Annotated in this window: 109 protein-coding genes, 3 tRNA genes and 1 riboswitch (1 of these 113 running past the window's edge); of the genes, 28 read left to right on the forward strand and 84 right to left on the reverse strand. The window is 72.3% G+C overall.

Annotated features, from left to right (window positions below; translation table 11 throughout):
- The 4 genes from NFU81_RS04945 to rimP form a co-directional block, all read right to left on the reverse strand.
- The coding region (locus NFU81_RS04945) for a translation initiation factor IF-2 N-terminal domain-containing protein (RefSeq protein WP_251485351.1) at positions 1-332 on the reverse strand (332 nt) is incomplete at its 3' end.
- 163 nt (positions 333-495) lie between these two features.
- A complete protein-coding gene (locus tag NFU81_RS04950; RefSeq protein WP_251485354.1) occupies positions 496-777 on the reverse strand; it encodes a YlxR family protein in 282 nt (93 codons plus the stop codon).
- 103 nt (positions 778-880) lie between these two features.
- A complete protein-coding gene (gene nusA, locus NFU81_RS04955) occupies positions 881-1,912 on the reverse strand; it encodes a transcription termination factor NusA (RefSeq protein ID WP_251485355.1) in 1,032 nt (343 codons plus the stop codon).
- A 2-nt stretch (positions 1,913-1,914) separates the two neighbouring features.
- Complete coding sequence (gene rimP / locus NFU81_RS04960; RefSeq protein ID WP_251485356.1) at positions 1,915-2,496, reverse strand: ribosome maturation factor RimP; 582 nt, start codon at positions 2,494-2,496, stop codon at positions 1,915-1,917.
- 113 nt (positions 2,497-2,609) lie between these two features.
- Here rimP and NFU81_RS04965 point away from each other — a divergent pair, with 113 nt between their 5' ends.
- The 3 genes from NFU81_RS04965 to NFU81_RS04975 are packed head-to-tail and all read left to right on the forward strand — an operon-like array spanning position 2,610 to position 4,528.
- Entirely contained in the window at positions 2,610-3,119 is a 510-nt protein-coding gene (locus NFU81_RS04965; RefSeq protein WP_251485357.1) for a hypothetical protein, read from the forward strand.
- Entirely contained in the window at positions 3,116-3,535 is a 420-nt protein-coding gene (locus NFU81_RS04970) for a ferritin-like domain-containing protein (RefSeq protein ID WP_251485358.1), read from the forward strand. Before NFU81_RS04965 ends, NFU81_RS04970 begins: the two co-directional genes overlap by 4 nt.
- A 42-nt stretch (positions 3,536-3,577) precedes the next feature.
- Positions 3,578-4,528, forward strand: coding sequence for an aminoglycoside phosphotransferase family protein (locus NFU81_RS04975; RefSeq protein ID WP_251485359.1), 951 nt, complete (start codon positions 3,578-3,580; stop codon positions 4,526-4,528).
- 13 nt (positions 4,529-4,541) lie between these two features.
- Here the strand turns inward: NFU81_RS04975 and NFU81_RS04980 are convergent, their stop codons facing one another.
- The 7 genes from NFU81_RS04980 to NFU81_RS05010 form a co-directional block, all read right to left on the reverse strand.
- Positions 4,542-5,075 carry a GNAT family N-acetyltransferase gene (locus NFU81_RS04980; RefSeq protein WP_251485362.1) on the reverse strand — a complete coding sequence of 178 codons (534 nt, stop codon included), beginning with the start codon at positions 5,073-5,075 and terminating at the stop codon, positions 4,542-4,544.
- An 82-nt stretch (positions 5,076-5,157) separates the two neighbouring features.
- A complete protein-coding gene (locus tag NFU81_RS04985; RefSeq protein WP_251485364.1) occupies positions 5,158-6,003 on the reverse strand; it encodes a GNAT family N-acetyltransferase in 846 nt (281 codons plus the stop codon).
- Positions 6,004-6,137: 134 nt separating this feature from the next.
- Positions 6,138-7,292 carry a flavodoxin-dependent (E)-4-hydroxy-3-methylbut-2-enyl-diphosphate synthase gene (ispG, locus tag NFU81_RS04990; RefSeq protein ID WP_251485366.1) on the reverse strand — a complete coding sequence of 385 codons (1,155 nt, stop codon included), beginning with the start codon at positions 7,290-7,292 and terminating at the stop codon, positions 6,138-6,140.
- A gap of 99 nt (positions 7,293-7,391) precedes the next feature.
- Positions 7,392-8,708, reverse strand: a complete 1,317-nt coding sequence (locus NFU81_RS04995; protein WP_251485368.1) for a M50 family metallopeptidase — start codon at positions 8,706-8,708, stop codon at positions 7,392-7,394.
- Positions 8,705-9,958: a 1-deoxy-D-xylulose-5-phosphate reductoisomerase gene (gene dxr, locus NFU81_RS05000; protein ID WP_251485370.1), complete on the reverse strand. Its 1,254-nt coding sequence runs from the start codon at positions 9,956-9,958 to the stop codon at positions 8,705-8,707. Before dxr ends, NFU81_RS04995 begins: the two co-directional genes overlap by 4 nt.
- A 79-nt stretch (positions 9,959-10,037) precedes the next feature.
- Complete coding sequence (locus NFU81_RS05005; protein WP_251485372.1) at positions 10,038-11,960, reverse strand: acyl-CoA dehydrogenase family protein; 1,923 nt, start codon at positions 11,958-11,960, stop codon at positions 10,038-10,040.
- A 124-nt stretch (positions 11,961-12,084) separates the two neighbouring features.
- Complete coding sequence (locus tag NFU81_RS05010; protein ID WP_251485374.1) at positions 12,085-13,539, reverse strand: aldehyde dehydrogenase family protein; 1,455 nt, start codon at positions 13,537-13,539, stop codon at positions 12,085-12,087.
- A 205-nt stretch (positions 13,540-13,744) separates the two neighbouring features.
- Between NFU81_RS05010 and NFU81_RS05015 the strand changes: the two genes are divergently transcribed.
- On the forward strand, positions 13,745-14,164 hold the full coding sequence (locus tag NFU81_RS05015) for a CU044_2847 family protein (protein WP_251485375.1): 420 nt from the start codon (positions 13,745-13,747) through the stop codon (positions 14,162-14,164).
- 21 nt (positions 14,165-14,185) lie between these two features.
- Here NFU81_RS05015 and NFU81_RS05020 read toward each other — a convergent pair whose 3' ends face one another.
- Positions 14,186-15,739, reverse strand: coding sequence for a PucR family transcriptional regulator (locus tag NFU81_RS05020; RefSeq protein ID WP_251485378.1), 1,554 nt, complete (start codon positions 15,737-15,739; stop codon positions 14,186-14,188).
- An 88-nt stretch (positions 15,740-15,827) separates the two neighbouring features.
- Positions 15,828-17,972, reverse strand: a complete 2,145-nt coding sequence (locus tag NFU81_RS05025; RefSeq protein ID WP_251485674.1) for a type IV secretory system conjugative DNA transfer family protein — start codon at positions 17,970-17,972, stop codon at positions 15,828-15,830.
- A gap of 254 nt (positions 17,973-18,226) precedes the next feature.
- Here NFU81_RS05025 and gabT point away from each other — a divergent pair, with 254 nt between their 5' ends.
- Positions 18,227-19,558 carry a 4-aminobutyrate--2-oxoglutarate transaminase gene (gene gabT, locus NFU81_RS05030; RefSeq protein ID WP_251485381.1) on the forward strand — a complete coding sequence of 444 codons (1,332 nt, stop codon included), beginning with the start codon at positions 18,227-18,229 and terminating at the stop codon, positions 19,556-19,558.
- A gap of 391 nt (positions 19,559-19,949) precedes the next feature.
- Positions 19,950-20,630, forward strand: coding sequence for a phosphatase PAP2 family protein (locus tag NFU81_RS05035; protein WP_251485383.1), 681 nt, complete (start codon positions 19,950-19,952; stop codon positions 20,628-20,630).
- Here the strand turns inward: NFU81_RS05035 and NFU81_RS05040 are convergent.
- From NFU81_RS05040 to NFU81_RS05070, 7 genes are all read right to left on the reverse strand, one after another.
- Positions 20,574-22,106, reverse strand: coding sequence for a CoA-acylating methylmalonate-semialdehyde dehydrogenase (locus NFU81_RS05040; RefSeq protein ID WP_251485385.1), 1,533 nt, complete (start codon positions 22,104-22,106; stop codon positions 20,574-20,576). The genes NFU81_RS05035 and NFU81_RS05040 overlap by 57 nt on opposite strands.
- Before the next feature lie 92 nt (positions 22,107-22,198).
- On the reverse strand, positions 22,199-22,648 hold the full coding sequence (locus tag NFU81_RS05045; protein ID WP_251485387.1) for a hypothetical protein: 450 nt from the start codon (positions 22,646-22,648) through the stop codon (positions 22,199-22,201).
- Positions 22,649-22,786: 138 nt separating this feature from the next.
- Positions 22,787-24,184 (reverse strand): NAD(P)/FAD-dependent oxidoreductase, encoded by a 1,398-nt coding sequence (locus tag NFU81_RS05050; protein WP_251485389.1) that lies wholly within the window; start codon positions 24,182-24,184, stop codon positions 22,787-22,789.
- A 39-nt stretch (positions 24,185-24,223) separates the two neighbouring features.
- Positions 24,224-25,015, reverse strand: a complete 792-nt coding sequence (locus NFU81_RS05055) for an ABC transporter permease (RefSeq protein ID WP_251485675.1) — start codon at positions 25,013-25,015, stop codon at positions 24,224-24,226.
- 14 nt (positions 25,016-25,029) lie between these two features.
- Positions 25,030-25,980, reverse strand: a complete 951-nt coding sequence (locus tag NFU81_RS05060) for an ABC transporter permease (protein ID WP_251485391.1) — start codon at positions 25,978-25,980, stop codon at positions 25,030-25,032.
- Complete coding sequence (locus NFU81_RS05065) at positions 25,977-27,221, reverse strand: ABC transporter ATP-binding protein (protein WP_251485393.1); 1,245 nt, start codon at positions 27,219-27,221, stop codon at positions 25,977-25,979. Before NFU81_RS05065 ends, NFU81_RS05060 begins: the two co-directional genes overlap by 4 nt.
- 16 nt (positions 27,222-27,237) lie before the next feature.
- Positions 27,238-28,470: a polyamine ABC transporter substrate-binding protein gene (locus NFU81_RS05070; protein ID WP_251485396.1), complete on the reverse strand. Its 1,233-nt coding sequence runs from the start codon at positions 28,468-28,470 to the stop codon at positions 27,238-27,240.
- 276 nt (positions 28,471-28,746) lie between these two features.
- Between NFU81_RS05070 and NFU81_RS05075 the strand changes: the two genes are divergently transcribed.
- Both NFU81_RS05075 and NFU81_RS05080 read left to right on the forward strand, forming a co-directional pair.
- Complete coding sequence (locus tag NFU81_RS05075) at positions 28,747-29,784, forward strand: adenosine deaminase (protein ID WP_251485399.1); 1,038 nt, start codon at positions 28,747-28,749, stop codon at positions 29,782-29,784.
- Complete coding sequence (locus NFU81_RS05080) at positions 29,775-30,461, forward strand: glycerophosphodiester phosphodiesterase (protein WP_251485401.1); 687 nt, start codon at positions 29,775-29,777, stop codon at positions 30,459-30,461. The genes NFU81_RS05075 and NFU81_RS05080 overlap by 10 nt, the downstream gene beginning before the upstream one ends.
- A 38-nt stretch (positions 30,462-30,499) precedes the next feature.
- Here the strand turns inward: NFU81_RS05080 and NFU81_RS05085 are convergent, their stop codons facing one another.
- On the reverse strand, positions 30,500-31,933 hold the full coding sequence (locus tag NFU81_RS05085; RefSeq protein WP_251485403.1) for a gamma-aminobutyraldehyde dehydrogenase: 1,434 nt from the start codon (positions 31,931-31,933) through the stop codon (positions 30,500-30,502).
- Between the two features lie 220 nt (positions 31,934-32,153).
- On the opposite strand from NFU81_RS05085, the gene NFU81_RS05090 reads away from it, so the two are divergent.
- From NFU81_RS05090 to NFU81_RS05110, 5 genes are all read left to right on the forward strand, one after another.
- Complete coding sequence (locus NFU81_RS05090; RefSeq protein ID WP_251485677.1) at positions 32,154-32,615, forward strand: Lrp/AsnC family transcriptional regulator; 462 nt, start codon at positions 32,154-32,156, stop codon at positions 32,613-32,615.
- A 2-nt stretch (positions 32,616-32,617) separates the two neighbouring features.
- A complete protein-coding gene (locus NFU81_RS05095; RefSeq protein WP_251485405.1) occupies positions 32,618-33,979 on the forward strand; it encodes an aspartate aminotransferase family protein in 1,362 nt (453 codons plus the stop codon).
- 214 nt (positions 33,980-34,193) lie between these two features.
- Positions 34,194-34,922, forward strand: coding sequence for an ABC transporter ATP-binding protein (locus tag NFU81_RS05100; RefSeq protein WP_251485406.1), 729 nt, complete (start codon positions 34,194-34,196; stop codon positions 34,920-34,922).
- 76 nt (positions 34,923-34,998) lie between these two features.
- Positions 34,999-36,126, forward strand: a complete 1,128-nt coding sequence (locus NFU81_RS05105; protein ID WP_251485409.1) for a hypothetical protein — start codon at positions 34,999-35,001, stop codon at positions 36,124-36,126.
- Between the two features lie 26 nt (positions 36,127-36,152).
- A complete protein-coding gene (locus NFU81_RS05110; RefSeq protein ID WP_251485410.1) occupies positions 36,153-37,265 on the forward strand; it encodes an LOG family protein in 1,113 nt (370 codons plus the stop codon).
- A gap of 22 nt (positions 37,266-37,287) precedes the next feature.
- On the opposite strand, the gene NFU81_RS05115 is transcribed toward NFU81_RS05110, so the two are convergent.
- The 10 genes from NFU81_RS05115 to rpsB form a co-directional block, all read right to left on the reverse strand.
- A complete protein-coding gene (locus tag NFU81_RS05115; protein ID WP_251485411.1) occupies positions 37,288-37,767 on the reverse strand; it encodes a VOC family protein in 480 nt (159 codons plus the stop codon).
- 135 nt (positions 37,768-37,902) lie between these two features.
- Positions 37,903-38,919: an ABC transporter ATP-binding protein gene (locus NFU81_RS05120; RefSeq protein ID WP_251485678.1), complete on the reverse strand. Its 1,017-nt coding sequence runs from the start codon at positions 38,917-38,919 to the stop codon at positions 37,903-37,905.
- A 62-nt stretch (positions 38,920-38,981) separates the two neighbouring features.
- Positions 38,982-40,589 carry an ABC transporter permease gene (locus tag NFU81_RS05125; protein ID WP_251485682.1) on the reverse strand — a complete coding sequence of 536 codons (1,608 nt, stop codon included), beginning with the start codon at positions 40,587-40,589 and terminating at the stop codon, positions 38,982-38,984.
- 109 nt (positions 40,590-40,698) lie between these two features.
- On the reverse strand, positions 40,699-41,805 hold the full coding sequence (locus NFU81_RS05130; protein ID WP_251485414.1) for a thiamine ABC transporter substrate-binding protein: 1,107 nt from the start codon (positions 41,803-41,805) through the stop codon (positions 40,699-40,701).
- Positions 41,799-41,926, reverse strand: a riboswitch (TPP riboswitch). (Overlaps the previous gene by 7 nt.)
- Positions 41,927-41,989: 63 nt before the next feature.
- Positions 41,990-43,096 (reverse strand): dual-specificity RNA methyltransferase RlmN, encoded by a 1,107-nt coding sequence (gene rlmN / locus NFU81_RS05135; RefSeq protein WP_251485416.1) that lies wholly within the window; start codon positions 43,094-43,096, stop codon positions 41,990-41,992.
- Between the two features lie 58 nt (positions 43,097-43,154).
- Positions 43,155-44,153, reverse strand: coding sequence for a phosphatidate cytidylyltransferase (locus NFU81_RS05140; protein ID WP_251485419.1), 999 nt, complete (start codon positions 44,151-44,153; stop codon positions 43,155-43,157).
- A gap of 80 nt (positions 44,154-44,233) precedes the next feature.
- Positions 44,234-44,791 (reverse strand): ribosome recycling factor, encoded by a 558-nt coding sequence (gene frr / locus NFU81_RS05145; protein ID WP_251485684.1) that lies wholly within the window; start codon positions 44,789-44,791, stop codon positions 44,234-44,236.
- A gap of 114 nt (positions 44,792-44,905) precedes the next feature.
- Positions 44,906-45,691 (reverse strand): UMP kinase, encoded by a 786-nt coding sequence (pyrH, locus tag NFU81_RS05150; protein WP_251485421.1) that lies wholly within the window; start codon positions 45,689-45,691, stop codon positions 44,906-44,908.
- Between the two features lie 185 nt (positions 45,692-45,876).
- A complete protein-coding gene (gene tsf / locus NFU81_RS05155) occupies positions 45,877-46,713 on the reverse strand; it encodes a translation elongation factor Ts (protein WP_251485424.1) in 837 nt (278 codons plus the stop codon).
- 112 nt (positions 46,714-46,825) lie between these two features.
- Complete coding sequence (gene rpsB, locus NFU81_RS05160) at positions 46,826-47,749, reverse strand: 30S ribosomal protein S2 (protein WP_251485427.1); 924 nt, start codon at positions 47,747-47,749, stop codon at positions 46,826-46,828.
- A 265-nt stretch (positions 47,750-48,014) separates the two neighbouring features.
- Between rpsB and NFU81_RS05165 the strand changes: the two genes are divergently transcribed.
- On the forward strand, positions 48,015-48,557 hold the full coding sequence (locus NFU81_RS05165) for a murein hydrolase activator EnvC family protein (protein WP_251485430.1): 543 nt from the start codon (positions 48,015-48,017) through the stop codon (positions 48,555-48,557).
- Between the two features lie 12 nt (positions 48,558-48,569).
- On the opposite strand, the gene NFU81_RS05170 is transcribed toward NFU81_RS05165, so the two are convergent.
- From NFU81_RS05170 to NFU81_RS05190, 5 genes are all read right to left on the reverse strand, one after another.
- The gene (locus NFU81_RS05170; protein WP_251485432.1) at positions 48,570-49,151 is read right to left on the reverse strand and encodes a TetR/AcrR family transcriptional regulator; all 582 of its coding nucleotides are present in this window, start codon (positions 49,149-49,151) and stop codon (positions 48,570-48,572) included.
- 30 nt (positions 49,152-49,181) lie between these two features.
- On the reverse strand, positions 49,182-50,018 hold the full coding sequence (gene whiG, locus NFU81_RS05175) for an RNA polymerase sigma factor WhiG (protein WP_251485435.1): 837 nt from the start codon (positions 50,016-50,018) through the stop codon (positions 49,182-49,184).
- Positions 50,019-50,301: 283 nt separating this feature from the next.
- Complete coding sequence (dprA, locus tag NFU81_RS05180; protein ID WP_422665149.1) at positions 50,302-51,606, reverse strand: DNA-processing protein DprA; 1,305 nt, start codon at positions 51,604-51,606, stop codon at positions 50,302-50,304.
- A 101-nt stretch (positions 51,607-51,707) separates the two neighbouring features.
- A complete protein-coding gene (locus NFU81_RS05185) occupies positions 51,708-53,357 on the reverse strand; it encodes a YifB family Mg chelatase-like AAA ATPase (protein WP_251485438.1) in 1,650 nt (549 codons plus the stop codon).
- Positions 53,357-53,719 carry a YraN family protein gene (locus tag NFU81_RS05190; RefSeq protein WP_251485442.1) on the reverse strand — a complete coding sequence of 121 codons (363 nt, stop codon included), beginning with the start codon at positions 53,717-53,719 and terminating at the stop codon, positions 53,357-53,359. The genes NFU81_RS05185 and NFU81_RS05190 overlap by 1 nt, the downstream gene beginning before the upstream one ends.
- Between NFU81_RS05190 and NFU81_RS05195 the strand changes: the two genes are divergently transcribed.
- Positions 53,718-53,912 carry a hypothetical protein gene (locus NFU81_RS05195; protein WP_251485444.1) on the forward strand — a complete coding sequence of 65 codons (195 nt, stop codon included), beginning with the start codon at positions 53,718-53,720 and terminating at the stop codon, positions 53,910-53,912. The genes NFU81_RS05190 and NFU81_RS05195 overlap by 2 nt on opposite strands.
- Here the strand turns inward: NFU81_RS05195 and NFU81_RS05200 are convergent.
- The 12 genes from NFU81_RS05200 to proS form a co-directional block, all read right to left on the reverse strand.
- Entirely contained in the window at positions 53,902-54,228 is a 327-nt protein-coding gene (locus tag NFU81_RS05200) for a DUF2469 domain-containing protein (RefSeq protein WP_251485447.1), read from the reverse strand. The two genes, NFU81_RS05195 and NFU81_RS05200, sit on opposite strands and share 11 nt — an antisense overlap.
- Before the next feature lie 94 nt (positions 54,229-54,322).
- A complete protein-coding gene (gene lepB, locus NFU81_RS05205) occupies positions 54,323-55,084 on the reverse strand; it encodes a signal peptidase I (RefSeq protein WP_422665146.1) in 762 nt (253 codons plus the stop codon).
- Between the two features lie 34 nt (positions 55,085-55,118).
- Positions 55,119-56,123 carry a signal peptidase I gene (gene lepB, locus NFU81_RS05210; RefSeq protein ID WP_251485450.1) on the reverse strand — a complete coding sequence of 335 codons (1,005 nt, stop codon included), beginning with the start codon at positions 56,121-56,123 and terminating at the stop codon, positions 55,119-55,121.
- On the reverse strand, positions 56,104-57,261 hold the full coding sequence (lepB, locus tag NFU81_RS05215; RefSeq protein ID WP_251485452.1) for a signal peptidase I: 1,158 nt from the start codon (positions 57,259-57,261) through the stop codon (positions 56,104-56,106). Before lepB (NFU81_RS05215) ends, lepB (NFU81_RS05210) begins: the two co-directional genes overlap by 20 nt.
- Positions 57,254-57,973 carry a signal peptidase I gene (lepB, locus tag NFU81_RS05220; RefSeq protein ID WP_251485455.1) on the reverse strand — a complete coding sequence of 240 codons (720 nt, stop codon included), beginning with the start codon at positions 57,971-57,973 and terminating at the stop codon, positions 57,254-57,256. Before lepB (NFU81_RS05220) ends, lepB (NFU81_RS05215) begins: the two co-directional genes overlap by 8 nt.
- A 45-nt stretch (positions 57,974-58,018) precedes the next feature.
- Positions 58,019-58,369 (reverse strand): 50S ribosomal protein L19, encoded by a 351-nt coding sequence (gene rplS, locus NFU81_RS05225; RefSeq protein WP_251485688.1) that lies wholly within the window; start codon positions 58,367-58,369, stop codon positions 58,019-58,021.
- Between the two features lie 133 nt (positions 58,370-58,502).
- Complete coding sequence (gene trmD / locus NFU81_RS05230; protein WP_251485456.1) at positions 58,503-59,324, reverse strand: tRNA (guanosine(37)-N1)-methyltransferase TrmD; 822 nt, start codon at positions 59,322-59,324, stop codon at positions 58,503-58,505.
- 1 nt (position 59,325) lies between these two features.
- Positions 59,326-59,889 (reverse strand): ribosome maturation factor RimM, encoded by a 564-nt coding sequence (gene rimM, locus NFU81_RS05235; protein ID WP_251485457.1) that lies wholly within the window; start codon positions 59,887-59,889, stop codon positions 59,326-59,328.
- A 123-nt stretch (positions 59,890-60,012) separates the two neighbouring features.
- On the reverse strand, positions 60,013-60,252 hold the full coding sequence (locus NFU81_RS05240) for an RNA-binding protein (RefSeq protein WP_033173065.1): 240 nt from the start codon (positions 60,250-60,252) through the stop codon (positions 60,013-60,015).
- 2 nt (positions 60,253-60,254) lie between these two features.
- Positions 60,255-60,698, reverse strand: coding sequence for a 30S ribosomal protein S16 (gene rpsP / locus NFU81_RS05245; RefSeq protein WP_251485458.1), 444 nt, complete (start codon positions 60,696-60,698; stop codon positions 60,255-60,257).
- 148 nt (positions 60,699-60,846) lie between these two features.
- On the reverse strand, positions 60,847-61,437 hold the full coding sequence (locus NFU81_RS05250; RefSeq protein WP_251485459.1) for a hypothetical protein: 591 nt from the start codon (positions 61,435-61,437) through the stop codon (positions 60,847-60,849).
- Between the two features lie 231 nt (positions 61,438-61,668).
- Positions 61,669-63,081 carry a proline--tRNA ligase gene (proS, locus tag NFU81_RS05255; RefSeq protein WP_251485460.1) on the reverse strand — a complete coding sequence of 471 codons (1,413 nt, stop codon included), beginning with the start codon at positions 63,079-63,081 and terminating at the stop codon, positions 61,669-61,671.
- Positions 63,082-63,275: 194 nt separating this feature from the next.
- Between proS and NFU81_RS05260 the strand changes: the two genes are divergently transcribed.
- The gene (locus NFU81_RS05260) at positions 63,276-64,118 is read left to right on the forward strand and encodes an SAM-dependent methyltransferase (protein ID WP_251485461.1); all 843 of its coding nucleotides are present in this window, start codon (positions 63,276-63,278) and stop codon (positions 64,116-64,118) included.
- A gap of 86 nt (positions 64,119-64,204) precedes the next feature.
- Positions 64,205-64,708 carry a ribonuclease FAU-1 family protein gene (locus tag NFU81_RS05265; protein WP_251485463.1) on the forward strand — a complete coding sequence of 168 codons (504 nt, stop codon included), beginning with the start codon at positions 64,205-64,207 and terminating at the stop codon, positions 64,706-64,708.
- 57 nt (positions 64,709-64,765) lie between these two features.
- Here NFU81_RS05265 and NFU81_RS05270 read toward each other — a convergent pair whose 3' ends face one another.
- The 6 genes from NFU81_RS05270 to nsdA all read right to left on the reverse strand — a co-directional run bounded on the left by NFU81_RS05270 (position 64,766) and on the right by nsdA (position 72,798).
- The gene (locus tag NFU81_RS05270) at positions 64,766-65,281 is read right to left on the reverse strand and encodes a GNAT family N-acetyltransferase (protein WP_251485466.1); all 516 of its coding nucleotides are present in this window, start codon (positions 65,279-65,281) and stop codon (positions 64,766-64,768) included.
- A gap of 36 nt (positions 65,282-65,317) precedes the next feature.
- The gene (gene ffh / locus NFU81_RS05275; RefSeq protein ID WP_251485469.1) at positions 65,318-66,877 is read right to left on the reverse strand and encodes a signal recognition particle protein; all 1,560 of its coding nucleotides are present in this window, start codon (positions 66,875-66,877) and stop codon (positions 65,318-65,320) included.
- Positions 66,878-66,982: 105 nt separating this feature from the next.
- On the reverse strand, positions 66,983-69,412 hold the full coding sequence (locus NFU81_RS05280; RefSeq protein WP_251485473.1) for a [protein-PII] uridylyltransferase: 2,430 nt from the start codon (positions 69,410-69,412) through the stop codon (positions 66,983-66,985).
- Positions 69,413-69,437: 25 nt separating this feature from the next.
- Positions 69,438-69,776, reverse strand: coding sequence for a P-II family nitrogen regulator (locus NFU81_RS05285; RefSeq protein WP_033173073.1), 339 nt, complete (start codon positions 69,774-69,776; stop codon positions 69,438-69,440).
- A complete protein-coding gene (locus NFU81_RS05290; protein WP_251485476.1) occupies positions 69,773-71,104 on the reverse strand; it encodes an ammonium transporter in 1,332 nt (443 codons plus the stop codon). The genes NFU81_RS05285 and NFU81_RS05290 overlap by 4 nt, the downstream gene beginning before the upstream one ends.
- A 233-nt stretch (positions 71,105-71,337) precedes the next feature.
- Positions 71,338-72,798, reverse strand: coding sequence for a transcriptional repressor NsdA (nsdA, locus tag NFU81_RS05295; protein ID WP_251485479.1), 1,461 nt, complete (start codon positions 72,796-72,798; stop codon positions 71,338-71,340).
- 351 nt (positions 72,799-73,149) lie between these two features.
- Between nsdA and NFU81_RS05300 the strand changes: the two genes are divergently transcribed.
- Complete coding sequence (locus NFU81_RS05300; RefSeq protein ID WP_422665147.1) at positions 73,150-73,875, forward strand: bifunctional DNA primase/polymerase; 726 nt, start codon at positions 73,150-73,152, stop codon at positions 73,873-73,875.
- A gap of 80 nt (positions 73,876-73,955) precedes the next feature.
- Here NFU81_RS05300 and ftsY read toward each other — a convergent pair whose 3' ends face one another.
- The 5 genes from ftsY to NFU81_RS05325 all read right to left on the reverse strand — a co-directional run bounded on the left by ftsY (position 73,956) and on the right by NFU81_RS05325 (position 81,693).
- Positions 73,956-75,167, reverse strand: coding sequence for a signal recognition particle-docking protein FtsY (ftsY, locus tag NFU81_RS05305; RefSeq protein WP_251485482.1), 1,212 nt, complete (start codon positions 75,165-75,167; stop codon positions 73,956-73,958).
- Positions 75,168-75,278: 111 nt separating this feature from the next.
- Positions 75,279-76,697 carry a sugar porter family MFS transporter gene (locus NFU81_RS05310; protein WP_251485483.1) on the reverse strand — a complete coding sequence of 473 codons (1,419 nt, stop codon included), beginning with the start codon at positions 76,695-76,697 and terminating at the stop codon, positions 75,279-75,281.
- A 94-nt stretch (positions 76,698-76,791) separates the two neighbouring features.
- Positions 76,792-80,622 carry an AAA family ATPase gene (locus NFU81_RS05315; RefSeq protein WP_251485484.1) on the reverse strand — a complete coding sequence of 1,277 codons (3,831 nt, stop codon included), beginning with the start codon at positions 80,620-80,622 and terminating at the stop codon, positions 76,792-76,794.
- Between the two features lie 222 nt (positions 80,623-80,844).
- Positions 80,845-81,045 (reverse strand): hypothetical protein, encoded by a 201-nt coding sequence (locus tag NFU81_RS05320; RefSeq protein WP_033173079.1) that lies wholly within the window; start codon positions 81,043-81,045, stop codon positions 80,845-80,847.
- A gap of 366 nt (positions 81,046-81,411) precedes the next feature.
- Positions 81,412-81,693: an acylphosphatase gene (locus NFU81_RS05325; protein WP_251485485.1), complete on the reverse strand. Its 282-nt coding sequence runs from the start codon at positions 81,691-81,693 to the stop codon at positions 81,412-81,414.
- Positions 81,694-81,829: 136 nt separating this feature from the next.
- Here NFU81_RS05325 and NFU81_RS05330 point away from each other — a divergent pair, with 136 nt between their 5' ends.
- Positions 81,830-82,699 (forward strand): CAP domain-containing protein, encoded by an 870-nt coding sequence (locus tag NFU81_RS05330; RefSeq protein ID WP_251485486.1) that lies wholly within the window; start codon positions 81,830-81,832, stop codon positions 82,697-82,699.
- 64 nt (positions 82,700-82,763) lie between these two features.
- Entirely contained in the window at positions 82,764-83,168 is a 405-nt protein-coding gene (locus NFU81_RS05335; RefSeq protein ID WP_251485487.1) for a winged helix-turn-helix transcriptional regulator, read from the forward strand.
- Here NFU81_RS05335 and mutM read toward each other — a convergent pair.
- From mutM to NFU81_RS05380, 9 genes are all read right to left on the reverse strand, one after another.
- On the reverse strand, positions 83,141-84,007 hold the full coding sequence (mutM, locus tag NFU81_RS05340) for a bifunctional DNA-formamidopyrimidine glycosylase/DNA-(apurinic or apyrimidinic site) lyase (RefSeq protein WP_251485488.1): 867 nt from the start codon (positions 84,005-84,007) through the stop codon (positions 83,141-83,143). The genes NFU81_RS05335 and mutM overlap by 28 nt on opposite strands.
- A 96-nt stretch (positions 84,008-84,103) precedes the next feature.
- On the reverse strand, positions 84,104-84,853 hold the full coding sequence (gene rnc, locus NFU81_RS05345) for a ribonuclease III (protein ID WP_251485491.1): 750 nt from the start codon (positions 84,851-84,853) through the stop codon (positions 84,104-84,106).
- Positions 84,854-84,872: 19 nt separating this feature from the next.
- Positions 84,873-85,046 carry a 50S ribosomal protein L32 gene (gene rpmF / locus NFU81_RS05350; protein ID WP_073500419.1) on the reverse strand — a complete coding sequence of 58 codons (174 nt, stop codon included), beginning with the start codon at positions 85,044-85,046 and terminating at the stop codon, positions 84,873-84,875.
- Between the two features lie 2 nt (positions 85,047-85,048).
- Positions 85,049-85,726: a YceD family protein gene (locus tag NFU81_RS05355; RefSeq protein ID WP_422665150.1), complete on the reverse strand. Its 678-nt coding sequence runs from the start codon at positions 85,724-85,726 to the stop codon at positions 85,049-85,051.
- A gap of 95 nt (positions 85,727-85,821) precedes the next feature.
- Entirely contained in the window at positions 85,822-86,994 is a 1,173-nt protein-coding gene (locus NFU81_RS05360) for an ATP synthase F0 subunit B (RefSeq protein WP_251485493.1), read from the reverse strand.
- 10 nt (positions 86,995-87,004) lie between these two features.
- The gene (coaD, locus tag NFU81_RS05365; protein WP_251485495.1) at positions 87,005-87,484 is read right to left on the reverse strand and encodes a pantetheine-phosphate adenylyltransferase; all 480 of its coding nucleotides are present in this window, start codon (positions 87,482-87,484) and stop codon (positions 87,005-87,007) included.
- Between the two features lie 38 nt (positions 87,485-87,522).
- Complete coding sequence (rsmD, locus tag NFU81_RS05370) at positions 87,523-88,104, reverse strand: 16S rRNA (guanine(966)-N(2))-methyltransferase RsmD (protein ID WP_251485497.1); 582 nt, start codon at positions 88,102-88,104, stop codon at positions 87,523-87,525.
- Positions 88,105-88,210: 106 nt separating this feature from the next.
- Complete coding sequence (gene recG, locus NFU81_RS05375) at positions 88,211-90,412, reverse strand: ATP-dependent DNA helicase RecG (RefSeq protein WP_251485500.1); 2,202 nt, start codon at positions 90,410-90,412, stop codon at positions 88,211-88,213.
- A 39-nt stretch (positions 90,413-90,451) separates the two neighbouring features.
- The gene (locus NFU81_RS05380; RefSeq protein WP_251485502.1) at positions 90,452-92,113 is read right to left on the reverse strand and encodes a DAK2 domain-containing protein; all 1,662 of its coding nucleotides are present in this window, start codon (positions 92,111-92,113) and stop codon (positions 90,452-90,454) included.
- A gap of 430 nt (positions 92,114-92,543) precedes the next feature.
- Here NFU81_RS05380 and rpmB point away from each other — a divergent pair, with 430 nt between their 5' ends.
- Entirely contained in the window at positions 92,544-92,729 is a 186-nt protein-coding gene (rpmB, locus tag NFU81_RS05385) for a 50S ribosomal protein L28 (RefSeq protein WP_033173090.1), read from the forward strand.
- A 130-nt stretch (positions 92,730-92,859) separates the two neighbouring features.
- Here the strand turns inward: rpmB and thiD are convergent, their stop codons facing one another.
- Positions 92,860-93,669 (reverse strand): bifunctional hydroxymethylpyrimidine kinase/phosphomethylpyrimidine kinase, encoded by an 810-nt coding sequence (gene thiD / locus NFU81_RS05390; RefSeq protein ID WP_251485504.1) that lies wholly within the window; start codon positions 93,667-93,669, stop codon positions 92,860-92,862.
- Complete coding sequence (locus NFU81_RS05395) at positions 93,666-94,631, reverse strand: thiamine-phosphate kinase (protein WP_251485507.1); 966 nt, start codon at positions 94,629-94,631, stop codon at positions 93,666-93,668. The genes thiD and NFU81_RS05395 overlap by 4 nt, the downstream gene beginning before the upstream one ends.
- A gap of 158 nt (positions 94,632-94,789) precedes the next feature.
- Here NFU81_RS05395 and NFU81_RS05400 point away from each other — a divergent pair, with 158 nt between their 5' ends.
- Together NFU81_RS05400 and NFU81_RS05405 are read left to right on the forward strand one after the other, a co-directional pair.
- A complete protein-coding gene (locus NFU81_RS05400; RefSeq protein WP_033173093.1) occupies positions 94,790-95,023 on the forward strand; it encodes an Lrp/AsnC family transcriptional regulator in 234 nt (77 codons plus the stop codon).
- 19 nt (positions 95,024-95,042) lie between these two features.
- Entirely contained in the window at positions 95,043-95,525 is a 483-nt protein-coding gene (locus NFU81_RS05405; protein ID WP_251485509.1) for a DUF3515 domain-containing protein, read from the forward strand.
- Positions 95,526-95,561: 36 nt separating this feature from the next.
- On the opposite strand, the gene NFU81_RS05410 is transcribed toward NFU81_RS05405, so the two are convergent.
- From NFU81_RS05410 to NFU81_RS05420, 3 genes are read right to left on the reverse strand one after another with little or no spacing between them, the layout of a single operon-like run.
- Positions 95,562-96,749: a D-alanine--D-alanine ligase family protein gene (locus NFU81_RS05410; protein ID WP_251485511.1), complete on the reverse strand. Its 1,188-nt coding sequence runs from the start codon at positions 96,747-96,749 to the stop codon at positions 95,562-95,564.
- 12 nt (positions 96,750-96,761) lie between these two features.
- Complete coding sequence (locus NFU81_RS05415) at positions 96,762-97,763, reverse strand: NAD(P)H-dependent glycerol-3-phosphate dehydrogenase (RefSeq protein ID WP_274037816.1); 1,002 nt, start codon at positions 97,761-97,763, stop codon at positions 96,762-96,764.
- The gene (locus tag NFU81_RS05420; RefSeq protein WP_251485512.1) at positions 97,760-98,482 is read right to left on the reverse strand and encodes a lysophospholipid acyltransferase family protein; all 723 of its coding nucleotides are present in this window, start codon (positions 98,480-98,482) and stop codon (positions 97,760-97,762) included. The genes NFU81_RS05415 and NFU81_RS05420 overlap by 4 nt, the downstream gene beginning before the upstream one ends.
- Positions 98,483-98,610: 128 nt before the next feature.
- Here NFU81_RS05420 and cofC point away from each other — a divergent pair, with 128 nt between their 5' ends.
- Complete coding sequence (cofC, locus tag NFU81_RS05425; RefSeq protein WP_251485694.1) at positions 98,611-99,237, forward strand: 2-phospho-L-lactate guanylyltransferase; 627 nt, start codon at positions 98,611-98,613, stop codon at positions 99,235-99,237.
- A 25-nt stretch (positions 99,238-99,262) separates the two neighbouring features.
- The gene (locus NFU81_RS05430) at positions 99,263-99,481 is read left to right on the forward strand and encodes a hypothetical protein (protein ID WP_205043517.1); all 219 of its coding nucleotides are present in this window, start codon (positions 99,263-99,265) and stop codon (positions 99,479-99,481) included.
- Between the two features lie 103 nt (positions 99,482-99,584).
- On the opposite strand, the gene NFU81_RS05435 is transcribed toward NFU81_RS05430, so the two are convergent.
- The 4 genes from NFU81_RS05435 to leuC all read right to left on the reverse strand — a co-directional run bounded on the left by NFU81_RS05435 (position 99,585) and on the right by leuC (position 102,773).
- Positions 99,585-100,193: an HU family DNA-binding protein gene (locus tag NFU81_RS05435; RefSeq protein WP_251485514.1), complete on the reverse strand. Its 609-nt coding sequence runs from the start codon at positions 100,191-100,193 to the stop codon at positions 99,585-99,587.
- Positions 100,194-100,325: 132 nt separating this feature from the next.
- Entirely contained in the window at positions 100,326-100,550 is a 225-nt protein-coding gene (locus tag NFU81_RS05440; RefSeq protein ID WP_251485516.1) for an SCO5555 family protein, read from the reverse strand.
- Positions 100,551-100,749: 199 nt separating this feature from the next.
- The gene (leuD, locus tag NFU81_RS05445; RefSeq protein WP_251485518.1) at positions 100,750-101,343 is read right to left on the reverse strand and encodes a 3-isopropylmalate dehydratase small subunit; all 594 of its coding nucleotides are present in this window, start codon (positions 101,341-101,343) and stop codon (positions 100,750-100,752) included.
- A 5-nt stretch (positions 101,344-101,348) separates the two neighbouring features.
- A complete protein-coding gene (gene leuC, locus NFU81_RS05450; RefSeq protein WP_251485521.1) occupies positions 101,349-102,773 on the reverse strand; it encodes a 3-isopropylmalate dehydratase large subunit in 1,425 nt (474 codons plus the stop codon).
- A 146-nt stretch (positions 102,774-102,919) separates the two neighbouring features.
- Between leuC and ndgR the strand changes: the two genes are divergently transcribed.
- Positions 102,920-103,636 (forward strand): IclR family transcriptional regulator NdgR, encoded by a 717-nt coding sequence (ndgR, locus tag NFU81_RS05455; RefSeq protein ID WP_031518929.1) that lies wholly within the window; start codon positions 102,920-102,922, stop codon positions 103,634-103,636.
- 170 nt (positions 103,637-103,806) lie between these two features.
- Here ndgR and NFU81_RS05460 read toward each other — a convergent pair.
- From NFU81_RS05460 to NFU81_RS05490, 7 genes are all read right to left on the reverse strand, one after another.
- Positions 103,807-103,879 (reverse strand) — tRNA-Glu (locus NFU81_RS05460).
- A 67-nt stretch (positions 103,880-103,946) separates the two neighbouring features.
- A tRNA-Glu gene (locus tag NFU81_RS05465) sits at positions 103,947-104,019 on the reverse strand.
- Between the two features lie 15 nt (positions 104,020-104,034).
- A tRNA-Gln gene (locus tag NFU81_RS05470) sits at positions 104,035-104,106 on the reverse strand.
- A gap of 82 nt (positions 104,107-104,188) precedes the next feature.
- Positions 104,189-104,908 (reverse strand): HAD family hydrolase, encoded by a 720-nt coding sequence (locus NFU81_RS05475; RefSeq protein ID WP_251485523.1) that lies wholly within the window; start codon positions 104,906-104,908, stop codon positions 104,189-104,191.
- A gap of 73 nt (positions 104,909-104,981) precedes the next feature.
- Entirely contained in the window at positions 104,982-106,466 is a 1,485-nt protein-coding gene (gene gltX / locus NFU81_RS05480; RefSeq protein WP_251485527.1) for a glutamate--tRNA ligase, read from the reverse strand.
- Positions 106,459-107,268 carry a fumarylacetoacetate hydrolase family protein gene (locus NFU81_RS05485; RefSeq protein WP_251485529.1) on the reverse strand — a complete coding sequence of 270 codons (810 nt, stop codon included), beginning with the start codon at positions 107,266-107,268 and terminating at the stop codon, positions 106,459-106,461. The genes gltX and NFU81_RS05485 overlap by 8 nt, the downstream gene beginning before the upstream one ends.
- A 75-nt stretch (positions 107,269-107,343) precedes the next feature.
- On the reverse strand, positions 107,344-107,544 hold the full coding sequence (locus NFU81_RS05490; RefSeq protein ID WP_251485532.1) for a hypothetical protein: 201 nt from the start codon (positions 107,542-107,544) through the stop codon (positions 107,344-107,346).
- Positions 107,545-108,133: 589 nt separating this feature from the next.
- Between NFU81_RS05490 and NFU81_RS05495 the strand changes: the two genes are divergently transcribed.
- Positions 108,134-112,183, forward strand: coding sequence for a sensor histidine kinase (locus NFU81_RS05495; RefSeq protein ID WP_251485535.1), 4,050 nt, complete (start codon positions 108,134-108,136; stop codon positions 112,181-112,183).
- 9 nt (positions 112,184-112,192) lie between these two features.
- Positions 112,193-112,499, forward strand: the 5' portion of a protein-coding gene (locus NFU81_RS05500) for a roadblock/LC7 domain-containing protein (protein WP_205043647.1). It continues 107 nt past the right edge of the window; only the first 307 of its 414 coding nucleotides appear in the window; its start codon is at positions 112,193-112,195; its stop codon lies beyond the right edge, outside the window.

A 112,499-nucleotide genomic window follows, 5' to 3' on the forward strand; every position in this document is an offset into this window, starting at 1 on the left:
GAGCCGGTGCTCGGCGCGGCGGGGGCCGCGGGGGTGACGGGGCCGCCGGCCGCCGGCTTGGGCGCCGGGGCAGCGGGACGGGCCGGCGCACCCGGGGTGGGGGCCGGCTTGGCGGGGACGCTCTTACGGGGTGCCCCGGGCTTCGCAGCGGACTTGCCTGCGCTGCCGTTGCCCGGTCCCTGGAATGCGTCGGTCAACTTGCGGACTACCGGCGCCTCGATCGTCGAGGATGCCGAACGGACGAACTCGCCGAGTTCTTGGAGCTTGGCCATGACGACCTTGCTCTCGACTCCCATCTCTTTGGCGAGTTCGTAGACCCGGACCTTAGCCACTTCGCTCCTTTTAGGTCCGGGGTGATCGTCCGCCGGACCGTCGCTACTTCATGGGCGTACTCATCGCGTACTCATCGAGTGCTCATCGCAATCTCGACCTACTTCCATCTCGCGAGGTACCTGATCGCACGGGATGACCCGTGCCGTACGTCTTCTTGCCTTCTTACGGTGTCGCCTGCTGCTCGACAAACCGGCGCAGCTCCGCGGTATCGGGCGCCACCGGGCCTCGGAAGGCCCGGCCGAACGCCCGGCGGCGGACCGCCAGGTCGAGGCAGGCAAGGGCGGGATGCAGATATGCACCCCGACCGGGCAGCGTACCGCGATGATCGGGAACGCAGGCGTCCCCGATCATCACCACACGCAGCAGTTCGTTCTTGGCCGCTCGCTGACGGCAGCCCACGCACGTACGCTCAGGGCATGCTGGCGACAGCGTCCGACCAGACACTCTTCAGTCTACCTCCCCGCGCGGACCTCACTCCTTCGAGTGTGCCGACGCACGGTTGTTCGTTTCATGTCAGCCGGGGATTCGGCCACACGTGGGTGGGGTTTCAGCCTTCCGGACGCGCCTGCACCGGTGACCCGGGGCCGGCGGGGGGCTGCTCGGCGCCTTCGGTGTCGGGGCGGATGTCGATCCGCCACCCGGTGAGGCGGGCGGCGAGCCGGGCGTTCTGCCCTTCCTTGCCGATGGCCAGTGACAGCTGGTAGTCGGGCACGGTGACCCGTGCCGAGCGGGCGCCGGCGTCCACCACCTCGACGCCGGACACCCGGGCGGGCGACAGCGCGTTCGCCACCATCTCGGCCGGGTCGTCCGACCAGTCCACGATGTCGATCTTCTCGCCGTGCAGCTCCGCCATGACCGCCCGCACCCGGGCGCCCATCGGCCCGATGCAGGCGCCCTTGGCGTTCAGCCCCGAGCGCGCCGACCTGACCGCGATCTTGGTGCGGTGGCCGGCTTCGCGGGCGATCGCCTCGATGACGACCGAGCCGTCGGCGATCTCCGGCACTTCGAGCGCGAAGAGCTTCCTGACCAGGTTGGGGTGGGTGCGCGACAGCGTCACCGACGGGCCGCGCACGCCCTTGGCGACGCGTACGACGTAGGTGCGCAGCCGGATGCCGTGCTTGTACTCCTCGCCGGGGACCTGCTCCTGCACCGGCAGGATGGCCTCCAGCTTGCCGATGTCGACCAGCACGTTCTTGGGGTCCTTGCCCTGCTGGACGACGCCGGTCACGATGTCGCCCTCACGGCCGGCGTACTCCCCGAAGGTGACGTCGTCCTCGGCGTCGCGCAGCCGTTGCAGGATCACCTGCTTGGCGGTCGACGCGGCGATCCGCCCGAAGCCGGACGGGGTGTCGTCGAACTCGCGCGGCTCGGCGCCCTCGGCGACCTCGTCGGGGTCCTCGGTCGCCCACACCGTGACGTGCCCGCTGGTGCGGTCCAGCTCCACCCTCGCCCGCCGGTGGCTGCCCGGCTCGCGGTGGTACGCGATCAGCAGTGCCGACTCGATGGCCTCGACCAGCAGGTCGAAGGAGATCTGCCGCTCCTGCACCAGGCCCCGCAGGGCCTTCATGTCGATGTCCACGGCTACGCCTCCTGCGTGCTCTCGTCGATGTCGCTGCCGCCGTCGATGTCGCTGCCGTCGCCGTCGTCGCCGTCGTCCAGGCCGTCGCCGAGGTCGTCCGGTTCACCGGCCTTGCGGTTGAACTCGACCTCGACCCGGGCCTTCGCGATCTCCGCGAAGTCCGCGCGGGCGGGCTTGGGCTTGCGGCCCTTGACGCCCGGCACCTCCAGGTCGAGACCCGTCTCGTCCACCGCCATGATCCGTGCGATCAGCTCGCCGCGCTCCTTGAGCGACAGCTTGACCAGCCGTCCGGCGTTCCGCCGGAAGTGGCGGGGCTCGGTCAGCGGCCGGTCGGTGCCCGGCGAGGTGACCTCCAGGACGTACTCCGCCTCGCCCATCACGTCCGAGTCGTCCAGCGCCTGGGATACCGCCCGGCTCAGGGCCGCCACGGCGTCCAGCTCCACCCCGTCCTCGGCGTCCACCACGACCAGCAGCTGGCGCCGCCGGCCCGACGCGGTCAGCGTGACCTCCTCCAGGTCGAGACCGGCCTCGCCGGCAAGCGGCTCAAGCAGCGCGCGCAGCCTCTCGCTTGGGGTGGTGCTCATCCGGGTGACTCCTCGGCCGCGTGTGCTGTTGTGATGGAAGGTCGTGTGTAAGGGCAAGGCTACCCGAGCCGGGGCAGCGCACCGCGCCACACGGGCACCCGTACACTCCCCCCATGATCCCGGAGGCGGCCGCTCGGCTGAGCAGGCGGAGTGTGGTGGCGGCGGCCGTCGTGGCGGTCGGCGCCGGGTGCGGCAAGGACGCTGACGGACCGTCGGGCGGGCAGGTGGGCAAGGCGCCCGCGGTACTGCCCGGGGTCGCGGAACAGGCAGCGGCGGTGCACGACAGCACCGAGCTGATCGGGCGTTACGACGCCGCCGCGGCCGCACACCCCTCGCTCGCCGCCCGGCTGCGGCCGCTGCGCGCCGAGGTCGTACGCCACGTCGAGGCCTTCGGCGGCAAGGCGCCGGCCCGGTCACCGGCGCCCGCGGCGGCAGCAGGCGGCACCCCCGCCCAGGCGCTGGCGGCCCTGGCCGCCGCCGAGCGGGCGCTGGCCGACCGCAGGGCCGCCGCGGTGCTGGCGGTGCCCGGCGAGCTGGCCCGGCTGATGGCCTCGGTAGCGGCGGCCGGTGCGGGCCACGCGGCACTGCTCGGCACCCCGGCCGGCGGGAAGGACGGACGATGAACGCGGTCATCAACGCGGTTCAGGCGGCGCTGGCCGCCGAGCACGCCGCGGTGTACGGCTACGGCGTGGTCGGCGGCCACTTGACCGGCTCCCGCCGGACCGAGGCCCTGCAGGCCTACGACGCCCACCGCGCGCGCCGCGACAGCCTGATGCGTACGGTCGCCGACCTCGGCGCCGCCCCGGTGACCGCGGCGGCCGGCTACGAGCTGCCCTTCCCGGTCGCCGACGCGGCCGCGGCGGTACGGCTGGCCGCCCATGTCGAGGAGGGAGTGGCGGGCGCGTACGGCGACATGGTCCGCGGCACGGTCGGCGACCTGCGCCGGGACGCGGCGAGCGCGTTGCGCGACGCGGCGGTGCGGGCCGTGCGATGGCGCGGCGGCAGCGTAGCCTTCCCGGGTCTGGCGGAACGCGGCTGAGCGCTGCCGCCAGGCCCAACCGCATGGAGGGCAGGGCACAGGATGGGTTCAGCAGCGCACCACGGGCGGCCCGCCGCCGCGGACCTCGAACCGCCCGAGCGGCTGGTCCGCACGGTCACCGCGTGGGAGGGCGACGCGGGCCGGGAGTGGCTGGCGCGGCTGCCCGGCCTGGTGGCGGACCGCCTCGACCGCTGGGGGCTGACCGTGGAGCGGGTCGTCGCGGCCGGCGGCCAGATCAGCATGATCCTGCTGGTCCGCGACGAGGACGGCGAGCCGGCGGTGCTCAAGGTCGGCATGGTCAACCGGGAGACCGAGCAGGAGCACGCGGCGCTCGCGCACTGGGCCGGGCGCGGCGCCGTACGCCTGCTGCGGGCCGAGCCCGCCGAGGGCACGATGCTCCTCGAACGCCTGCGGGCGGACGTCTCGCTGCGCTCGCTGGCCGAGCCCAAGGCGCTGCTGGAGGCCGAGGGTGTGCTGCAGCGGCTGTGGGTGCCGCCTGCCGAGGGGCACCCGTTCCGCTCGGTCGCCGCGGCCACCGGTGAGCTGGCCGCGCTGCTGCGGGAGCGGCGCGCGGCGCCCTACGCGGCGGACGCCGCCCCGATGATCGACGAGGCGCTCGCGGCCCAGGCCGAGCTGGCCGGCTCGGCGGACGCGGTGGAGACCGTGCTGCTGCACGGCGACTACCACCAGGGAAACGTTCTGGCGGGCGAGCGGGTGCCGTGGCTGGCGATCGACCCCAAGCCGCTCGTCGGGGAGCGGGCGTTCGACCTGGCCTGGCTGGCCAGGGACCGGCTCTCCACGCTGGCGGCGCAGCCCGGTTCGCGGGCCACCGCCAGGCGGCGGGTCGCGAAGCTCGCCGACGCGCTGGAGGTGGACGCGGGGCGGCTGCGCGGCTGGTCGGTCTTCCGCGCGGTGGAGGCGGGCGTCTGGTACCTGTCCGTCGGCGGCCGGGAGGACGGCGAGCTGCTGCTGGAGTTCGCCGGCTGGCTGTAGCGGCCGCCTCAGGTCAGCGCAGCAGCGGCAACGGGGCGCCCATCACCGCGTACGGCCTGGCGGCGCTGGGGAAGTGGACCGGGCGGGCCAGGTCGCGGTAGCCCAGGGCGTGGTAGAGCCGCCGGGCGGGGGTGTCGCCGTCGATCGCGGACAGGATGCTGCGCGGCTCGGCGGCGGTGTCGGTGATCGAGGTGATCAGCGCGCGGCCGATGCCGCGGCCCTGGAAGTCGGGCAGCACGTGCAACTCGGTGATGACGAAGGAGTCGTCGAGCCACTCGTCGTTGCCCTCCCGGCGCAGATAGGGCTGTACGACGCTGGACCACCAGTGCGTACGGTCGTTGGGCAGCCCGTAGACGAACCCGACCAGCCGGCCCCGCCCCGTTCGCGCCTCCAGCGCCCGCGCCCCGTCACAGGCCAGGTGCCGCAGGACGATCTGCCGCCGGATCGCCACCTCGTCGGGGCCGAGGCCGAAGGCGACCGCCTGCACGGCGAGCGCCTCGTCGACATGCGCGGCAAGATCGCCCGGCCCGATGACCACGTTCTCCATGGGCCGCGACACTACTGCCTATTGAGCCTCGCTCGCCTCCGGGCGCTTTCCGTCCGGAGGCGGGCGAGGCTGAAAGAAGCAGCTAGAAAAGAACGCTCATGAAGGCGCCGACCTCCGTGAAGCCGACCCGGTGGTAGGCGGCGCGGGCCGGGGTGTTGAAGTCGTTGACGTAGAGGCTGACCACCGGCGCGATGTCGCGCAGCGCGTAGTGCAGGACCGCGGCCATGCCGGATTCGGACAGCCGGCGGCCGCGGTGGGAGGGGGCCACCCAGACGCCCTGGATCTGGCAGGAGTGGCGGGTGACGGCGCCGATCTCCGCCTTGAAGACCACCTCGCCGTCCTCGATACGGGCGAACGCCCGCCCGGTGGAGACCAGTTCCGCGACCCGGGCCTGGTAGAGCAGGCCGCCGTCGCCGGCCAGCGGAGACACGCCGACCTCCTCGGTGAACATCGCCACGCACGCCGGCATGATCACCTCCATCTCGTCCTTGCGCACCCGGCGTACCAGGGGGTCCGGCGCGATGTCGGCGGGAAGGGCGCGGGTGGCCATCAGCGGCTGGCGGCGGCGGACCTCGCGGGCCGGCCCCCAGTGCGGTTCGAGCCGTGACCACAGCTCGGCTGTGGCCTCCGCGGGGCCGACGATGGACGAGCAGCGGCGCCCAGACCTGCGGGCCCGCTCGGCGAACGAGGCGACCGCCTCCGAAGTGGCGCAGATCGGTACGAGGTTGGCGCCGGCGTAGCAGAGCGAGGTGAGCTTGCCCGCCGCGTACCATCCCCACATCTCGCCGCCGAGCCGCCACGGGTCGAGCCCGGCGACGTTGACCCGCGAGGTGACGAAAGCGTTGGCGACCGGGTCGCTGTTCAGGACGGCCAGCGCCGCGTCCAGGTCACCGGGTTCCAGGACGCGGGCAGTCGAGTGGGTCAGCACGTGGACGCCTCACCGTCTTCGCCTTCTGGTCCGCTCGTGCAGGCGGGGGATGGTCTGCGCACTTTACCTCGCACGGGCGAGCCGAGCCCCGCGCCGGTGCCTCCCGGTCGCGGGGCGGACCGGTTTCGAGCCGGTCAGGAGACGCTCACCTGGGGCTCGCCGGAGGTCACTCCGGCGTCTTCCATCTGCTCCGCGAGCTTCATGGCCTCTTCGATCAGCGTCTCGACGATCTTCGACTCGGGGACGGTCTTGATGACCTCGCCCTTGACGAAGATCTGGCCCTTGCCGTTGCCGGAGGCGACGCCTAGGTCGGCCTCGCGGGCCTCGCCGGGGCCGTTGACGACGCAGCCCATCACGGCGACCCGCAGCGGCACCTCCATGCCCTCCAGGCCGGCGCTGACCTGGTCGGCGAGCTTGTAGACGTCGACCTGGGCGCGGCCGCAGGACGGGCAGGAGACGATCTCCAGGCGGCGCTGCCGCAGGTTCAGCGACTCCAGGATCTGGATGCCGACCTTGACCTCCTCGGCCGGCGGCGCGGACAGCGAGACCCTGATGGTGTCGCCGATGCCCTCGGACAGCAGCGCGCCGAAGGCGACCGCGGACTTGATGGTGCCCTGGAAGGCGGGACCCGCCTCGGTCACGCCGAGGTGCAGCGGGTAGTCGCACTTCTGGGCGAGCAGCCGGTAGGCGGCGACCATGACGACCGGGTCGTTGTGCTTGACGGAGATCTTGATGTCGCGGAAGCCGTGCTCCTCGAACAGCGACGCCTCCCACAGCGCGGATTCGGCCAGCGCCTCGGGGGTGGCCTTGCCGTACTTCTCCAGCAGGCGGCGGTCCAGCGAGCCGGCGTTGACACCGATCCTGATCGGCACGCGGGCGTCGGAGGCGGCCTTGGCGATCTCCCGGACCTTGTCGTCGAACTGCTTGATGTTGCCGGGGTTGACCCGAACCGCCGCGCAGCCGGCGTCGATCGCGGCGAAGACGTATTTCGGCTGGAAATGGATGTCGGCGATGACCGGGATCTGCGACTTCCTGGCAATCGTGGAGAGCGCGTCGGCGTCGTCCTGGGTCGGGCAGGCGACCCGGACGATCTGGCATCCGGAGGCGGTCAGCTCGGCGATCTGCTGGAGGGTGGCACCGATGTCGGAGGTTCGCGTGGTGGTCATGGACTGGACGGACACCGGCGCGTCGCCACCCACGGCGACGCTTCCCACCTGGATCTGACGGCTTTTGCGGCGTTCGGCGAGTTTGATCGGAACGTCCGGCATACCGAGCGAAATCGCGGTCATCTGCGTGGCTTCCCCAAGGTGTGACACTAGTCCCGGCGTGGGCGGGCTCCGCTTCGAGGTTACGGCACCCGCCCCGCGGCTCTCACTCGGCTCAGGGCATTACGAGCTCAGTTTGACCGGGTTCACCACATCCGCGATCAGCACCAGCAAGGTGAAGGACACGAAGATTCCGGCCACGATGTAGGCGACGGGCATGAGCTTGGCCACGTCGAAGGGACCGGGGTCGGGCCGGCGGAAGACCCGGGCGGTGTGCCGCCGCAGCGACTCCCACAGCGCGCCGGCCACGTGGCCGCCGTCCAGCGGCAGCAGCGGCAGCATGTTGAACAGGAACAGCGACAGGTTGAAGCCCGCGACGAGCATCACCATGGTGGCGATCCGGTCGATGGCCGGTTCCTTGAGCGAGAAGACCTCGCCGCCGACCCGGGCGGCGCCGACCACGCCCATCGGGGAGTCCGCCTTGCGCGGGGCGCCGTCGAAGGTGGCCCGCCACAGGTCGGGGATGCGCTGCGGCAGCCGCAGCAGCGAGTCCATGCCCTGCTTGGCCATGTCGCCCATGTGGCTCACCGAACTGGTGAAGCCCTGTGGCTGGATGTGGCTGGCCGGGCTGAAGCCCAGGAAGCCGGCGGTCACGGTGCCGTCCTGGACGTTGCCGTCGCTGTCGGTCTTCGCCACGACGTTCTTGGTGATCACCGGGTGCAGGGTGACCTGCTTGCCGGCCCGCTCCACGACGATGGTGGCGGGACCCACGCCGGTCCTGATGTCCTTGGACAGGTCGGCCCAGCCGTCGACCGGCCGGCCGTTGAACGACACGAACTTGTCACCGGGCTGGAAACCGGCGGTCTTGGCGGGGGCGACCGGGTCGCTGGGCAGGCAGGGGTTGTCCGGGCTGCGCTTGGCGGTGTCGGCCTGCGAGATCACGCAGTCGCTGACCGAGCTGACGACGGTGGTCTGCTCGGCGATGCCGATGCCCATGAAGACCGACAGGGCCAGCGCGAAGGCCAGGATCAGGTTCATGAACGGCCCGGCGAACATCACGATGACGCGTTTCCACGGCTTGCGCGTGTAGAACAGCCGCGTCTCGTCGCCCGGCTGCAGCTCCTCGTAGGCGGCGGAGCGGGCGTCCTCGATCATGCTGCGCCACGGCGAGGTGGAGCGGGCGGTGATCCGGCCGTCCTCGCCGGGCGGGAACATGCCGATCATGCGGATGTAGCCGCCGAGCGGGATGGCCTTGAAGCCGTACTCGGTCTCGCCCTTCTTGCGGGACCAGACGGTGGGGCCGAACCCCACCATGTACTGCGGCACGCGGATCTTGAACAGCTTGGCCGTGGAGAGGTGGCCCAGCTCGTGCCAGGCGATGGAGACCATCAGGCCCACGGCGAACACCACTATGCCGAGGACCGTCATGAGAGCGGTCATACGCCTGTTGCCTCCGATGCCCGGGCCAGTTCCACGGCCCGGGCGCGTGCCCAGGCCTCCGCTTCGAGGACGTTCTCGACCGTCAGGGAAGTTCCCGGCTCGGGTGTGCCGTGTTCCTCGACGACCTTCGCGACGGTGTCCACGATCCCGGTGAACGCCAGCCGGCCGGCGAGGAAGGCGTCGACGCACTCCTCGTTGGCGGCGTTGAACACCGCGGGTGCGGTGCCCCCGAGGCTACCCACATGGCGGGCCAGCGCGACCGACGGGAAGGCGTCCTCGTCCAGCGGGAAGAACTCCCACGTGGACGCCTTCGACCAGTCGAAGGCCGGCGCGGCGTCCGGCACCCGGTCCGGCCAGCCCAGACCGAGCGCGATCGGCATCCGCATGTCGGGCGGGCTGGCCTGCGCAATTGTGGAGCCGTCGACGAACTCCACCATGGAGTGGATGTACGACTGGGGGTGCACGACGACCTCGATACGGTCGAAGGGCACGTCGTACAGCAGGTGCGCCTCGATCACCTCAAGGCCCTTGTTGACCAGCGTCGCGGAGTTGACGGTGATGACGGGACCCATGTCCCAGGTGGGGTGGGCGAGCGCGTCGGCCGGGGTGACGGCGGCCAGCTCCGCCCTGCTGCGGCCGCGGAAGGGGCCGCCGGAGGCGGTGACGAGCAGCTTGCGCACCTCCTGGCGGCGGCCGCCCAGCATCGCCTGGAAGAGCGCGGAGTGCTCGGAGTCGACGGGCACGATCTGGCCGGGCTTCGCGAGGGCCTTGACCAGCGGGCCGCCGACGATCAGCGACTCCTTGTTGGCCAGGATCAGCACCCGGTCGGCACGCAGCGCGGCCAGCGTGGGCCGCAGGCCGATGGAGCCGGTGATGCCGTTGAGTACGGAGTGGCATTCCAGGGACGCGGCCTCGGTGGCGGCGCCGGGTCCCGCGATGATCTCGGGCAACTCGGCTCCGGGGCCGTACAGCTCGGCCAGCACCTCGCGCAGCGGGCCGACCGCCGCCTCGTCGGCAACGGCCACCGTCCGGACGCGCAGCTGGTGCGCCTGCTCTGCCAGCAGCCTGACCCGGCTGCCGGCGGCGGAGATCGCGGTGACGCGGAAGCGGTCCGGGTTGCGGACGACCACGTCGATGGCCTGGGTACCGATCGATCCGGTGGAGCCGAGGATCACGATGTCGCGGGGGCCGTTCGCCGGTTCGCCGGCGATGTGCGGGCGGTAGTGCGGGTCTGCGAGAGCATCCGTCATGGGGCCATTGTGTCGTGCGGAAGCTGTGCGCCGTCCACTGCCCCGCACAGGCGGGGACGGCGCACAGCCGCGGCCGGGCTCAGTGCACGGGCCGGTGCACGTTGGCGGTCTGCGACGGTCCGGGCTCGGCCGGAGCGATCCACGGGCCTTCCCTGCTGGGGTCGACGATGCCCGCTTCGAGCCACTCGTTGTCGCCCTTCAGCACCGCCCTGGTCAGGGCCCGGTCGGAGCTGTCGGTGTTGGTCCACAGCCGGGCGAACAGCTCGTCGGTACGCACCCGCGCCTGCTTGCAGAAGGTGTCGGCGAGCTGCCGCGCCTGCAGGCCGTGGTCGCCGTCCGCCGCGAGGTGCTGGGCGCGCACGCAGGCGGCGCTCATCGCGAACAGCTCGGCACCGATGTCCACGATGCGGGCGAGGAAGTTCTGCTTGGTCTCCATCCGGCCCTGCCAGCGCGACATGGCGTAGAAGGTGCAGCGGGCGAGCTTGCGGGCGCTGCGTTCGACGTAGCGCAGGTGGGTGGCCAGGCCGTCGAACTCGGCGTAGGAGTTCGGCAGCTGCCCGGGTCCCGCGACGAGTTTGGGCAGCCACTTGGCGTAGAAGCCGCCGGCCTTGGCGCCGGCCCTGGCCTTGTCACCGAGGGTGGCATCGGGGTCGATGAGGTCGCCGGCGACCGACAGGTGGGCGTCGACGGCCTCCCGGGCGATCAGCAGGTGCATGATCTCGGTGGAGCCCTCGAAGATCCGGTTGATCCGCAGGTCGCGCAGCATCTGCTCGGCGGGTACGGCCCGCTCGCCGCGGGCGGCGAGCGAATCGGCGGTCTCGAAGCCGCGGCCGCCGCGGATCTGCACCAGCTCGTCGGCGATCAGGCAGGCCGCCTCGGAGCCGTAGAGCTTGGCGAGCGCGGCCTCGATCCTGATGTCGTTGCGCTCCTCGTCGGCCATCTGCGAGGACAGGTCGAGCACCGCCTCGAGGGCGAAGGTGGTGGCGGCGATGTAGGCGATCTTGGAGCCGACGGCCTCGTGCTCGGCGATCGGCCTGCCCCACTGCTCGCGGGCCGCGGACCACTGCCTGGCGACCTTCAGGCACCACTTGGCGGCGCCGACGCAGCCCGCGGGCAGCGAGAGCCGCCCGGTGTTGAGGGTGGTCAGCGCGATCTTGAGTCCCGCGCCCTCGGGGCCGATGCGGTTCGCGGCCGGGACCCGCACCTGGTGGAAGCGGGTGACGCCGTTCTCGATGCCGCGCAGGCCCATGAAGGCGTTGCGGTGCTCGACGGTGATGCCCTCCGCGGCCGCCTCGACGACGAAGGCGGTGATGCCGCCCTTGTGGCCCTCGGAGGCGGGCACCCGGGCCATCACGACCAGCAGGTCGGCGACGACGCCGTTGGTGGTCCACAGCTTCACGCCGTCCAGCACGTAGTCGTCGCCGTCGGGGACCGCGGCGGTGGCGAGCCTGGCGGGGTCGGAGCCGACGTCGGGCTCGGTGAGCAGGAAGGCGCTGATGTCGGTGCTGGCGCAGCGCGGCAGGAACGCCTCCTTCTGCTCCTTGGTGCCGAACATCTTCACCGGCTGGGGTACGCCGATCGACTGGTGCGCGGACAGCAGGGCGCCGACCGCGGGGCTCGCGGAGCCGACCAGGGCGAGGGCCTTGTTGTAGTACACCTGGGTGAGGCCGAGCCCGCCGTAGGCGGGGTCGATCTTCATCCCGAGGGCGCCCAGCTCCTTCAGGCCCACGATCGTCTCGTCGGGAATGCGCGCCTCGCGGTCGATCCTGGCGCCGTCGACCGAGGTCTCGCAGAACTCCCGCAGCCGGCCGAGGAACTCCTCGCCCTTGGCGACGGCGTCGGGCGACGGCGTGGGGTACGGGTTGATCAGGTCGAGGCGGAAGCGGCCGAGGAAGAGCTCCTTGGCGAAGCTCGGCCTGTGCCAGTCCCGCTCGCGGGCGGCCTCGGCCACCTGACGTGCTTCGCGTTCTGAGACCTGGCGTGTTGCGGCGGGTGCGGACACGGTTGCGTCACCTCCGGGTAGCCGGTTACCGACCGGTGCTACCTGTCCGTACTACCCGATTTCCGCCGACCCCACCAGACGAGGCGTCAGCGCTCGGGACATTGCCGCGGCCTGCGGTGGCAGGTCACAGGTCCAGGCCGGTGAGCACCAGAACCCTTTCGTAGGTGTAGTCGTCCATCGCGTACTTCACGCCCTCGCGCCCGGAGCCGGAGTCCTTGACGCCGCCGTAGGGCATCTGGTCGGCGCGGTAGGAGGGGGCGTCGCCGATGACGACTCCGCCGACCTCCAGGTCGCGGTGGGCGCGGAAGGCCAGCTGCAGGTCGTGGGTGAAGACGCCGGCCTGCAGGCCGAAGCGGGAGTCGTTGACGGCCGCGAAGGCTTCCTCCGCGCCGTTGACCCGATGCAGTGACAGGACGGGGCCGAAGGCCTCCTCGGTGGCGAGCACCGCGTCGGCGGGAAGTTCGGCGAGGACGGTCGGGGCGTAGCTCGCCCCGTCGCGGGTCCCGCCGGCCAGCAGCTTGGCGCCCTTGGCGACGGCGTCGTCCACCCAGTTCCCGACGCGTACTGCCGCGGCTTCGTTCACCAGCGGCCCGACGTCGGTGGCCTCGTCGGCCGGGTCGCCGGTGGCCTGCTCGCGGACCTTGGCCACGATGCGCTCGGCGAGGGCGTCGTATATCGCCGCGTCGGCGATGACCCGCTGCACGGAGATGCAGGACTGGCCGCCCTGGTAGTTGGCGAAGGTCGCGATCCTGGCCGCCGCCCAGTCCAGGTCCGCGTCCGAGGACCAGTCGGCGAGCACCACGGCCGCCGCGTTGCCGCCCAGCTCCAGGGTGACGTGCTTGCGCGGCACCGAGTCGGCGATGGCGTGGCCCACGGTGTCGGAGCCGGTGAAGGAGATCACCGGCAGCCGCGGGTCCTGCACCAGTGCGGGCATCCGGTCGTTGGGCACCGGAAGGACGCTCCAGGCGCCGGCTGGCAGGCCCTGGGTCTCGGCCAGGATCTCGCCGAGCAGCAGCGCGGACAGCGGGGTCGCGGGCGCGGGCTTGAGGATGATCGGCACCCCGACGGCGAGGGCCGGGGCGACCTTGTGCGCCACCAGGTTCAGCGGGAAGTTGAAGGGCGCGATGCCGAGCACGGGGCCGCGTCCGAAGCGCCGGGTCAGCGCGAGCCGGCCCACGCCGCCCGGGTCGGTGTCCAGCCGCTGCGCCTCGCCGGAGTTGAAGCGGCGGGCCTCCTCCGCGGCCCAGCGGAAGACCGACACCGCACGGCCGACCTCGGCCCGCGACCATTTCAGCGGCTTGCCGTTCTCCGCGGTGATGAGCCGGGCGATCTCCTCGGCCCGCTCGCCCAGCCGCTTGGAGACGTGGTCGAGCGCCGCGGCCCGCACGTGTGCGGGCGTCGCAGAGAACTCCGCCTGCGCCGCGGCCGCCGCCGCGACCGCCTCCTCGACCTGGGCGTCGTCCGGCACGCTGACCCGGCCGACCGGGGCGCCGTCCCAGGGGCTCGTCACGTCGAAGGCGTCCGTGCCGGTGGCCTGGCGGCCTGCCAGCCAGAACGGGTACGGGGCTGCGGTCGTCACGGTTCTTCCGCCCTTCTGTCGCGGCTGTCGCTGCCTGCAACGGTAGGCGCGGGCGGCGGCCGGCCACGTTGTCCACCGCGGAGTAGGCGTACGCCCGCGCGCTACGGAATGGCCAGCGCCGCCGGCGGGCCGCGTGCGCCGGAACCCGCCCCGGCGGGCCTCCGGCGGCTCTATCCTGGCGCCCCGGCACGGGAGGGGACGGGCAATGGCGCAGACGGTCACGATCGAACTGGACGACGGCTCGACAGTGGAGGCGGAGATCGTCGGCGAGGTGCCCTTCCAGCACCCCGACGAGAACAGCGAATACGACGACGTGGGCGTGCGCTCCCGGGCCGCCGCGATGGGCTCCGCGGTCACCCTGACCCTGGAAGGGGTGCGCGACACCGTGCGCAGCGTCGGCCGCTGGGCCGCGCAGACCATCACCGAGGGCGGCGCCGCCGGCTCCCCCGACGCCTTCGAGGTGGAGTTCGGCCTCAAACTCGCCGTGAAGTCGGGGCAGCTGCTCGGCGTCATCGCCGAGGCCGGTACGGAGGCGGGCCTGACCGTACGGCTGTCCTGGGACCTCGCGGCCCGTAGGGCGGCCACCGCTGCTTCCGGCGGTACGGGGGCGGCGCCGACGCCGTGACCCGCGGCCCTGCGGCGGGCGTCAGGACGAGCCGGTCTCGGCCTCGGTCTTGAGCGCCAGCCACAGCTCCATGCGCACGTCGGGGTCGTCGAGGGAGCGGCCGAGGATCTCCTCGACCCGCCGCATCCGGTACCGCAGGGTGTGCCGGTGCACCCCCAGGTCGGCGGCCGCCGCGTCCCACTGGCCGTGGTGCGAGAGCCAGGCGTGCAGCGAGGCGACCAGGTCGCCGCGCGAGGTGGCGTCGTGTTCCCGCAGCGGCCGCAGCAGGCCCTCGGCGAAGGCCCGTACGGCGTCGTCGGCGAGCAGCGGCAGCACCGAGCCCGCGCCGACCTCGCCGTGCTCGACCAGGTTGCGGCCCCTGCGGACCGCGACGGCGAGCGCCCGCTCGGCCTGCCGGTGCGCCTCGGGCACCTCCTCGGGCGGCACGGCCGCCGACAGCCCCGCGGCGAGCGCGTCCTCGGCCTCGGCGAGGTCGGCCGCGGCGGCCAGCGAGGTGGCGTCCTGCGCGGCCAGCACGACCAGCCGATCGCCCTCGTGGACGGCCAGCAGCGGGTCGCCGGAGCGTGCGGCGGCCGAGTCGACCCGCTCGGCCAGCTGGGCCAGCGCCTCGGGGCCGCGCTGGGCGTCGGAGGGCTCCGCGATCAGCACCCGCACCGGGTGGTCGAGCAGGCCGCGGTAGAGGGTGCCCGCGACGCTGCGGGCATGGCCCGCCTCACCGGCGAGCAGCATCCGCAGCAGCGCCGCGGCCAGCCGGGTGTGCGCGTCCTGGAGGGTGCGGGACTGTTCGAGGGACAGCGTCAGCAGGGCCACCGCGGCGTGCACGACGTAGCGCGCCGAGGTGTCGAGGCGTTCCTCGGTGCCGACCGCGAGGTAGCCGCGGGGGCGGCGCCCGGTGCCGAGCGACTGGATCTCGACCCGGTCCTCGCTGCCCGCGGGACCCGCGACGGCGGCGCCGGCCGGCCCCTGGATGTCCCGCAGCCGGTCGATCTCGCCGGCCAGCCGGGAGGCGCGGCGGCCCGCCCAGTCGGGAGCGGCCGCCACCACCGCGCCCGAGGCGTCGTAGAGCGCGGCCCAGCCGTCGAGGTGGGCGGCCAGCCGGGCCAGCAGCGCGGCGGTGCCGTCGGGGGCGAGGGCCGCCCTGGTCAGCTCGCGCTGGGCGTCGAAGCCCGCGGTCACCGCCTTGTAGCGGTCGGCGGCGAGCGCCGCGGAGACGGTCTTGCTGATCGCGATGAAGGGCGTCCTGCGCGGCACTTCGAGCAGCGGCAGCCCGGCCCGCTCCGCCGCCGCCACCAGGGCCGCGGGCACCGTGTCGTGGCCGACCCCGACGCCGAAGCCGAGCCCGACGACCTTGGCCGCGGTCAGCCGCCGCACGTAGCCGCGCATCGCCTCCGGGTCGCCGACCTCCAGCTTCAGCCCGGTGGTCAGCAGCAGTTCGCCGCCCTCCAGATACGGACCCGGGTCGTCCAGCTCGCTGGTGTGCACCCAGCGGACCTCCGAGTCCAGCCGGTCCTTGCCGGCGAGGGCGGTCAGCTTGAGCGCCGAGTGCTGCACGAGGGACGCGAGGGTGAGCGGCATACGGACCAGATACCGGCAATCGCTGGAGACTTGGCCGACCGGGAGTGGTCGCCCCTTCAATTGTGCCGCACCGTACAGCCCGGCCCTCTCACCCCCGCAGATCCAGCAGGACCGGCGGCGCGTGCTCCCCCGCGGTCGCCGTCAACGACAGCACGGCGTGCCCGGTCGGCACCGCGTGCGCCAGGTCCGAGGCGGACCAGCGCTCCCGCTCCACCTCCCTGACCGTCACCGACTCGGTGGTGACCGCCTCACCGGTGAAGAGCTTCCGCACCCCGCGGCTCAGCCGCCGGGGCAGGCCGCCGGACTGGTCGGGGGTCCTGGTGACGTCCCTGGTCTCCACCCAGGTGGTTCCCCACGCCTCGGCGAAACGCCTCCCGTCCCAGGTGGTGACCCCGGACATCGCCATCCGGCAGCCCATCGCGCCGAGCAGCGCGGTCCGCAGGTCCTCCGGCACGTCGTCCAGGGTCCGCAGGGCCATCACCACCCCGGCGTTCGCCGAGCGCAGCCGGGCGAAGCCGCGTACCGACTCAGGAGTGACCGCGTGCGAGGCGTCGTCCAGCACCAGGCAGGCGAACAGCGAGCGGTCCCGGCGCGCGACGGCCGCCGCGGTGAACTGCGCGAGCACCAGCCGGACCAGGACCCTGGCGGCCTCGGCGTGGCCGTGCCTGGGCAGGTCGACGCGGACCCGCACCGGGTGTTCGAGCGCGCGCATGGAGAAGGGCCGGGTGCGGCCCGTGACGTCGAAGAAGCCGGCGAAGGCCGGCCGGTCGAACAGCGCGACCCGGTCGGCGAGCAGCGGGCCGATGTCGCCGCGCTGGCCGGTCTGCCGTTCGCGGGCGTTCAGCTCCCTGACCATTCCCGGAGCTCCCGCCGCATCCAGCGCCTCCCGCAGCGCGGCGAAGGCGTGCGGGGTGCCGTCGAGCAGTTCGCGCAGCTCCGAGACCGCCGGGAAGCGGCCGCGGGCGGCGGCGAAGGGACCGAGGATCTGGCCGAGGGCGGTCGCCGCCCTGCGGACGTCGGCGCTGCCGCCGCCGTGCTCGTCGACCAGCGCTTCCGCGAGCGTCGCCGCGGCCGCGTCGGGGTCGTCGGTGCCGTAGAGGTCCAGGTCGTAGCGGGACGCCGGGTCGGTGAGCGAGATGACCACGTCGTAGGCGTCTGCGGGGCCGAGGTCAGCCCCTGCCACGCCGACCACCACGACGGCCGCCTGCCCTGCCAGCGCCTGCAGGCACAGCGACTCGGCGACCGGCCGCACCACCTGCCGGGTCTTGCCCGAGCCGGACGGCCCGACCACCACGAGCCCGGTGCCCAGCAGCGTCGGGTCCAGTGCGATGCCCGACCCGCGGTGCTGGTACGGGTTGCGGTCGTCCTCGACGCCGCGGCCGATCCGCACCTGCCGGGCCAGCAGGTCGTGCGGCGCAGCGCGGTGCGGCAGGTCCCGGGTGCCCGACGGGTGCCCGCAGGCCGCTCCGCCCTCGCGCAGCACCCCGTCGGTGAAGGCGTCGAGCCGGCCGGGGTCGGCCACCGCGTCGTGCCACGCGCGGCGGATGCGGATGTAGTCGACGTCGTTCATCCGGCCGGTGCGCACCTCCGCGGCGAGGCGGTCGGCGAGGGCGTGCCGCTGCGCCGCCCGCAGCTCGGGCCATTCGACCGGGTCGGGCAGGCCGGCCGCGGCGGCCGGGGCGCCGGCCTCGTCGGGTTCGTCGACGAGCCTGCGCAGCGCCGGCGTCACGAAGCGCCGCCAGACCTGGCCCCAGTTGCCGACCCTGGCGCAGACCCAGGCGAGCGCGAGAGTGCACAGCCAGGCCCAGATACGGGTGACGACGTTGAACGCGTTGGTGTCTCCGCCGGCTCCGCTGCGCCAGTGGTCGGGCGTGACCCATATCGCCGGCCAGATCCAGAAGTCGAAGTAGCCGTCACGGAAGATCGACCAGACCAGCATCCCGACCAGCATGCTGAGCAGTGCTCCGCCGAGCAGCCGCCTGGAGGGCAGCCGCCTGGGGTCCGGCTTCGGGCGCGGAGTGTGCCCGAAGCCGTAGATGCCGGGGGCGTCCGCCGTGCGGGCGGTGCGCAGCCAGATCTCCAGGGCCGAGGCGGGCGGCGCCTTGACGGGCATCGGCGGCGGCGCCGCGGGCCGTGGCACCGGGCTGCCGGGCCTGGGCGGTACGGACGGCCGCGTGGGCGGGCCTGCGCCCGGCCGCCCGTGGCCGTAGCTCTGCGTGCCCTCGTAATCCATGGCATCCATGGCGCGTCTGCCCCTCGTCGCCGCCGATGCGCACAATGTAGTCGAGCCGCTACACCCAAAGAAAGGATCTTGGCCGCCCACGGGACACCGGCCCCGGGCCGCCGAAGGACAGTGCACTGGCCGATCCGGCGAAGACTCGCCGGGCAGTGCGACCCTTCGGCGTATGCGGGGGCGGCCGGCGGCGGCCTAGCCTCGGGGAGCGTCCGGATGGAGCAGGGTCGAGGAATTCGAGGAGAATGCCCGTCATGAGCGAATTGCCGCAGGAGCGCAGGCTGGTCACCGCCGTGCCGGGGCCGAAGTCGCAGGAGTTGTCGGCCAGGAAGTCCGCGGCGGTCGCGGACGGAGTGGGCGTCACCCTGCCGGTGTACGTGCGGCGGGCCGGCGGCGGGATCGTCGAGGACGTCGACGGGAACCGGCTGATCGACTTCGGCTCGGGCATCGCGGTCACCTCGGTGGGCAACAGCGCGCCCGCGGTGGTGCGCAAGGCCACCGAGCAGCTGGCCGACTTCACCCACACCTGCTTCATGATCACCCCCTACGAGGGCTACGTGGAGGTCGCCGAGCAGCTCAACGCGCTGACCCCCGGCGACCACGCCAAGAAGACCGCGCTGTTCAACTCCGGCGCCGAGGCGGTGGAGAACGCGGTGAAGATCGCCCGCTCCTACACCAAGCGCCCCGCGGTGGTGGTCTTCGACCACGGCTACCACGGCAGGACCAACCTGACGATGGCGCTGACGGCGAAGAACATGCCGTACAAGGAGGGCTTCGGCCCCTTCGCGCCCGAGGTCTACCGGGTGCCGCTGGCGTACGGGTACCGGTGGCTGACCGGTCCCGAGCACGCGGCGGAGGAGGCCGCGGCGCAGGCGATCGACATGATCACCAAGCAGATCGGCGCGCAGCACGTCGCCGCGATCGTGATCGAGCCGATCGCGGGCGAGGGCGGCTTCATCGAGCCGGCCAAGGGCTTCCTGCCGCGCATGGCGCAGTTCGCCAGGGACAACGGGATCGTCTTCGTCGCCGACGAGATCCAGACCGGGTTCTGCAGGACCGGGCAGTGGTTCGCGTGCGAGGACGAGGGCGTGGTGCCCGACCTGATCACCACCGCCAAGGGCATCGCGGGCGGGCTGCCGCTGGCCGCGGTCACCGGACGGGCCGAGATCATGGACGCGGCCCACGCGGGCGGCCTGGGCGGCACCTACGGCGGCAACCCGGTGGCGTGCGCGGCGGCACTGGGCGCGATCGAGACGATGAAGGCGCTGAACCTGCCCGCGCGGGCGCGGCGGATCGACGAGGTCATGACGCCCAGGCTGCGCGCGCTGCAGGAGAAGTACCCGGTGATCGGCGAGGTCCGCGGTCGCGGCGCGATGATCGCGGTGGAACTGGTGCGGCCGGGCACCAAGGAGCCGGACGCGGCCCTGACGGCCGCGGTGGCCAAGGCGTGTCATGCAAACGGCCTTGTGGTGCTCACCTGTGGGACGTATGGCAACGTGCTTCGCTTTCTGCCGCCGCTCGTCATCGGGGAGGATCTGCTCAACGAGGGTCTCGACATCATCGAGGAGGCCTTCGCCGGGGTGTGAGCGGCGACAGGAGGCGGGGGTCGTGAAGAACGTGTGGGGGCCTGATGGCGGACGGGTGATCGGGCGCCTGCCGGCGGGCGCGGTGACGTACGGTTTCACCGGAACACCCCGCTCGCGGTCGACTCCTCAGGGGCCGGCGACGAGTGACAACGTGCCGATGATTCCCCATCACCGGCACGGCAGTGCCCTCGCGCACGAAACCGCCGGGTCCGATGGTGGCCCCGGTACACCTCGCCGATCGGTCCGCCGTTCGTCCCACACCCCCCGGGACGGGCGGTACGGCGATCGTCATGGCCGCCCCGGAACTATCCCCCCTGTTCCGGGGCGGCGTTCTGCTGCCTGGGCGCTGGGCGCCCTCACCGCGGTCTTCTTCGCCGGCGTCGCCCTCTTCGTGCTGCTCACCTGGCAGGTCTCGGCCGGCGGGCCGCTGGTGGACCGGGACTGGTCGGTGCTGGGCTGGTTCCAGCGCGCCTCGGCGGCGCATCCGGCGCTGAACGGCCCGGCGCAGACGCTGTCCGACGTCGGCAATGTGCAGGTGGCGGTGCCGCTGCTGCTGGCCGCGGTGGTGTACGCCGCTCTCCGTGGCAGGGCAGCAAGGCGTCCGCTGTGGTGGCTGCCGCCGCTGGCGGCCGCCGCGGCCATGGCGGCGGTGCCGCTGGTGGTGGGCGGGGTGAAGTCGGCGGTGGGCAGGCCCGCGCCCGGCAAGGTGCATCTGGGGCCGAACGGCTACGCGGGGTTCTTCCCCTCGGGGCACACGGCGACCTCGGCGGTCGCGATCGGCGCGGCGGCCCTCCTGGTGCTGCCCCTCGTGCCGGGTCCCGCGGTACGCAGGTCGCTGGCCGCGATGGCCGTGCTGCTGGCCGCCGCGGTGGGGGCGGCCCTGGTCTGGCACGGCTACCACTGGCCGCTGGACGTGCTGGCCAGCTGGTGCCTTGCCGCGGCGCTGCTGGCCGCGGTGGCGGCGGCGGGGGTGGCGGCCGCTGCGGCAGGGCCGCGTCACCCCGCCGCCGGCGGGTCAGCTGTGGGTGGGGAAGCCGAGGTTGATACCGCCGCTGGGGGTCTCCCCACGTGACGCAGGGGAAGGATCCAGCCAGCGCTGGGTGACGGCCTTGCCGCGGGTGAAGAACCGGACGCCGTCCTCGCCGTAGGCGTGCGTGTCGCCGAAGAGCGAGGACTTCCAGCCGCCGAAGGAGTAGTAGGCGACGGGCACCGGGATGGGCACGTTGATGCCGACCATGCCGACCTCGACCTCGTGCTGGAAGCGGCGGGCTGCGCCGCCGTCGTTGGTGAACAGCGCGGTGCCGTTGCCGTAGGGGTTGGCGTTGATCAGGGCCAGCCCGTCGTCGTAGGACGGCACGCGCACCACGGAGAGCACCGGGCCGAAGATCTCGTCGTCGTAGACGGACATGCCGGGCCGCACCTGGTCGAAGAGCGTCGGGCCGAGCCAGAAGCCGCTGTCGGCGGCGCCGGCGGACAGCGGGTGCTTGCGGCCGTCGACGGCCAGTTCCGCGCCGTCGGCGACGCCCGCGTCCAGGTAGGAGCTGACCTTGTCGCGGTGCACGCCGGTGACCAGCGGACCCATCTGGGAATCGGGGGCGCTGCCGGGACCCACCGTGAGGCCGGCGATGCGCTGCTTGATCCGCTCGACCAGGTCGTCGCCGATCGGGTCCACGGCGACCAGGACGGAGACCGCCATGCAGCGCTCCCCCGCGGCGCCGAATCCGGCGTTCACGGCGGCGTCCGCGGCCAGGTCGAGGTCGGCGTCGGGCAGGACCAGCATGTGGTTCTTGGCGCCGCCGAGCGCCTGGACGCGCTTGCCGTGGCGGGTGGCCGTCTCGTAGACGTAGCGGGCGATCGGGGTGGAGCCGACGAAGGAGACCGCCTTGATGTCGGGGTGTTCGAGCAGCCGGTCGACAGCGGGCTTGTCGCCGTGGACGACGTTGAAGACGCCGTCGGGCAGCCCGGCCTCATGCCACAGCGCGGCCAGGAAGTTGGCAGCGGAGGGGTCCTTCTCGGACGGTTTGACGACCACGGTGTTGCCCGCGGCGATGGCGAGCGGGAAGAACCACATCGGGACCATCGCCGGGAAGTTGAACGGTGAGATCACCGCGACGGGACCGAGCGGCTGGCGGAGGGTGTAGACGTCGATGCCGCTCGACGCCTGCTCGGTGAAGCCGCCCTTGAGCAGCTGCGGGATGCCGCAGGCGTACTCCACGACCTCGATGCCGCGGGCGATCTCGCCGAGGGCGTCGGAGTGCACCTTGCCGTGCTCGGAGACGATGATCGCGGCCAGGTCCTCGCGGCGGGCGTTGAGCAGTTCACGGAAGGCGAAGAGCACCGAGGTGCGCTTGGCGACCGACGCGTGCCGCCACTGGCCGAAGGCGTCGAGTGCGGCGCCGACCGCCTGGTCGACGACGTCGGCCGCGGCGAGGTCGACCTGTCCGCTCACCTGACCGGTGGCGGGGTCGTAGACGTCGCCGCGGCGCTCCGCGGTACCGGTCCAGGGGCGGCCGGCGATCCAGTGGGTGATGTGTTGGGGACTCGTCACGGGTTGACCTTCCGTTGTCGTACTCGTCAGTTTCACCACGCCGGGCGCCCGGCGACAAGCACCACGCTGCCGGTGGCCGGTGGCCGGAGGCGCTAGCCACCGGCCAGTTGCGCCGCCGCCTCGTGCATCGCCAGTTCCAGCACCGCCGGGTCGGTGAGGTGCCCTGTGCCGTCCGGCGGGACGAGCCAGCGCACCCCGCCGGTGGGGCGGCCGGGGTAGGGCACCACGATCCAGGTGCCGCGGCCCACGGCCCGTACGCCGGTGCCCAGCCAGCGGGCCGCGGTGCCGGGCGGCACGAAGAAGCCGATCCGCGCGTCGCCGAAGTCGGCGAGCACCGGACCGGGCAGGTCCACCAGCCGGGTGAGGACGTCGAGGGTCGGATAGCCGAGCGCGCTGCCGAGGATCAGGACGTCCCACTTCCGGCCGGCGGGCAGCAGCGCCACCCCGAGCGGGTTGCCCTCCCACTCCCGGGCGACGGCGTCCGGGTCGTGCGCCACCGATGCCAGCCATTCGACCGCGCTCTTCCCTCCGGCACCGCCCATGCCGGGCCTCCTTCTGCTCAGTGACCACTACCGCCACGGGAGAGAGGGGCCAGGGGGGACGCTATTACGCGGGTTTCACTACCCGTTTGCAGTGAGACGGCTCACACGGCCGGGGCTCGCACGCGCTCCGGCGGCGCATCAGCTGTCGAAGCCGAGCCCGGCCCGGTCCATGGTGCGCAGCCACAGATTGCGCCGCCCCTGCGAGCGGTCGGCGCGGGCGAGCGACCACTTGGTCAGGCCGATCCCGGCGGAGGCCAGGGGCTCGGGCGGGAAGGGCAGCGGCTTCCTGCTCACCATCTCCAGCCGGGTGCGCTCGGTGGCGGCGCCGTCCAGCAGGTCGAGCACCACCTCGGCGCCGAAGCGGCTGGCGCCCACCCCGAGCCCGGTGTAGCCGGCCGCGTAGCCGACCCGGCCGGAGAAGGCGGTGCCGAAGAAGGCGGAGAAGCGGGTGCAGGTGTCGATGGCGCCGCCCCAGGCGTGGCTGAAGGCCAGGCCTTCGAGCTGCGGGAAGCAGGTGAAGAAGTGCTGGGCCAGGGTGCGGTACGTCTGCGGGCGGTGGTCGTATTCGGCGCTCATTCTGCCGCCGCGGGGATATACCGCGTCGTAGCCGCCCCACAGGATGCGCTGGTCGGCGGTGAGCCGGAAGTAGTGGAAGCGGTTGGCGCTGTCGCCGAGGCCCTGTCGCCCGCGCCAGCCGATCGCCCGGCGCTGGTCGGCGGTGAGCGGCCGGGTGACCAGGGCGTAGTCGTAGACCGGGACGGTGTAGGGGCGGACCCTGCGGATGAGCGAGGGGAAGGCGTTGGTGCCGAGTGCGACCCGGTGGGCCAGCACGCGGCCGTAGGGGGTACGTACGGCCATGCCGGCGCGGTGCCGGACGACGGCGGTGGCGGGGGTGCGTTCGTAGATCCGTACGCCGGCCTCCTCGGCGGCCCGCTGGAGGCCCCAGACCAGGCGTGCGGGGTTGACCATCGCGACCCCGCGCCGGTCGTACAGGCCGCCGTGGAAGGTGGGCGAGTCGACCTCGGCGCGGACCTGGTCGCGGTCGAGCAGTTCGACGTCGACACCGTTTTCCACGGCAATTGCCGCGGCTTCGCGAAGCTCGGCATATTGGTACGGCTCGGTGGCCACGTCGATCTCACCGGTGCGCTCGAAGTCGCAGTCGATGCCGTAACGGGCGACCGCTTCCTCGATGGCGTCGAGGTTGCGCTCGCCGAGCGACTGGAGCGTGGGGAATTCCCCCGGCCAGCGGGCCAGGCCGTTCATGGCGCCGTGGGTGAGGCTGGCGGCGCAGAAGCCGCCGTTGCGCCCCGAGGCGGCCCAGCCGACCCTGGCCCCCTCGACGAGCACCACGTCGCGGTCCGGGTCGCGCTCCTTGGCCAGCAGCGCCGTCCACAGCCCCGTGTAGCCGCCGCCGACCACCAGCAGGTCGCAGTCCTCCTCGCCGGTCAGCGCGGCCCGCGCGGCCGGCCTGGCGGGGTCCTCCAGCCAGTACGGCGTCTGCTCGGCGTCGGCGAGCGAGCGGGCGGCCGGGTCCATGCGTCCTCCGAGGGAATGTACGGGCGATGCGGCGGACGGTCAGCTGCGCGCCCCCCTGCGGCGGCCGCCGACCAGTTGCCCGGCCACCACAAGCAGCACCGCGACCACGAACATCGCCGTGCCGATCACGTTGACCTGCACCGGTGTGCCCCGCTGCGCGGATCCCCAGACGAACATCGGGAAGGTCACGGTGCTGCCGGCGTTGAAGCTGGTGATGATGTAGTCGTCGAAGGACAGCGCGAAGGACAGCAGCGCGCCCGCCGCGATACCGGGCGCCGCCAGTGGCAGGGTGATCCGCAGGAACGTCTGCGCGGGGGTGGCGTAGAGGTCCTGGGCGGCCTGTTCCAGCCGCGGGTCCATGCTCATGATGCGGGCCTTGACGGCGACGACCACGAAGCTCAGGCAGAACATGATGTGCGCGATCAGGATCGTCCAGAAGCCGAAGCGGATGCGCATGTTGAGGAAGAGGGTGCCGAGCGAGGCGCCCATCACCACCTCGGGCATCGCCATCGGCAGGAAGATCAGCATGTTGGTGGCCGCCCTGCCGCGGAAGCGGTAGCGGGCCAGCGCGAAGGCGGTCATGGTGCCGAGCACGGTCGCGCCGATGGTGGCGTAGACCGCGAGCCGCAGGCTCAGGGTGAGCGAACCGCACATGTCGGCGACGCCGCAGGGGTGCTGCCACGCGTCGGTGGAGAAGTGGTTCCAGGTGTAGTTGTAGCGGCCCTTGGGCTTGTTGAAGGAGAAGGCCAGCACCACCAGGTTGGGCAGGATGAGGTAACCGAGCGCGAGGACTCCCGCGATCACCACCACGTTCCTGCGCAGCCAGCGCATCGGACGCGTCTGCATCAGACCAGCTCCTCCGTCCCGGCCCTGCGGATGTAGACGGTGACGATCGCCAGGATGGCCGCCATCAGGATGAAGGACAGCGCGGCGGCCGTCGGGTAGTCCAGTACCCGCAGGAACTGGGACTGGATGACGTTGCCGATCATCTTCTGGTTGGTCGAGCCCAGCAACTCGGCGTTGATGTAGTCGCCGGAGGCCGGGATGAAGGTCAGCAGGGTGCCGGCGACCACCCCGGGCAGGGACAGCGGGAAGGTCACCTTGCGGAAGGTGGTGAAGGGCGTGGCGTACAGGTCGCCGGACGCCTCGTGCAGCCGCCCGTCGATCCGCTCCAGCGAGGTGTAGAGCGGCAGGATCATGAACGGCAGGAAGTTGTACGTGAGCCCGCAGACGACGGCCAGCGGGGTGGCGAGCACCCGGTCGCCCTGGGTGATGTGCAGCCAGGAGGTGGCGTCCAGGATGTGCACGCGGTTCAGGAACGACACCACGGGTCCCTGGTCGGCCAGGATCGTCTCCCAGGCCAGGGTGCGGATCAGGAAGCTGGTGAAGAAGGGCGCGATCACCAGCACCAGCACGACGTTGCGCCAGCGCCCGGCCCTGAAAGCGATCATGTACGCCAGCGGGTAGCCGATCGCCAGGCAGGCAGCGGTGGCGATGCCGGAGTAGAGCAGCGACCGCAGGAAGTGCGGCCAGTACTCGCGCAGCGCGTCCCAGTAGGTCGCGACGTGCCAGGTGACCCGGAAGCCCTTGTCGAGCGAGCCGGTCTGCACGGACGTCGAGGCCTGGTAGACCATCGGGGCGACGAAGAAGACCAGCAGCCAGGCGGCGCCCGCGAGCAGCAGCAGATACGGCGTCAGCCGGCGCCGTCCGGCAGCCCGGCGCAGTGCGGCGGGTACGGTCCCGGGTGCCTGCCGGGCGGGCGGCGGCCCGGCGGCCTGGGCGGTGGCGGCGCTCATACGGCGGCCTCCGCGGCGGTGCCGTCCTTGGCCGCGGAGTCCTTCCCGGCCCCTCCCCTGCCGGGTGCGGCCGGGAGGTGCGCGGCCTCCTCCGCGTCGGCGTCGAGCCCGGCGTCGATGTCCTGGGCGGCGTCGAGGCCGAAGGTGTGCGCGGGGTTCCAGTGCAGCACGACGGGGGCGCCGGGGACGAGCCGGCCGTCGCGTTCGACGTTCGGCACGAAGACCTCCAGCTCCGGGCAGACCGGGCTGTCGATCACGTACTGGGTGGACACCCCGATGAAGCTGGAGTCGACGATCCTTCCCGGCACCCGGTTGCGCCCCTCGGGTATCGCGTCCTCGTCGTCCCGGTGGGCCAGCGCGATCTTCTCCGGGCGGACCCCGGCGAGCACGGTGCCGCCCGCGGTGGCCTCGGCGGCGCAGCGGGCGGCGGGCAGGGTGAGGCGCTGCCCCGCCGCGACCAGGTGGACGTCGCCGCCCGAGGTGCCGGTGACCTCCGCCTCGATGAGGTTGGAGGTGCCGAGGAAGTTCGCCACGAAGGTCGAGCCGGGGTTCTCGTAGAGGTCGGCGGGGGCGCCCAGCTGCTCGACCCGGCCGGCGTTCATCACCGCGACGGTGTCGGCCATCGTCATGGCCTCCTCCTGGTCGTGGGTGACGTGGATGAAGGTGATGCCGACCTCGGTCTGAATGCGCTTCAGCTCCAGCTGCATCTGGCGGCGCAGCTTGAGGTCGAGGGCGCCGAGCGGCTCGTCGAGCAGCAGCACCTCGGGCTTGTTGATCAGCGCCCTGGCCACCGCGACCCGCTGCTGCTGGCCGCCGGAGAGCTGGTGCGGCTTGCGGCGGGCCAGGCCGCCGAGCTGCACCAGGTCGAGCATGTCGCCGACCTGCTGCTTGACCGACTTGATCCCGCGCCGGCGCAGCCCGAAGGCGACGTTCTCGTAGATGTCGAGGTGCGGGAAGAGCGCGTAGTTCTGGAAGACCGTGTTGACCGGGCGCTTGTACGGCGGCAGGGCGGTGACGTCCTGGCCGCCGAGGGCGACGGAGCCCGCGGTGGGGTCCTCCAGTCCCGCGATCATCCGCAGGGTGGTGGTCTTGCCGCAGCCGGACGCGCCGAGCAGCGCGAAGAAGGACCCCGCGGGGACGGCGAGGTCCAGCGGGTGGACGGCGGTGAAGGACCCGTAGGTCTTGCTGAGCCCGGAGAGGCGGACGGCGTCGCCGGGTGCTGCGGTGCGTGCGGTCGTCATGGCAGGTGTCCTCGGGTCAGGCGCCGATGAGCTTGGAGAACTTCTCCTCGTAGCGGGTGTCCTCGTCCTCGCTGAGGGAGCGGAAGCTGTGCGACTTGGCGTCCATCGCCGCGTCCGGGAGGATCAGCGGGTTCGTGGCGAGCGACGGGTCGATCTTCGCCAGATAGGGCTTGACCCCCGCGACCGGGCACACGTAGGCGATGTACGCCGACACCTGGGCGGCGACCTGCGGCTCGTAGTAGTAGTCGATGAGGCGTTCCGCGTTGGTCTTGTGCCGCGCCTTCGCGGGGATCAGCAGGTTGTCGGTCGAGAACAGGAAGCCGGCGTCGGGGAAGACGTACTCGATGTCGGGGTCGTCGATCCGCAGCTGCACCAGGTCGCCCGCCCAGGCGACGCAGGCGGCGATGTCGCCCTTGCTCAGGCCGTCGGTGTAGTCGTTGCCGGTGAACTTGCGGATCTGCTGGCTGTCGACGGCCTTCTGGACCCGGGCGAGCGCCGCGTCGTAGGTGTCGTCGGTGACCGTCTCCGGCTTGTGTCCCATGTCGAGCAGCGTCATGCCGATCGTGTCGCGCATCTCGGACAGCATCGCGACCCTGCCCTTGAGTGAGGGGTCGTCGAGCAGCTGCGAGATCGAGGTGACCTTCTTCCCCTTGGTGGCCTTCTTGTTGTAGGCGATGCAGGTCGCGATGCCCTGCCAGGGGTAGGAGTAGGCGCGGCCCGGGTCCCAGTCGGGGCTGCGGAAGCGCTGTTCGAGGTTGGCGAAGGCGTGCGGCAGGTGCGCGGGGTCGAGCTTCTGGACCCAGCCGAGCCGGATCATCCGGGCGGCCAGCCAGTCGGTGAGCACCATCAGGTCGCGCCCGGTGTCCTGGCCCGCGGACAGCTGCGGCTTGATCTTGCCGAAGAACTCGACGTTGTCGTTGATGTCCTCGGTGTACTTGACCTTGATGCCCGTGCGCCCGGTGAACGCCTCGAGGGTCGGGCGGTGTTTGCCGTCGTCCGAGACGTCGATGTACTCGGTCCAGTTGGAGAAGTCGACCGTCTTCTCCTGGGCCGAGTGGTCGGTGGACGCGGTGCTGTCGCCGGTGCGGCCGGCCGCGGGTATACCGCAGGCGGTCAGGCCCGCGGCGCCGGCCACGCCGAGTCCCGCGGCGCGCAGCAATGTACGCCGGCCCATCGCGCCGCGGCCGTTGGCCATGCTGCGCCGCAGGGCCGCGCGCAGCGGCGGGGGCAGGGGCTCGTACTGCTCCATGGGTGATGCCCTCCGCTCTCGGGGCGTTCGCGGGGTTGTCGCCGTCCAACGTGGCCAAATCCCGGATTGGTGGCTGATCCTGGCAGAGGGGCCGCCCCCCAACAAGGGATTCCGTTGTTGCCTTTTGGTTACGCGACGAAATCTGTGCCTGAAGGGGGAGAAGACGTGGTGGCGCCCCCTGGACGCCGCCCGCCGCCGGGCCGGCCGCGGGCGGCGTTCTACGATGAAGCGGCACCGCCGGCCGTATCCGCACCCGCCCGTCCAGGAGGACCCCGCATGTTCGACAGCGCTCCCGCAGGTGGCATCGACGCCTTCATCGCCGGGCTGCCCAAGGCCGAGCTGCACGTCCACCACGTGGGGTCGGCCTCGCCGCGGATCGTGGCCGAGCTGGCCGCACGGCACCCGGACTCCGCCGTGCCGGCCGATCCCGCGGCGCTCGCCGAGTACTTCAGCTTCCGCGACTTCGCCCACTTCATCCAGGTCTACCTGTCGGTGGTCGACCTGATCAGGGACGCCGAGGACGTGCGGCTGCTCACCTTCGAGGTGGCCAGGGACATGGCCCGGCAGAACGTGCGCTATGCCGAGCTGACGGTGACGCCGTACAGCTCGACCCGGCGCGGCATCCCCGAGCAGGAGTTCATGGGCGCGATCGAGGACGCCCGCAAGGCGGCGGAGGCGGAGCTGGGCGTCATGCTGCGCTGGTGCTTCGACATCCCCGGCGAGGCGGGGCTCGCCTCTGCCGAGGAGACCGCGCGGCTCGCGGTGGACCTGCGGCCCGAGGGGCTGGTGTCGTTCGGGCTCGGCGGTCCCGAGATCGGGGTGCCCAGGCCGCAGTTCAAGCCGTACTTCGACCGGGCGCGGGCTGCCGGGCTGCACAGCGTGCCGCACGCAGGTGAGACCACGGGTCCCGAGACGATCTGGGACGCGCTGCGGAAGCTGGGCGCCGAGCGGATCGGCCACGGCACCAGCGCGGCCCACGACCCGCGGCTGCTGGACCACCTGGCCGAGCACCGCATCCCGCTGGAGGTCTGCCCGACGTCGAACATCGCCACCCGTGCGGTCGCCACGCTGGAGGAGCACCCGATACGGCGGATGGTCGAGGCGGGCGTGCTCGTCACCGTCAACAGCGACGACCCGCCGATGTTCGGCACCGACCTGAACACCGAGTACGCGGTCGCAGCGCGGCTGCTGGAGCTGGACCACACCGGGGTGGCGGGGCTGGCGAAGAACGCGGTCGAGGCGTCGTTCCTGGACGCGCCGGGCAAGGCGCGGCTCGCCGCCGAGATCGACGCGTACGCCGCCGCATGGCGCTGACCGTCGCCCACCGGGGCGATCCGTACGTGCACCGCGAGAACACCCTGCCGTCGGTGCGCTCCGCGCTGCTCAAGGGCGCGGACGCGGTGGAGGTGGACGTCCGGGTGACCCTGGACGGGGTGCCGGTGCTGCTGCACGACCCGTCGCTCCAGCGCCTGTGGGGGCACGCGCAGGCGGTCGCCGGGCTCACCTCGGACGAGGTCGCCGAGCTCACCGGCGGGGAGCTGCCCGCGCTTGAGGACGCGCTCGCCGAGCTGCTGCGCCACGCGCGCGGGCGGATGCTGCTCGACCTGACCGGCGCTGACCAGGCGGCCCCTGCCCTGGCCGCGGTCCGTGCCGCGGGGGCGCAGGAGCGGGTGTACTACTGCGGCGCGGCGACCGCGATGCGTGCCGTGCGGGAGGCGGACGCGGACGCGGAGATCGCGCTGACCTGGAAGACGTCGGCGCGGCCCGCGCCCGCGCTGCTGGCCGCGGTGGCACCGCGCTGGCTGAACCTGCGCTTCGGCCTCGTCGACCCGCCGACCGTCGCCTACGCCCGCGAGCGCGGGCTGCTGGTGGCGGCCTGGACCGCCGACTGGCCCCGCTCGATGCGCCGCCTGCTGGCGCTGGGCGTCGACTCGGTGACCACCAACCGCCTGGCGGCCCTGCAGCGCCTGGCCGGGCCGCCGTCCGCCTGACCGGCCGCCCCCGTCACCGGGGGCGGCCTGCGGCGGCGCTAGTCCAGCGACGTCATGACGTGCTTGATCCGGGTGTAGTCCTCGAAGCCGTAGCCGGACAGGTCCTTGCCGTAGCCGGACTGCTTGAAGCCGCCGTGCGGCATCTCGGCGACCAGCGGGATGTGGGTGTTGATCCACACGCAGCCGAAGTCCAGCCGCCTGGACATCCGCATCGCGCGGGCGTGGTCCTTGGTCCACACCGAGGAGGCCAGCGCGTAGTCGACGCCGTTGGCCCAGGTCAGGGCCTGCTCCTCGTCGGTGAACGACTGGACGGTGATGACCGGGCCGAAGATCTCGCGCTGGATCATCTCGTCGTCCTGCAGCAGCCCGGAGACGACGGTGGGGGCGTAGAAGTAGCCCTCCTCCCCGACCCGGTGGCCGCCGGTCTCGATCCTGGCGTGCGCGGGCAGCCGCTCGATGAAGCCGCTGACCTGGTCGAGCTGGTGGGCGTTGTTCAGCGGGCCGTAGAGGACGTCCTCGTCGTCGGGCCGGCCGGTCTTGGTGTCGGCGGCGGCCTTGGCCAGGGCGGCGGTGAACTCGGCGTGGATCGACTCGTGGACCAGGACGCGGGTCGCGGCCGTACAGTCCTGGCCCGCGTTGAAGAAGCCGGCCACGGCGATGTCCTCGACGGCCCGCGGGATGTCGACGTCCTCGAAGACCACCACGGGGGCCTTGCCGCCCAGTTCGAGGTGGACGCGCTTGAGGTCCTTGGCCGCGGACCCGGCGACCTCCATGCCGGCCCTGACCGAGCCGGTGATCGACGCCATGGCCGGCACCTGGTGCTCGACCATCATCCGGCCGGTGTCGCGGTCGCCGCAGACGACGTTGAAGACGCCCTTGGGCAGGTGCTCGCCCAGGATCTCGGCGAGGAGCACGGTGGAGGCGGGGGTGGTGTCGGACGGCTTGAGCACCACGGTGTTGCCCGCGGCGATGGCGGGGGCGAACTTCCAGACCGCCATCATCATCGGGTAGTTCCAGGGCGCGACCTGCGCGCAGACCCCGACCGGCTCGCGCCGGACCATGGAGGTCATCCCCTCCATGTACTCACCGGCCGAGCGACCCTCCAGCATCCGCGCCGCGCCGGCGAAGAAGCGGATCTGGTCGACCATGGGCGGGATTTCCTCGGTCGTGGTCAGGCCGATGGGCTTTCCGGTGTTCTCGCTCTCGACGGCGACGATCTCGGCCGCCCGTTCCTCGATCGCGTCGGCGATCCGCAGCAGCGCCTTCTGCCGGTCGGACGGCGTGGTGTCGCGCCAGCCGGGGAATGCCGCGGCGGCCGCGGCCATGGCCGCGTCGACATCGGCGGCGCCGGACAGCGGCGCGGTGGCGTACGCCTGGCCGGTCACCGGGTTGACCACCTCGGTCGTCCGTCCGTCCGCGGCGGCACGGAACTCTCCGTCGATGTAGTTGCGCAGAGTACGGAGTTCGGTCACGGCGATTGCTCCCTGGTCGTCCGGATCGTGGTGCGGTGTCGGGTGTCCACACACTGAGACAGGACCCAGCTTAGCCGCAGGACTGCCGTATTCGACATACCCAACTCCCACCGACAACCGAATCGGTATCCAGAGCAGCTCTCAGCGACGAATTTCATCGTGCAGGGCTTGCGGGACCGTCGACCTCTCCTGCACAGTGGGGCGCGTGGCCACACGTGACATGAACGGCGCGTCGCCGTCGATAGACGCGGTGTCGAAGGCGATCATCGAGCAGCTCCAGGAGGACGGCCGCCGCCCCTACGCGGCGATCGGCAAGGCCGTGGGCCTGTCGGAGGCCGCGGTACGGCAGCGGGTGCAGAAGCTGCTGGACCAGGGCGTCATGCAGATCGTGGCGGTGACCGACCCGCTCACCGTGGGATTCCGCCGGCAGGCGATGGTCGGCATCACCGTCGAGGGCGACATCGACCCGGTCGCCGAGGCCCTGGCGGCGCTGGACGAGGTCGAGTACGTGGTCATCACCGCGGGCTCCTTCGACCTGCTGGCCGAGATCGTCTGCGAGGACGACGACCACTTGCTGGAGCTGATCAACAAGCGGATCCGCGCACTGCCCGGCGTGCGCTCCACCGAGAGCTTCGTCTACCTCAAGCTCCGCAAGCAGACCTACACCTGGGGAACCAGATAGCCATGAGCGCAGACCTGTCGAAGACGGCGTACGACCACCTGTGGATGCACTTCACCCGGATGTCGGACTACGAGAACGCCCCCGTGCCGACCATCGTGCGCGGCGAGGGCACGTACATCTACGACGAGCACGGCAAGCGCTACATCGACGGCCTGTCCGGGCTCTTCGTCGTCAACGCCGGGCACGGCCGGCACGAGCTGGCGGAGACCGCGTACAAGCAGGCGCAGGAGCTGGCGTTCTTCCCGGTGTGGAGCTACGCGCACCCCAAGGCCGTGGAACTGGCGGAGCGGCTGGCGCAGTACGCGCCGGGCGACCTGAACAAGGTCTTCTTCACCACCGGCGGCGGCGAGGCCGTCGAGACCGCGTGGAAACTGGCGAAGCAGTACCACAAGCTGACCGGCAACCACACGAAGTACAAGGTCATCTCACGGGCCGTCGCCTACCACGGCACCCCGCAGGGCGCCCTGTCGATCACCGGGCTGCCGGCGCTCAAGGCGCCATTCGAGCCGCTGGTACCGGGCGCGCGCAAGGTGCCCAACACCAACATCTACCGGGCGCCGATCCACGGCGACGACCCGGAGGCCTTCGGCCGCTGGGCGGCCGATCAGATCGAGCAGCAGATCCTCTTCGAGGGTCCCGAGACGGTCGCCGCGGTCTTCCTGGAACCCGTGCAGAACGCCGGCGGCTGCTTCCCGCCGCCGCCCGGCTACTTCCAGCGGGTCCGGGAGATCTGCGACACCTACGACGTGCTGCTGGTCTCCGACGAGGTGATCTGCGCCTTCGGCCGGCTCGGCACCATGTTCGGCTGCGAGAAGTTCGGCTACGTGCCGGACATGATCACCTGTGCCAAGGGCATGACGTCGGGGTACTCGCCGATCGGCGCCTGCATCGTCTCCGACCGGGTCGCCGAGCCCTTCTACCGCGGCGGCAACACCTTCCTGCACGGCTACACCTTCGGCGGCCACCCGGTCTCCGCGGCGGTCGCGCTCACCAACCTCGACATCTTCGAGCGCGAGGGCCTCAACCAGCACGTCCTGGACCAGGAGGCCGGCTTCTCCGGCACCCTCGGCCGGCTGCGCGACCTGCCGATAGTCGGCGACGTCCGCGGCAACGGCTTCTTCTACGGCATCGAGCTGGTCAAGGACAAGGCCACCAAGGAGACCTTCACCGACGAGGAGACCGAGCGCGTCCTGTACGGCTTCCTGTCCAAGGCGCTCTACGACAACGGCCTGTACTGCCGCGCCGACGACCGCGGCGACCCGGTCGTCCAGCTCGCCCCGCCGCTGGTCTCCGACCAGGCGCTCTTCGACGAGATCGAGGGCATCCTGCGGACTGTGCTGACGCAGGCCTGGGCGAAGCTGTGAGGCCCGCCGCCGAGCCGGGCTGACGCCGGCTCCGGCAGGCGCGGGCGCCCGCGGGCCGGGCTCACCCGTACGGACGGATCGGCGCGGCCGGCCGCCGCGCCTGCGGGCGTACACGGCCACCGCCTGCCTACGGTGCCGGGGAGTGACCGCCCACTCCCCGGCGTCGGCGACACACCGCCGCCCGCCGCCGGGGGACGACCTGCGGAGGAACGGCATGGTGGCACCGCCCGACAACGACGTGCTCTTCGCCCGCGCCCTGCAGCACTCCTACCGGGGCTCGCCTGCCCTGCTCGGCGTCTCGGCCGGGGTGCGCGAAGGGGAGATCCTCGGTGTGGTCGGGCCGCGCGGCTCCGGCAAGACGACGCTGCTGCGCTGCCTGTCGGGGCAGCTGGTGCCCGAACAGGGCGAGGTCTGGTTCAACGGCGGACCCGTCCACACGCTGGCCGCCGCCGCCCGCGACCAGTTGCGCAGGGAGCGCTTCGGCTGGGTCGGCAGCGAACCGCAGCTGCTGCCCGAGCTGACCGCGTGGGAGAACGCCGCACTGCCGCTGCTGATGCGCGGCGTCAGGTCACGGGCCGCCCGGGCCAAGGCCCAGGAATGGCTGGAGCGGCTCGACGTCGGCGGCGCGGCCCGCAAGCGTCCCGGCGCGCTGCTGCAGTCGGAGCGGCAGCGGGTCGCGGTGGCCCGCGCCCTGATCTCGGTGCCCGCGGTGGTCTTCGCCGACGACCCGGCCGCGCCGCTGCACCACTCCGACCGCGCCCAGGTGCTGCGCACCCTCATCAGCGCGGCCCGCTCGCACGGCATGACGGTGGTGCTCGCCGGCACCGACCCGGACACCGCCGGCTACACCGACCGTACGCTGCCCCTGCGCGACGGCCGATCCGATGCCGCGTTCGCCGTCACGGACCGCGAGACCCCCGACCCTGCCCCGGCGAACGCATGACGGCCGCGCACGGCGAGGCCGCCGCCCCCGCGCGGGGCACACGACCGATGGGCGCCGGAGCCGGGCAGGTGGCCGCATGCTGAGCTGGCGGGTGGTGCGCGGCGCGCGGATCGGGGCCATGGGGCGCTGGCTGACGGTGGTCGGGGCGGCCGGTGGTACGGGTCTGCTGCTGCTCTCCGCGCTCGGATGGGCGCTGGGGCACGCGCAGCCCGGCGCCGGCGCCGGTGCCGGGGTGCGGCTGGTGTGGTGCCTGCTGCCGGTCGCGATGACCGTGCAGCTCGCCGCTGTGGTCGGCCACGCCCAGCCGCTGGGGTGGTCGCGCTCGGGGCTCGCCGCGCTCGGGCTCGGCAGGACCGCGACCGTGCTGATCGGGGCGGCGGCCGCCGCGCTGGCCTGCGCCGCCGGCAGCGCGCTCGCCCTGCTGCTCTTCCTCTACCTGCGCGGCGACCTGGGCGGTGTGCCGTACGCGGGCTCCGCGTCCGGCGTGCTCGGCGCCGGGCACCGGCTGCCGGTCGCCGGCGCCGCGACGCTGCTGTCGGTGGTGCCGCTGGCCGCCGCCGGCCTTGCCGCGGCGGGGCTGTGGCAGCCGCGGCAGGCGAAGCCGGGTGCCCCGCCCGCGGGGCTGCCCTGGGGCGTCGCGCTGACCGCGGTAGGGCTCGCCGTCCAGGTGAGCGCGCCGCGCGGCGACACGCTGCCGCTGCCCAGTGGCCTGGGCTCGGTGTCACCCGCGACGGTGGCCGGCTGGCTGGTGGCGTCCGCGGGCCTGGTCGTCGCCGGGCCGGGCCTGGTGCACCTGTGCGGGCAGCTGCTGGCCCTGCACCGCCCGGGCGCGCTGCGGCTGCTGGCGGGCCGGGCGCTGCAGCAGGAGGCGCGCAGGATCGGCCGCCCGCTCGGCCTGCTGTGCGCGACGGCCACCGCTGCCGTGACCGTCTACGACCTGCAGAGCGGCGACGGCCACCGGCTCGGCCCGCTCACGAGCTTCGCCGCGGCCTTGATCGGCGTGTGCGTGCTGGCGATCACGGGCACCGCGCTGCTGGAGGCCAGGAACGCAAGGGCGCGCTCCACTGCCGCGCTGCGCGACCTCGGTGCCTCGCCGAGCCTGCTGCGCGGCGCGGTCGTGCTGCGCGCCGGTGCGCTGCTCGCGGTCGCGGTCCCCCTGACGGCCCTGATCGCGGGGCTCGCGACCGTACCGGCGACACGGTGAGCAGACCGGCGGGCTATCGTGCTGGCGTGCCTGCCGACGCCACCGCCCCGCCCGTACGTGAGATCGAGACCCTGGAGGAGTTCGACCGGGTCGCCCTGACCGGCTCCTTCGCCGGATACCGCCTGCAGGCCGTCGACCTGACGGACCGTACGTTCGCGCTGCTGGTCGCCGACACCACGCAGGCGGTCTTCCTCGGCTGCCCGATGGAGCCGCAGGCGCTCGCCCATGTCAGGGCCGGCGGCGCACTGGTCTTCCCACCGGTCCCGCATCTGCCGTTCGACCCCTACCGGGCCGCGCTCTACAGCCCCGCCGAGCTGTACGCGGATCTCGCCGGGGGCTACGAGCACACCCCGGACGCCCGTGCGTACGAGTGGTTCCGGGCGACCGCGGCAGGCGGCGACATACTGGCGTCGATGCTGCGCTCCATCCACGACGACGCCGTGGCCGACGCCCTGGACGAGCATCTGTCGGGCGCCCGCGTGGTGGGCGTGATGGGCGGCCACGCCATAAAGCGCGGCACCGACGCCTACGCGGGCGCCGCCCGGCTCGGCCGTGCCCTGGCGCGCGAGGGCCTGACGGTGGCCACCGGCGGCGGGCCCGGCGCGATGGAGGCGGCGAACTTCGGCGCCTACGCGGCACCGCACGACGACGTGATGCTCGGCAAGGCGCTGTCCGTACTCGGCGGGGCGCCGTCCTTCCGACCGTCGGTCAGCGAGTGGGCGCTGACCGCCTTCGAGGTGCGCGAACGCTGGCCCGAGGGCGGGACCTCGCTGGGGGTGCCGACCTGGTTCTACGGCCACGAGCCGCCGAACGCCTTCGCCTCGCACGTGGCGAAGTTCTTCGCCAACGCGGTCCGCGAGGACGCCCTGCTGGCCCGCTGCAACGCCGGTGTGGTCTTCCTGCCGGGTGCGGCGGGCACCGTCCAGGAGATCTTCGACGCCGCGACGCCGAACTACTACTCCTCACGCGGCGAGCCCACCCCGATGGTGCTGGTCGACCGGGCGCACTGGACCGAGCAGCTGCCCGCCTGGCCGCTGCTCAGCGCGCTGGCCCGCGACCACCCGATGGCGTGGCGCATCGCACTGGTCGAGTCGGTGACCGAGGTGCCGGGCGCGCTGGCCCGGCTGGCGGAGAAATGAGCACAGGGCGCCTGCTGGGCCGTCAGCCGGCCGCCGCGACCGCGTCCTCCAGCTCCCTGACCACGATCTTCTTCATGCCCATCATCGACTTCATCGCGGCCTGGGACCTCGCCGGGTCGGGGTCGGCGATCAGCTCCTGAAGGCGCCGGGGCACGATCTGCCAGGAGACGCCGAAGCGGTCCTTGAGCCAGCCGCAGGGACCCTCCTCGCCGCCGTTCCCGGTCAGCGCGGTCCACAGGCGGTCGACCTCCTCCTGGGACTCGCAGTCGACGGACAGCGAGATGGCCTCGTTGAAGGTGAACTCCGGCCCGCCGTTGAGCGCCAGGTAGCGCTGCCCCGCCAGCTCGAACTCCACGATCATCACGCTGCCGGGAGCACCGGGGCCGGACTCGCCGTACCGCTGCACGCTGACCGTCCGCGAGTCGTCGAACAGCGAGGTGTAGAAGGACGCGGCCTCCTCCGCCCGGCCGTCGTACCAGAGGAAGGTGGTGATCTTCTGCATGGTGTCCGCTCCCGGATCTCGTCGGCTGGAGGGCGTCCTCGCGCCTCCAGCAGATAGGACGGTTCGGGTCGGCGAAACTCATCGGTGCCGTTCGGGTGGTCCCGCGGGCCGCGGCGGCGGGCGCGGGAGCCGAGGTCAGCCGGGCAGGACGACGACGTCCTCGGGGTCGAAGTCGACGCCGACCGTCGCGCCCTCGCGCGGCGCGGCCCGCAGCGCGCACTCCGCCTCCAGCAGCGGCCCGCGCTCCGGCCGCAGGCGTACCGCGACATGGCCGCCGCGGAAGGTGCGGGCGATCACCTCGCAGCGCAGGGCGCCCTCGGCGGACAGCAGGACCCCGGTGGGGCGGACCAGCAGCCGGCAGGGGCCGTCGGGAGTACCGGCGGGCACCGGCAGCCTGCCCCAGTCGGTGACGGCGGTGCCGCCGGCGACCACGGCGTCGGCGATGGCGTCGAAGCCGAGGAAACGGGCGACGAACTCGTCCGCCGGGTGCTGCCAGACCTCCAGCGGGGTGCCGCTCTGGGCGATCCTGCCTTCCCGCATCAGCACCACCCGGTCGGCCAGCGCGAAGGCCTCGCCCTGGTCGTGGGTGACGGCGAGCACGGTGGTGCCGAGCCGGCCGAAGAGCTGCCGCAGCTCCACCACCAGGCGTTCGCGCAGCGAGCGGTCGAGCTGGCCGAGCGGCTCGTCCAGCATCAGCAGCCGCGGCTCGGGCGCCAGCGCGCGGGCCAGCGCGACCCGCTGCTGCTCGCCGCCCGACAGGGTGGCGACGGCGCGGGTCTGCGCGTCCGGCAGTCCGACCAGGTCGAGCAGTTCGGCCACCCGGCGCTGCCGCTGCTCGCGCGGCGCCTTGTGCATCCGCGGCCCGAAGCCGACGTTGCCGCCGACGTCGCGCTGCGGGAAGAGCTGGTGGTCCTGGAACATCAGCCCGACGCCGCGGCGGTGCGCGGGCACGTCGCGCTGGTCGGCGCCGCCGAGCAGCACCCGGCCGTCGTCCAGTGCGGTCAGTCCCGCGACGGCCCGCAGCAGCGTGGACTTGCCGCTGCCGCTGGGTCCCAGGACGCTGACGATCTCGTGTTCCGCGACGTCCAGGTCGACGGCGTCCAGCGCGGTCCGCGCCCCGAAGCGTACGGTCGCGGCGTCCAGCCGGAGCAGCGCGGTGTCCGCGGCCTCGGCGGCATCCGCGGTGGCGCGTGCGGTGTGTGTGGTGCGGGTGGTCACAACTCCCCCGATCCGGTGGTGCGCAGCGATTCGAGCACCAGCAGCGAGGCGGCGCAGACGACCATCAGGACGGTGCTCAGGGCCATCGCCTGGCCGTAGTTGAGCGCGCCCGCGCGGCCCAGCAGCCGGGCGACGGCGACCGGCAGGGTGGGGTCGTCGGGGCGCGCGATGAAGACGGTGGCGCCGAACTCGCCCAGGGAGACGGCGAAGGCGAATCCCGCGGCAATTGCCACGGCCCGGGAGACCAGCGGCAGTTCGACCTCCCGCCAGACCCGCCACGGGGACGCCCCGAGCACCGCCGCGGCCTCGCGCAGCCGCTCGTCGACGGCCCGCAGGACCGGCAGCATCACCCGCACCACGAAGGGCGTCCCGACCAGCGCCTGGGCGAGCGGCACCAGCAACCAGGAGTCCCGCAGGTCCAGCGGCGGCTTGTCGAGGGCGATGAGGAAGCCGAAGCCCACGGTGACCGCGGAGGTGCCCAGCGGCAGCATCAGCAGTGCGTCGAAGCCGCGGACCAGCCGCCCCGCCCTGCGCACCAGTGCCGCGGCGGCCAGCCCGCCGACGGCCAGTGCGATGACGGTGGCGATGGCGGCGAAGCGCAGCGAATTGCCCACCGTCTGCCACGGGGCGACGCTGAAGGTGCCGCCGTCGGTGGAGCCGAGCGCCCGGTAGAAGGCCAGCCCGTAGCCGCTCGGGGTGTCGAAGGAGCGGGCCACCAGCACGCCCAGCGGCAGCAGGATGAGCACCCCGACCACCGCGAGGACCGCGCCCAGCAGCGTGCGTTCCGCGGCCCCGCGCGGCCGGTGCGCGGTCAGCGCCGGGTCCACCAGCCGCAGCGCCGACTCCCTGCGGCGTACCGTCCAGCCGTGCAGCGCGAGGATCGCGGCGACGGCGGCGAACTGCAGCAGGGTCAGCACGGCGGCGGTCGGCAGGTCGAAGACCTCGGCGGTCTGCCGGTAGATCTCCACCTCCAGGGTGGAGTACATGGGGCCGCCCAGTACCTGGATCACGCCGAAGGAGGTGAAGGTGAACAGGAACACCATCAGCGCCGCAGCGGCCACCGAGGGGCCGAGCGCGGGCAGCGTGACCCGGCGCCAGGCGGCGAACCGGGACGCGCCGAGCATCCTGGCGGCCTCTTCCTGCGCCGGGTCGAGCTGCGCCCACAGACCGCCGACGGTGCGGACCACGACGGCGTAGTTGAAGAAGACGTGAGCGATCAGGATCGCCCACACACTGGTGTCGAGCCGCACCCCGAAAAGGGAGTCGGTGAAGCCGTCGCGCCCGAGCAGGGCCAGGAAGGCGGAGCCGGCGACGACGGTCGGCAGCACGAAGGGCACGGTGACGACCGCGCGCAGCAGGCGCCGCCCGGGGAAGTCCAGCCGGGCGAAGGCGTACGCGCCGGGCAGCGCGACCAGCAGCGTCAGACCCGTGGACGCGGCGGCCTGCCAGCAGGTGAACCACAGCACGTGGCGGATGCCGGCGTCGCCCGCCACGTCGGCGATCCGGCCGAACTGCCAGCTGCCGCCCTGGTGCAGGCCGCGGGTGACGATCGCGCCCACCGGATAGGCGAAGAAGGCCGCGAAGAACAGCAGCGGGAGCGCCATCAGTGCGGCGCGGACGCCGGCCCTGCGCACGCCCCCGGCGGCCGCACCGGTGCCGCGGGGCGTGCGGGTGCCGCGGTCGTACGCCGCGCGCAGCGCGCTCACCGTGCGGTCACTTCAGGACGATCGAGTTCCACGCGCCGACCCAGTCGTCGCGGTCGGCGGCGATCTTGTCCGGGGGAAGCGTCGCCGGGTTCTCGATCTTCGCGCCGTACTTGACGAAGACCGGCGGCTCGACGGCGTCCTTGCGGACCGGGTCGACGTACATCTGCAGCGGCATGTCCTGCTGGAAGGTCTTGCCGAGCATGAAGTCGATCAGCGCCTGGCCTCCAGCGGTGTTCTTCGCGCCGTGCAGCAGGCCGGCGAACTCGATCTGCCGGAAGCAGGTGCCGGTGGCCACCCCCACGGGTGACTGGGCGGGTTCGGGGCTGACGCCGACGACCTCGGCGGGCGGGCTGGAGGCGTAGGAGACGACCAGCGGGCGGTCGCCCTTGGCCTGCTTGCCGGCCGATGAGCCGGAGAAGCGGTCGTTGTAGGCCTGCTCCCAGCCGTCGACGACCTCGACGCCGTTGCTCTTGAGCTGCTTCCAGTAGCCCTGCCATCCCCCGTCGCCGTAGGTGGCGGCGCTGCCCAGCAGGAAGGCCAGGCCGGGCGAGGACGTCGAGACGTTCTCGGTGACCAGCAGGTTCTTGTAGGCCGGCTTGACCAGGTCGGCGAAGGTCTGCGGCGGCGCGAGGTGGTGGGCGGTGAAGTAGGCCCGGTCGTAGTTGACGCAGACGTCGCCGGAGTCGATCGGGGTGACCCGGTGCTCGGCCGCGTCGAGCTGCACGTCGGCCGGCACCTGGGCGAGGTCCTTGGCCGTGTACGGGGTGAACAGGCCGTTGTCGAGCGCCCGGGACAGCAGGGTGTTGTCGACGCCGAAGAAGACGTCGCCGCGCGGGTGGTCCTTGGTGAGGATGGCCTGGTTGACGGCCGCTCCCGCGTCGCCGCCGCGCAGCACCTTGACCGTGTAGCCGGTCTCCTTGGTGAACTCGGCGAGCACCTGCTTGGAGGCGGCGAAGGAGTCGTGGCTGACCAGCGTGACGGTCTTGGAGCCGGACGCCCCCGCGGCCTCGTCGGTGCCCTTGTCCTTCGAGTCGCTGCCGCACGCGGCCAGCACGGTGGCGGCGGCGGTGGCCAGGACCAGCGCGCCGACGGCACGCCGAGGTGTGGTTCTCATCTGCGGTGACTCCCTACGCCGGTATGACCCGGATCAGGTGGGAGGGTCTGCGGCCTGAGACCCCGAACGGGTCACTCGCCGCACTCTCAGCGCCGTCGCAGGCGCTCCCCTGTCGGAATGTTCTGTTGTACGACTCTACGACTGTACGTCTGCCGACGGTCGCCGACCGTACGATAGCAGCAGGTCAGCGCTCGGCTGCCGCGAGCTGCCCGCAGGCGCCGTCGATCTCCTGGCCGCGGGTGTCGCGGACGGTCACGGGCACGCCGTGCGCCTCCAGGGCGGCCACGAACGCCCGCTCGTCCTCGGGCCTGGACGCCGTCCACTTCGAGCCGGGCGTCGGGTTGAGCGGGATCAGGTTGACGTGCACCCGGTGGTTCTTCAACAGCCTGCCCAGCCGGTCGGCACGCCACGCCTGGTCGTTCACATCGCGGATCAGCGCGTACTCGATGGAGATCCGGCGGCCCGAGACCTCGGCGTAGTGCCAGGCCGCGTCCAGCACCTCGCGGACCTTCCAACGGGTGTTGACCGGAACCAGGGTGTCGCGCAGCTCGTCGTCCGGAGCGTGCAGCGACACTGCCAGACGGCACTTGAAGCCCTCGTCCGCGAAGCGGTACATCGCCGGCACCAGGCCCACCGTGGAGACGGTGATGCCGCGCTGCGACAGCCCCAGGCCGTCGGGCTCGGGGTCGGTGAGCCGGCGGATGGCGCCGACGACCCGCTTGTAGTTGGCCAGCGGTTCGCCCATGCCCATGAAGACGATGTTCGACAGCCGTGCCGCACCACCGGGGACCTCGCCGTCGCGCAGCGACTTCATGCCGGCGACGATCTGGTGCACGATCTCGGCGGTCGACAGGTTCCGGTCCAGACCGGCCTGTCCCGTGGCGCAGAAGGGGCAGTTCATGCCGCAGCCGGCCTGTGACGAGATGCACATGGTGACGCGGTCGGGGTAGCGCATCAGCACCGACTCCACGAGCGTCCCGTCGAAGAGCTTCCACAGCGTCTTGCGGGTGTCGCCGTCGTCGCACGTGGCGTGCCGCACGACGGTCATCAGCTCGGGCAGCAGGTCCCCGGCGAGCTTGCCGCGGGTCGCCGCCGGGATGTCCGTCCAGGCGGCCGGGTCGTCCGCGAACCGTGCGAAGTAGTGCTGCGACAGCTGCTTGGCCCGGAACGGCTTCTCACCGAGCGCGGCCACCGCCTCACGTCGTTCGGCGGGCGAGAGGTCGGCAAGATGCCGCGGGGGCTTCTTGGCCCCGCGCGGCACGGCGAAAGTCAGTTCTCCGGGTGCAGGCATGATTAGTCCAGTGTCGCAGACTCCGGGAGAGCCGTTCGCCGCAGGCAAAAACGGGGGCCTAGCCCTTGCCGACGAAGGCGACCAGGAGCAGCCAGACCACCGGGGCGGTCGGCAGGAGGCTGTCGAGCCGGTCCATGATGCCGCCGTGGCCCGGGAGCAGGGTGCCCATGTCCTTGATGTCCAGGTCGCGCTTGATCATGGACTCGCCGAGGTCGCCGAGAGTGGCGCTGACGGCCGCGGCCAGGCCCAGCAGCAGGCCCTGCCACCAGTGGCCGCCGTCGATGAAGTACTCCATCAGCAGGGCGCCGGCCACCATGGCGAAGGCGATGGCGCCGAGTAGGCCCTCCCGGGTCTTGCCGGGGCTGATGCGGGGGGCGAGTTTGTGGCTGCCGAAGCGCCAGCCGACCGCGTAGGCGCCGGTGTCGCTGATCACGGTGAGCAGCAGGAAGACCAGCACCCGGCGGGGGCCGTCGTCCGCGGCGAGCATCATCACCACGAAGGTGGCGAGGAAGGGGACGTAGAAGGCGGCGAAGACGCCGGCGGTGACGTCCTTGAGGTAGTCGTGCGGGGGTTCGGTCATCCGCCAGACCAGGATGGCCAGCGATGTCAGCGCCATCGCCACCCAGGCGCCGTCGGCGCCGCGCAGATAGCCGGCGACCACCATGGCGGCGCCGCCGACCGCGAGCGGGATCAGCGGGACCCGGATGTCCTTGCGCTCCGCGAGGCGCGAGGTCAGCTCCCACACGCCGACGACCACGGCGACCACGACGACGCCGACGAAGACCGCTTTGACGATGAAGAGCGCCGCGAGGACGACCACGCCGAGCCCGACCCCGACCCCTATCGCGGCCTGCAGGTTCCGCCCGGCGGACTTCTTCGCTGGGGCGGGAGGCTGCGGCGGCGGCTGGGGCGCCGAGGCCGGGGGTGGCGGTGGCATAGGAGGAGTCTTCCCCCTGATGCCGCTTTCCGCGGCGGAACCCGCCGTTGCCGTGACCGTGTCCTCGGGCGCTCCCCAGTGGCCGGCGCGTGGCGAAGCGCCCCAGGAAGAGTCGTTCACTGAGCTTCGCCTCGCGTCGTCGTCGGGGGTCGTGAGAGCCGGATTGGGTCGGGCGGCAGGTGCCGGGAGCGGGCCGGAGGTCAGACCTCCAGCAGTTCCGTCTCCTTGTGCTTGAGCAGTTCGTCGACCTGCGCGACGTACTTCGCGGTGGTGTCGTCCAGCTCCTTCTCGGCGCGGCGCACCTCGTCCTCGCCGGTGTCGCCGTCCTTGACGAACTTGTCCAGGGTCTCCTTCGCCTTGCGGCGGATGCTGCGGATGGAGATCTTGGCGTCCTCGCCCTTGGTCTTGGCGACCTTGATGTACTCCCGCCGGCGCTCCTCGGTGAGCTGCGGGAAGACCACCCGGATGATACGGCCGTCGTTGCTCGGGTTGACGCCGAGGTCGGAGTTGCGGATCGCCTCTTCGATGTTGCGCAGGCTGCTGCTGTCGAAGGGGGTGATCACCGCCATCCGCGGCTCGGGCACCGCGAACGAGGCGAGCTGGTTGATCGGCGTGACGGTGCCGTAGTACTCGGCCACGATCTTGTTGAACATCGCCGGGTGCGCACGGCCGGTGCGGATCGCCGCGAAGTCGTCCTTGGCGACGGCGACAGCCTTCTCCATCTTCTCCTCGGCTTCGAGGAGGGTTTCTTCAATCACCATGTGCTCCTGGTATTCAGAAGGCGGAGCCCTGGAGGCGCGGCCCCTGCGTGCGTCTGCTCTGCACGGTGTCCGACCGGCAGCGTGTTGTCCATCCCCCGAGGCGGGTTGCGGCTAGTCCCGGGTGCCGTGGGTGTTGACCAGTGTGCCGATCTTCTCACCCTTGACCGCCCGCGCGATGTTGCCCTCGGCGAGCAGCTCGAAGACCAGGATCGGCAGCTTGTTGTCCTGGCACAGGGTGATGGCGGTGAGGTCGGCCACCCGCAGGTCGCGGGCGATGACCTCGCCGTACTCCAGAGCGTCGAACTTGACCGCGGCCGGGTTCAGCTTGGGGTCGGAGTCGTAGACGCCGTCCACGCCGTTCTTGCCCATCAGCATCGCGGCCGCGTCGATCTCCAGGGCGCGCTGCGCCGCGGTGGTGTCGGTGGAGAAGTACGGCATGCCCATACCGGCGCCGAAGATCACCACACGGCCCTTCTCCAGGTGCCGTACGGCCCGCAGCGGAATGTACGGCTCGGCGACCTGGCCCATGGTGATCGCGGTCTGCACCCGGGTCTCGACGCCCTCCTTCTCCAGGAAGTCCTGGAGCGCCAGGCAGTTCATGACGGTGCCGAGCATGCCCATGTAGTCGGAGCGGGCGCGGTCCATGCCGCGCTGCTGCAGTTCCGCGCCGCGGAAGAAGTTGCCGCCGCCGACGACGAGCGCGATCTCGTAGCCGTCCGCGACGACCGCGGCGACCTCGCGGGCGATGGCATGCACGACATCGGGGTCGACGCCGAGCCCTCCGCCGCCGGCGAACGCCTCGCCTGACAGCTTGAGCAGGAAGCGGCGGCGCGGGCCACCGCTGCTGCCGGCGGCGACGGGTGCGGTGGTCGGGGCCTGTTCGGCGCCTTCGTTCATGGAGGTCTCCTCGTGCACGTACAAAGGAGGCCATTGCCGTGGGTCCTTGTGGGTTCCCGGTACGGCAATGGCCTCCTTGTCACATCTGCGGCCGGCCGGCGGGCGGCCGACCGCCTACGACCCTAGCGGGGCCGCCGGTCGTTCGCTGCCCGGTGGCAGCCGGTACCCGGTCTGCGGCCTGGCGGTCAGACGCCGACGCGGAAGCGCGCGAAGCCCACGAGCTTCACGCCGGCCTCGTCGAGCACCTTCTGGACGGTCTTCTTGGCGTCCTTGGCGAACGCCTGCTCCAGGACGACGTTCTCCTTGAAGAAGCCGTTCACCCGGCCCTCGACGATACGCGGCAGGGCGGCGTCGGGCTTGCCCTCCTCGCGGGCGGTGGCCTCGGCGACCCGGCGCTCGTTCTCGACCGTCTCCGCGTCGATCTCGTCGCGGGTCAGGTACTTCGGCGCGAACGCGGCGATGTGCTGGGCGACGTCCTTGGCGGTCTGCGCGTCGGCCTTGTCCAGCTCGACCAGCACGCCCACCTGCGGGGGCAGGTCGGGGCTGGTGCGGTGCAGGTAGGAGGCCACGTAGCCGCCGGTGAACTGAGCGAAGCGGTCGAGCACGATCTTCTCGCCGAGGGTGGCGTTCGCCGCGTCGACGAAGGCCTGCACGGTCTGGCCGGGCTTGATCTCGGACGCGAGCAGCGCGTCGATGTCGGCCGGCTTGCTGCTCGCCACGTGGGCGGCGACGGCGTCGGCGACGGCGACGAACTTGTCGCCCTTGGCGACGAAGTCGGTCTCGCACTTCAGCTCGACGAGGACGCCCTCGGAGTTGTCGGCGGCGATCAGGGACACCACAGCGCCGTTGGAGGCCGAGCGGCCCTCGCGCTTGGTGACACCCTTCTGGCCCTTGACCCGAAGGATCTCGACGGCCTTGTCCAGGTCGCCTTCGGCCTCCACAAGGGCGTTCTTGCAGTCCATCATGCCCGCGGCGGTCAGCTCGCGGAGCTTCTTGACGTCAGCGGCGGTGAAGTTCGCCATGGGTTTGAGTCTCTTCCCGAATGGTCGGTGGATCTACGGGTGGACGGCGGGGGCCGAGGCCCCCGCCGTCGTCACGCGTGGTGCCCGGCGGCTGTGTGCCGCCGGCGCCTGGTCAGGCCTGCTCGGCGTCGCCCTCGGCGGCCGGCGCGTCCTCGGCGGGAGCCTCGGTCGCGGGGGCCTCGGTGGCGGGGGCCTCCTCGGCGGGAGCCTCGGTCGCGGCGGCCTCGGCAGCGGGTGCCTCGGTCGCGTCGTCGGCCTTCTTCTCGCCCTCGAGCAGGTCACGCTCCCACTCGGCCAGCGGCTCCGCGGGGGCGCCCTCGGCCTTCTTGTCGCTCAGCGCGGCGCCGGAGCGGGCGATCAGGCCCTCGGCGACGGCGTCGGCGATCACGCGGGTGAGCAGCGTGACGGAGCGGATCGCGTCGTCGTTGCCCGGGATCTTGTAGTCGACCTCGTCGGGGTCGCAGTTGGTGTCGAGGATCGCGACCACCGGGATGCGGAGCTTGCGCGCCTCACCGACGGCGATGTGCTCCTTCTTGGTGTCGACGATCCACACCGCGCTGGGCACCTTCTGCATCTCGCGGATGCCGCCCAGGGTCTTCTCCAGCTTGTCCTTCTCGCGGGAGAGGACCAGCAGCTCCTTCTTGGTGAGGCCGGACGCGGCCACATCCTCGAAGTCGATCTCCTCGAGCTCCTTCAGGCGCTGCAGGCGCTTGTAGACGGTCGAGAAGTTGGTGAGCATGCCGCCCAGCCAGCGCTGGTTGACGTAGGGCATGCCGACGCGCGAGGCCTGCTCGGCGATGGCCTCCTGCGCCTGCTTCTTCGTGCCGACGAACATGATGGAGCCGCCGTGCGCGACGGTCTCCTTGACGAACTCGTAGGCGCGGTCGATGTACGACAGCGACTGGAGCAGGTCGATGATGTAGATGCCGTTGCGCTCGGTGAAGATGAAGCGCTTCATCTTCGGGTTCCAGCGACGGGTCTGGTGCCCGAAGTGGACGCCGCTCTCGAGCAGCTCCCGCATCGTGACGACGGCCATGGCCGTACTCCTTGATGTGCTCGGTTACCGCGGCCGCCGGACGACGGTCGCGCCTGACGCCCCGACGCGCCGTGCCACGAGGGACCGAGGGGCGCGGCCACCGTCCCTGTGAAGGGAGTGAGTGGCGGGGCGTGCGAAGTCGACCCGGTGACCCGGATCGCCAGAGAAAGTGTACGGGACCGGCGGAGCCACCGGCGACACCCGAGTTATCCACAGGCGGCGACCATGATCATCTCTTGCCGCCGGAATGCGGGATCGTCGTGTCATGGCATTCACGACGATGTGGCTCACGGTGATCGCGGCGCTGCTGGCCGGCGCGGGCGGCGGCGCCCCTGCGCCCGGCGGGCGGAGCTGGCCGGTGTCGGGGCACGGGCCGCGCGGGCGGCCGGAGGTGCTGCGGGCCTTCGAACCGCCGGCGACGACGTGGGGCGCCGGGCACCGCGGGGTCGACCTGCGGGCGGGACCGGGTGCTGCGGTGCGCTCGGCAGCGCCCGGCGAGGTGGTCTTCGCCGGGCGGGTGGGCGGCACGGGAGTGCTGGTCGTGCGGATCGGCCCGAGCCTGCGGATCAGCTACGAGCCGGTACGGGCGACGGTGCCGGTGGGCGCCCGGGTGGCGGCGGGGCAACCGGTCGGGGTGCTGGACGGCGTGCTCGCGCACTGCCCGGCGGGCTGCCTGCACTGGGGGCTGCTGCGCTCGGGGCCGGCCGGCGACGTCTACCTGGACCCGCTGTCGCTGCTGCCCGCCTGGATACGGCGCCCCGGCCCCTCCCGGCTGCTGCCGGTGTACGGGGTCCCGGCGGCGGCGTGAGACGCGGGCGGGTCAGCCGGTGACGCCGTGCAGGGCCATGGCTATCGCGGCCCGGGTGATCCGCTCGGGGTCCTCGGCGGCGCCCAGTTCGATGCGGCGGACGGCCGCGTCGACGACGCCCTGCAGCAGCATCGCGGTCAGCCGGGGCTCGTCGTGGCCGAGGTCGGACAGCGCCGCGACCACCATGGCCACCAGGCCGCCGTGTGCGGCGCGGATCTTCTCCCTGGCGCCGGGGTCCAGCTCGCCCGCGGAGATCGCCGCGACGGCGCGGTGCCTGCGGTCCCCGACCAGGGCCAGCTGGCTGCGGACGTACGCCTCGATCCGGCCCTCGGCGCTGTCCGCGGCCTCCATCGCGGCTTCCACCTCGGCCGCCCAGACCGGGAAGTCGACCGCGCACAGCTCCTCGACCACCGCGGCCCGGGAGCGGAAGTACTCGTAGACCGAGGAGCGGGCCAGTCCGGTCCGCTCGGCCAGGGCCGGAAAGGTCAGCGCGTCGGTACCGCCCTCGGACAGCAGCGAGCGGGCGGCGTCCAGCAGTGCCCGGCGCTGCATGGTGCGGTGTTCGGCCACCGAGGCCGCTCGAATCCTGGGCATCCCACCACTGTAGACAGTGCGGAGGTGCCCTCACCTGCCGACGTCGGCGAGCTTTGCCCGCAGTTGAAGCACGGACTTGGTGTGGATCTGGCTGACCCGGCTCTCGGTGACGCCCAAGACCTGCCCGATCTCCGCCAGCGTCAGGCCCTCGTAGTAGTAGAGGGTGACCACGGTCTTCTCCCGCTCGGGCAGGGTGTTGACGGCGCGGGCGAGCAGCCGGCGCAGCTCGCGGTCCTCCGCGACCTCGACCGGGTTGTCGGCGCCGGTGTCCTCCAGGGTGTCCACCAGGCTGAGCCGGTCGCCGCTCTCCGCGCCGACGTGCAGCAGCTCCTCGAGTGCCACCACGTTCGCCAGCGACAGGGCGCTGAAGACGCCGTGCAGCTCCTCCAGGCCGACGCCCATCTCCGCGGCGACCTCGGGCTCACTGGGGGTGCGGCGGAGCTTGGCCTCCAAGGTGGCGTAGGCCCGTTCCACTGCTCTGGCCTTCTGCCGCACCGAGCGCGGGATCCAGTCCAGGGCGCGCAGTTCGTCGATCATGGCGCCGCGAATCCGGGTGATGGCATAGGTCTCGAACTTGATCGCCCGGTCCGGGTCGAACTTCTCGATCGCGTCGATCAGCCCGAACACCCCGGACGAGACGAAGTCGGCCTGCTCCACGTTGGCCGGCAGTCCCACACTGACCCGGCCTGCCACGTATTTCACCAGCGGCGAGTAGTGCAGGATCAACTGCTCGCGCAGCCGTGCGTCCCCCGTGGACTTGTAGGTCCGCCACAGCTCGTCGAGCGAGGTGGGGGCGGCGGGCCGAGGGGCGGCGGGGGCGGTGGTCGCGGCCGTCGCCCGTTCGGACCCGGGGGTGTACTGGGGCATGCGTCGTTGTGCGCCGTTCTGCCGTGACGTGGACGGGAAATCGAGCCTCCGAGAGCGTAGCGTGACCATGGTGTCGCTTATTGCTACATCATCCGTATGGGACATGCGCAGATACGTTCCTCTACGGGTACACGGACGCCGGGCCGGCTCGCGGGGTCCGGCGCGGGGGCCGCCGAACGTCCGCATCGAGCCATCATGGGGTGCCGCCGGGGTCCCCGCTCCGCCTCCTGCGATCACCGCAGGTCATGAGCTTTCGTTGTCACCTGATGGTGTATCCGTCGCGTCAACCGGTGTGCCGCGCACGTCCGTCCCGTGCGGTACGGACCAACTGCCACCTCCCGTCCTGCCGTTCGACGAAGCCGAGTGCCTGCAATTCGTAGAGCCTGCTCAGCGTGTCGTCGCAGGTGGCCCCGGCCGCGTCGGCGATCTGCTCCGCGTCCTCGGCGCCCCTGCCGGGCACCGCCTCCAGCACCCGGGACGCGGCCGGCCCGAGCAGGTCGCGGGGCAGCACCGGGCCGCGCCGCAGCGGTGCGAGGTCGGCGCCGATCTCGCCGACCAGCTCGACGACCTCAGCCGCGTCGGTCACCACCGCCGCACCCCCGCGCAGCAGTTCGTGCACACCTTCCGAGAGCCCCGAGGTGCACGGTCCCGGCACCCCCATGGTGACCCGGCCCAACGCCGCTGCTCGTCGTGCGGTGATCAGCGAGCCGCTGCGGTAGCGGGCCTCGACCACGACCGTGCCGCGGGTCAGGGCGGCGATGACCCGGTTGCGCAGCACGAAGCGGCTCCTGGTCGGGTGGTCGCCCGGCGCCAACTCGCCGACCAGCAGACCGCTTTCGGCGATCCGTCCGATCAACTCGGCATTGCCCGGCGGATACGCCACGTCCACCCCGCTCGCCACCACCCCGATGGTGGCGCCGCCCGCCGCCAGGGCACTTCGGTGCACCACCCCGTCCACCCCGTAGGCCGCGCCGGAGACGACCACCCAGCCGGCCCGCGCCAGCCCCGCGCCGAGCCCGGCCGCCATGTGGGCGCCGTAGTCCGTGCAGGCCCGCGCCCCGACCACGGCGACCGACCGCAGCGCCCACAGCCGCAGGGACGGCCGCCCGCGCACCCACAGCCCGAAGGGGCGCTGCGGCCCGAGGTCGTCGAGCTGTCCGGGCCAGTCGCCGTCCCCGGGGCAGATAAAGCGCGCCCCTGCCCGGTGGGCGGCGGCCAGGTCGGCCACCGGGTCCGTGCGGGCGGCCCGCCTGGCGTAGGCCGCCGTCCGACGAGGGCTCGCCCCCGGCAGCGCCCGCCCGCCGCGCGCGGCCCGTAGCGCCCCCTGCACCCCGCGGTCCCGTATCGCCCGCCCCATCACCTCGTCTCCCGGGTCGGCGATCCGGGTCAGCGCCGCCCTGGCCAGCCGCTCCTCCCATCCTGCGTACTCCCCCAGGCCCTCGGCCGCCTCCTCGCCCTCTCCCCCGTAGTACCGCCGCACCGCCTCGGCCATGCCGTCCGGGTCGGGCCACGACTCCGCTGCCCCCGCCCAGCCGGCAGACCCGCTGCCCCGGTCCGACTGCGGCACGGCATCCACCAGGTCATCCATGCCGGCCGGCGGCACCGGCTCTCCCGCCGCCCGGGCAGGCGGCCAGCCGCGCTGGTCCGCTCGCTCCGTCGCCGCGTCCGCCTCGGGCGGCAGCCGCGGCGTCATCGGGCGCCGGCCGGGGTGGGGCCGCGGCCGACACCGGTGCGCAGCTGGAGTGCGGCTCTGACGTCCTCGGCGTCGGGGCAGAGGTGGCCGGCCAGGTCGGCCAGGGTCCAGGCGACGCGCAGGACCCGGTCCAGGCCGCGGGCGGTGAGCAGGCCGCGCTCCATGTCCCGCTCGGCCGGGTGCATCGCGCCCGGGGCGACCGGCCACCGGGTGCGCAGCTCGTGCCCGGGGATGTCGCCGTTGGCCCGCCAGGGGGTGCCGGCGTACCGCGCGGCGGCCCGCGCCCTGGCCTCCCGCACCCGAGCGGCGACGACCGCGGTGCTCTCCCCCGGGCCGCGGCCGATCAGCTCGGAGCGGCTGACCGCCTCGACCTCCACCCGCAGGTCCACCCGGTCGAGCAGCGGCCCCGACAGCCTGGCCTGGTAGCGCCGCACCGCGGTCGGTGAGCACTCGCAGCCCGCGCCCAGCAGCGAATAGCGCCCGCAGGGGCACGGGTTCGCCGCGAGCACCAGCATGAAGTGGGCCGGCAGCCGCATCACCCCGGCCGTGCGGGCCACGACCACATGCCCGGACTCCAGCGGCTGGCGCAGCGCTTCGAGCGCTTTCACGGTGAATTCCGGCGCTTCGTCCAGGAAGAGCACGCCACGGTGCGCGAGGGACACCGCTCCCGGTCTGGGCAGTCCGCTGCCGCCGCCCACCAGGGACGGCATCGTGGCCGAGTGGTGCGGTGCGCAGAAGGGCGGGGTGTCCACCAGCGGGCGGCCCACGGGGAGGATGCCGGCCACCGAGTGGACCGCGGTGACCTCAAGGGACTCCTGCCGGGTGAGCGGCGGCAGGATTCCGGGCAGCCGCTCGGCCAGCATGGTCTTGCCCGCTCCCGGCGGACCCTTCAGGTAGAGGTGGTGGGCGCCGGCCGCGGCGACCTCCAGGGCGAGCCGGGCCGCGGTCTGACCTGCCACGTCGGCCAGGTCGGGGCCTGCCGCCCGGCTGCCGTCCTGGCCGCCGGACGCCCCGCCGCCCAGCCCCGCGGGAAGCCCCGAGCCCACCCCGCCGCCGGGCGCGGTCAGCCCGGCCAGTATCGGGTCGGGGCGGCCCTGGCCGTAGAGGCTGTCGTCCTCCTCCTCGGGGACCGGCTCGTCGTTGAGCACCGCCACCAGCTGGCGCAGGCTGCGCACGCCGAGCACCGAGACGTCCGGCACGAGCGACGCCTCCGCCGTGGTGCGCTCGGGGACCACCACGTGGCGGTAGCCCGCCTCGGCCGCCGCCAGCACCGCGGGCAGCACGCCGCGCACCGGGCGGACCCGGCCGTCGAGGCCAAGCTCGCCGATCATCATCAGGTCGGCGATGGACGCGGGGGCGATCCGCTCGTTCGCGGCGAGCACCGCGCAGGCCACCGCCAGGTCGAACCCCGAGCCGCCCTTCGGCACGGACGCCGGGCTGAGGCCGACGGTGAGCTTCTTCTGCGGCCAGGTCTCCCCGCTGTTGACCAGTGCGGCGCGCACCCGGTCCCGGCTCTCGATCAGGCTCTTGTCGGGCAGGCCGACCAGCGTGAAAGCCGCGAGGCCCGGTTCCAGGTCGGCCTGGACCTCGACGACCACCCCCTCGACGCCGATCAGCGCGACCGAGCACGTACGGGCGAAGCCCATCACGCCACCCCCCGCACATGCTCCACCGCGGGGGCGCCGCGGTCGGGGAGGATCACGCCGACCAGGTCGATCCGCACTCCGCCCGGTGGCGCACCGCCGTGCTCCGCGGTCCATCGCTCGGCCAGCGACCTCAGCCGCTCCACTTTCGCCGTGGGCAGCGCCTCCATGGGGTGCTGGAACGGCCCTGCCCGCCGGGTCTTGACCTCGCAGACCACCAGGGCGTCGCCCTCGGTCGCAAGGATGTCGATCTCACCGCGGCGGCCGTGCCGCCAGTTGCGGCCCAGCACCGTCAGGCCTGCCGCCTGCAGGGCGCGGACTGCGACCTCCTCGCCGTACCGCCCCAGTGCACCTCGTGCGTTCATGGGTACCACCTCCGTCACTCACTGTGACAGAGAAGGACCGACCCAAGATGATCTTGATCGCAGCCTGTGGATAACTTTCCGCGACGCGGCCGACCAGACCGCCCCGGCCGACCAGACCGCCCCGGCCAACCAGACCGCCCCGGCCAACCCGCCGACCCCGCGCTACCGCCGCCCCGGCAGCCTCAGCTGTTGAAGCCCGAGTCGTCCGACGGCAGATCCAGATCCGCCTTGTTCAGCTCCTCAACGTTCACGTCCTTGAACGTGAGCACCCGCACCTGCTTCACGAAGCGGGCCGGCCTGTACATGTCCCAGACCCACGCATCGGCCATCGAGACCTCGAAGAACACCTCACCCTGCACCGAGTGCACCTGCATCTCGTAGTCGTTGGTGAGGTAGAAGCGCCGTTCGGTCTCGATCACGTACTTGAACAGGCCGACGACGTCGCGGTACTCCCTGTAGAGCTTCAGCTCCATCTCGGTCTCGTACTTTTCGAGGTCCTCGGCGCTCATCGTGTGTTCCCCTTCAGCCGTGCGTTCCCCCATTGTGCGTCACACGGTCTCACGCCCGCTCGGAAGTTCTCCGCACCCTGCACGTCCGCGGTGATCACCTGCGCCTCAGCAGCTTGGCCACCGGGTCGTAGGCGGCACCGCCCAGGATCAGCACGGCACCGGCGATGACCGCGAGCGTCAGCGGGCCGAGCGGCCCCTGCCCGGGCGACCCGCCGCCGGGGAGGACGTCGAAGGCGGAGGTGGGCGACAGCAGACCCATCCGGGATGCGGGCCAGGCCACACCGTCCACCCGGGCGCGGACGTCGGCAACCGGGACGGAACCGCCCTGGGCGTCGGCCAGGTGGATACGGGAGTCCTCGGAGACCGCCCGGTTGTCGCCGAGCAGGAATATCTGGCCGGCCGGGACCCGGCTGCTGAACTGGTCGAGGGAGGCGGGGCCGCCGCCCTTGAGGTAGGTCTCGTCGATCGGCTTGCCGTTCACCGTGAGCCGGCCCCGGGCGTCGCAGCACGCCACGACGTCACCGCCGACTCCGACGACCCGCTTGACCAGCGGCTCGTTGCCCCAGAGCTTGTCCTTGAAGATCACCACGTCACCGCGGTGCACGTCGGAGCCGGACACCTTCTGGGCCAGCAGCCGGTCGCCGGGCTGCACGGTCGGCACCATGGAGGTGGTCGGCACGGTGTAGGGCCGGTAGACCACCGCAGCCCAGATCGCGCCGCCCAGGAAGAGCACGCAGCCCAGCACGATCACTGCCCCGGACAGCCGGTGGCCGAGTCCGCCTCGCCCGCCGGCTGTGCCGCGTCCTACGGTGCTGTTCCCTGTGGTGCTGGTCATCGCACCGCTGCTGCTGCTCATGGACCGGAACCCTACCCGGCGGTACGGCCCCGGGTCAGCAGTCTTCCGTGCTCTCCTGCACCGGCTCGGCCTTGGACAGCAGCCGCCGCCTGCGCCACATCACCAGCGGCAGGGCGCCCGCCAGACCGGCCGCCACGGGGACGGATGTGCCCGCCGCGGCGTTGATGCCGGGCTGCGAGAAGGTCCCGGGGATGGACAGCACGTCCCAGCGGGTGACCGGCCAGGCCACCACGACCGCGCGCCCGACCACGTCGCTGTTCGGGACGGTGCCGCCGCCCGGGAGCGTGGTGTGGAAGCGGGAGTCGAGGGAGTCCTGGCGGTGGTCGCCCATCACCCAGATCCTGCCCTTGGGCACGTGCACGGTGAAGGGCACCTCGGGGCTGCAGGCGGTGTTGCCGGGGAAGATGTACGGCTCGTCCAGCGCCTTGCCGTTGACCATCAGCGGTCCCGTGCCCTTGCACGACACCGTGTCGCCGCCGACCCCGATCACCCGCTTGATCAGGTCCTTCTCGTCCGCCGACGGCATCAGCCCGATGAAGCTCAGGCCCTTCTGCAGCCCGCGCACCACCACGTTGCTGCTCGGCGAGGGGTTCTCCGGCAGCCAGCCGCCCGGGTCGTGGAAGACGACGACCTCGCCGCGGGTCGGCGTGGAGCCGAACCAGGGGGTGAGCTTGTCCACCAGCACCCGGTCGCCCTTGAGCAGGGTGTTGTTCATCGAGTCGGACGGGATGGAGAAGGCCTGCACCAGGAAAGTCTTGATCAGCAGCGCGAGCACCAGCGCGATGCCGATGAGCAGCGGCAGCTCCTTCCAGAACGACCGCTGCTTGCGGGCATGGGCGGCCCGCTCCGCGGACTCGTCGTCGTCCGGATCCCGCTCGGGCTCCGCGGGACCGACGGGGCCGACCGGGTCGCCGGGAACGCCGCCGGCCATCGCCGGAATGCCGTTCCCGGACAGCGCCGGGCCCGCCGCGGGGTCCGCGGCCCACACGCCGTTCGCCGGGTTGCCGCCCGGCGCCGGCTCATGCTCCGCGGGAGTCATGCCCGCGCCGTCGTCGTAGACCGGCCCCGCCGGGGGAGGTCCGGGGACCGCGGCGTCTGCCGCCGATTCGTCGGCCGGAGGCACCTCGGCATCCCGCTTCTCGGGCTCGCCGGGTCCAGACCGTGCGCCGACCACCAGGTCCCCCACATCCACTCCTCACTCCAGTCCGCCGCCCGCGCCCCATCCGGCGCAGGCCCGCCACTCCCATAACGAGCGAGAGTTCCGCAGGAGTCGGTAGCTGGCTCGTCCTTTGACCGTTGTTGGCCGAGCCCACCCTAGTGGGCTCGGCTGTGGCCGCCGCGGCAGCCGACCCCGGCGCGGGCACCGCCGAGAAGGTCGCCGGCTCCTTGAGTCGCGCCCAGTGGCCGATCGGCCAGCCGATCACGAAAGCCCGTCCGACCACCTGGCTCTCCGAGATGGTGCCGCCGCCGGGATCGTCCGTGTGGTACCGCGAGTCCGCTGAGTCGGAGCGGTGGTCGCCCATCACCCACAGCCGCCCCTGCGGTACGTGTTCGACGAATTTCATCATTGAGGGTGGATTTCCCGGGTACAGATAGGGCTCGTCCAGCGGCTTGCCGTTGACGAGCAGCCGGCCCTGGGCGTCGCAGCACTCCACCGTGTCGCCGCCGACCGCGATGACCCGCTTGATCAGGTCCTGCTCCCCGGTGGCGGGCAGCAGCCCGATGAAGGTGAAGAACTGCTTCACCTGCTTGATGACCACCGGGTCGGGTTTGGGCGTCGGCTCGCCCTTCAGCCAGCCGCCGGGGTCCTTGAAGACGACCACGTCGCCGCGGTGCGGCTGGGCGCCGAACCACGGGGTGAGCTTATCGACCAGCACCCGGTCGCCGATCTTGATGGTCTGCTCCATCGACCCGGACGGGATCACGAAGGCCTGCAGCAGGAAGGTCTTGAGCACCAGCGCGATCAGCAGCGCCACGAAGACCAGCAGCGGCACCTCCTTGGCCAGCGAGCGCCGCCGCTTGCGGCGGACCTTGCGGGCCAGCCGGCGCCGCTCGATCCTGGTGCTGCCGGACAGCCTGGGCGCCTGCCGGCCGTCGTCGGCCGCCGGCTCCTCCGCGGGACCGGCCTCCACCTGCGCACGGCCGCCGGCCGGGCGTGCCTTGCCGCGGTTACCCATGTGCGCCGGCCGGGGCGGGAACGGCGGCGAAGGTCGCGGGTCGGCGCAGCCGCGTCCAGTGGCCGACGGGCCAGCCGACCCATTCGGCGCGGCCGATCACCCGGCCGACCGGGACGGTGCCGCCGCCGGGATCGCCGAGGTGGTCGCGCGAGTCACGCGAGTCGTCGCGATGGTCGCCCATCACCCAGAGTCTTCCGTCCGGTACCACGATGTCGAACCGTACCCGGGACGGCGTGTCCCCGGCGTAAAGGTAGGTCTCGTCCAGCGGATGGCCGTTGACGAGGAGCCGGCCCTGCGCGTCGCAGCAGGTGACCCGGTCGCCGCCGACCCCGATCACGCGCTTGACGAAGTCCGTGCCGCCTCGCTGCGTGAACGACCCTTCGCCGTCGAACACGATCACGTCCCCCCGCCGCGGAGTGCCGCCGAAGCGGTACGCCAGCTTGTCCACCAGCACCCGGTCACCGATCCGCAGCGTGCCCTCCATGGAGCCGCTGGGCACCTGGAAGGGCTGCACCACGAAGGTGCTGACCAGCAGCAGCGCGGCCACAGCAGCGAGCGCGAGCAGGATCGTACGCCGCCAGTCGGCCCACCACAGCGGCAGCGACCGCGCAAGTCTCGTGCGCAGGACAACGGAACGCGACCGCTCCTCCGGTTCCGCCTGATCGGCGGCAGAGGAACGGTCGCGTTCCGGTACGGCTGCTTCGGTGTCCATCGAGGCCAGAGCTTATCCGGCCGCTGCCTGGATACCGCTACGCGCTCAGTTGTCGCGCTTCTCCTTGATCTTCGCGGCCTTGCCGCGCAGCTCACGGAGGTAGTACAGCTTCGCGCGGCGGACGTCGCCGCGGGTGACGACCTCGATCTTCTCGACGATCGGGGTGTGCACGGGGAAGGTGCGCTCGACACCGACGGAGAAGCTGACCTTGCGGACCGTGAAGGTCTCGCTGATGCCCGCGCCCTGACGCCGGATGACGACGCCCTTGAACTGCTGCACACGCGAGCGGTTGCCCTCGATGACGCGCACGTGGACGTTGACGGTGTCGCCGGGGCGGAACGCCGGCACGTCGGTGCGCAGCGAGGCGCTGTTGAGGCCGTCGATCAGGTTGGTCATGGTGGTGTCTGCTTCCTCGCCGATGCCACAGGTCATCGACGGAACATGGTGGTTCGTCATGGGGTCGGCCGCCGGTTCCGGTGGGCGTCGTTCCCCCTGTGGCAGGGGCGCGCGCCGGACGGGCAGCAGCCGCTCATTCTTCCACGGCGTAGGGGCTGGGCCCAAATCGCCCGTCGGGGCCCGGCTGCCAGCCGAGGATGCTGAGCATCTCCCGGTCCCGCCGGTCGAAGACGGCGGGGTCGCAACGCCGCACCAGGTCGGGCCGGTTGGCGACCGTACGCCGCAGGGCCTCGTCCCGCCGCCAGCGGGCGATCTTGCCGTGGTGGCCGCTGAGCAGCACCTCGGGGATGCCGCGGCCGCGCCACTGCGGAGGCTTGGTGAAGACCGGTCCCTCCAGCAGGTTTGCCATCGCGCCCGACGCAAAGGAGTCGTCGCGGTGCGACTGCGCATTGCCGAGGACTCCGGGCAGCAGCCTGGCGACGGCCTCGGTGATGACCAGTACGGCGGCCTCGCCGCCGGCCAGCACGTAGTCGCCGATGGAGACCTCGTGGACCGGCATCCTGGTGCGGTATTCGGCGGTGACGCGGCTGTCGATGCCCTCGTAGCGGGCGGGCGCGAAGATCAGCCAGGGGTGCGCGGACAGTTCCGCGGCGACTTCCTGGGTGAACGGCCGCCCGCTCGGGGTGGGGACGACCAGGGCGGGGCCGCCGGCGCCCGCCTCGTAACCGGCGGCCAGGGTGTCGTCCAGTGCCTCGCCCCACGGCCCGGTCATCATGACCATGCCGGGGCCGCCGCCGTACGGGGTGTCGTCGACGGTGTTGTGCCGGTCGTGCGCCCAGTCGCGCAGGTCGTGCACCCGGACGTCCAGGCGGCCCGCCGCACGGGCCTTGCCGACCAGCGAGACCTTCAGCGGTTCCAGGTACTCGGGGAAGATCGTGACGACGTCGATCCGCATCTCAGTCGCCGTCCACCGTGTCGTCGCCGGGGGCGTCCGCGGCGTCCTCCGCAGGCGCCTCGTCCAGCAGCCCGGGCGGCGGGTCGATCACCGCGCGCTGCTCCTCCAGGTCGATCTCCGGCACGATCTCGGCGACGAAGGGGATCAGCACCTCGGTCCCGTCCGGGCGGCGGACGACCAGCAGGTCCTGGTAGGGCAGGTGGCTGACCTCGGCGATCCGGCCGACCTCGCGGCCGTCGACGGTGACCACGTCGAGGTCGATCAGCTGGTGGTCGTAGAACTCCTCCGGGTCCTCGGGAGTCTCCTGCGGATCCACCTCGGCGATCAGCAGCGTGTTACGCAGCGCCTCGGCGCCCGTGCGGTCGCTGACGCCTTCGAAGCGCAGCATCAGCCTGCCGCTGTGCACCCGCCCCGTGGCGATGGTCAGCGGTCCGGTGGCGGCCGGGTCCGTGGCCAGGACGGCGCCCGGCGCGAGCCGCAGCTCCGGCTCGTCGGTGCGCACCTCGATGCTCACCTCGCCCTTGATGCCGTGGGCGCGGCCGATCCTGCCGACTACCAGCTGCATGGAGCGCTTCACCTCTCGTACGTGATGGGGGTGGGCCTTCGGTGGTACGTCATACGGCTCGGGCCGGGAGCGGCATCGCCACCCCCGGCCCGAGCCGGTGTTTCCGTGCGGTACGGCCGGTGCTCAGCGCACCTGGTCGACGTCGACCAGGTCGACGCGGATACCGCGGCCGCCGAGCGCACCCACGACCGTACGCAGTGCGCGGGCGGTACGGCCGTTGCGGCCGATCACCTTGCCGAGGTCGTCGGGGTGCACCCGGACCTCCAGCACACTGCCGCGGCGCAGGGTACGCATGTCCACCTGCACATCGTCGGGGTTGTCGACGATGCCCTTCACGAGGTGCTCAAGAGCCTCCTCAAGCACGCTCAGGCCTCGGTGGACTCAGCCGCGGCCGGGGCCTCGGCGGTGTCGTCGGCCTTCTTGTCGGCCTTCTTCGCCTTGGGGGTGATCGCCTCACCCTTGGGCTCGTCGGCGCTGTCCTTGGCCGCGGCCTCGAACAGGACGCGCTTGTCGGCCTTCGGCTCGGCGACCAGCAGCGGCGCGGGGGCCTCGAGGCCCTTGTACTTCTGCCAGTCGCCGGTGAGCTTGAGGATGGCGAGCACGGGCTCGGTCGGCTGGGCGCCGACGGAGAGCCAGTACTGGGCGCGGTCCGAGTCGACCTCGATGCGCGACGGGTTCTGCACCGGGTGGTACAGGCCGATCTCCTCGATGGCCCGGCCGTCACGGCGGGTACGGGAGTCGGCGACGACGATGCGGTAGTGAGGCGAACGGATCTTGCCCAGACGCTTCAGCTTGATCTTGACTGCCACGGGAGTGGGTTCTCCTGGTGTTGACGTGTTTGGGCACGGCGGACTTCCACGTGGGGTTGCGGGAGTCTTGCGCCCGATGGACGCGTCAGCCGAAGGAGAGAGGGTTCCTGCACGGCTGTCGAGTTCTCAGCTGGACATTCTGCCACACTCAGGCGGCGCCCACGACCTCCGGGATACGGAAGGGCTGCCCGCAGGCCCCGCACATGATGGGCGCCTGGGCCAGCACGGACGGCACGACGCGCACATTGCGCCCGCAGTCGCAGACCGCCTTGACCCGCACACCGCCGCCCGACGAACCGTGGCGTGCGGCCGGTCCGCGGAAGGAGCTGGCGGTGTCCGCCGTGGTGGCCACGCTGTGGGCCTTGAGGGCGCGCTGCAGCCGGTCGATGGTCACCCGATATCGCTTGCGGGTGTCCGGGCGCATCACCACGAGTGAGAACCCGCTGCTGGGATGCGGCTCCTCGGCATGGTCGAGGCCCATCTCGTCTGCAATGGCCAGGAAACGGCGGTTGTGGTAGCGGCCGGCACGCGAGGTGTCACGGATGCCGCGTGCTGCGGCGATCCCGTGCACTGCCTCGTGCAGCAGCCTTTCGAAGGAGAGTGCGTTGCCGCAGGCGGACGACGACTCTCCGATCAGGGACTCGGGGGCGGCCAGATCGGGCAGCTCGGGGTGGTGCCGTTGAATGTCGGCCCACGCGACTGCCAGCTCGGCGGCGAGAACAGGTGGTGTCGTGCTCACGCCGTGACAACGAGCCGGGCGCTCCCGGTGTTCCGATTCCGGGCCAGCCCAATTAATTTGCACTGATCGGTCAGTTCCGGATGATGCGCCGTGGATGGGCGTGGATGGGCATGACGCAGGGCGGGTGCGGAGGACAGTGGAGAACCCGCGCACCCGCCCCATCGTCGGACGAACCACGTATTACGTACATCGGTTTTCGGTCAGCGGACGCCGGCGGGCGCCGCGCGCGGGCTAGTAGGCCCGCGCGACGATCGCCAGGGTGCCCGGAGCGTCGTCGGAGTCGGGAACCCCGCCGTCCTTGGTGACCAGGCACCGCACGGAAACGCCCTGCTGGGCCAGCTCCTCCTCGCCCACCGGGCCGAGGTCGGCCCACGGGATGCGCGCCCAGCCGGTGGCCGCGGCCTCGACCGCCTCCTCGATGGTCGCGACGTCCACAGTGCGGGATTCCCGGCGCTCGCGGGACTCCCGCAGCAGCTGCGCCTGGTCCTCCTCGAGCACGGTCGGCAGCAGCGCGGCGAGGCTGTCGATCGCGACCGGCGTCTTGCCGCCGGGAATGCGCCGCGCCAGCATCGCGGTGCCGGCCTCCAGGTCGCGCGGGCCGATCTCGATCCGCACCGGCACACCCTTGAGCTCCCAGTCGACCGCGCGGCGGCCGAACGGGGTGTCGGTGCGGTCGTCCACCACGACCCGCAGCCCGGCGGCGGTCAGCTTCTCGCCGACCTCCCGCACCTTGGCCACGACCTCGTCGTCACCCTTGATCGCCAGTACGACGACCTGAACGTGCGCGAGACGCGGCGGCACCCGCAGCCCGTTGTCGTCGCCGTGCATCATGATCAGCCCGCCGACCATGCGCGTGCTGCTGCCCCACGACGTCTGCCAGACGTGCTCCTGCTCGCCGTCCGCGGACAGGTACTGCGTGTGGAAGGCCTTCGCGAAGTTCTGGCCGAGCTCGTGGCTGGTGCCGAGCTGCAGCGCCTTGCCGTCGCCCATCATGCCTTCGAGGGTGAGGGTGTTGATCGCCCCGGCGAAGCGCTCCTTGGCCGTCTTGCGGCCCAGCACCACGTCCATGCCCAGCACCTCGGCCATGAAGTCGGCGTAGACATCGCGGTGGATCCTCGCCGCGTAGTCGCGCGCGTCCTCGTAGGTGGCGTGCGCGGTGTGGCCCTCCTGCCAGAGGAACTCGGTGGTGCGCAGGAAGATGCGCGGCCGCATCTCCCACCGCACCACGTTCGCCCACTGGTTGATCAGCAGCGGCAGGTCCCGGTAGCTCTGCACCCACTTCGAGAAGTACTCGTTGATGATCGTCTCGGAGGTGGGCCGCACCACGACCGGCTCTTCGAGGTCCTTGCCGCCGCCGTGCGTGACGACCGCCAGCTCCGGCGCGAACCCCTCGACGTGCTCGGCCTCCCGGGTCAGGAAGGACTGCGGGATGAACAGCGGGAAGTACGCGTTCTGCGCACCGGCCTGCTTGATCCGTACGTCCATCTCCTGCTGCATCCGCTCCCACAGGCCGTAGCCGTACGGTCGGATGACCATGGTGCCGCGGACCGGGCCGTTGTCGGCCAGTTCTGCCTTGTTGATCAGGTCCTGGTACCAGCGCGGGAAGTCGTCCGCCTGGGGGGTGAGAACGGGAGCCTTTGCCATGCAGGCGATGGTACGTGGCGAGGCCGTCGCAGTGTGAATCGGTTACGCCCGCGGGACCGGCCGCGGAACGTGTGAAAAACGGCTCCCCCGGACCCTGGACGGCACGGGCAAACAGCAGTTGTCTGGCTCTCGGGGACGAAAGCGGCACTCATCCCACGGGGGAACACGGCGAAGCGTGGCTGATTGGGGCTTCGATGGCACCTACCCTCTATCGCGGATCCAGGCCGGCGACGGCACTCCAGGGCCGGGCACGGGACTGGGCCGAGATCCAGGAACGCATGCTCGTACCGCTCTACGACACCGTTCACGACCGGCTCGACGTCGGCCGCAACACCAGACTCCTCGCCCTGGACTGCGGCTCGGGACTTGCGCTGCTGCTCGCGGCGGCACGGGGCGCGGCCGTCACCGGATACGACCAGGACCCCGACCGGCTGCGGCTGGCGGCGGACAGGATGGCCGCACCGCAAAGGCTCGGCACATTACCGCGGGGCGCGCTCACGACGGATACCGAGGCATGTTTGCGGACCGGCGCACCGGCACCCGCGGATCTGCGCGCGGGCGGCTACGGCGTCGTCACCGCACTCGACCCGGCGACGCCGGCCGAGGTCCTGCGGCCCGCGCTGTCCGCGGTCGCCGCGTCGGCCCGTCCTGGCAGCGCGGTGGTACTGGCCGGCTGGGGGCCGCCGGAGCGCTGCTCGGCCGCCAGGGTGCTGAAGGTCGCCGCACGGCTGGCAGAACCGCGGGGCCAGGCGGTGCCGCCGCCGCGGCTCAGCGGCAGGGACGACCTGGAGGACCTGGCCAGGGGCGCCGGGCTGCGGCCCGACGGTTCAGGGCGGGTGTCCTGCCCGTTCGGCTACCAGGACCAGGCCAGTGCCGTACGCGGCCTGCTGTCGACCGGCCTGTTCGACCCCGCGGTGGCCGCCACCGACCAGCAGCAGGTGGAGAAGGAGATCGCCGAGGCCCTGCACCCCTACCGGCGCCCCGACGGCACCGTCCGGATGGAGAACGTCTTCCGCTATCTGATCGCCCGCGTCTGACCGCCCGCGCCCGGCCTGGTCAGGCCGGCCCGCACGGGGCGAGAAACCCGGTGGCCGCCGGTCGCGGCATCGGCAAGGGTGGAGGCATGTCCACCACTCCCCTGCCGCCCGGCGCCCCGGCGTCCGTACGCCTGGTCAAGGCCGGGCGCGAGAAGGTCAGCTACCCCGCCACCGTGGTCGCCGACGACGGCGTCCGCGTGACCGTGACGGCGCCCTGGTCGCTGCCGCACGTCCGCGACTTCGGCTTCGTGCGCTTCGAACCCGGCGACCTGTTCACCGAGCACTACTGGCGCGACCGGTGGTACGCGGTCAAGGAGGTGCGCGACGCCCGCGGCGTGCCCAAGGGCTGGTACTGCGACATCACCCGCCCGGTCGTCGTCGCGGACGGCGCGCTCACCTCGGAGGACCTGGATCTGGACCTGTGGGTGTCGGCCGACGGCAGCAGTGTGCTGCGGCTGGACGAGGACGAGTTCGCCGCCAGCGGTCTCGCCGAGCGCGACCCGGACGCGGCCGGGCGGGCGGCGCGGGCGCTGGACGAGCTGGAGGCGCTGGCCCGCCGCGACGGCGGCCTGGCCCCGCTCCTCGGCTGACGGCGCACGGATCGCGGCCCGTACCCGCCCCGGGTACGGGCCGCGGTCCGTACCCGGCTACAGGCCCGGCCACTCCTCCGCCGTCATGGCGAAGCGTTCGTGGTCGCGCCAGGCGTCGTTGATGAACAGCATCCGCGGTGAGAAGCCCTCGTGCCGGAAGCCGAGCCGCTTGGCCATGGCCACCGAGCGGATGTTGTCCGGCTGGACGCTGATCTCCAGCCGGTGCAGGCCCAGTCCGCCCGGCTCCGCGGTGAAGCAGCGGTCCACCACCAGCCGCAGGCCCTCGCTCATCCGCCCCGTGCCGTTGTACGGGACGTAACTGTCGTAGCCGAGGGCGGCGTTGCGGAAGCGGGCCATGACGATGTTGGCGACGTTGCACTTGCCGACGATGCCGCCGTCCGCGTCGTTGATGATCAGGAAGGTCCGCAGCCCGACGCCCTGCCGCCGCAGCAGCTCGGGCAGGCCGTCGGGCTCCACCGGATTCCACGGTGCAAGATGCTCCACCGACTGCAGCACCGCACTGCGGTGCGCCTCGACGTCGCTGGACCTGGGCTCTCTGATCGATACGCGCATACGCCCATCATCCCGCGAGGTCGGGACGCCCCCGCGTCAGCCCATGAACTTCTTGAACTCGTCGGGCAGTTCGAAGTCCTGGCCGCCGCCCGGCAGGCCGAAGGGGCTGCCGCCCTGGCCGGCGTCCTGGCCCTGCTGATCCTCGCGGCGGGCCGCGGCCGCGGCGGCGTCGGCCTTGCGCTTCATCGGGTTGCCGCTCTGCCGCTTGCCCTTGGCCTGCTTCTGCTGCTTCTTCTGCCGGCCGGGACCGCCACCCATGCCCGGCATCCCCGGCATTCCGGGCATTCCGCCGCCCTGCGCCATCCGCGACATCATCTTGCGCGCCTCGAAGAACCGCTCGACCAGGCTCTTGACCGCGCTGACCTCGACGCCCGAGCCCTTGGCGATACGCGCCCTGCGGGAGCCGTTGATCAGGTGCGGGTCGGCACGCTCGCCCGGGGTCATGGACTTGATGATCGCGGCGGTGCGGTCGACGTCCCTCTCGTCCAGGTTGTTGATCTGGTCCTTGATCTGCCCCATGCCCGGCAGCATGCCGAGCAGCTTGGAGATCGAGCCCATCTTGCGGACCTGCTCCATCTGGGCCAGGAAGTCGTCGAGCGTGAACTCCTTGGGACCCTTCGCCAGCTTGGCCGCCATCTTCTCGGCCTCGGCCTGGCTGAAGGTCTGCTCGGCCTTCTCGATCAGCGACAGCATGTCGCCCATGCCCAGGATGCGGGACGCCATCCGGTCCGGGTGGAACGCGTCGAAGTCGTCCAGCTTCTCGCCGTTCGACGCGAACATGATCTGCTTGCCGGTGACATGCGCGATCGACAGGGCCGCGCCGCCGCGGGCGTCGCCGTCGAGCTTGGAGAGCACCACGCCGTCGAAGCCGACGCCGTCGCGGAAGGCCTCCGCGGTGTTGACCGCGTCCTGGCCGATCATCGCGTCGACGACGAAGAGGATCTCGTCGGGGTGGGTGGCGTCGCGGATGTCCGCGGCCTGCTGCATCAGCTCCTGGTCGACGCCGAGGCGGCCGGCGGTGTCGACGATCACGATGTCGTACTGCCGCGACGTGGCGAAGTCGATGGAGTCCTTGGCGACCTTGACCGGGTCGCCGACGCCGTTGCCCGGCTCCGGCGCGTAGACCGCGACGCCCGCGCGCTCGGCGACGACGCTGAGCTGGTTGACGGCGTTCGGCCGCTGGAGGTCGCAGGCGACCAGCAGCGGGGTGTGGCCCTGGCCCTGCAGCCACTTGCCGAGCTTGCCCGCGAGCGTGGTCTTGCCGGCGCCCTGGAGGCCGGCCAGCATGATCACGGTCGGCGGCTGCTTGGCGAAGCGCAGCCTGCGCGTCTCGCCACCGAGGATGGTGACCAGTTCCTCGTTGACGATCTTGATGACCTGCTGTGCGGGGTTCAGCGCCTGCGAGACCTCGGCGCCGGAGGCCCGCTGCTTGACGTTGGCGATGAAGGCGCGCACGGCGGGCAGCGCCACGTCCGCCTCGAGGAGCGCGATCCGGATCTCGCGCGCGGTGGCGTCGATGTCCGCCTCGGACAGACGGCCGCGCCCCCGGAGGGTCTTGAAGGTATTCGCGAGGCGATCAGACAGAGTGTCGAACACGGTGGTCGCAGATCCTCGGGGTCGGGAGTGGAAACGTCGCCTCCCAGAGTATCCGTCCGGACGGGAAGCCGGACCTGCCCGCCGGATGCGGCGGGCAGGACCGGCTCAGCGCAGCGCCGCCTCCACCTGTCGGGCCACCTCCGCGGCTCTGGGCGGCGGCAGCGGGTTGCCGTCCTTGCCGACGACGTAGAAGGCGTCGACCGCGTTGGCGCCCAGCGTGGAGATGCGGGCCGAGCGCACGGTGACGCCGGTCGCGGTCAGGGCCAGGCCGATGCGGTGCAGCAGGCCGGGGGCGTCGTGCGCACGGACCTCGATCACCGTGGCGGTCTGCGAGGTGTGCCCGGGGGCGACGGAGACCCGGGGCGGCGGCGGGGTGATACCGCGCCGCCGGGGGTAGGCCGCCTCCCGCTCGGCGAGCCTGGCCTCGATGTCGAGGGTGCCCTCGAAGGCCCGTGCCAGGTCGGCCCGCAGCCTGGCGGTCTCGGGCAGGGCGCCGTACTCCGCCGAGACCCGCCAGCTGAGCAGCGCGACCTGGCCCTCGCCGATCGGGTCGACGGCCCGCAGGTCGGCGGCTCTGACGCCGAGCCGGTGCAGCGCCAGGACGCCGGCGGCCTGGGCGAGCAGCGCGGGCCGGTCGGGCACGGCGAGCAGCAGTTCCACGCCGAGCGCCTCGTCCAGGGCGTCGCCCTCGCCGTCGGGCTCCGCGTGGGCGTGCAGGGCCAGCACCGGGCCGCGAGTGCGGGCCGCCTCGACGGCGAGGCGCTCCTCCTCCGCGGTGGAGTCGCGCTCCGCGGCTTCCGGCAGCGCGCCGGTGTCCAGCGCCCCGGCGACCCGCTCGACCAGTTCCGCCAGCAGCGAGGCGCGCCAGGTGCTCCAGGCGGCAGGGCCGGTGGCAAGGGCGTCGGCCTCGGTGAGAGCGGCCAGCAGCTCCAGCGTGGAGGTGTCCCGTACGGTGCCGGCGACCGCGCGTACGGTCTCCGGGTCGTCCAGGTCGCGCCGGGTCGCGGTGTCGATCAGCAGCAGGTGGTGGCGTACGAGCAGGGCCAGGGTGTCGACGTCCGCACTGCTGAAGCCGATCCTGGTGGCCATGTCGCGGGCGATGACCTCGCCGGCCTCGCTGTGGTCGCCGGGCCAGCCCTTGCCGATGTCGTGCAGCAGGGCCGCGGTCAGCAGCAGGTCGGGGCGGCCGACCCGGCGGGTGAGGCCGGCGGCCTGCACGGCGGTCTCGACGAGGTGCCGGTCGACGGTGAAGCGGTGCACGGCGTTGCGCTGCGGGCGGCAGCGGACCCGGTCCCAGTCCGGCAGCAGCCGGGTGATCAGGCCTTCGGCCTCCAGCGCCTCCCACACCTGGACGGTGGACTCGCCGGCGCCGAGCAGCCTGACCAGCTGCTCACGGGCCTCCGCGGGCCACGGCACGGGCAGCGGCCGAGCGGCGGCGGCCAGCCTGCGCACCGCGTGCAGCGACAGCGGCAGGCCCGCCTGGGCGGCGGCCGCGGCGGCCCGCAGCGGCAGCACCGGGTCGCGGTCGGGCTTCGCGGCCAGCGCGAGCACCGCCTCGCCCTCCTGCTCCACGACGCCCTCCGCCAGCGGTACCCGCTCGGGCACGTGGCCGGCCGGGGCGCTTCTGCCGCGGCCGAGCAGCCGGCGGCGCGGCCGGGACTCGCGGGCCTGCAGCACCCTGCCGACCTCGCGCCAGGTGACGTCAGAGGCGTAGGAGATCCGCCGGGCGGCCTCGTAGACCTGGCGCAGCAGGGTGTCGGCGTCGAGCAGGCCGAGGGCGTCGGCGACCTGGTCCTGCTCCTGGAGAGCGAGCCGGTCGGTGGCCCGCCCGGTGACCAGGTGCAGGGCGTCACGGGCGTCGAGCAGCCGGGTACGCGCCTCCTCCAGGCCCTCGCGGGGCGCGTCGGCCAGCCAGGACGCGGCGACGGCCCGCAGCGCGGTGGCGTCCCGCAGGCCTCCGCGGGCCTCCTTGAGGTCGGGTTCCAGCAGGTAGGACAGCTCGCCCTGGCGCTCGGCCCGCTCCTGGCACAGTTCGAGCAGCGCGGGCAGCCGCTTGGGCGCCTGGTTGCGCCAGTCGGCCAGGACCGCGGTGCGCAGCGCGGAGCTGAGGGCGGGGTCCCCCGCGAGGTGGCGGGCGTCGAGCAGGCCGAGCTGGACCTTGAGGTCGTCGGCGGCGGCCTTGCGTGCCTCGTCGGGGGTGCGCACGGAGTGGTCGAGGGCCAGGCCGAGGTCCCACACCGGGTACCAGAGCCGGTCGGCGAGCGCCCCGACGGACTTCTCCGAGTCGTGCAGCAGCACCAGGTCCAGGTCGCTGCGCGGGGACAGCTCGCCGCGGCCGTAGCCGCCGACGGCGAGCAGTGCCCAGCCACCCGTGCCGGTCACCGCGGCGGCGTCGGCCGCCAGGCCGCCGAGCCAGCGGTCGGTGAGTGCGGCCAGTGCCGCGCGGCGCGGCGGCCCGGACCGCGCCTCCTCGGTGAGAAGGCGCAGCCGGGCCGCCGCGTAACTGTCGTCCTGCGCTTCGACGCTGTCGGTCACTCGTTCTCCAGCGCTGGGTTGGGGGTCAGAGCGCGTCGGGTCCGCGCTCGCCGGTACGGACCCGTACGGCCGTGTCGACCGGGAGGCTCCACACCTTGCCGTCTCCGATTTTGCCGGTTCTGGCCGCTTTCACCACGACATCGATGAGCTGGTCGGCGTCGGAGTCCTCGACCAGGACCTCGATCCGGATCTTCGGCACCAGGTCGACGGTGTACTCGGCGCCGCGGTAGACCTCGGTGTGGCCGCGCTGCCTGCCGTAGCCGCTGGCCTCGGTCACGGTCAGGCCGTGGACCCCGAAGGCCTGCAGTGCTTCCTTGATCTCGTCCAGGCGGTGTGGCTTCACGACCGCGGTGATGAGCTTCACGCGTCCACCTTCTTGCTCGCCGCGGAGCCCGCACCCGCCGGGGTCGCCGCGTGTCCTGTGCTGCCGATGCCGGAGAAGTCGTACGCGGTCTCCGCGTGCTCGGCCTGGTCGATGCCGCTGACCTCGATCTCCTCGGGGACCCTGAAGCCCATCACCAGGTCGATCGCCTTGGCGAGGATCGCCGAGACCACCAGGGAGTAGCCGAGTACGGAGAAGACACCGGTGGCCTGGACGCCCAGCTGGTGCCAGCCGCCGCCGTAGAAGACGCCCTTGACGTCCTGCCCGACGCCGCCGGTGGCCAGCAGGCCGATGAGCAGCGAGCCGACGATGCCGCCGACCATGTGGACGCCGACCACGTCGAGCGAGTCGTCGTAGTTGAAGCGGTACTTCAGACCCACCGCGGCGGCGCAGATCACACCGGCGATGACACCGACCGCGATGGCGCCCAGCGGGCTGACCGAGGCGCAGGACGGGGTGATCGCGACCAGGCCGGCGACCGCGCCGGACGCGGCGCCCAGGGTGGTGAAGGAGCCGTGCCTGATCCGCTCGTAGAGCAGCCAGCCGATCATGGCGGCGGCGGTGGCGATCTGGGTGTTGATGAACACCGTGGAGGCGACACCGTCGGCGGTGATCTCCGAGCCGGCGTTGAAGCCGAACCAGCCGAACCACAGCAGACCGGCGCCGAGCATGACCCACGGCATGCTGTGCGGGCGCATGGGGTCGCGCTTGAAGCCGACCCGCTTGCCGATCACCAGGATCACACCGAGGGCGGCCGCACCGGCGTTGATGTGCACCGCGGTACCGCCGGCGAAGTCGATGACGCCCTTCTTCATCAGCCATCCGCCGCCCCACACCCAGTGGGCGACGGGGAAGTAGACCACCGTGGCCCACAGGGCGATGAAGACCGACCAGGCCACGAACTTCACGCGGTCGGCGAGTGCACCGCTGATCAGCGCGGGGGTGATGATCGCGAACATCAGCTGGAAGGCGGCGAAGGCGAATATCGGGGTCCCGGTGGCCCCCCACAGGTCATCGGGAGCGATGTCGCGCAGGCCGAGCCAGTCGGTGCCGCCGATGAATCCGCCGTGGTCGCTGTCGAAGGCGAAGCTGAATCCGTAGCCCGTCCACAACAGGGTGATGATCCCCAGGCTGATGAAGCTCATCATCAGCATGTTCAGGGCGCTTTTCACTCGGACCATGCCGCCGTAGAAGAACGCCAGCCCCGGCGTCATCAGCATCACCAGCGCGGAGCTGAGAAGCAGAAACGCGGTATTGCCGGTGTCGAGCTTGGGCGCATCTGCGGCCAGTGTGAAGATGGCTGGTGCCATCGGCGTCTCCTCGTCGTCCGAACGGCCCGAGCGGGCGGTGCAGGGGTGGGCCGGTTTTCGCCATGAGATTGGCTGAGCCGGGTTTCACCCGATGCCGCAGGGTGTTTCGCCGCCGTGACGAAGAAGTCGCGTGTGTTACGCGGAGATGAACCGTCCTCCGGTTCGGTGAAAGATGTATACGGGTGGGGAAAGAGATCGCCTGGGCAGCGGCCTTCCCGGCTCGCGGCCCTCGGCTAGGCGGTCTCCGCCACCTCGGGCAGTTCGACCGAGAGTCGGTCGGCGAGCTTGACGACGTCGGGGACATCGCCGAAGTCGCGGACCGCGGTTCCGGTGGTTTTCCGGATTCGGGTGTTGACCCGTTCCGACCTGACCCTTTTCGCGACCGTCATGGCCTGGTCGGTGAAATACGCGGCCTGCTCGGGTTCGCGCTGCAGCAGGTGAACGCTGGCCAGGCCGACCAGGTTGAGCGCATAGGCCCGCTGGTGGACCGGGTCGTTGCTGAAGCCCTCGACGGCCTTCTCCATCACCGGGTGGGCCAGTGACGCGTAGGCGGGGCTGCGGCCCGCGACATAGGCCAGGTCGCGGTAGGAGTGGGCGTTCTCCGCGTGCAGCTCGGCCTCGTTGAAGAAGTTGATCCAGCTCGGGTCCTCGGCGGCGCGGGACTCGGTGAAGGTGTCCTCGGCGGCGCGGACCGCCCGGTGGCACTTGTTGACCTGGCCCATGTTGGCGTAGGCCCGAGCCTCCAGCGCGTACAGCATCGCCTGGGTCGTGGCGCTCGCCGACTCGCGGCTGCCGTACTGGGCGAGGTGGATCAGCTCCAGGGCGTCGTCGGGCCGGTCGAGGTGGATCATCTGCCGGCTCATCGAGGACAGGATGAAGGCGCCCAGCGGGCGGTCGCCCGCCTCCTTGGCCGCGTGCAGCGCGAGCACCAGGTACTTCTGCGCGGTGGGCTGGAGCCCCACGTCGTAGCTCATCCAGCCGGCCAGCGCCGCGAGGTCCGCGGTGACGCGGTAGAGGCGCTGCGCGACGGCCTCGGAGTGCGAGTCCTGGAGCAGGTCGGTGACCTCGTGCAGCTGGCCGACCACCGCCTTGCGGCGCAGCCCGCCGCCGCACTGGCTGTCCCACACGCGGAACATCTCGGCAGTGGACTCCAGCAGTTGCAGCTCCTGCTCGGACAGCCGGGACGGCCGCCCGCCGCCGTCGCGGGGCGCGGTGAGCACCGGGGGCGCCAGGGTGGCCGGCGAGGTCGGCACCAGCCAGCGCTGCATGGGCTCGATGAGCGCGGGTCCCGCGGACAGCACCAGGGAGGCGCCGAGGAAGCCGCGGCGGCCGAGCATCAGGTCGCTGCGGGAGAACTCGCTGATCATCTCGACGGTCTGCGGGCCGGTCCACGGCAGGTCCACGTCGCCGCCGGCCTGCGGCTGGTGCGCGGAGCGCAGGCCCAGGTCCTCGACGGGGACGACACAGCCGAAGCGCTCGGAGAACAGCTCGGAGAGGATGCGTGGTATCGGCTCGCGCGGCTGCTCGCCGTCCAGCCAGCGGCGCACCCGTGAGGTGTCGGTGCTGACGTGGTGCGCCCCGAGCTGGCGTGCCCTCCGGTTGACCTGACGGGCCAGCTCGCCCTTGGACCAGCCGCTGCGCAAGAACCACGAACTCAGCTGCGCATTGGGCTGCCTGTCTGCTGTGCCGCCCACGGTCAAGCCCCCATCCCGGTCTCGCTCGACCCCTCGCCCCAGTGATTACCAGGGTCCGTCGGGTCCTGTCCGCCGGTTGCCGAAAGTGTCGGCGGCCGGTCCGGTGGCCATGGACCGGACGGAGGTGCCTGTGGCACATGCACAGGCTGCGAACGGTTCACTGCCATGAACTCACGAACTGAAAGTAGTCCTACCTTCACTCGTCCGGCGCCCACGTGTGGGGAAACGCCACCATTCGCCACCCCATCGAATGAACTCGGTTGCGACTCCAGGCGATTCACTTGACACATGCCGGTCGCACGAGCAGGGACGGGCGCGTAACCATCGCGGCGGCGATCCGTTGGAGGTGTCATGGTGTTCACGATCGGCAGCATGAAGGAGACGCGGCAGCAGCGGAACGGCGTACGGGAGGTCCCCCGGGCGGGGGCGCGACCCGGAATGCGTGCCGGCGTGCGCCGGCGGACGCACGCGGGGGTGTGCACCACGGTAGGCGACTACGCCGGGCGCTGCGGTTGGGCGGTCGTACCCGGAGCGCGGGTCTCCCGCGGCGGCGGCCCCTGCTCGTGCGGGAACGCCGACTGCAGGGAGCCGGGCGCGCATCCGCTGCCCTTCGCCGACGAGATCCCGGCCGGCGCGTCCCCTGCGAGCGCCGCCGAGGCGTGGGCGCGGGTGCCGGGCGCGGCGGTGCTGCTGCCCGCCGGACGGTCCTTCGACGTGATCGAGGTGGCCGAGGGGCCGGGACGCCGCGCACTGGTGCGGCTGGAGCGGATGGGGCTGCGGCTGGGCCCGGTCCTGCTGACGCCCGCCGGCCGCGCGCAGTTCTTCGTCGCGCCGGGTGCCGCGGCGGAGCTGCCGCACCTGCTGTACCGCATGGGCTGGGACGACGCGGAGCTGGACCTGCGCTGCCTGGGTCCCGGCGACCATGTCACCGCTCCCCCGTCGGACCTCGGCGGCCGCGGCCCGGTGCGCTGGCTGCGCGAGCCGCTGCCGGGCGGCGCCCCGCAGCCCCCGGAGGCCAGGCTGCTGCTCGGCACCCTCGCGTTCGTCTGCCACCGGGACCGGGCGGCCTACGCGTAGCGGACCAGGCACATGCGTAAGGGGCGCCCGCCAGAGCGGGCGCCCCTTACGTTCCTGCTGACGTTCCTGCGGCCTGCGGCCTACTCGCCGATCAGCGCGTCCACGAACGCCTCGGGCTCGAACGGCGCCAGGTCGTCGGCGCCCTCGCCCAGGCCGACCAACTTGACCGGGACGCCCAGCTCGCGCTGGACGGCGATCACGATGCCGCCCTTGGCGGTGCCGTCGAGCTTGGTCAGCACGATGCCGGTGATGTCCACCACCTCGGCGAAGACCCGGGCCTGGACCAGCCCGTTCTGACCGGTGGTGGCGTCCAGGACCAGCAGCACCTCGTCCACCGGGCCGTGCTTCTCGACGACCCGCTTGACCTTGCCCAGCTCGTCCATCAGGCCGGTCTTGGTGTGCAGCCGGCCCGCGGTGTCGATCAGCACGGTGTCGGCACCTTCGGCGATGCCCTCCTTGACCGCGTCGAAGGCGATCGACGCGGGGTCGCCGCCCTCGGGGCCGCGTACCGTCCGCGCGCCGACCCGCTCGCCCCAGGTCTGCAGCTGGTCGGCCGCGGCGGCGCGGAAGGTGTCGGCGGCGCCGAGCACGACGCTGCGGCCGTCGGCGACCAGCACCCGGGCGAGCTTGCCCGTGGTGGTGGTCTTGCCGGTGCCGTTGACCCCGACGACCAGCACGACCGCGGGGGACTCCTCGTGGCTCTCGGTGCGCAGCACCCGGTCGAGTTCCGGGTCGATCAGGGTGAGCAGTTCCTCCTTGAGCAGCCCGCGCAGCTCCGCGGGCGTCCTGGTGCCGAGCACCCGCACCCGGGTGCGCAGCCGCTCGACCAGCTCCTGGGTGGGGGTGACGCCGACGTCGGCGGTGATGAGGGTGTCCTCGATCTCCTCCCAGGTGTCGTCGTCCAGGCGCTCCCTGGACAGCAGCGTCAGCAGCCCCTTGCCCAGGGTGTTCTGCGAACGGGACAGCCGGGAGCGCAGCCGGATCAGCCGGCCGGCGGTCGGTTCCGGCTGCTCGATGGGCGGCGCCGGCGGGAGCTGCACCTCCTCCAGGGCCTCGGGCGCGAGGGTCGCCCCCGGCAGGGGCACCTCTTCGATGGTCCTGCGGGATTCGTCCCGCGGGGCCTCGGCCTCGTCCCCGACGTGCGGTTCCGCGGGGGGCGCGGTGGTCTTCGGGCCGCTCGGCGGGGCGGTCGGCGGCAGCTGCCTCTTCTTGCGGCGGCTGCCCACCACCAGCCCGCCGGCCGCGAGGACCACGACCAGGGCGATGACTACGACAAGGATGACGATTTCCATAACCCCCCCAGTATCGGGTACGCGCGCCGCGGGACCCGCCCGATACTCCGAGACGGGTCGTCGGGCGGCGCGTCCCCGGGGTCTGGCAGGTCGGCGCGGCCTGGCGCCGGCCTAGCCCATCTCCTCCAGGCTCTTGCCCTTGGTCTCCTTCACGAAGATCAGCACGAAGGGGATGGAGAGCACCGCGAAGGAGGTGTAGATGAGGTAGGTGCCCGACAGGTCCCAGTCCGCGAGGGTCGGGAAGCTCGCGGTGATCGCCCAGTTGGCGATCCACTGGGCCGAGGCTGCCACGCCGAGGGCGGCGGCGCGGATCTTGTTCGGGAACATCTCGCCGAGGAAGACCCACACCACGACGCCCCAGGACAGCGCGAAGAAGAGCACGAAGACATGTGCGGCCACCAGCGCGACGGTGCCCTGCGTGTTGGGCAGGGTGTCGCCGCTCTTGGCGGAGAAGGCCCACGCTTCCAGGGCGAGCGAGACGGCCATGCCGCCGGAGCCGATCAGGGCGAGCGGGCGGCGGCCGATCCGGTCCACGAAGACCATCGCGATCGCCGTGCCGATGATGTTCACGATGGAGGTGGTGAAGGAGTAGAGGAACGAGCTCGACGGGTCGATGCCGACGGACTGCCACAGTGTCGAGGAGTAGTAGAAGGCGACGTTGATGCCGACCAGCTGCTGGAAGACCGACAGGCCGATGCCGATCCAGACGATGGGCAGGAAGTTGAAGCGCGTGCGCAGCAGGTCGGAGAAGACCGACTTGTGCTCGCGGTGCATCGCGGTACGGATCTCGTCGACCCGCGCGTCGAGGTCGGTGCCCTTGCCCTCGACCTCGGCGAGCACCTTCCTGGCGTCGGAGTCCCGGCCGACCGCGAGCAGGAAGCGCGGCGACTCGGGGATGGTCAAGGACAGCAGCCCGTAGACCACAGCGGGGATGACCATCACCCCGAGCATGACCTGCCAGGCCTCAAGGCCGATGATCTCGCCGCGCTGGTCGCCGCCTGCGCCCTGCAGGATGGCGTAGTTCACCAGCTGCGACACCGCGATGCCGAGCACGATCGCGGCCTGCTGGAACGAGGCGAGCCGGCCGCGGATGGCGGGCGGCGAGACCTCGGCAATGTATGCCGGGCCGATGACCGACGCCATGCCGATGGCGAAGCCGCCGATGATGCGCCAGAAGGCGAGGTCCCACAGGGCGAAGGGCAGGGCGGAGCCGACGGCGCTGATGGTGAACATCACCGAGGCGATCTGCATGCAGCGGATCCGGCCGATGCGGTCGGCGATCCGGCCCGCGGTGGCGGCACCGATGGCGCAGCCGATCAGGGCGATGGCGATGACCTGGGCGAGCGTGCCGGACCCGATGTTGTACTTGTCGCGGATCGCCTCGACGGCTCCGTTGATGACGGAGCTGTCGTAGCCGAAAAGGAAGCCGCCCATGGCGGCGGCGGCGGTGATGAAGATGATGTGGCCCAGATGCTCCGGCCTCGGGGCCTTCTCGCCCGTCCCTGAGACACCTTCTGCTGTTCTCGCCACATCAGCTCCTCGCCCCGGCGGTCAGCCCCCGCATGGGGACTGGATCTTCCAGTTTTGGCCGACCCGGCGGCGGCCACTACTCGAAGGGGGCCGGTCAGGCGGTCTTACGGCCGCCTTCCCTGAGTCGCTGGCTAATCACCTTGGACACGCCATCGCCTTGCATGGACACGCCGTAGAGGGCGTCGGCGACCTCCATGGTCCGCTTCTGGTGGGTGATGACGATCAGCTGGGAGCTCTCCTGCAGCTCCTCCATGATCCGGATCAGCCGCTGCAGGTTGGTGTCGTCGAGCGCGGCCTCGACCTCGTCCATCACGTAGAACGGGCTCGGCCGCGCCTTGAAGATCGACACCAGCATCGCCACCGCGGTCAGCGAGCGCTCGCCGCCCGACAGCAGCGACAGCCGCTTGACCTTCTTGCCCGGCGGCCGGGCCTCGACGTCGACGCCGGTGGTGAGCATGTTGTCCGGGTCGGTGAGGAGGAGCCGACCCTCGCCGCCGGGGAAGAGCCGGGAGAAGACCCCCTCGAACTCCCGGGCGGTGTCGTGGAAGGCGGCGGTGAAGACCTGCTCGACCCGCTCGTCCACATCCTTGACCACCTGGAGCAGGTCGGCCCTGGTCTTGCGGAGGTCCTCCAGCTGCTCGGTCAGGAACTTGTGCCGCTCCTCCAGCGCCGCGAACTCCTCAAGGGCCAGCGGGTTGACCTTGCCGAGCTGGGCGTACGCCTTCTCGGCCGCCTTGAGCCGCTTCTCCTGCTCGGGGCGGACATAGGGGCGCGGCATGTTGCGCGGGTCCTCGGGGTCCTCGGGCAGGACCTCGCCCTCGGCCGGCAGCGACGGCGGTACGGGCTGGTCGGGGCCGTATTCGGCGACCAGGCCCGCCGGCTCCATGCCGTGCTCCTCCAGCGCCTTGGCCTCCAGCTGCTCGATCCGCAGCCGCTTCTCCGCGCCCAGCACCTCGCCCTTGTGGACGTCGCCGGTGAGCCGGTCGAGTTCGCTCTTCAGCTCCCGGCCGCGGCGGCGCTCCTGGCCGAGTTCCGCCTCGCGCTCCGCCCTGGCCTGCTCGGCCGCCACGCGTTCGGCCTCCGCCCTGGCCAGCGAGACCTGGACGCAGTCCAGCAGCCCGCGCGCCCCGTCCAGCACGGCGGCGGCGACCGACGCCTCGTACGCCTGCCGGAGCCTGCGCCGCTCGGCCCTGGCCCTGGTCTCCCGCTCGGCGCGGGCGGCCCGGTCCAGGCCGTCCGCCCGGCCCGCCAGGCCCTTGACCCGCTCCTCGTGGGTACGCAGCTGGAGCCGCGCCTCCATCTCGGTCTGCCGTGCGTTGGCACCGTCGGCCGCGAGCCGGTCGCGCACCGAGGTGTCGGGCTCCTCCTCGCCCGGCTCCTCCTGAGCCTCGCTCAGCCGGTAGGACAGCTCCTCGAACTCCTCACGGGCCGCGGCCAGCGACTCCTGGCTGCGGCCGACCGCGGTCGCGGCCCGGTCCGCCTCGCCCGCCGCGGCGCGGGCCTGGCCGCCGAGCCGGCCGAGCTGCTGGGCGACGGAGGACTTGGCCTTCTCCGCGGCCCTGCGCCGCTGGCCCAGCTCGTCGACGGTCCTGGCGGCGGCGGAACGCCGCTCCTTGGCCTCCTGCTGGCGGTCCGCCAGCTGCTCGCACTGCTCTTCGAGGCGGGCCAGCTCCGCGGTCGCCTCGTCCACCTGCGCCTGCACCTCCAGCAGGCTCGGCGCCTTCGCGCTGCCGCCGACGGCGGTGTGCGCGGCCAGCAGGTCGCCCTCCGCGGTCACGGCGCTCAGCTCGGGACGCGCGCCGACGACGGCCTCGGCGTCCTCCAGCGACTCCACCACGACGACGTCCCGCAGCATCAGCCTGACCGCCGGCATCAGCTCCTCGCCGGCGCCCACCAGGTCCACGGCATAACGTGCGCCGGCCGGCAGCGGCCGCTGCCGCTGCTCGGGCAGCCCCGGCAGCGCCGCGGTGTCCTGCGCGGTTTCCTGCGCGGCGCCGCCGGACTGCGGCTCGGCCATGTGCTGCGGCGCGGCAATGTCCCTGAGCCTGGCGCTGTCCCGCGGCTCGGGAATGTCCCGCGGCTCCGCGCCGCCGCCCGGGCCGGCCGCCGATGCCAGGACCTGCTGCTGGCCGTCGGGCCTCGGCTCGGGAATGTCCCGCGCCTCGGCGCCGGTCCGCGGCAGGAAGTCGGGCGCTCCGGCGAGGAGGAGGGCCGCGCGCCCCGCGTCCTCCTTGCGGAGCAGCCGCAGGGCCTCGGCGGCGGCCGGCAGGCCGGTGACCGCGACCGCGTCGGCGGCGGCGCCCAGGGCCGCGGCGACCGGGATCTCGTAGCCGGGGGCGACCCTGAGCAGTGTCGCCGCGGAGCCGAGCACTCCGGCGAGCGGGCCGCCTGCGCCGTTCGTGCCGCCGGCCAGCAGTGCGCCGCTGCCGTCCTTGCGGCGCAGCGCGGGGGCCAGCGCGTCCCGGCGGGCGGCGACCGCGGCCCTCTGACGCTCGGCGGCGGTGGCGGCCTCGCGGGCCGCGGTGAAGTCCTCGTCCGCCGCCGCCTGGTCGGCGCGGGCCGCCTCGAAGCGGGCCTCCAGCTCGGAGTCGTCGGCGTCGAGGCCCTCGACCTGGGCGCGCAGCTCCTCGTACTCGGCCTGCGCGGACTCGGCGCGGTCGCGGGCCTCGTCGCGGGCGGCGGCGAGCCGGCCGATCTCGGCCTCGGCGGAGGATGCCTTGGAGCGGGCGGCGTTGACCTGGCCGCTGAGCCGGGCCAGGCCCTCGCGGCGGTCGGCGATGGCCCGTGCGGCGCTGCGCAGCCTGCCCTCCTCCTCGGCGAGCCGGTGCTCCAGCTCGGAGCGGTGGCCGACGGTGTCGTCCAGCGCGCGCTGCGCGGCGTCCAGGGCCTCGGTCAGCTCGGCCTCCTGCTCGCGGATGCGGGCGGCCTCGCGCTCCATGTCCTCGGGGTCGCGGCCGCGCCGCTCCTCCGCGGGCTGGCCCGTGGCGTGCCGGTGCCGCTGCTCGGCCAGACCGATCGTGCCGCGGACCCGTTCGGTCAGCTGGGACAGCGCGTACCAGGTGGCCTGGGCCTCGTTGACCCGCGGGGTGAGGTCGCGCACCTGCTCCTCCAGGCGGGCCTCGCGCCGTACGGCGTCGGCCAGTTCCGCCTCGACGGCCTCCTTGCGCTCCTTGAGCGCCGCCTCGTCCGCGACCTCGGCACGCAGCGCCTCGCGCAGGGTGACCAGGTCGTCGGCGAGCAGCCGCAGCCGGGCGTCGCGCAGGTCGGCCTGGATGACGGCGGCCCTGCGGGCGACCTGGGCCTGCCGGCCGAGCGGCTTGAGCTGGCGGCGCAGTTCACCGGTGAGGTCGGTGACCCGGGCGAGGTTGGCCTGCATCGCGTCGAGCTTCCGCAGCGCCTTCTCCTTGCGCTTGCGGTGCTTCAGGACGCCGGCGGCCTCCTCGATGAAGGCGCGGCGGCCCATCGGGTCGGCGTGCAGCACCGAGTCCAGCTGGCCCTGGCCGACGATGACGTGCATCTCGCGGCCGATGCCGGAGTCGGACAGCAGTTCCTGGATGTCCAGCAGCCGGCAGGTGTCGCCGTTGATCTGGTACTCGCTGCCGCCGTTGCGGAACATGATCCGCGTGATGGTGACCTCGGCGTACTCGATGGGCAGTACGCCGTCGCTGTTGTCGATGGTCAGCGACACCTCGGCGCGGCCCAGCGGGGGGCGCCCCGTGGTGCCCGCGAAGATGACGTCCTCCATCTTGCCGCCGCGCAGCGACTTGGCCCCCTGCTCACCCATGACCCAGGACAGCGCGTCGACCACATTGGACTTGCCCGATCCGTTGGGGCCGACGACGCAGGTGATTCCGGGTTCGAAGCGCAGCGTCGTCGCCGAGGCGAAGGACTTGAAGCCGCGCAGCGTGAGGCTCTTGAGATGCACGCCCGCCGACTCTACTAGCCGCCTCCGGTTTCACCATGGAATGTGCAGGGCACATCAGACGGTAAGGAGCGGCGAGGGGCCGGTCTTCAGGGGGAGGGTGCCACGACGAAGGGACGCCGAAGCGTCCCTTGCGGTTTCTGCAGTTCCTGAGGTGTCAGCCTGTGAGCTGCTGCACAGTCCCAGGCGGTGTCCTGGACGACCTGTTCCGGCGGGGTCACCGGATCAGGCGAGTACGGGCTCCGCGTGAGCGACGTCGATGCTGAGCAGCGACTCTTCGTGCGACGCGACAGTCAGCGCGTCGTTCTGGGCCTGCATCCGGATCAGCTCGGATTCCAGGTCCTGAACACGCTGCTGCAGCCTTCGCATCTCGGCGAGGAGTCGCGGGTCGGGACCGCCGACGTAACCGAGAAGCGCCTTTGCCATGATGGATGGTCCTCCACGCTGAGTGACCGACCGAAGCGGTTTGGGTCGTGGGTGAGGGGTACGCGCCCGCGCAAGCTTGGATGCCGTGACCGCCGCTGAGCATTCGTTGGAGCCACGTTGCGCGGGGCTTCCAGCGTCTCACCAAATAAAAGAACGGTCAACACGATCACAGCCCAGTCGTCGGGTCCGCCTCAGAAAACACGGCGCAAAAGGCGCCGCGGGCTGCCCGCGTGGCATCGAGATCATCCTCGTGGGGGCAGCCTGACACGACATCCGTCGTATGGCAACCGGTCGTACCGATCGGATCGCAAATCTTCGGCTACCCAGGTGGTGCGCTTCCGCGGCGCCTCGGAAGACCGCGGAGCGTCAGCGGATCTCGAATCCGTCGTATCCACCGCGCGGCTCGGACCAGATTTCGGTGACACCGTCGGCGCGGCCGGGCGTGTCGCCGTGCCGCAACCAGTCGAGGAGCTGCTGGCACTGGTCGCGGGCGCCTTCCGCGACGACCTGCACGCGGCCGTCGCCGAGGTTGCCCGCATAGCCGGACAGGCCGCCGATCTCCAGCGCGGTGGCCCTGGTACACCATCGGAAGCCCACGCCCTGCACCCGGCCCCGCACCCACGCGGTGAGCCGGACATTTTCGTTCATGCGGGGAGGTTATCCGGTCGGCAGGCCGCCGGTTGCGACCGGACCACCGCGCCGCGGAGCGCGATTCGCTACAGTCGCCCCGCAGCAGGACTTCACCCGAACGGGTGAAGCATGGTGAAGCATTGAGGAGCACCCGATGGGCCGACACAGCCGTCAGGCGCAGCCTGCCGCGTCGCAGCCCGGCCCGCGCGGCCATCGCGGCCGCCGCAAGCACCACCCGCTACGCACCGGGCTGCTGACCACGTCCGCGGTGATGGCGGTCGGCGCGGTCGCCGCCTCGTCCGGGCTGCTGTCCGGGGTGACCGGCGGGCTGACCCAGGACGGCGGCGGCAAGGACAACACGCAGGCCGACGGCCCGTCCGGCCCCGTGCAGGCCGGCAGCGACCTGCCCTCGCCGCAGGGCAGCACGGACACCGCCATACCCGGCTCCAGCAGCCCTTCGCCCTCGGCGACGCCCTCCCCGTCGGCGGCCACGCCCTCGGCGCGCGCCGGGTCGGCGACGCCGGTCAAGGCCAAGCCGTCCGCGAGCGCGTCCGCGTCGCCGACCCGTACGGTCCTCGTGCCCACCACCCCCGTGCGCACCCCCACCGCCACCAAGGCGCCCACCGCGAGTCCGACCAGCGACACGCTGACCTCCGCCAGGGCGGCGATCCTGTCGCTGGTCAACAAGGAGCGGGCGACCGCCGGCTGCAAGCCGCTGACCGCCAGCTCGTCGCTCGACGGGCTGGCCCAGGCGTTCAGCGACGACATGGCCGCCCGCGACTTCTTCGACCACACCGACCCGGACGGCCACACCCCCTGGGACCGCGCCAAGGCCCGCGGCATCACCAACCTCGGCGGTGAGAACATAGCCCGCGGCCAGGCCGACGCGGAGGCGGTGATGACCGCCTGGATGAACAGCCCGGGCCACCGGGCGAACATCCTCAACTGCGACTACACCACCCTGGGCGTCGGCATCCACTACGGCACCGGCGGCCCTTGGTGGACGCAGGACTTCGGCTTCTGAGGGAGCACTGGCGAAACGACAGCGCATCCGTTCGGGCAGCGCTGTGGCGGGGTACGCTCTGGCCATGGGCGAGGTAAGCGGGGAGCGGGTGGCGGAAGGTGCGGACGCCTTCGACGTCTTCGCACGGGACTGCCCGTCGCGCTTCACGCTGGGGCACGTGACCGGCCGCTGGGGAAGCCTCACGCTGGGCGCGCTGCGGGACGACACGCTGCGGTTCAACGAGCTGCGGCGCAGGGTCGACGGGGTCAGCGAGAAGATGCTGTCGCAGACGCTGCACGCGCTGGAGCGCGACGGCCTGGTCGTCAGGGACGCCCGGCCGACGAACCCGCCGCACGTGGAGTACCGCCTCACCGAACTCGGCGCGGACACCGCGGACCGGCTGCTCGCGCTGATCGGCCTGGTCGAGGACCGGATGCCGGAGGTGCTCGCCGCCCAGCGGGCCTACGACGCTGCGCGCGGCACGGGCTGACAGCGCGGGCAGAAGTAGCTCGACCTGTTCATCCACGCGCGGCGCCGGATCGGCGTACCGCAGCGGCGGCAGGGCAGGTCCTCGCGGCCGTAGGCGTCCAGCGAGCGGTCGAAGTAGCCGGACTCGCCGTTGACGTTGACGTACATGCTGTCGAAGCTGGTGCCGCCGGCGGCCAGCGCGTCGCCCATCACCTCGCGGATGTGCCGGACCAGTTCCGCGGTACGGGGGCGGGTCAGGCCGGCGGTGGGGCGCTCGTAGTGCAGTTTGCTGCGCCACAGCGCCTCGTCGGCGTAGATGTTGCCGACGCCGCTGATCAGGCTCTGGTCGAGCAGTGCCCGCTTGACGGTGGTGCGCTTGCGGCGCAGGGCCTTGTGGAAGGCGTCCTCGTCGAACTCCGGGTCCAGCGGGTCGCGGGCGATGTGCGCGAGTGCCTGCGGCAGGCCTTCGGGGTCGCCGGGGACCGTGTCCTGGATCGACAGTCCGCCGAAGGTGCGCTGGTCGACGAACCGCAGGTCCGTGCCGTCGGCGTCGGCGAACGTCAGGCGCACCCGCAGGTGGGTCTCCGGCGGTGCCGTGGCCGGGCGGATCAGGAACTGCCCGCTCATGCCGAGGTGGGCGAGCAGGGCTGCCTCCTCCGTGACCGGCAGCCACAGGTACTTGCCCCTGCGGTGCGGCTCGCCGAGCTTGCGGCCCTTCAGCCGGGCCGCGAAGTCCGCCGCTCCCGCGGTGTGGCGCCGCACGGCCCGTGGGTGCAGGACCTGCACCGTCTCGACGGTTCGGTCCGCTGCCCAGCGCGCCAGTCCGCGCCGCACCACTTCCACTTCCGGCAGCTCCGGCATGACCTTCCCTCCACGGAAGACGGTGCGACACAGGGGCGCGGGGGGGGTACCCCCAGCGCCCCTGTCGGGCACCCCCTGTGCAGGGGGACCGCTCCGTCAGCTCGCGGCGGCGGAGGTCTTGCGGATGGAGCGCCAGGCGGCCTCGGCCGCCTGCTGCTCCGCTTCCTTCTTGCTGCGGCCGGTGCCGGTGCCGTACTCGACACCACCGACGCGGGCGGCAGCCTTGAAGGTCTTCTCGTGGTCGGGTCCCGACTCGGAGACGACGTATTCCGGTACGCCCAGGCTCTCGCTCGCGGTCAGCTCCTGGAGGCTGGTCTTCCAGTCCAGGCCCGCGCCCAGGTTGGAGGACTCCTCGATGAGCGGGTCGAAGAGCCGGTGGACCAGCTCGGAGGCCGCGTCGAGGCCCTGGTCGAGATAGACGGCGCCGATCACCGCTTCGAGGGTGTCCGCAAGGATCGACGCCTTGTCCCGCCCGCCGGTGCCCTCTTCGCCCCGGCCCAGGCGGATGAACGCGCCGAGGTCGAGCCCCCGGCTGACGCCCGCGAGTGCCCGGGAGTTGACCACCGCGGCCCGCAGCTTGGCCAGTTGGCCCTCGGGAAGGTCGGGGTGGGTGCGGTAGAGGGTGTCGGTGACCACCAGGCCGAGCACGGAGTCCCCGAGGAACTCCAGCCGCTCGTTGGTGGGCAGCCCGCCGTTCTCGTACGCGTACGAGCGGTGGGTGAGCGCACGCACCAGAAGGGCGGGCTCGAGGTGATACCCGAGCCGCCCTTCCAGAAGCGTGTGGGACGAGGCTGTTTCCGTCGCGGCGTCCGTCGCGGCCTGCTTCGGCGCTGAGGCGTCTGACATGGAGCCTGTCACCTGCCGATCAGACGTCGAGGACCTGACGGCGGTTGTAGGTGCCGCAGTTGGGGCACGCGATGTGCTGCAGCTTCGGCTCGTGGCAGCGCTCGCACGCCACCAGGCTCACGGGCGCAGCCTTCCACTGCGAACGGCGGTGGCGCGTGTTGCTGCGCGACATCTTCCGCTTGGGAACAGCCACGGCTACTTCTCCTGATCGTCGTCGGAGCCGTTTCCGGCACCGTTCTGCTGGGTCGTCGGATCCACGGTGAGATCCTGCAGGGCCGCCCACCGGATGTCGGTGACCGCGTGGTGGTGGTCCGGGTCGTCCGCGAGCCGGGCTCCACAGGTGGAGCACAGGCCCGGGCAGTCGTCCTGGCACACCGGCTGCATGGGCAGTGCGAGCACCACCGCGTCGCGCAGCACGGATTCGAGGTCGAACAGGTCGTCCTCTAGTTCAAGCGCGTCCTCGTCCTCGGCGTCGTCACCGGCTTCGTCCCTGCGGGCGGTCCGGGTGTCGGCGTCGGGGTAGGAGAACATCTCCTGGAATTCCGCGTCGAGCTCGAGCTCGACGGGCTCCAGACACCTTACGCACTCCCCCGTGACCGGTGCATGGGCGGTGCCGGTGACCAGCACGCCCTCCATGACCGACTCCAGGCGGAGGTCCAGCTCGACGGTGACGCCCTTGGGCACCCCGATGACGCCGGCGATGCCGAGGTCGTCCGGGGCCGGCACCGAGCGGGAGACCTTCTTCATCGCGCCCGGACGCCTGCCCAGCTCGTGTGTGTCGAACACGAGCGGGTTGCGGTGGTCAAGGCGGGTGTTCAGGGCTCCTGCTTTCCTCGGTCTTGCCTGCCGCGTCCCGAGTGGGCGGGCAGGCAGAAGCGCCGGCGATTCACACGGCTGGAAGTGACAGGATACTGGACGCGCAGCCCCCGCCCAAACGGGCCGGTACCGGCCCTACGGGCGCGGACCGGTCAGCGTCCCTGCTCCAGCTCCCGCAGCCGGTTGAGGTCGATCATCCCGGTGTCGAAGAAGCTGGTCTCGTCCAGCGCCGCGGCGGGCTGGGCGTAGCCCTGGCCCTGCTGCTGGTACGGGATCTGCGGCGGGTACTGCTGCTGGTCGTAGCCGGGCTGCTGCTCGTAGCCCTGCTGGCCGCCCTGGCCGCCGTAGTCGTAGCCCTGGTCCTGACCGTAGCCGGGCTGCGGGGCGTACGGGTCCGCGTAGCCGGCCTGCTGGGCGTAGTCCTGCTGGTAGCCGTCGCCGGGCTGCTGGGCATAGTCCTGCTGCGGGTAGGCCTCCGGCTGCGGCGGGTAGCCGTAGCCGGGGTCCTGCGCGGGCTGCGGCTCGGCGGGCTGAGGCTGCGGGTCGTAGCCGTACTGCGCCAGGTCGGCCTGCTCGGGCGCGGGGGCGGCCAGGCCGGCCAGGAAGTCGGCGTCGGACTGCTGGTGGTGGTGCTGCGGGTCGCCCTCGGCGCCGTCCGCCGCGGCGATCTGCGCGGCCAGGTCGTCGATCGGGTTGTGCCCGGTGAGCTTGAGCCGGCCGCGGCCGACCGCCTCCAGGGTCTTGCTGAGCACCGCCTCGAAGGCGCCGAGCTTGGTGTCGACGTACTCGTCGGCGCGGCGGCGCAGCGTCTCGGGGTCGGTGCTGCGCTCGGGGGCGTCCGGGTCGTCCTCCGCGGGGAAGCCCTGCTCGTCGAAGTCGGGGTGGCGGCCGAGCAGCTTCTCGCGGCCGCGGTCGACCGAGCCGATGGTCTTGGTGAGGACCACCTCGAAGTTCGCCAGCTTGCTGTCGACGTAGTCGTCGGCCTCGGCGCGGATCTCGTCGGCCTCACGGCGGGCCTCGGCGACGATCCGGTCGGCCTCGTCCTTGGACTGCCGGGCGATATGCGTGTCGGAGACCAGCGAACCGCGTTCGGCGTGCGCCGACTCGATGATCCGCCGGGCCTCGGCCCTGGCCTGTTCGACCATCTGCTCACGGTCGCCGAGCAGGTCCTCGGCCTGGGCAAGGGAGTCGGGCAGCGCGGCGGACACCTCGTCGAGCATGGCAAGCAGCTCGGCCCGGTTCACCACGCAGGAGGCCGACATCGGCATCGACCGGGCGTTCGCCACGGTGGCCGCGATCTCATCGAGCTTCTTCTGGACGTCCACGCCCACGACTCTAGCGCTGCCGCAGCTTGGTGTTCAGCGCGTCGAGAACCGGGGCCGGAACCAAGTGCGAGATGTCACCGCCCCATTGGGCGACTTCCTTCACCAATGACGAGGACAGGAAGCTGTACGCGGGATTGGTGGGCACGAAGAGCGTCTCGACACCGGACAGGCCGATGTTCATCTGCGCCATCTGCAGCTCGTAGTCGAAGTCGCTGACCGCCCGCAGGCCCTTGACGATGGCCGGGATGTCGCGCTGCTTGCAGAAGTCCACCAGCAGTCCGTGGAAGGACTCCACCTGCACATTGCCCAGGTCGGCGGTGACCTCCTCGATGAGCGCGATCCGCTCGTCGATGCCGAACAGGCCCTGCTTGGACTGGTTGATCATCACCGCGACGTGCACGACGTCGTACAGCCGGGAGGCGCGGGCGATGATGTCGAGGTGTCCGTTGGTGACCGGGTCGAAGGACCCGGGACAGACTGCGCGGCGCATTGCTGGCTCCTCGCTCTGCGAACGGGCGTTACGCGGGTTCATGACCCGGCGGTAACTTGGGCGGCGCGACCGTACCAAAGAGTCGCCTCGCCGTACCGCCGGGAGCGCAGCGGTGCGAATCCGGCGGGCCAGTCGAACTCGCCGCCCCGGGTCCTGCGTTCCACGGTGACCAGTGTGTCGGCCGCGAGCCAGCCGCCGGCCGCGAGTGTGAGCAGGATCTCCCGCAGGTCCGCGTCCGCGGTGTCGTAGGGCGGGTCGAGGAAGACCACGTCGTACGGCTCGGCAGGCGGCGGTCCCGCGACCACCTTCTCGGCCTTGCCGGCCCGCACCTCGGCGCCGGGCAGGCCGATGGCGTCGGCGTTCTCCCGGATCGTGCGGGCGGCCCGCGGGTCGGCCTCGGAGAGCAGCACATGGGCGGCGCCGCGCGAGAGGGCTTCGAGCCCGACCGCGCCCGAGCCGCCGTACAGGTCCATGACCCTGGCGCCCTCCAGGGTGCCGCGCAGCGACTGCAGGGTCGAGAACAGCCCTTCCTTGGCCCGGTCCGAGGTCGGCCGGGTCGCGGTGCCCGGCGGTACGGCAAGCCGCCGGCCGCCGGCCGCCCCGGCGATCACGCGCGTCATCTGCTGCCCACCCTTCGCCTCACGCTTCGCAGCCTATCCGGCCGCGACCGGTCGGCCCCGCCCGCGCACCCGTCCGCACGGCAGGGGCCGCGTCCGGGCCGCCGGCTCAGCCCTTGTCCAGATACTGCTCGCGGTCCGCGTCCAGCAGGCTGTCCAGGGCGCTGCGCAGATCGGGGTGGCCGGACAGCTCGGGGTCCGCGGCGACCACGGCGACGGCCTCCTGCCTGGCCTGCTCGATGACCTCCCGGTCGTCGATCACCGTCAGCATCCGCAGCGACGAGCGGCTGCCGGACTGCGCCTGGCCGAGCACGTCGCCCTCCCGGCGCTGCTGGAGGTCGATCTCGGACAGCTCGAAGCCGTCCAGGGTGCCGGCCACCGCGTCGAGCCTGCCGCGCGCCGGGCTCGCCTCCGGCGCCTCCGAGACCAGCAGGCACAGGCCCGCGGCGGACCCTCGGCCGACCCGGCCGCGCAGCTGGTGCAGCTGGGAGACGCCGAAGCGGTCGGCGTCCATGATCACCATGGCGGTGGCGTTGGGCACGTTGACGCCGACCTCGATCACCGTGGTCGCCACCAGCACGTCCACCTCGCCGGCCGCGAAGCGCCGCATCACGTCGTCCTTGGCGTCGGGCGCCATCCGGCCGTGCAGCGCCTCGACCCGCAGGCCCCGCAGCGGACCCGCGGCGATCTGCTCGGCGATCTCCAGCACCGCCAGCGGCGGCCTGCGCTCGCCGTCGTCGGCCTTCTTCGACGCCGCCTTGGCGTCCTCGTCGTCGCCGATCCGCGGGCACACCACATACGCCTGGTGCCCGCCCTCGACCTCCTCGCGCACCCGCTCCCAGGCCCGGCTGAGGAAGTGCGGCTTCTCGGCCGCCGGTACGACATGGGTCGCGATCGGCGAGCGGCCGGCGGGCAGCTGGTCGAGCACCGAGGTCTCCAGGTCGCCGAAGACCGTCATCGCGACGGTGCGCGGGATCGGGGTCGCGGTCATCACCAGCAGGTGCGGCGGCTGCGGCGCCTTGGCCCGCAGCGCGTCGCGCTGCTCGACCCCGAAGCGGTGCTGCTCGTCGACCACGACCAGCCCGAGGTCGTGGAACTTCACCTTGTCCTCGATCAGCGCGTGCGTGCCCACCACGATCCCGGCCTCGCCCGTCACCAGGTCCAGCAGCGCCTGCCGGCGGGCGGCGGTGCCCATCGAGCCGGTCAGCAGCACCACCTTGGTGCCCAGATCCGAGCCGCCGAGCATGCCCGCGGACTCGGCGAGCCCGCCCATCATCTCGGTGATGGAGCGGTGGTGCTGCTGCGCGAGAACCTCGGTCGGCGCGAGCATCGCGGCCTGCCCGCCGGCGTCGACCACGCCGAGCATCGCCCGCAGCGCCACCAGGGTCTTGCCGGAGCCGACCTCGCCCTGCAGCAGCCGGTGCATCGGGTGGTCGGTGGCCAGGTCGGCGAAGACCTCGGCGGACACGGTCTCCTGGCCCTCGGTGAGGGTGAAGGGCAGCTTCGCGTCGAAGGCGGCGAGCAGCCCGTCGGCGGCGGGGCGGCGCGGCACCGCGGGCAGCGCGGACTCCGCGGCCCGGCGCCGCGCCAGCGCGACCTGGAGCACGAACGCCTCGTCCCAGCGCAGCCGGTCCCTGGCCGCGGCGATGTCGGCCTTCGAGCGCGGCCGGTGCACCTTCTCCAGCGCGTCGGGCAGCGAGGCCAGCGCGCGGGTCTCGCGCAGCTGGTCGGGCAGCGGCTCGCCGACGCCCTCCCAGCCGGTGCCCTCCAGCGAGTTGAGCGCGGTCTCCACGGCCTGCGCGATCTTCCACGAGGTGATCTGCTTGCACGCCGGATACAGCGGGATCAGCCGGTTGGCGAAGGCGTCGACGGCCGCCTCGCCCGCGTCGTCGGCGTCCAGCAGCTGGTAGTCGGGGTGCGCGAGCTGCCGGGTGCGGTTGAAGACCGACACCTTGCCGGAGAACATGCCGCGCCGCCCGGGGATCAGCCGGTGCGCGTGCGCGTGGGCGGCCTTGCTGAAGAACACCAGGGTCAGCGTGCCGCTGCCGTCGCTCACCACGACTTCCAGGCGTACGCCGGAGCCGCCGCCGTACGTCCGCTTGTCCGCCTTGGAGATCTGCGCCACCACGGTCACGTACTCGTCGACCGGCAGGTCGGCGAGGCGGGTCAGCTCCCCGCGCTCGGCATATCGCCGCGGGTAGTGGTGCAGCAGGTCGCCTGTGGTGTGCAGGTCGAGGTGCTCGCCGAGCACCTTGGCGGTGCGGTCGCCGACGAGTTTGCGCAGCGGTTCGTCCAACGGGTTGCCAGTCATCGCCTCCCATCTTGGCGCACGCCCCTGACAAACCGGCGGCTACTCCACACCGATCAGCAGCGGGCAGTCGCCCTGCCCGCCGTCGTACGTCACCGTGTCCACCGCCAGGTGGCTGTCGCGGACGTGCGACTCCAGCCGGGCGGCGAGCCCGGACGGCGCGGCGGCGCCCAGGACGAGGGTGACCATCTCGCCGCCGGCCGCGAGCATCCTGTCCAGCACGTGGACGGCCGTGTCCGCGACGTCGGCGCCGATCACCGCGACGTCGCCGTCGATCAGGCCGAGGACGTCGCCGGCCTGGCAGACGCCCGCCATGGTCCAGGACTCGCGCTCGGCGACGGCGACCTCGGCGTAGTGGGTGGCGCCGGCCGCGGACGTCATGGCCACGACGTCCTCGTCGAAGCGGCGGGACGGGTCGTGGACGGCGAGGGCGGCGATGCCCTGGACCGCGGAGCGGGTGGGGATCAGGGCGACGCGTACGCCGTCGCCGCGGGCCTGCTCCACGGCGGCGCCGGCCGCGTGCCGCAGCTCGGTGTCGTTCGGCAGGAGTATCACCTCGCGGGCGCGCGCCCGGCGGATCGCGGCGGCGATCTCGCCGCTGGCCGGCTGCTCACCGGGTCGGACGGCGATCACCGTGGCGCCGGCCTGCGCGCACAGCTGCGCCATCCCGTCGCCCCCGACCAGCGCCACCACCGCCCGCTCGTGCCGCTCCGCGGTCCGCCTGACCTGCTCCCCGAAGTGCGTGACGCGGATGCGGTACGGCCGGCCGGCCTCGATCCCCGCCTCGATGGCGGCGCCCACGTCGTCGACGTGCACATGCACGTTCCACAGCCCGTCCCCGCCGACGACGACCAGCGAGTCGCCGAGCCCGTCCAGCCGGTCCCGCAGCACGGGGACCGCCGCGGCGGGCGCCTCCAGCAGGTAGATCACCTCGAAGGCGGGTCCCCCCACGGCCCGGCAGTCCCCCGGCACGTCGAAGGCGGCGACGCTGTCGGCGCTGGTGGCGGGGAAGGGCGTGGTGTGGAAGGTGGTGCCGGCGCCCGGGGCGGTCGCCGTGCCGGTCGGGGAGTCGCCGGTCACCGCGTCGGACAGGGCGGCCAGGACGGCGACCAGGCCCAGGCCGCCGGCGTCCACGACGCCGGCGTTGCGCAGGACGCCGAGCTGGCCGGGGGTCGCGGCCAGCGCCGCGCGGGCACCGTTGTGGGCGGCCCGCACGACTTCGGCGAGGCCGTCGGGCGAGGCCTCCGCCGCGGTGGCCGCGGCGCTCGCCACGGTGAGCATCGTGCCCTCGGCGGGGTGGGCGACCGCCTCGTACGCGGAGTCCGCCGCCGACCGCAGGGCGCGGCGCAGGGCCGCGGCGTCCGGGACGGTGCCGGCGGTGAGCGGCTCGTTCATGCCGCGCAGCAGCTGGGCCAGGATCGTGCCGGAGTTGCCGCGGGCACCGATGAGGGCGCCGTGGGACATCGCCCGGAACGCCTCGGGCAGGGTCGGCCCCACGACCGGGTCCGCCGCCGCGTGGGCGTCGAAGACGGCTTCCACGCTCTGCGCTGCGGACTCGACGGTCAGGAAGAGGTTCGTGCCCGTGTCGCCGTCGGCGACGGGGTACACGTTGATCGCGTCGATCTCCTCGCGGGCGCGGCCGAGGGCTGCGAGGGCGAGCCGGCACCAGGTGCGCACCGTGGGTGCGTCGAGCGAGGGCGGCACGAATCCTCCTGCGGAGAGCGATTTCTCCGAGCGTAGCCGTCTCTTGGGCGGCGGCGTCCCCCACCGCCCTTGCCCCTGGGGGCCGTCCCCGGGATCTTTCCCGCGCCCTGGGTGGGTGCCCCTTGCGATGGGCTCGCACCTTTCCCGCCGTCGTGGCCGGGCGCGCAGTTCCCCGCGCCCCTTCAGGTCCTGCCCCTTGCGGGAGGTCGCATCTTCCGGTGCATCGTGGCCGGGCGCGCAGTTGCCCGCGCCCCTCAGGGGCTGGTCCCTTGCGGCGGGCTTGCACCTTCAGGCCTCGGAGGCTGGCGGGGAGGTGGGTGGGGGCATGGTAGTTTCGTGGTGTGGGAGCAGGCGTTGTATGCTGCTCCGGTTGCCTGGGGTTCTCCCGGGCTTTTCCTCGTAAATGCATCTGAAGTCTTTGGAGTGTCCCGTGGCTGCCAACTGCGACGTCTGCGGCAAGGGGCCGGGCTTCGGCAACAGCATTTCCCACTCGCACCGCCGTACCCCGCGTCGTTGGAACCCCAACATCCAGCGGGTGCGCGCGGTCGTGGGGAAGACGCCGAAGCGGCTCAACGTCTGCACCTCGTGCATCAAGGCCGGCAAGGTCTCGCGCTAGCGAGTGACCCCCCTCCGCCCCTCGGGGCGGAAGGGACCCGGTCCGCGCTGAGGCGTCATCTCGCAGCGGCGCAGCCTTCCGGCTCCGGATAAGCCGGTCCACCTCGCGGTGGGCCGGCTTTTCAGCGTGCTCAGGCGGACCTGTCGCGCCAGCCGTGGTCGACCGGGCCGATGCCGGCGCCCAGCGGGAAGCCGGCGGCGATCGCACCGGTGACGTAGGCCTTCGCCAGGCCCACCGCGGCGGGTACGTCGTGGCCGAGTGCGAGGTGGCAGGCCAGCGCGCTCGCCAGGGTGCAGCCGGTGCCGTGGGTATGGCGGCCGGGGTGCCGCGGGGCGCGGTACCAGCGCTCGGTGCGGCCGTCGGAGAGCAGGTCGGCGCATTCGCCGCCGGGCAGGTGGCCGCCCTTGACCAGCACCCAGCGCGGGCCGCAGGCCAGTAGGGCGTCCGCGGCGGCCCGCATGCCCTCCTGGTCGGTGACGGTGATCCCGGTGAGCTGGGCGACCTCGTCCAGGTTGGGCGTGGCGACGGTGGCCAGCGGCAGCAGCCTGGTGCGGACGACCTCGGGCGCGGATCCGCGCAGCAGGTCGTCGCCGTGCTTGGAGACGCCGACCGGGTCGACGACGACCGGCACGTCGAGCCCGGTGAGCAGGTCCGCGACGGTGCCGGCCAGCGCCGCGGAGCCGAGCATGCCGGTCTTCACCGCCTGGACCCCGATGTCGTCCACGACGGCCCCGAACTGCGCGCGTACCGCCTCCTCCGGCAGGTCCCAGATGCCGTGCACGCCGAGCGAGTTCTGCGCGGTGACCGCGGTGAGCACGCTCATGCCGTGCACGCCGAGGGCGAGCATCGTCTTGAGGTCGGCCTGGATGCCGGCACCGCCGCCGGAGTCGGACCCGGCGACGGTGAGCACCCGGGCGGGTGCGGCGGGCGGCGGGCTCACGCGTCGACGCCGAAGTGGTCCCAGCCGCCGGCCTTCTCCCAGGGCGCGCCGTCGACGGTGACCTGCGGGGTGCGGCCGCCCCGTGTGGTGACCTCGCCGATGACCCGCCAGCGGGCGGGCAGTTTCACGTCGGGCGGGAAGGTGGCGACGATGGCGTGGTCCTCGCCGCCGGTGAGCACCCAGTGCAGCGGGTCGACGCCGACGGCCTGCCCGATGTCGGTCATCTGCGCGGGTACGTCGATGGCGGCGGACCGCAGGTCGATGTCGGCGCCGCTGGCGGTGGCGATGTGCCCGAGGTCGGCGACCAGGCCGTCGCTGACGTCGGTCATGGCGGTGGCGCCGAGTTCCGCGGCGGCGGGACCCGCGTGGTACGGCGGCTCGGGGCGGCGGTGGGCCTCGACGAAGGCGCGCGGGGAGCGGAAGCCGCGGGACAGGACGGCGAGCCCGGCGGCCGACCAGCCGAGCCAGCCGGTGACGGCGACGACGTCGCCGGGACGCGCCCCCGATCGAGTGACGGCGGCACGGTTGCGCAGGTCACCCAGGGCGGTGACGGCGACGGTGATGGTGTCGCCGCGTACGACGTCACCGCCGACCACGGCCGCGCCGGCGACCTGGCACTCGTCGCGGATGCCGTCCATCAGCTCGACCGGCCAGGCGGCGGGGAGTTCCGCGGGTACGACCAGGCCGAGCAGCACGGCGGTGGGGACGGCGCCCATGGCGGCGATGTCCGCGAGGTTCTGCGCGGCGGCCTTGCGGCCGACGTCGTACGCGGTGGACCAGTCGCGGCGGAAGTGCCGGCCCTCGACCAGGAGGTCGGTGGTGGCCACCACCCGCCGGTCGGGCGCGGTGACGACGGCCGCGTCGTCACCGGGGCCGATTTTCACGGCCGGGGTCGAGGTGAGGCGGGAGGTCAGTTCCCTGATGAGCCCGAACTCCCCCAACTCGCCCACAGTCCCCTTCATCTCATCGTCCCCTTCGGTCTCGGCATTCGCCGGATCTGCTGCGTGATTCCCGTCAATACGGGGGTCAGGTACCGCGCGGGTCTCCCCGCTGTGCGCAACGACGCGATAACGTGGCGTCCCCCTTCCCACATGATCCTCGTAGCCGCCCTGGAGGTTCCGTGGTACAGGCCTACATCCTGATCCAGACCGAGGTCGGCAAGGCCTCGGCAGTAGCGGAGGTGATCTCCAAGATCGACGGCGTCATCCAGGCCGAGGACGTCACGGGTCCCTATGACGTCATCGTCAGGGCCCAGGCGGACACGGTCGACGAACTCGGCCGGATGGTGGTCGCCAAGGTCCAGCAGGTGGACGGCATCACCCGAACCCTCACCTGTCCCGTCGTCCATATCTAGCCCCCGATATGCTCGCCCGGTGGCGCTGTATCACCGGGTCGTCCTCATCAACGTGGCCGCCGTCGCGTGCCTTGCCGCGGCGGCGGCCTACGGCTTCGCCATGTCCGGTAGCGGTGACGACACCGTCGCCGTACCGGTTCCTGACGCGCGTACCGCCGGTTACTGCCGTGCGCTGGACGGCGCGCTGCCACAGCGGGTGGTCGGGCTCTCGCGGCATGATGTGGGGTCGCGCTCCGAGCTGGTCACCGGGTGGGGGGACCCGGCGATCGTACTGCGCTGCGGGGTGCCTCGGCCGCTGGTCGACGACGATCCGGACGCCGACGGTGTCGACGTGGACGGGGTGGGCTGGTCCGTCGAGCAGGGCTCCAACGGGTCGCTGGTGCTCACCACGACGCTGCGCCAGGCGTACGTCGAGGTACGGCTGCCGAAGAAGTACGCCGGCGATCTCGGCCCGCTGACCGATCTCGCCGGCGCCGTCAGGAAGACGATCCCCGAACTGTGACGCCCCGCGGCCGCCCCGCGGCGGCGCAGGGACGTTTCAGCGCAGCCCGGTGGAGCGGCGCAGTGCCGCCTGGATGAGCCGGTCGACCAGTTCCGGGTAGTCGACGCCGCTCTCCTGCCACATCCGCGGGTACATCGAGATCGGGGTGAAGCCCGGCATGGTGTTGATCTCGTTGATGACGAACTCGCCGCTGTCCAGCAGGAAGAAGTCCGCGCGCACCAGGCCCTCGCAGGAGGCGGCCTCGAAGGCGGCCACCGCGAGCCGCTGCACCTCTGCTGTCTGCTCGGGGGTGAGCGGCGCGGGCACGACGCCCTCGGCGGAGTCGATGTACTTCGCCTCGAAGTCGTAGAACGCGTGGGTGGTGACCGGCGGGATCTCGGCGGGCACCGACGCGCGCGGGCCGTCCTCGAACTCCAGCACCCCGCACTCGATCTCCCGGCCGCGCAGCAGCGCCTCGACGACGAGCTTCGGGTCGTGCCTGCGGGCCTCGGCGATGGCCGCGTCCAGCCCGTCGGGCCCGTCGACCTTGCTGATGCCGAAGGAGGAGCCGCCGCGGGCGGGCTTCACGAACAGCGGCCAGCCGTGCTCGGCGGCGAAGCCGACGATGCGGTCGCGGACGGCGTCCTGGTCCTGCTCCCACTCCCGCGGGCGGACCACGGTGTAGGGGCCGACGGCCAGGCCGAAGGAGGTGAAGATCCGCTTCATGTACTCCTTGTCCATGCCGACGGCGGAGGCGAGCACGCCCGCGCCGACGTAGGGGACGCCGGAGAGTTCGAGCAGGCCCTGCAGGGTGCCGTCCTCGCCGTAGGGGCCGTGCAGCAGCGGGAAGACGACGTCGACCTCGCCCAGTGCCTTGGGCACCGAGCCGGCCTCGGTGTAGACGACCTCGCGGTTGGCCGGGTCGACGGGGAGGACGACGGCGCCCTCCTGGTCGGTGACCTGCTCCACGGTGGGCATGGTGCGGTCGGAGATGGCCATCCGGTCGGGCGCGTCCGCGGTCAGCGCCCAGCGGCCCTCACTGGTGATGCCGATCGGCAGGACGTCGTACTTGGTGCGGTCGATGGCCCGCAGCAGGCTTGCCGCGGTCACCACCGAGACACCGTGCTCGGAGCTGCGGCCGCCGAAGACGACGGCGACCCGGGGCTTGCGTGCGTAACCGGACGGCGTCTGGCGGGCGGCGGGCTCGTCGGGTCCCGGGCTCTGGGGAGAAGGCAGGTTGCTCATGTCGCGTTGACCTTACCTTTCGGACTTCGCGGAGCGTGACATCAACTCCCGCACGGCCACGACCGGCGGCTTTCCCTTGTGCACGATATCGACCACGGTCTCGGTGATCGGCATGTCCACGCCGTGGCGGCGGGCGAGATCCGCCACCGATTCGCAGGACTTGACGCCCTCGGCGGTCCGCCGGGTGACCGCGATGGTCTCGGCGAGGCTCATACCGCGGCCCAGGTTGGTGCCGAAGGTGTGGTTGCGGGACAGCGGCGAGGAGCAGGTGGCGACCAGGTCGCCCATGCCGGCCAGGCCCGCGAAGGTGAGCGCGTCGGCGCCCATCGCCAGGCCCAGCCTGGTGGTCTCTGCCAGGCCGCGGGTGATCAGCGACGCCTTGGTGTTGTCGCCGAGCCCCATCCCGTCGGCGATGCCGACGGCGAGCCCGATCACGTTCTTGACCGCGCCGCCCAGTTCGCAGCCGACCACGTCGGTGTTGGTGTACGGGCGGAAGTACGCGGTGTGGCAGGCGGCCTGGATGCGGCGGGCGACGGCGTCGTCCCGGCAGGCGACGACCGAGGCTGCGGGCTGCCGCTCGGCGATCTCCGGTGCCAGGTTGGGTCCTGACAGCACCGCGACCCGGTCGGGGCCGGTCTTGGCGACCTCCTCGATCACCTCGCTCATCCGCTTGGCGGTGCCGAGCTCGACGCCTTTCATCAGGCTGACCAGCACCGCGTCGCCGCTCAGCAGCGGCGCCCACTCGGCGAGGTTGCCGCGCAGGGTCTGCGAGGGCACGGTGAGGAACACCAACTCGGCGTCGTGCGCGGCCTCGGCCGGATCGGCGGTGGCGGTGACGGCGGCGGGCAGTTCGAGCTCGGGGAAGTACTCCGGGTTGTGCCGGGTGGTGTTGATCGCGTCGACCAGGGCGGGCCTGCGGCCCCACAGCGACACCTGGCAACCGGCGTCGGCGAGCACCATGGCGAAGGCGGTGCCCCACGAGCCGGTGCCGTAGACCGCGCAGCGCGCCGTCACTTGCCCTCCCGTGCCTTGCGCGGGTCGAAGAGCCCGTCGGGCGCGGGCTCGCCGCGCAGTTCGGCGAGCAGTTCCGTGACGCTGCGCATGATGGCCTCGGTGACCGCGCGCAGCGTCTCCGCGGTGGGCTCCTGGCCGTAGAAGGCTTCGAGGTCGACGGGCGGTCCCGCCAGGACGCGCAGCGTCTTGCGGGGGAAGAAGCGGAACTTCTTCTCCTTCGCGTACGGCGGCATGGCCTCGTTGGCGCCCCACTGGGCGACCGGGATGACCGGCGCCTTGGTGAGCAGTGCGACGCGGGCGACGCCGGTCTTGGAGACCATCGGCCACATGTCGGGGTCGCGGGTGAGGGTGCCCTCGGGGTAGAAGGCCACGCACTCGCCCGACTCGATCGCGGCGACCGCGGCACGGAAGGCGTTGGCGGCGTCGGTGGACTCCCGGAAGACCGGGATCTGGCCGGTGCCGCGCAGCATCGTGCCGACGAACGCCGGCTTGAACAGGGCGGCCTTGGCCAGGAAGCGCGGCACCCGCCCGGTGTTGTACTGGAAATGCGCGTACGACAGCGGGTCGAGGTACGAGTTGTGGTTCACCGCCGTGATGAATCCTCCGTCGGCCGGAATGTGCTCCATTCCTCGCCAATCCCGCTTGAACAGCACAATGAGCGGCGGTTTCGCGATGACGGCCGCCAGGCGGTACCAGAAACCGATTCTGCGGCGGGACACCCGGACTCCTCTTGGTTGCGATGGCGCTGCCGCTCAGCATCGCGGCTACCAGAGACTAACGCCAGGTCCCGGGGCGCCGAGGGGCACCTCTGGCACGCGGTGACAATGGTGGGGTGGATGTGACGGGGATGTGGTCGCTCGTGGTGCCGCTCAAGCCGCTCGCGGTGGCCAAGAGCAGGCTTGCGGGGGCGGCGGGGGCGGTACGGCCGGCTCTGGCGCTGGCTTTCGCGCTCGACACGGTGGGCGCGGTGCTGGCGTGCGCGGAGGTGGCGGACGTCACTGTGGTCACCGACGATCCGACGGCGGGCGCGGAAGTGGCCCGGCTCGGGGCGTTCGTGGTGGCCGACGTACCGGCGGCCGGGCTGAACGCCGCACTGCGGTACGGCGCCGACCTCGTACGGCAGCGGCGCCCGTCGGCGGCGGTCGGGGCGCTGAACGGCGATCTCCCGGCCCTGCGGTCCGCCGAACTGGGTGAGGTGCTCAGGGAGGCCGCACGGCTGCCGGGGCGCGCTTTCCTGGCCGATACGGCGGGTCCGGGAACAACGTTGCTCACCGCGTCGCCCGGTGTCGCGCTCTCCCCCGGTTTCGGCGGCGCCTCCCGGGAGCGCCACCTGGCCTCGGGGGCGCGCGAGATCACGCTGCCGGGGGTGCCGTCCGTGCGGCAGGACGTGGACACCGCGGCGGACCTCGACGCGGCCAGGGAGCTGGGCCTCGGCCCGCGCACCTCGCTGCTCTTCCCCACCCGCACCGCCTGACGCCCGCGGGCCCTACGCTGGTGCCATGCAAGCGACGGCGTTCACCTTTGACCCCGGCACCCGGGCGGGCAGTGTGCTGCTGGACGACGGGACGCCGGTGGCGTTCGACGCCGCGGCCTTCGACGCGGGCGGCCTGCGGCTGCTGCGGCCGGGCCAGCGGGTGCGGATCCGCACCGAGGGCGAAGGGGACGCGCGGCGGGTGGTCTTCGTGACGCTGCAGACGTATCCGGACCCGGGCGCGTAAGCCCGGCCGGAACCGGGCAGGCACCCGGCGGGAGAACGGCGCGGGCCGGGCCACCCCTTGCGGGATGCCCGGCCCGTCGCGGTCCTCCGGCGGCGCCGGAGGTCTACCTCGCGGCGGCCCGCTTGGCAGTGGTCTTGCGCGCCGAGGTCTTCTTGCCCGGCGTCTTCTTGGCGGTGGCCTTCTTGGCCGGCGCCTTCTTGGCCGCGGTCTTCTTGGCCGCCGCGGCCTTCTTGGTGGCGGTCTTCTTGGCCGCGGTGGTCTTCTTCGCGACGGTCTTCTTGGCCGTCGTGGCCTTCTTCGCCGCAGTCTTGCGGGCGGTCGTGGCCTTCTTGGCCGCGGCCTTCTTGGTGGTGGTCCGCGCGGTGCTGGAAGCACCACCGCTCAGGCTGCCCTTGGGGGCCTTCTTGACCGAGACCTCGCCGCCGCGCGGGAGCTTCTTGGCCCCGCTGACCAGGTCCTTGAAGCCCTGTCCCGCGCGGAACCGCGGCACGGAGGTCTTCTTGACCCTGACCCGCTCCCCGGTCTGGGGGTTGCGGGCGTAGCGGGCCGGGCGTTCGACCTTCTCGAACGATCCGAATCCGGTGACCGAGACCCGGTCGCCGGAGACCGTCGCGCGGACGATCGCGTCGAGAACCGCGTCAACCGCGTCCGCGGCGGCCTGCCGGCCGCCCACCTTGTCGGCAATCGCTTCTACGAGCTGCGCCTTGTTCACGTCTTCCCCTTCGGAAACTTGCCCGGCGAATGAGTGCGGGCCTTTTCGCACGCTAGGCGGATATATACCGCAAATCAAATACGAAACGGGCGAATCACCCTTGTGCCGCAACGAACTCGGGGGCCTGCGCGATCAGCGATCGGGGATTCCCAGCTCGTCCAACTCGGCCGTCAGCACGTCCAGGCGCCGTGCCGCGTCGGCGAGATCGTGCTTCGCCGCAGCGGTCACCGCGAGCAGCCTGCGGGTCAACTCCCGCCGGGTCTCATCAGGGACTTCGGCATTGGCCACCCGCGTGTGCGCCTGCTTCAGACGCGCGGCGAGAACCCCGTAGAGCCGGAGTTGGCCGTCACGTTCCATGCGTCGATTGTGCCATCTGCGGCGAGTTGTCGGCAGTGACAGGGCCAACCGGGTGTTCCGGGGTCTTTCCACCGGACTTTTGGACGGCCCCGGCGACCCCGCGGCCGGCACTGCTGATCGCCCTGCACACCCCGCGGGAACACGCGAAAGCGCCCCCCGCGAGTTCGCGGAGGGCGCTTCCTGGGCCGTACGGGAAGTGTCAGGCCCTGACGGTGCTGGGCTTGTAGGACGGCCGCCGGCTCTCGAACGCGGCGATGTCCGGCTCGTTGGCCAGCGTCAGGCTGATGTCGTCGAGCCCTTCGAGCAGCCGCCAGCGGGCGTTGTCGTCCAGCTCGAACGGTGCGGTCACACCCTCCGCGCGGACCTCGCGGGCCACCAGGTCCACGGTGATCTCCGCGGTCGGGTCGGCCTCGGTCAGCTGCCACAGCTGCTCGATGGTCTCCTGCGGCAGCACCACCGTGAGCAGGCCGTTCTTGAGCGAGTTGCCGCGGAAGATGTCCGCGAAGCGGGACGACAGCACGGTTTTGAAGCCGTAGTTCTGCAGTGCCCACACGGCGTGCTCGCGGGAGGAACCGGTACCGAAGTCGGGTCCCGCGACCAGGACGGTGGCGCCCTTGCGCTCGGGGGCGTTGAGCACGAAGGACTCGTCCTTGCGCCAGGCCTCGAACAGCCCGTCCTCGAAGCCGTTGCGGGTGACCTTCTTGAGCCAGTGCGCCGGGATGATCTGGTCGGTGTCGACGTTGCCGCGGCGCAGCGGGACGGCCCGGCCGGTGTGGGTGGTGAAGGCTTCCATCGGGCTCAGACCTCCGTCAGGACAGGGGCGTCGGACAGGTCGGCGGGCGAGGCGAGGTGGCCCAGCACCGCGGTGGCGGCGGCCACCTGCGGCGAGACCAGATGCGTACGGCCGCCCTTGCCCTGCCGTCCTTCGAAGTTGCGGTTGGACGTGGACGCGGAGCGCTCGCCGGGCGCCAGTTGGTCGGGGTTCATACCCAGGCACATCGAGCAACCCGCGTGCCGCCATTCGGCGCCGGCCTCGGTGAACACCTTGTCCAGGCCCTCGTGCACGGCCTGCAGCGCGACCCGTACGGACCCGGGTACGACCAGCATCCGGACACCGTCGGCGACCTTGCGGCCCTGCACGACGGACGCCGCCGCCCGCAGGTCCTCGATCCGGCCGTTGGTGCACGAGCCGACGAAGACGGTGTCCACGGCGACCTCGCGCAGCGGCTGTCCCGCGGTCAGGCCCATGTACTCCAGCGCCTTCTCCGCCGACAGGCGGTCGCCGGGGTCGGCGAAGGACGCCGGGTCGGGCACCGACGCGCTCAGCGGCACGCCCTGGCCGGGGTTGGTGCCCCAGGTGACGAACGGCGTCAGCGTGCCGGCGTCGATCCGCACCTCGTGGTCGAAGACCGCGTCCCCGTCGGTGTGCAGCGTCCTCCAGTACTCCAGCGCCGCGTCCCAGTCCGCACCCTTGGGGGCGTGGTCGCGCCCTTCCAGGTAGTCGAAGGTGATCTGGTCCGGGGCGATCATGCCGGCCCGCGCACCCGCCTCGATCGACATGTTGCAGATGGTCATCCGGGACTCCATCGACAGCTTCTCGATGGCGGAGCCGCGGTACTCGATGACGTAGCCCTGGCCGCCACCGGTGCCGATCTGCGCGATCACGGCGAGGATCAGGTCCTTGGCGGTGACGCCCTCGGGGAGTTCGCCGTCGACGGTGACGGCCATCGTCCTGAAGGGGGCCAGCGGCAGCGTCTGGGTGGCCAGCACGTGCTCGACCTGCGAGGTGCCGATGCCGAACGCCAGCGCGCCGAAGGCGCCGTGGGTGGAGGTGTGGCTGTCACCGCAGACCACCGTGGTGCCCGGCTGGGTCAGGCCCAGCTGCGGTCCCACCACGTGCACGACGCCCTGCTCGACGTCGCCCAGCGGGTGCAGCCGCACGCCGAACTCGGCGCAGTTCTTGCGCAGCGTCTCCAGCTGCGTGCGCGAGACCGGGTCGGCGATCGGCTTGTCGATGTCGAGGGTGGGGGTGTTGTGGTCCTCGGTGGCGATGGTGAGGTCGGTGCGGCGCACCTGCCTGCCGTTCATCCGCAGCCCGTCGAACGCCTGGGGGCTGGTCACCTCATGGAGCAGGTGGAGATCGATGAAGAGCAGATCGGGCTCGCCTTCGGCGCGGCGGACGACATGGTCGTCCCAGACTTTTTCCGCGAGTGTCCTACCCATCGCTGTCCCTCCGGCCCCGGCCTTCTTCGCCCCAGGCCAACTCGGTGTGTGTTCGCGCTGTGAGTTCCGCGCTTGCTTCCCCAGCCTGACGGCTTCCCGGGAAAATTGAACTTGCGTTTCACAGTGTGAGACGCGAGTATCGTTGCATGGACAACTCTAGCGGCGTCGGCGTTCTCGACAAGGCTGCTCTGGTGCTCAGCGCACTGGAGTCAGGACCGGCCACCCTGGCCGGGCTTGTCGGCGCCACGGGCCTCGCCCGCCCCACCGCGCACCGGCTGGCGGTCGCGCTCGAACACCATCGCATGGTGGCCCGCGACATGCAGGGCCGCTTCATCCTCGGCCCCCGGCTGTCGGAGCTGGCGGCCGCGGCGGGCGAGGACCGGCTGCTCGCCACGGCCGGGCCGGTACTGACGCACCTGCGGGACGTGACCGGCGAGAGCGCCCAGCTCTATCGCCGGCAGGGCGACATGCGGATCTGTGTGGCCGCCGCGGAAAGGCTGTCCGGACTGCGGGACACCGTCCCGGTGGGCTCCACGCTGCCGATGAAGGCAGGATCGGCCGCGCAGGTGCTGATGGCCTGGGAGGAGCCGGAGCGGCTGCACCGCGGCCTGCAGGGCGCGCGTTTCACCGCCACCGCGCTGTCCGGGGTACGCCGCAGGGGCTGGGCGCAGTCGATCGGCGAGCGCGAGCCGGGCGTGGCGTCGGTGTCCGCGCCCGTCCGCGGCCCGTCGAACCGGGTGGTGGCCGCGGTGTCGGTGTCCGGGCCGATCGAGCGGCTGACCCGCCACCCGGGCCGTATGCACGCCCAGGCCGTGGTGGACGCCGCCGCCAGGCTCTCCGAGGCCCTGCGCCGCTCCGGCTGAGTGCGGCGCCCGGGCTCGACCGATCTGCCCGCCGCCGCGGCCCGCGCCGTCCCTGCGGGCCGCGGCGGCGGGTGCCGGCGGCGCCCGGGTCCTGCGGCACGGCGGATGCGGCCGGAAAACACCGAAGCCCGTCGCGACTGCGACGGGCTTCACACTTTCCTGGTGCTGAGTACCCCCGACCGGATTCGAACCGGCGCTACCGCCTTGAGAGGGCGGCGTGCTAGGCCACTACACAACGGGGGCGAGCTTTGGCGATCCTCGCGTCGTCAGGTCCGGGAGCGACCCGGAGGAGACGGAATGAAAGGATCTGTACCCCCGACCGGATTCGAACCGGCGCTACTGCCTTGAGAGGGCAGCGTGCTAGGCCGCTACACAACGGGGGCTTGCATACATATGCGCTGGGGTACCAGGACTCGAACCTAGAACAACTGAACCAGAATCAGCCGTGTTGCCAATTACACCATACCCCACCAAAACGCAACCCCTGCGGGTCTTGTTCGGCTACGCTCCCGGCCGGGCCTTTCGGCCCTCTCGGGCGGCGCAGGAAGAACATTACCCGATCAGGGACACCGCTCCAAAACGGGTATCGGAGCGCAGCAGCCCGGGCAGCTCGTGCAGTCCGGTGATCCGCGCCAGTTCCGGCCGTCCGCCGACCCCGTGCCGGTCCAGCCAGATGCCCAGCAGGCCCGCCTCCGCCGCGCCGCGGGCGTCGATGTCCGGCTCGTTGCCGACGTAGGCGACCTCCCGCGGCTCCAGGTCCAGCGCGCGGCAGGCGGCGTGGAAGGCCTCGGCCTCGGGCTTGGAGACGCCCAGCTCGGCGGCGCACAGCAGCACCTCGAAGCGGTCCCTGACGCCGAGCGTGCGCAGCTTGCGGTCCTGGTGGGCGAAGGCGGAGTTGGACAGCACCGCGTGCCGGTAGCCGTCGGCCAGCCCGTCGAGCGCGGGCACGGTGTCGGGGAAGAGCGCCCAGGCGGCCTCGTAGTGGACCATGTGCCGGCCGAACCAGGCCTCCGCCTCCTCGTCGGACAGCGGCAGCCCGAGGAAGTCCCGCACCCGGTCCCTGCGCTGCCCCTCGAAGTCGCACTCGCCGTCGGCGAAGCGCCGCCAGTGCTCGACGGTCAGCTCCCGCCAACGGTCGAGGGCCTGCCCGATGCTGTCGCAGCTGTCGGGCAGGCCCTCGTGGTCCAGGTGGTGCCGCATGCCGGTGCGCTCGGCACCCGCGTAGTCGAAGATCGTGTCGTCGATGTCCCAGAGCACCGCACGGATCGCCATACGGACAAATCTAGGGCCTGCCGTGCGGATCTCCAGGGCGTTGCGGAGATCCGGCGGCAGGGTCCGTGCGGCCTCAGCCCGCCAGGCGGGCCAGGGCCGCGTCGATCCGGGCCAGGGCGCGGTCGCGGCCCAGGACCTGGAGGGACTCGAACAGGGGCAGGCCGACCGTGCGCCCGGTGACCGCGACGCGGACCGGGGCCTGGGCCTTGCCGAGCTTGAGGCCGTGCGCCTCGCCGGCGGCCAGCACGGCCTCCTTGAGCGCCTCGGGGCTCGACCAGTCCGCGCCGTCCAGCTTCTCCCGCGCGGTGCGCAGCAGCGCGTCCGAGCCCTCCTTCATCGCCTTCGCCCAGGACGCCTCGTCGGCGGCCGGCTCGGGCAGGAAGAGGAAGTCGACGTTGGCCGTGATGTCGGACAGCACGGTCAGCCGGGTCTGCGCGTACGGCGCGATGGCCTGCCAGGCCGCCTCGTCGAAGTCCTCCGGCGCCCAGGGCGCGTGCGGGGCGCGCAGCCACGGGGTGCAGGCCTCGGCGAAGGCCTCGGGGGTGAGCAGCCGGATGTGGTCGGCGTTGATCGCCTCGGCCTTCTTCAGGTCGAAGCGCGCCGGGTTGGCGTTGACGTCGCCGATGTCGAACTTCGCGACCATCTCGGCCGGCGAGAAGACGTCCCTGTCGGCGGAGAACGACCAGCCCAGCAGCGAGAGGTAGTTCAGCAGCCCCTCCGGCAGGAAGCCGCGCTCGCGGTAGAGGTTGAGCGAGGACTCCGGGTCGCGCTTGGACAGTTTCTTGTTGCCCTCGCCCATCACGTACGGCAGGTGCCCGAACTCCGGGATCTGCTTGGCGACGCCGAGGCCGATCAGCGCCTCGTAGAGGGCGATCTGCCGCGGGGTGGAGGACAGCAGGTCCTCGCCGCGCAGCACGTGCGTGATGCCCATCAGGGCGTCGTCCACCGGGTTGACCAGGGTGTAGAGCGGGGCGCCGTTGGCCCGGACGATGCCGTAGTCCGGCACGTTCTCCGGGGTGAAGGTCAGCTCGCCGCGCACCAGGTCGGTGAAGGTGATCGCCTTGTCCGGCATGCGGAACCGCACGATGGCGCTGCGGCCCTCGGCCAGGTAGGCGGCGGTCTGCTCGGCGGTCAGGTCGCGGCAGTGGCCGTCGTAGCCGGAGGGGCGGCCCTCGGCGCGGGCGGCCGCGCGGCGGTCCTCCAGCTCCTCCGCGCTGCAGTAGCAGTCGTAGGCGTGCCCGGCCTCCTTCAGCCGGCGGGCGACGTCGGCGTAGACGTCCATCCGCTGGGACTGCCGGTAGGGCGCGTGCGGGCCGCCGACCTCGGGGCCCTCGTCCCAGTCCAGGCCGAGCCAGCGCAGCGAGTCCAGCAGCTGGCGGTAGGACTCCTCGGAGTCGCGGGCGGCGTCGGTGTCCTCGATCCGCAGCACCAGGGTGCCCTGGTGGTGGCGGGCGAAGGCCCAGTTGAACAGTGCGGTGCGGACCAGGCCCACGTGGGGGTTGCCGGTCGGCGAGGGGCAGAAGCGGACGCGTACGTCCGTGGAGGGTGCGCTAGCCACGCGAGATCACCTTGTTGGTGAGAGTGCCGATGCCTTCGATGGTGACGGCGACCTCGTCGCCGGGGTGCAGCGGGCCGACCCCGGCCGGGGTGCCGGTGAGGATCACGTCGCCGGGCAGCAGGGTCATCGCCTCGGTGATGTTGACGATCAGGTCCTCGATGGAGTGGATCATCTGTCCTGTGCGGCCGGCCTGCCGCAGTTCGCCGTTGACGGTCGCGGTGACCGCCAGGTCGGCGGCGCCCGCCAGGTCGATGCCGGTCTCGATCCAGGGGCCGAGCGGGCAGGAGGAGTCGAAGCCCTTGGCCCTGGCCCACTGCTTCTCGGTCTGCTGGGTGTCGCGGGCGGTGACGTCGTTGGCGCAGGTGTAGCCGAGGATGACGTCCTTGACCCGTTCGCGCGGCACCTCGCGGCACAGGCGGCTGATGACGACCGCCAGCTCCGCCTCGTGGTGGACCTCCTGCGAGAACGTCGGGTAGACGATGTTGTCGCCCGGCCCGATCACCGAGGTGGAGGGCTTGAAGAAGGCCCAGGGCGCGGCCGGCACCTCGTTGCCCAGCTCCGCCGCGTGGGCGGCGTAGTTGCGGCCGATGGCGACGACCTTGTTGGGCAGGACCGGCGGCAGCAGGCGGACCTTGTCCAACGGCACCTTCGTACCCGACAGTTCGAAGTCGGCGAAGGGGACGCCCTTGATGATGTCGAGGACGAGCCCGTCGAGGCCGCTGGGGCCGTCGTTGCCGGTCGGGTCGCCCTCGACCGCGCCGAAGGCGACATTCCCGTCGATGGAGAACCTGGCGATGCGCATGGACTCAGCTTAGTAGTCCGGCACCGCTCCGCCCGCCGCCGTGTCGCCGCAGGTCAGGCCGCCGCGGGGTGGTGCTCAGCGGGTGACGGGGGCCTTCGGCAGCTCGTTGAGCACCGTACGGCGGGGGTTCGCGGTGGACTGCGGCAGCTCCCGTACGGGGGCGTCGGCGGCCGGCTCGGCCGGGGCGACCCCGAGTTCCGTCGCGTCCTTCAGATGGGCGAGAGTGGTACGCCGCGGGTTGGCGATCATCTGGCGGAACATCAGGGTGGTCTTCATCGGCCGTCGGGACCTCGGGGACTCGGCGCTCCGCGCGGGGCGGATCGCGGTTGACAGAAATGTGCCTCGTGTAAAGCACCACGCTAGCGGCGGCCATTCCCAGTGCCGGGCTGTCCAGACATCTGACAGGTTGTGATTTTGCTCACCAAGTGAGCGGCAATTCCGGCATTGCGGGCGCTCGCCCCCGATGCCCGAATCGGACATCAGGAACCGAACGCCAGGAAACACCCACCGGCCGACTACCGGGGGCGACCCGCGCGACCTGTGCGACCTTGACCCCAAGGTCCGCAATGCGGTGATTTCGGCGAATCCTGGATCGACGGAAAGTGCGGGCCGCTGGACAGTCAGTCACGGAATCCAACAGGTCGGCTACGGGCCTTGTTGGGAGATCCAGCACTGTGCTGGAATTCCCCGGACCGCCGCATCTCCACCGAGCCGGCGCGCAGGGGGCGCGTACGAGCACCGAGCGGCGGTGAAGGGCTTCCACGGCCTCCTCGCAATCCGGGGCGGTCCGGGCAGGCCCCCATGACTCGACACCGTCCTGTCCGCTTCATCGCGGGGGACGCCTGGTCCAGAGGTTGCGACGCTAGTGCAGGGACGTTTCAAGAGGGACAGCGGCGCGGCGGGCGACCCGGAGCAGCAGCCCGGCGGGACCGGCAACGGTCCTGCCCAGGCTGCTGGTGACTCCGGAGGCGCCACGCCGGGAACGGCTGCGGCCACCGGACGGACGAGCACGCCCAGCGGCATCGAGGCGGGCCGGATCACCGGCCTTGACGGCAAGCCGGGATCGCGAATACTGATGCGCAACTGGCGCATCAGCACCCGTCTGGTGTCACTGCTGGCTCTGCCGGTGGTCACCGCCGGCGCGCTCGGCGGCCTGCGCATCCACACCTCGATGCAGAACATCGGCCAGCTGCAGCGGATGAACTCGCTGACCGACATCGCCGAGCACGCGACCGACCTGGCCGACGCCCTGGCCGAGGAGCGCGACAGCTCGGCCGGTCCGCTCAGCGCGGGCAGTCCCACCGACGCGGTCGCCGCCTCCCGGCAGACCACGGACCGCGAGTACAAGCTCTACCGCGACGCGAGCGACAACATCTCCTCGAACGACTCGCTGTTCAGCGGCGTGCGTTCCAGCCTGATCGCGATCGACACCCAGCTGACCCAGCTCAGCCAGCTGCGGGACCAGGCCTTCACCAGCCAGTCCTCGATCGCCCAGACCGTCTCCTCCTACGACGGCCTGATCCAGTCGCTGCTCGGCCTGTCCGTCGACATGGCGCAGGCCACCCAGAACTCCGAGATGGTGACCAGCACCCGTGCTCTGGCGGCGTTCTCGTCCGCCAAGGAGTACGAGTCGATCCAGCGCGCGGTGATCAGCGCCGCGCTGGCCAAGGGCGGCCACCTCGACCTCGGCGACTACCAGTCGGTGAAGTCGGCGGCGGCCAACGAGGACATCAACCTCACCCGTTTCACGTTCCTGTACGGCCCCAAGAGCGCCGAGCTCATCAAGCCGATCTCGGGCGGCAACGACACGATCAGCGCGCACGACACGATGCGCGAGCGGATCGCGGCCACGCCCGACGCGATCGACGGCATCAACATCTCGTACCTGGACTGGGACGACGCCGCCAGGGCGAAGATCGACGCGATGAACCGCATCGAGCGGTCGCTGCTGAACGAGATGCGGCAGAAGTCACTCGAACTCCAGAGCACCGCCAAGCAGGACGCGCTGATCGCCGGTGCGATCATCCTGCTGGTCCTCGGTGTCGCCGTGGTCGGCGCCTTCGTCGTGGCCCGCTCCATGATCCGCTCGCTGCGCCGGCTGCAGCAGACCGCCCAGGACGTCGCCCAGAAGCGGCTGCCCGAGCTGGTCAAGCAGCTGTCGGACACCGACCCGCAGGACGTCGACACCTCGGTCGAGTCGATCGGCATCAACAGCCGCGACGAGATCGGCCAGGTGGCCCGCGCCTTCGACGAGGTCCACAGCGAGGCCGTACGGCTCGCCGCCGAGCAGGCGCTGCTGCGGGGCAACGTCAACGCGATGTTCACCAACCTCTCCCGCCGCAGCCAGGGCCTCATCCAGCGCCAGCTGTCGCTGATCTCCGAACTGGAGTCCCGCGAGGCCGACCCGGACCAGCTGTCCTCGCTGTTCAAGCTGGACCACCTCGCGACCCGTATGCGCCGCAACGGTGAGAACCTGCTGGTCCTCGCCGGTGAGGAGCCGGGCCGCCGGTGGACCCGGCCGGTCCCGCTGGTCGACGTGCTGCGCGCCGCGGCCTCCGAGGTGGAGCAGTACGAGCGCATCGAGCTGACCTCCGTGCCGTCGGCCGAGGTCACCGGACGTATCGTCAACGACCTCGTCCACCTGCTCGCCGAGCTGCTGGAGAACGCCACGTCGTTCTCCTCCCCGCAGACCAAGGTGCGGGTCACCGGTCACGCGCTGCCCGACGGGCGGGTGCTGATCGAGATCCACGACACCGGTATCGGCCTGTCGCCCGAGGACCTGGCCGACATCAACGAGCGGCTGGCCAACCCGCCGACCGTGGACGTCGCGGTGTCCCGCCGCATGGGCCTGTTCGTGGTCGGCCGCCTGTCCCTGCGGCACGGCATCCGCATCCAGCTCCGCCCGTCCGACTCCGGCGGTACGACCGCGCTGGTCATGCTGCCGGTCGACGTGACGCAGGGCGGCGCAGGCCCCAAGGGCAACGCCATGGGCGGCGCGCGCGCCGGTGCCACTCCCCCGGCTCCCGCCGCGGGCGGCGGCTCGGGTGTGGCGGCGGCCTTCGGCAGCGCGCCCAACGCGCAGCAGGTCCCCAAGGCGCCGCAGCGCGGCCAGGTCGGCGGCGGCGCGCAGCGCCCGGCGCTGGCCCCGGGCGCGGGCCGGCCCGGCGGCGCCGCACCGCAGCAGCCGGGTACGCCCCGCTGGGCGGCGCAGGACGGCTCGCAGGGCTTCCCGGCGGACGACAGGGGGCTGCAGGACACCCCGCGCGGCCACGAGGACGTCGAGGCGTCTCCCGCGTTCGACGCCTTCGACGGCAGCGGCCAGGACACCGGCGCCAGGGCGGACTTCCGCCAGGGCGGCACCGACGACGCGTTCGGCGCCCCGCAGCAGGGCGGCCAGGGCGGCCCCGGCGGCCAGTTCCCGTCCCAGCCCCAGCCCCCGCAGCCGCAGGGCACCGGGCCGAGCGGCTTCCGCTCCGACGTCTTCGGCGGCCGGCCGGGTCCGCGGCAGGGCGGCGGCACCGACCAGCAGCGCCCGCAGGGCGGCCCCGGCGACACCGCGCAGTTCCCCGCGGTTCCCGCGGCCCGCGACGACTTCCAGCAGGGCGGCACGGGGCAGTTCCCGCCGCAGCGCGGCAACGACGGCCAGGACTTCGGCCGCGGCCCCCGCACCCCGCAGGAGACCTACGGCACCGGGCAGTTCCCGGTCCAGGGCGGCCCCGGCGACAACGGCCAGTTCGCCCGCCCCGGCCATGGACGCACCGACGGAACGGGCCAGTTCCCGGTCCAGGGCGGCCCCGGCGACACCGGGCAGTTCGCCCGCCCCGGCCAGGCACTCAACGACGGCACCGGACAGTTCCCCGTCCAGGGCGACAACGGCCAGTTCGCCCGCCCCGGCCATGGACGCACCGACGGAACGGGCCAGTTCCCCGTTCAGGGCGGCCCCGGCGACACCGGGCAGTTCCCGGCCCAGCAGCAGCCCGGGCAGGGCGGTCCCGGTGACACCGCGCAGTTCCCCGCGGTCCGCGCCGACGACACCTTCGGCGGCGGCACCGGGCAGTTCGCACCGCCCGCCGGCGGCCGGCCGCAGGGCGGCACCGGCTACCGCGACGGCGGCGTGCCGCAGTCGCCGTTCGACACCACGGGCCGGCCGCAGATGCCGGGCCAGGAGCGTACGGACGTCACGGGACAGCACCCGGTCGCACCGCAGCAGGGCATGCCGGGCACTCCGTTCCAGCAGCGGCCCGGGCAGCAGCCGCCCCAGCCGCAGCAGCCGTCCGAGCCGATGGCGCTGCCGCCGGCACAGACCAGGGGCGACGAGCCCACGCCGATCTTCTCGGCGATCGAGTCCGACTGGTTCCGCACCGGCCAGGCCGAGCGGATGCAGCAGATCCACGTCGAGCAGAGCGCGCGCGGCCAGCAGGCCCCGGCGGCGCCCCGCCCGGTGGGCCGCACCGCACCGCCGCAGCGGCCGCGTACCGAACGCCCGACCCCGGCCGGCCCGCAGCGGCCCGGCAGTGGTGCACCGCAGCAGCAGGCGCCGCAGTCCGCGCCCGCACCGGCGGCTGCCGCCGCGTCGGCGCCGCCCGCGCCCTCTGCGCAGCCGTTGCCGCGCGAGACGCCGAACTGGCGGACCTCGCCCAACGACGCCCTGCGCCAGCGGGCCGAGGCGGTCCGTGAGCCGTCGGCCGGCGGGGTCACCCCCTCCGGGCTGCCGCGCCGGGTCCCGCGGGCGAACCTCGTCGCCGGTGGCGCGGCCCAGCCGACGCAGCCCCAGCCGGGCGGCCCGCAGGTCTCCCGTTCGCCCGACGACGTGCGCGGGCGGCTGACCAATCTCCGGCGGGGTATTCAGCAGGGCCGGGAGGCCGGCGGCACGACCGATGGCCGCGGTTTCGGTACGAATCATCAGGAGCGTTAGTTGAGTGCGATGAGCCAGGCGGCACAGAACCTGAACTGGTTGATCACCAACTTCGTGGACAACACCCCCGGGGTGTCCCACACCGTGGTGGTCTCCGCCGACGGCCTGCTGCTCGCGATGTCCGACGGATTCCCCCGCGACCGCGCCGACCAGCTCGCCGCCGTCGCCTCCGGCCTGACCTCGCTCACCGCCGGAGCCTCCCGCATCTTCGAAGGCGGCAGCGTCAACCAGACCGTCGTCGAGATGGAACGCGGCTTCCTCTTCATCATGTCCGTCTCCGACGGCTCCTCCCTGGCCGTACTCGCCCACCCCGAGT

This window comes from Actinacidiphila cocklensis (assembly GCF_907177275.1).
Lineage (GTDB): Bacteria > Actinomycetota > Actinomycetes > Streptomycetales > Streptomycetaceae > Actinacidiphila > Actinacidiphila cocklensis.

Bases quoted from the DNA above. Each gene is read 5' to 3' on its own strand.
- rimP (WP_251485356.1), bottom strand. From the start codon at position 2,496: ATGAGCACCACCCCAAGCGAGAGGCTGCGCGCGCTGCTTGAGCCGCTT.
- NFU81_RS04965 (WP_251485357.1), top strand. From the start codon at position 2,610: ATGATCCCGGAGGCGGCCGCTCGGCTGAGCAGGCGGAGTGTGGTGGCG.
- NFU81_RS04970 (WP_251485358.1), top strand. From the start codon at position 3,116: ATGAACGCGGTCATCAACGCGGTTCAGGCGGCGCTGGCCGCCGAGCAC.
- NFU81_RS04975 (WP_251485359.1), top strand. From the start codon at position 3,578: ATGGGTTCAGCAGCGCACCACGGGCGGCCCGCCGCCGCGGACCTCGAA.
- NFU81_RS04980 (WP_251485362.1), bottom strand. From the start codon at position 5,075: ATGGAGAACGTGGTCATCGGGCCGGGCGATCTTGCCGCGCATGTCGAC.
- ispG (WP_251485366.1), bottom strand. From the start codon at position 7,292: ATGACCGCGATTTCGCTCGGTATGCCGGACGTTCCGATCAAACTCGCC.
- NFU81_RS04995 (WP_251485368.1), bottom strand. From the start codon at position 8,708: ATGACCGCTCTCATGACGGTCCTCGGCATAGTGGTGTTCGCCGTGGGC.
- dxr (WP_251485370.1), bottom strand. From the start codon at position 9,958: ATGACGGATGCTCTCGCAGACCCGCACTACCGCCCGCACATCGCCGGC.
- NFU81_RS05015 (WP_251485375.1), top strand. From the start codon at position 13,745: ATGGCGCAGACGGTCACGATCGAACTGGACGACGGCTCGACAGTGGAG.
- NFU81_RS05020 (WP_251485378.1), bottom strand. From the start codon at position 15,739: ATGCCGCTCACCCTCGCGTCCCTCGTGCAGCACTCGGCGCTCAAGCTG.
- NFU81_RS05025 (WP_251485674.1), bottom strand. From the start codon at position 17,972: ATGGATTACGAGGGCACGCAGAGCTACGGCCACGGGCGGCCGGGCGCA.
- gabT (WP_251485381.1), top strand. From the start codon at position 18,227: ATGAGCGAATTGCCGCAGGAGCGCAGGCTGGTCACCGCCGTGCCGGGG.
- NFU81_RS05045 (WP_251485387.1), bottom strand. From the start codon at position 22,648: ATGGGCGGTGCCGGAGGGAAGAGCGCGGTCGAATGGCTGGCATCGGTG.
- NFU81_RS05050 (WP_251485389.1), bottom strand. From the start codon at position 24,184: ATGGACCCGGCCGCCCGCTCGCTCGCCGACGCCGAGCAGACGCCGTAC.
- NFU81_RS05055 (WP_251485675.1), bottom strand. From the start codon at position 25,015: ATGCGCTGGCTGCGCAGGAACGTGGTGGTGATCGCGGGAGTCCTCGCG.
- NFU81_RS05060 (WP_251485391.1), bottom strand. From the start codon at position 25,980: ATGAGCGCCGCCACCGCCCAGGCCGCCGGGCCGCCGCCCGCCCGGCAG.
- NFU81_RS05065 (WP_251485393.1), bottom strand. From the start codon at position 27,221: ATGACGACCGCACGCACCGCAGCACCCGGCGACGCCGTCCGCCTCTCC.
- NFU81_RS05070 (WP_251485396.1), bottom strand. From the start codon at position 28,470: ATGGAGCAGTACGAGCCCCTGCCCCCGCCGCTGCGCGCGGCCCTGCGG.
- NFU81_RS05075 (WP_251485399.1), top strand. From the start codon at position 28,747: ATGTTCGACAGCGCTCCCGCAGGTGGCATCGACGCCTTCATCGCCGGG.
- NFU81_RS05080 (WP_251485401.1), top strand. From the start codon at position 29,775: ATGGCGCTGACCGTCGCCCACCGGGGCGATCCGTACGTGCACCGCGAG.
- NFU81_RS05090 (WP_251485677.1), top strand. From the start codon at position 32,154: ATGAACGGCGCGTCGCCGTCGATAGACGCGGTGTCGAAGGCGATCATC.
- NFU81_RS05095 (WP_251485405.1), top strand. From the start codon at position 32,618: ATGAGCGCAGACCTGTCGAAGACGGCGTACGACCACCTGTGGATGCAC.
- NFU81_RS05100 (WP_251485406.1), top strand. From the start codon at position 34,194: ATGGTGGCACCGCCCGACAACGACGTGCTCTTCGCCCGCGCCCTGCAG.
- NFU81_RS05105 (WP_251485409.1), top strand. From the start codon at position 34,999: ATGCTGAGCTGGCGGGTGGTGCGCGGCGCGCGGATCGGGGCCATGGGG.
- NFU81_RS05115 (WP_251485411.1), bottom strand. From the start codon at position 37,767: ATGCAGAAGATCACCACCTTCCTCTGGTACGACGGCCGGGCGGAGGAG.
- NFU81_RS05125 (WP_251485682.1), bottom strand. From the start codon at position 40,589: ATGGCGCTCCCGCTGCTGTTCTTCGCGGCCTTCTTCGCCTATCCGGTG.
- NFU81_RS05130 (WP_251485414.1), bottom strand. From the start codon at position 41,805: ATGAGAACCACACCTCGGCGTGCCGTCGGCGCGCTGGTCCTGGCCACC.
- rlmN (WP_251485416.1), bottom strand. From the start codon at position 43,096: ATGCCTGCACCCGGAGAACTGACTTTCGCCGTGCCGCGCGGGGCCAAG.
- pyrH (WP_251485421.1), bottom strand. From the start codon at position 45,691: ATGAACGAAGGCGCCGAACAGGCCCCGACCACCGCACCCGTCGCCGCC.
- tsf (WP_251485424.1), bottom strand. From the start codon at position 46,713: ATGGCGAACTTCACCGCCGCTGACGTCAAGAAGCTCCGCGAGCTGACC.
- rpsB (WP_251485427.1), bottom strand. From the start codon at position 47,749: ATGGCCGTCGTCACGATGCGGGAGCTGCTCGAGAGCGGCGTCCACTTC.
- NFU81_RS05165 (WP_251485430.1), top strand. From the start codon at position 48,015: ATGGCATTCACGACGATGTGGCTCACGGTGATCGCGGCGCTGCTGGCC.
- NFU81_RS05170 (WP_251485432.1), bottom strand. From the start codon at position 49,151: ATGCCCAGGATTCGAGCGGCCTCGGTGGCCGAACACCGCACCATGCAG.
- whiG (WP_251485435.1), bottom strand. From the start codon at position 50,018: ATGCCCCAGTACACCCCCGGGTCCGAACGGGCGACGGCCGCGACCACC.
- dprA (WP_422665149.1), bottom strand. From the start codon at position 51,606: ATGGATGACCTGGTGGATGCCGTGCCGCAGTCGGACCGGGGCAGCGGG.
- NFU81_RS05185 (WP_251485438.1), bottom strand. From the start codon at position 53,357: ATGGGCTTCGCCCGTACGTGCTCGGTCGCGCTGATCGGCGTCGAGGGG.
- NFU81_RS05195 (WP_251485444.1), top strand. From the start codon at position 53,718: ATGGGTACCACCTCCGTCACTCACTGTGACAGAGAAGGACCGACCCAA.
- NFU81_RS05190 (WP_251485442.1), bottom strand. From the start codon at position 53,719: ATGAACGCACGAGGTGCACTGGGGCGGTACGGCGAGGAGGTCGCAGTC.
- NFU81_RS05200 (WP_251485447.1), bottom strand. From the start codon at position 54,228: ATGAGCGCCGAGGACCTCGAAAAGTACGAGACCGAGATGGAGCTGAAG.
- lepB (WP_422665146.1), bottom strand. From the start codon at position 55,084: ATGAGCAGCAGCAGCGGTGCGATGACCAGCACCACAGGGAACAGCACC.
- lepB (WP_251485450.1), bottom strand. From the start codon at position 56,123: ATGACTCCCGCGGAGCATGAGCCGGCGCCGGGCGGCAACCCGGCGAAC.
- lepB (WP_251485452.1), bottom strand. From the start codon at position 57,261: ATGGGTAACCGCGGCAAGGCACGCCCGGCCGGCGGCCGTGCGCAGGTG.
- lepB (WP_251485455.1), bottom strand. From the start codon at position 57,973: ATGGACACCGAAGCAGCCGTACCGGAACGCGACCGTTCCTCTGCCGCC.
- rplS (WP_251485688.1), bottom strand. From the start codon at position 58,369: ATGACCAACCTGATCGACGGCCTCAACAGCGCCTCGCTGCGCACCGAC.
- trmD (WP_251485456.1), bottom strand. From the start codon at position 59,324: ATGCGGATCGACGTCGTCACGATCTTCCCCGAGTACCTGGAACCGCTG.
- rimM (WP_251485457.1), bottom strand. From the start codon at position 59,889: ATGCAGCTGGTAGTCGGCAGGATCGGCCGCGCCCACGGCATCAAGGGC.
- proS (WP_251485460.1), bottom strand. From the start codon at position 63,081: ATGGCAAAGGCTCCCGTTCTCACCCCCCAGGCGGACGACTTCCCGCGC.
- NFU81_RS05260 (WP_251485461.1), top strand. From the start codon at position 63,276: ATGGCACCTACCCTCTATCGCGGATCCAGGCCGGCGACGGCACTCCAG.
- NFU81_RS05265 (WP_251485463.1), top strand. From the start codon at position 64,205: ATGTCCACCACTCCCCTGCCGCCCGGCGCCCCGGCGTCCGTACGCCTG.
- NFU81_RS05270 (WP_251485466.1), bottom strand. From the start codon at position 65,281: ATGCGCGTATCGATCAGAGAGCCCAGGTCCAGCGACGTCGAGGCGCAC.
- NFU81_RS05290 (WP_251485476.1), bottom strand. From the start codon at position 71,104: ATGGCACCAGCCATCTTCACACTGGCCGCAGATGCGCCCAAGCTCGAC.
- NFU81_RS05300 (WP_422665147.1), top strand. From the start codon at position 73,150: ATGGTGTTCACGATCGGCAGCATGAAGGAGACGCGGCAGCAGCGGAAC.
- ftsY (WP_251485482.1), bottom strand. From the start codon at position 75,167: ATGGAAATCGTCATCCTTGTCGTAGTCATCGCCCTGGTCGTGGTCCTC.
- NFU81_RS05320 (WP_033173079.1), bottom strand. From the start codon at position 81,045: ATGGCAAAGGCGCTTCTCGGTTACGTCGGCGGTCCCGACCCGCGACTC.
- NFU81_RS05325 (WP_251485485.1), bottom strand. From the start codon at position 81,693: ATGAACGAAAATGTCCGGCTCACCGCGTGGGTGCGGGGCCGGGTGCAG.
- NFU81_RS05330 (WP_251485486.1), top strand. From the start codon at position 81,830: ATGGGCCGACACAGCCGTCAGGCGCAGCCTGCCGCGTCGCAGCCCGGC.
- NFU81_RS05335 (WP_251485487.1), top strand. From the start codon at position 82,764: ATGGGCGAGGTAAGCGGGGAGCGGGTGGCGGAAGGTGCGGACGCCTTC.
- mutM (WP_251485488.1), bottom strand. From the start codon at position 84,007: ATGCCGGAGCTGCCGGAAGTGGAAGTGGTGCGGCGCGGACTGGCGCGC.
- rnc (WP_251485491.1), bottom strand. From the start codon at position 84,853: ATGTCAGACGCCTCAGCGCCGAAGCAGGCCGCGACGGACGCCGCGACG.
- coaD (WP_251485495.1), bottom strand. From the start codon at position 87,484: ATGCGCCGCGCAGTCTGTCCCGGGTCCTTCGACCCGGTCACCAACGGA.
- rsmD (WP_251485497.1), bottom strand. From the start codon at position 88,104: ATGACGCGCGTGATCGCCGGGGCGGCCGGCGGCCGGCGGCTTGCCGTA.
- recG (WP_251485500.1), bottom strand. From the start codon at position 90,412: ATGACTGGCAACCCGTTGGACGAACCGCTGCGCAAACTCGTCGGCGAC.
- NFU81_RS05395 (WP_251485507.1), bottom strand. From the start codon at position 94,631: ATGAAGGGGACTGTGGGCGAGTTGGGGGAGTTCGGGCTCATCAGGGAA.
- NFU81_RS05410 (WP_251485511.1), bottom strand. From the start codon at position 96,749: ATGAGCAACCTGCCTTCTCCCCAGAGCCCGGGACCCGACGAGCCCGCC.
- cofC (WP_251485694.1), top strand. From the start codon at position 98,611: ATGTGGTCGCTCGTGGTGCCGCTCAAGCCGCTCGCGGTGGCCAAGAGC.
- NFU81_RS05430 (WP_205043517.1), top strand. From the start codon at position 99,263: ATGCAAGCGACGGCGTTCACCTTTGACCCCGGCACCCGGGCGGGCAGT.
- NFU81_RS05440 (WP_251485516.1), bottom strand. From the start codon at position 100,550: ATGGAACGTGACGGCCAACTCCGGCTCTACGGGGTTCTCGCCGCGCGT.
- leuD (WP_251485518.1), bottom strand. From the start codon at position 101,343: ATGGAAGCCTTCACCACCCACACCGGCCGGGCCGTCCCGCTGCGCCGC.
- leuC (WP_251485521.1), bottom strand. From the start codon at position 102,773: ATGGGTAGGACACTCGCGGAAAAAGTCTGGGACGACCATGTCGTCCGC.
- ndgR (WP_031518929.1), top strand. From the start codon at position 102,920: ATGGACAACTCTAGCGGCGTCGGCGTTCTCGACAAGGCTGCTCTGGTG.
- NFU81_RS05475 (WP_251485523.1), bottom strand. From the start codon at position 104,908: ATGGCGATCCGTGCGGTGCTCTGGGACATCGACGACACGATCTTCGAC.
- NFU81_RS05485 (WP_251485529.1), bottom strand. From the start codon at position 107,268: ATGCGCATCGCCAGGTTCTCCATCGACGGGAATGTCGCCTTCGGCGCG.
- NFU81_RS05490 (WP_251485532.1), bottom strand. From the start codon at position 107,544: ATGAAGACCACCCTGATGTTCCGCCAGATGATCGCCAACCCGCGGCGT.